Origin of the sequence: Actinomadura sp. NPDC048021 (genome assembly GCF_040653135.1) — a bacterium.
In the GTDB taxonomy this organism is placed as follows: domain Bacteria; phylum Actinomycetota; class Actinomycetes; order Streptosporangiales; family Streptosporangiaceae; genus Spirillospora; species Spirillospora verrucosospora.
In genome coordinates this window covers 115344-227899 of sequence record NZ_JBEZJQ010000004.1, presented here as the reverse complement: position 1 = coordinate 227899, position 112556 = coordinate 115344, and the positions used below count along the sequence as shown (strand labels likewise).

Annotated in this window: 106 protein-coding genes and 5 pseudogenes (2 of these 111 cut by a window edge); 52 read left to right on the top strand and 59 right to left on the bottom strand. The window is 69.0% G+C overall.

Going from position 1 to position 112556, the window contains the following annotated elements; all coding sequences use genetic code 11:
• From AB0C87_RS09195 to AB0C87_RS09180, 4 genes and pseudogenes are all read left to right on the top strand, one after another.
• Positions 1-746: the 3' portion of a LysR family transcriptional regulator gene (locus tag AB0C87_RS09195; RefSeq protein ID WP_360577023.1), read on the top strand. Its footprint begins 223 nt before the window's first position; the window shows 746 of its 969 coding nt (coding positions 224-969); its start codon lies off the left edge, out of view; it ends in the stop codon at positions 744-746.
• Positions 747-1765: 1019 nt separating this feature from the next.
• Positions 1766-1987, top strand: coding sequence for a hypothetical protein (locus tag AB0C87_RS09190; protein ID WP_360577022.1), 222 nt, complete (start codon positions 1766-1768; stop codon positions 1985-1987).
• 157 nt (positions 1988-2144) lie between these two features.
• A pseudogene (locus AB0C87_RS09185) lies at positions 2145-2301 on the top strand (transposase); the annotation flags it as partial.
• 367 nt (positions 2302-2668) lie between these two features.
• A complete protein-coding gene (locus AB0C87_RS09180) occupies positions 2669-2854 on the top strand; it encodes a hypothetical protein (RefSeq protein WP_360577021.1) in 186 nt (61 codons plus the stop codon).
• Between the two features lie 128 nt (positions 2855-2982).
• On the opposite strand, the gene AB0C87_RS09175 is transcribed toward AB0C87_RS09180, so the two are convergent.
• Positions 2983-3225: a hypothetical protein gene (locus AB0C87_RS09175; RefSeq protein WP_360577020.1), complete on the bottom strand. Its 243-nt coding sequence runs from the start codon at positions 3223-3225 to the stop codon at positions 2983-2985.
• 637 nt (positions 3226-3862) lie between these two features.
• On the opposite strand from AB0C87_RS09175, the gene AB0C87_RS09170 reads away from it, so the two are divergent.
• Positions 3863-5206, top strand: coding sequence for a hypothetical protein (locus AB0C87_RS09170; RefSeq protein WP_360577019.1), 1344 nt, complete (start codon positions 3863-3865; stop codon positions 5204-5206).
• A gap of 1356 nt (positions 5207-6562) precedes the next feature.
• On the opposite strand, the gene AB0C87_RS09165 is transcribed toward AB0C87_RS09170, so the two are convergent.
• Positions 6563-7006, bottom strand: coding sequence for a group II truncated hemoglobin (locus AB0C87_RS09165; RefSeq protein WP_360577018.1), 444 nt, complete (start codon positions 7004-7006; stop codon positions 6563-6565).
• Between the two features lie 585 nt (positions 7007-7591).
• Between AB0C87_RS09165 and AB0C87_RS09160 the strand changes: the two genes are divergently transcribed.
• From AB0C87_RS09160 to AB0C87_RS09140, 5 genes are all read left to right on the top strand, one after another.
• Complete coding sequence (locus AB0C87_RS09160) at positions 7592-8392, top strand: hypothetical protein (RefSeq protein ID WP_353834940.1); 801 nt, start codon at positions 7592-7594, stop codon at positions 8390-8392.
• 15 nt (positions 8393-8407) lie between these two features.
• On the top strand, positions 8408-9493 hold the full coding sequence (locus AB0C87_RS09155) for a histidine kinase (RefSeq protein ID WP_353834939.1): 1086 nt from the start codon (positions 8408-8410) through the stop codon (positions 9491-9493).
• Positions 9490-10125 (top strand): response regulator transcription factor, encoded by a 636-nt coding sequence (locus AB0C87_RS09150; protein WP_360577017.1) that lies wholly within the window; start codon positions 9490-9492, stop codon positions 10123-10125. The genes AB0C87_RS09155 and AB0C87_RS09150 overlap by 4 nt, the downstream gene beginning before the upstream one ends.
• Positions 10126-10230: 105 nt before the next feature.
• Positions 10231-10473, top strand: a complete 243-nt coding sequence (locus AB0C87_RS09145; RefSeq protein ID WP_353834938.1) for a transposase — start codon at positions 10231-10233, stop codon at positions 10471-10473.
• Positions 10358-10744 (top strand): MarR family transcriptional regulator, encoded by a 387-nt coding sequence (locus AB0C87_RS09140; protein ID WP_360577016.1) that lies wholly within the window; start codon positions 10358-10360, stop codon positions 10742-10744. The genes AB0C87_RS09145 and AB0C87_RS09140 overlap by 116 nt, the downstream gene beginning before the upstream one ends.
• Before the next feature lie 223 nt (positions 10745-10967).
• On the opposite strand, the gene AB0C87_RS09135 is transcribed toward AB0C87_RS09140, so the two are convergent.
• Complete coding sequence (locus AB0C87_RS09135) at positions 10968-11174, bottom strand: hypothetical protein (protein WP_353834936.1); 207 nt, start codon at positions 11172-11174, stop codon at positions 10968-10970.
• A gap of 72 nt (positions 11175-11246) precedes the next feature.
• On the opposite strand from AB0C87_RS09135, the gene AB0C87_RS09130 reads away from it, so the two are divergent.
• A complete protein-coding gene (locus AB0C87_RS09130) occupies positions 11247-11879 on the top strand; it encodes a TetR/AcrR family transcriptional regulator C-terminal ligand-binding domain-containing protein (RefSeq protein ID WP_353834935.1) in 633 nt (210 codons plus the stop codon).
• Positions 11880-11921: 42 nt separating this feature from the next.
• A complete protein-coding gene (locus tag AB0C87_RS09125) occupies positions 11922-12233 on the top strand; it encodes a histidine kinase dimerization/phospho-acceptor domain-containing protein (RefSeq protein ID WP_353834934.1) in 312 nt (103 codons plus the stop codon).
• Positions 12234-12285: 52 nt separating this feature from the next.
• Here the strand turns inward: AB0C87_RS09125 and AB0C87_RS09120 are convergent, their stop codons facing one another.
• From AB0C87_RS09120 to AB0C87_RS09110, 3 genes are all read right to left on the bottom strand, one after another.
• Positions 12286-12573: a hypothetical protein gene (locus AB0C87_RS09120; RefSeq protein WP_353834933.1), complete on the bottom strand. Its 288-nt coding sequence runs from the start codon at positions 12571-12573 to the stop codon at positions 12286-12288.
• A 347-nt stretch (positions 12574-12920) separates the two neighbouring features.
• Complete coding sequence (locus AB0C87_RS09115; protein WP_353834932.1) at positions 12921-13364, bottom strand: DinB family protein; 444 nt, start codon at positions 13362-13364, stop codon at positions 12921-12923.
• A 115-nt stretch (positions 13365-13479) separates the two neighbouring features.
• Positions 13480-13722 (bottom strand): hypothetical protein, encoded by a 243-nt coding sequence (locus AB0C87_RS09110; RefSeq protein WP_353834931.1) that lies wholly within the window; start codon positions 13720-13722, stop codon positions 13480-13482.
• A gap of 286 nt (positions 13723-14008) precedes the next feature.
• Between AB0C87_RS09110 and AB0C87_RS09105 the strand changes: the two genes are divergently transcribed.
• Positions 14009-14131, top strand: a complete 123-nt coding sequence (locus AB0C87_RS09105; RefSeq protein WP_360577015.1) for a hypothetical protein — start codon at positions 14009-14011, stop codon at positions 14129-14131.
• Between the two features lie 446 nt (positions 14132-14577).
• On the opposite strand, the gene AB0C87_RS09100 is transcribed toward AB0C87_RS09105, so the two are convergent.
• On the bottom strand, positions 14578-15450 hold the full coding sequence (locus AB0C87_RS09100; RefSeq protein WP_353834929.1) for a LysR family transcriptional regulator: 873 nt from the start codon (positions 15448-15450) through the stop codon (positions 14578-14580).
• 127 nt (positions 15451-15577) lie between these two features.
• Between AB0C87_RS09100 and AB0C87_RS09095 the strand changes: the two genes are divergently transcribed.
• From AB0C87_RS09095 to AB0C87_RS09075, 5 genes are all read left to right on the top strand, one after another.
• Positions 15578-16057 (top strand): cupin domain-containing protein, encoded by a 480-nt coding sequence (locus AB0C87_RS09095; protein ID WP_345180118.1) that lies wholly within the window; start codon positions 15578-15580, stop codon positions 16055-16057.
• On the top strand, positions 16054-17385 hold the full coding sequence (locus tag AB0C87_RS09090) for an MFS transporter (protein ID WP_360577014.1): 1332 nt from the start codon (positions 16054-16056) through the stop codon (positions 17383-17385). Before AB0C87_RS09095 ends, AB0C87_RS09090 begins: the two co-directional genes overlap by 4 nt.
• 78 nt (positions 17386-17463) lie before the next feature.
• Positions 17464-17790: a transposase gene (locus tag AB0C87_RS09085; RefSeq protein ID WP_353834927.1), complete on the top strand. Its 327-nt coding sequence runs from the start codon at positions 17464-17466 to the stop codon at positions 17788-17790.
• Between the two features lie 1415 nt (positions 17791-19205).
• Complete coding sequence (locus tag AB0C87_RS09080; protein ID WP_345180203.1) at positions 19206-19835, top strand: carbonic anhydrase; 630 nt, start codon at positions 19206-19208, stop codon at positions 19833-19835.
• Between the two features lie 40 nt (positions 19836-19875).
• On the top strand, positions 19876-21339 hold the full coding sequence (locus AB0C87_RS09075) for a SulP family inorganic anion transporter (RefSeq protein ID WP_360577013.1): 1464 nt from the start codon (positions 19876-19878) through the stop codon (positions 21337-21339).
• Between the two features lie 59 nt (positions 21340-21398).
• Here AB0C87_RS09075 and AB0C87_RS09070 read toward each other — a convergent pair whose 3' ends face one another.
• The 5 genes and pseudogenes from AB0C87_RS09070 to AB0C87_RS09050 all read right to left on the bottom strand — a co-directional run bounded on the left by AB0C87_RS09070 (position 21399) and on the right by AB0C87_RS09050 (position 25288).
• A complete protein-coding gene (locus tag AB0C87_RS09070) occupies positions 21399-21731 on the bottom strand; it encodes a hypothetical protein (RefSeq protein ID WP_360577012.1) in 333 nt (110 codons plus the stop codon).
• A 178-nt stretch (positions 21732-21909) separates the two neighbouring features.
• A pseudogene (locus AB0C87_RS09065) lies at positions 21910-22308 on the bottom strand (M24 family metallopeptidase); the annotation flags it as partial.
• 123 nt (positions 22309-22431) lie between these two features.
• Positions 22432-23526, bottom strand: coding sequence for an ATP-binding protein (locus tag AB0C87_RS09060; RefSeq protein WP_360577011.1), 1095 nt, complete (start codon positions 23524-23526; stop codon positions 22432-22434).
• A 410-nt stretch (positions 23527-23936) separates the two neighbouring features.
• Positions 23937-24914, bottom strand: coding sequence for a VOC family protein (locus AB0C87_RS09055; RefSeq protein ID WP_360577010.1), 978 nt, complete (start codon positions 24912-24914; stop codon positions 23937-23939).
• 2 nt (positions 24915-24916) lie between these two features.
• Complete coding sequence (locus AB0C87_RS09050; protein ID WP_179843825.1) at positions 24917-25288, bottom strand: DoxX family protein; 372 nt, start codon at positions 25286-25288, stop codon at positions 24917-24919.
• A gap of 265 nt (positions 25289-25553) precedes the next feature.
• On the opposite strand from AB0C87_RS09050, the gene AB0C87_RS09045 reads away from it, so the two are divergent.
• Positions 25554-26321 carry a helix-turn-helix domain-containing protein gene (locus AB0C87_RS09045; protein WP_179843826.1) on the top strand — a complete coding sequence of 256 codons (768 nt, stop codon included), beginning with the start codon at positions 25554-25556 and terminating at the stop codon, positions 26319-26321.
• A 348-nt stretch (positions 26322-26669) separates the two neighbouring features.
• On the opposite strand, the gene AB0C87_RS09040 is transcribed toward AB0C87_RS09045, so the two are convergent.
• The 3 genes from AB0C87_RS09040 to AB0C87_RS09030 all read right to left on the bottom strand — a co-directional run bounded on the left by AB0C87_RS09040 (position 26670) and on the right by AB0C87_RS09030 (position 29309).
• Positions 26670-27797 carry a hypothetical protein gene (locus AB0C87_RS09040; protein ID WP_353834920.1) on the bottom strand — a complete coding sequence of 376 codons (1128 nt, stop codon included), beginning with the start codon at positions 27795-27797 and terminating at the stop codon, positions 26670-26672.
• Positions 27798-27913: 116 nt separating this feature from the next.
• Complete coding sequence (locus tag AB0C87_RS09035) at positions 27914-28234, bottom strand: helix-turn-helix domain-containing protein (protein WP_353834919.1); 321 nt, start codon at positions 28232-28234, stop codon at positions 27914-27916.
• 1 nt (position 28235) lies between these two features.
• Entirely contained in the window at positions 28236-29309 is a 1074-nt protein-coding gene (locus AB0C87_RS09030) for a tyrosine-type recombinase/integrase (protein WP_353834918.1), read from the bottom strand.
• Positions 29310-29782: 473 nt separating this feature from the next.
• Between AB0C87_RS09030 and AB0C87_RS09025 the strand changes: the two genes are divergently transcribed.
• Positions 29783-30526 (top strand): hypothetical protein, encoded by a 744-nt coding sequence (locus AB0C87_RS09025; protein WP_360577009.1) that lies wholly within the window; start codon positions 29783-29785, stop codon positions 30524-30526.
• Positions 30527-30928: 402 nt separating this feature from the next.
• Entirely contained in the window at positions 30929-31447 is a 519-nt protein-coding gene (locus tag AB0C87_RS09020; RefSeq protein ID WP_353831486.1) for a hypothetical protein, read from the top strand.
• Between the two features lie 44 nt (positions 31448-31491).
• On the opposite strand, the gene AB0C87_RS09015 is transcribed toward AB0C87_RS09020, so the two are convergent.
• The 8 genes from AB0C87_RS09015 to AB0C87_RS08980 form a co-directional block, all read right to left on the bottom strand.
• Entirely contained in the window at positions 31492-31842 is a 351-nt protein-coding gene (locus AB0C87_RS09015) for a hypothetical protein (RefSeq protein ID WP_353831487.1), read from the bottom strand.
• A gap of 397 nt (positions 31843-32239) precedes the next feature.
• Positions 32240-32707, bottom strand: a complete 468-nt coding sequence (locus tag AB0C87_RS09010) for a hypothetical protein (protein ID WP_360577143.1) — start codon at positions 32705-32707, stop codon at positions 32240-32242.
• Between the two features lie 44 nt (positions 32708-32751).
• A complete protein-coding gene (locus AB0C87_RS09005) occupies positions 32752-32967 on the bottom strand; it encodes a hypothetical protein (RefSeq protein WP_353831488.1) in 216 nt (71 codons plus the stop codon).
• A 176-nt stretch (positions 32968-33143) separates the two neighbouring features.
• Entirely contained in the window at positions 33144-33392 is a 249-nt protein-coding gene (locus tag AB0C87_RS09000) for a NucA/NucB deoxyribonuclease domain-containing protein (protein ID WP_353831489.1), read from the bottom strand.
• A gap of 381 nt (positions 33393-33773) precedes the next feature.
• Positions 33774-34622, bottom strand: coding sequence for a cytochrome c biogenesis protein CcdA (locus tag AB0C87_RS08995; protein WP_353831490.1), 849 nt, complete (start codon positions 34620-34622; stop codon positions 33774-33776).
• Positions 34619-35353 (bottom strand): thioredoxin domain-containing protein, encoded by a 735-nt coding sequence (locus AB0C87_RS08990; protein ID WP_360577008.1) that lies wholly within the window; start codon positions 35351-35353, stop codon positions 34619-34621. Before AB0C87_RS08990 ends, AB0C87_RS08995 begins: the two co-directional genes overlap by 4 nt.
• Positions 35354-35970: 617 nt before the next feature.
• Complete coding sequence (locus AB0C87_RS08985; RefSeq protein WP_353831492.1) at positions 35971-36480, bottom strand: hypothetical protein; 510 nt, start codon at positions 36478-36480, stop codon at positions 35971-35973.
• A 76-nt stretch (positions 36481-36556) separates the two neighbouring features.
• Positions 36557-37615, bottom strand: a complete 1059-nt coding sequence (locus AB0C87_RS08980; RefSeq protein ID WP_353831493.1) for a MerR family transcriptional regulator — start codon at positions 37613-37615, stop codon at positions 36557-36559.
• Positions 37616-37716: 101 nt separating this feature from the next.
• Here AB0C87_RS08980 and AB0C87_RS08975 point away from each other — a divergent pair, with 101 nt between their 5' ends.
• The 3 genes from AB0C87_RS08975 (at position 37717) to AB0C87_RS08965 (ending at position 41246) form a co-directional block, all read left to right on the top strand.
• Positions 37717-38076: an SLC13 family permease gene (locus AB0C87_RS08975; RefSeq protein WP_360577007.1), complete on the top strand. Its 360-nt coding sequence runs from the start codon at positions 37717-37719 to the stop codon at positions 38074-38076.
• Positions 38001-38585 (top strand): hypothetical protein, encoded by a 585-nt coding sequence (locus AB0C87_RS08970; RefSeq protein ID WP_353831495.1) that lies wholly within the window; start codon positions 38001-38003, stop codon positions 38583-38585. The genes AB0C87_RS08975 and AB0C87_RS08970 overlap by 76 nt, the downstream gene beginning before the upstream one ends.
• A gap of 627 nt (positions 38586-39212) precedes the next feature.
• Complete coding sequence (locus tag AB0C87_RS08965; RefSeq protein WP_353831496.1) at positions 39213-41246, top strand: HEAT repeat domain-containing protein; 2034 nt, start codon at positions 39213-39215, stop codon at positions 41244-41246.
• Positions 41247-41274: 28 nt separating this feature from the next.
• On the opposite strand, the gene AB0C87_RS08960 is transcribed toward AB0C87_RS08965, so the two are convergent.
• The 3 genes from AB0C87_RS08960 to AB0C87_RS08950 form a co-directional block, all read right to left on the bottom strand.
• Positions 41275-41619, bottom strand: coding sequence for a hypothetical protein (locus AB0C87_RS08960; RefSeq protein WP_353831497.1), 345 nt, complete (start codon positions 41617-41619; stop codon positions 41275-41277).
• 982 nt (positions 41620-42601) lie between these two features.
• Positions 42602-43165: a dihydrofolate reductase family protein gene (locus AB0C87_RS08955; RefSeq protein WP_360577006.1), complete on the bottom strand. Its 564-nt coding sequence runs from the start codon at positions 43163-43165 to the stop codon at positions 42602-42604.
• A 264-nt stretch (positions 43166-43429) separates the two neighbouring features.
• The gene (locus tag AB0C87_RS08950; protein ID WP_353831499.1) at positions 43430-43780 is read right to left on the bottom strand and encodes a hypothetical protein; all 351 of its coding nucleotides are present in this window, start codon (positions 43778-43780) and stop codon (positions 43430-43432) included.
• Between the two features lie 428 nt (positions 43781-44208).
• Here AB0C87_RS08950 and AB0C87_RS08945 point away from each other — a divergent pair, with 428 nt between their 5' ends.
• Positions 44209-44754, top strand: a complete 546-nt coding sequence (locus tag AB0C87_RS08945; RefSeq protein ID WP_360577005.1) for a hypothetical protein — start codon at positions 44209-44211, stop codon at positions 44752-44754.
• Between the two features lie 521 nt (positions 44755-45275).
• On the opposite strand, the pseudogene AB0C87_RS08940 reads toward AB0C87_RS08945, so the two are convergent.
• Positions 45276-45616: pseudogene (locus tag AB0C87_RS08940) on the bottom strand (SRPBCC family protein).
• An 80-nt stretch (positions 45617-45696) separates the two neighbouring features.
• Positions 45697-46035, bottom strand: a complete 339-nt coding sequence (locus AB0C87_RS08935) for a metalloregulator ArsR/SmtB family transcription factor (RefSeq protein WP_360577004.1) — start codon at positions 46033-46035, stop codon at positions 45697-45699.
• An 86-nt stretch (positions 46036-46121) separates the two neighbouring features.
• Here AB0C87_RS08935 and AB0C87_RS08930 point away from each other — a divergent pair, with 86 nt between their 5' ends.
• On the top strand, positions 46122-46652 hold the full coding sequence (locus tag AB0C87_RS08930) for a DUF1579 family protein (protein WP_360577003.1): 531 nt from the start codon (positions 46122-46124) through the stop codon (positions 46650-46652).
• 686 nt (positions 46653-47338) lie between these two features.
• A complete protein-coding gene (locus AB0C87_RS08925) occupies positions 47339-47623 on the top strand; it encodes a DUF1330 domain-containing protein (protein ID WP_360577002.1) in 285 nt (94 codons plus the stop codon).
• A 115-nt stretch (positions 47624-47738) separates the two neighbouring features.
• Here the strand turns inward: AB0C87_RS08925 and AB0C87_RS08920 are convergent, their stop codons facing one another.
• Entirely contained in the window at positions 47739-48089 is a 351-nt protein-coding gene (locus tag AB0C87_RS08920) for a hypothetical protein (protein WP_360577001.1), read from the bottom strand.
• A 437-nt stretch (positions 48090-48526) separates the two neighbouring features.
• On the opposite strand from AB0C87_RS08920, the gene AB0C87_RS08915 reads away from it, so the two are divergent.
• Together AB0C87_RS08915 and AB0C87_RS08910 are read left to right on the top strand one after the other, a co-directional pair.
• Complete coding sequence (locus AB0C87_RS08915) at positions 48527-48844, top strand: hypothetical protein (protein WP_360577000.1); 318 nt, start codon at positions 48527-48529, stop codon at positions 48842-48844.
• A 142-nt stretch (positions 48845-48986) separates the two neighbouring features.
• Positions 48987-49172, top strand: coding sequence for a hypothetical protein (locus AB0C87_RS08910; protein WP_360576999.1), 186 nt, complete (start codon positions 48987-48989; stop codon positions 49170-49172).
• 427 nt (positions 49173-49599) lie between these two features.
• On the opposite strand, the pseudogene AB0C87_RS08905 reads toward AB0C87_RS08910, so the two are convergent.
• Positions 49600-50832, bottom strand: a pseudogene (locus tag AB0C87_RS08905) (IS110 family transposase).
• A gap of 480 nt (positions 50833-51312) precedes the next feature.
• Between AB0C87_RS08905 and AB0C87_RS08900 the strand changes: the two are divergent.
• Positions 51313-51843: a hypothetical protein gene (locus AB0C87_RS08900; RefSeq protein ID WP_353831508.1), complete on the top strand. Its 531-nt coding sequence runs from the start codon at positions 51313-51315 to the stop codon at positions 51841-51843.
• Between the two features lie 840 nt (positions 51844-52683).
• Here the strand turns inward: AB0C87_RS08900 and AB0C87_RS08895 are convergent.
• Positions 52684-53682 carry a hypothetical protein gene (locus tag AB0C87_RS08895; RefSeq protein WP_353831509.1) on the bottom strand — a complete coding sequence of 333 codons (999 nt, stop codon included), beginning with the start codon at positions 53680-53682 and terminating at the stop codon, positions 52684-52686.
• A 1779-nt stretch (positions 53683-55461) separates the two neighbouring features.
• Between AB0C87_RS08895 and AB0C87_RS08890 the strand changes: the two genes are divergently transcribed.
• The 3 genes from AB0C87_RS08890 (at position 55462) to AB0C87_RS08880 (ending at position 57549) form a co-directional block, all read left to right on the top strand.
• Positions 55462-56808 carry a hypothetical protein gene (locus AB0C87_RS08890; RefSeq protein WP_360576998.1) on the top strand — a complete coding sequence of 449 codons (1347 nt, stop codon included), beginning with the start codon at positions 55462-55464 and terminating at the stop codon, positions 56806-56808.
• Positions 56809-57063: 255 nt separating this feature from the next.
• Positions 57064-57174 (top strand): transposase family protein, encoded by a 111-nt coding sequence (locus AB0C87_RS08885; RefSeq protein ID WP_353831565.1) that lies wholly within the window; start codon positions 57064-57066, stop codon positions 57172-57174.
• A 135-nt stretch (positions 57175-57309) separates the two neighbouring features.
• Positions 57310-57549, top strand: a complete 240-nt coding sequence (locus AB0C87_RS08880; protein WP_353831511.1) for a transposase family protein — start codon at positions 57310-57312, stop codon at positions 57547-57549.
• A 160-nt stretch (positions 57550-57709) separates the two neighbouring features.
• Here the strand turns inward: AB0C87_RS08880 and AB0C87_RS08875 are convergent, their stop codons facing one another.
• Together AB0C87_RS08875 and AB0C87_RS08870 are read right to left on the bottom strand one after the other, a co-directional pair.
• On the bottom strand, positions 57710-58189 hold the full coding sequence (locus tag AB0C87_RS08875) for a hypothetical protein (RefSeq protein WP_353831512.1): 480 nt from the start codon (positions 58187-58189) through the stop codon (positions 57710-57712).
• Positions 58186-58401: pseudogene (locus tag AB0C87_RS08870) on the bottom strand (IS256 family transposase); the annotation flags it as partial. The pseudogene AB0C87_RS08870 and the gene AB0C87_RS08875, both read right to left, overlap by 4 nt.
• Before the next feature lie 86 nt (positions 58402-58487).
• Here AB0C87_RS08870 and AB0C87_RS08865 point away from each other — a divergent pair.
• Complete coding sequence (locus AB0C87_RS08865; protein ID WP_345180082.1) at positions 58488-58643, top strand: hypothetical protein; 156 nt, start codon at positions 58488-58490, stop codon at positions 58641-58643.
• Positions 58644-58774: 131 nt separating this feature from the next.
• On the opposite strand, the gene AB0C87_RS08860 is transcribed toward AB0C87_RS08865, so the two are convergent.
• Positions 58775-59767 carry a right-handed parallel beta-helix repeat-containing protein gene (locus AB0C87_RS08860; protein ID WP_360576997.1) on the bottom strand — a complete coding sequence of 331 codons (993 nt, stop codon included), beginning with the start codon at positions 59765-59767 and terminating at the stop codon, positions 58775-58777.
• Positions 59768-59874: 107 nt separating this feature from the next.
• On the opposite strand from AB0C87_RS08860, the gene aac(3) reads away from it, so the two are divergent.
• Both aac(3) and AB0C87_RS08850 read left to right on the top strand, forming a co-directional pair.
• Complete coding sequence (aac(3), locus tag AB0C87_RS08855) at positions 59875-60606, top strand: aminoglycoside 3-N-acetyltransferase (protein WP_353831514.1); 732 nt, start codon at positions 59875-59877, stop codon at positions 60604-60606.
• A gap of 100 nt (positions 60607-60706) precedes the next feature.
• Positions 60707-61288: a M20/M25/M40 family metallo-hydrolase gene (locus AB0C87_RS08850; RefSeq protein WP_353831515.1), complete on the top strand. Its 582-nt coding sequence runs from the start codon at positions 60707-60709 to the stop codon at positions 61286-61288.
• 129 nt (positions 61289-61417) lie between these two features.
• On the opposite strand, the gene AB0C87_RS08845 is transcribed toward AB0C87_RS08850, so the two are convergent.
• The 4 genes from AB0C87_RS08845 to AB0C87_RS08830 all read right to left on the bottom strand — a co-directional run bounded on the left by AB0C87_RS08845 (position 61418) and on the right by AB0C87_RS08830 (position 66373).
• Positions 61418-62662 carry an FAD-dependent oxidoreductase gene (locus tag AB0C87_RS08845; RefSeq protein WP_353831516.1) on the bottom strand — a complete coding sequence of 415 codons (1245 nt, stop codon included), beginning with the start codon at positions 62660-62662 and terminating at the stop codon, positions 61418-61420.
• 7 nt (positions 62663-62669) lie between these two features.
• Positions 62670-64091, bottom strand: coding sequence for an aldehyde dehydrogenase family protein (locus AB0C87_RS08840; protein ID WP_353831566.1), 1422 nt, complete (start codon positions 64089-64091; stop codon positions 62670-62672).
• Between the two features lie 156 nt (positions 64092-64247).
• Positions 64248-65891, bottom strand: a complete 1644-nt coding sequence (locus AB0C87_RS08835; RefSeq protein WP_345180075.1) for a hypothetical protein — start codon at positions 65889-65891, stop codon at positions 64248-64250.
• A 140-nt stretch (positions 65892-66031) separates the two neighbouring features.
• Entirely contained in the window at positions 66032-66373 is a 342-nt protein-coding gene (locus AB0C87_RS08830; protein WP_345180074.1) for a hypothetical protein, read from the bottom strand.
• Positions 66374-66914: 541 nt separating this feature from the next.
• Between AB0C87_RS08830 and AB0C87_RS08825 the strand changes: the two genes are divergently transcribed.
• The 8 genes from AB0C87_RS08825 (at position 66915) to AB0C87_RS08790 (ending at position 76521) form a co-directional block, all read left to right on the top strand.
• The gene (locus tag AB0C87_RS08825) at positions 66915-68951 is read left to right on the top strand and encodes a hydantoinase/oxoprolinase family protein (RefSeq protein ID WP_345180072.1); all 2037 of its coding nucleotides are present in this window, start codon (positions 66915-66917) and stop codon (positions 68949-68951) included.
• Between the two features lie 5 nt (positions 68952-68956).
• Positions 68957-70957 (top strand): hydantoinase B/oxoprolinase family protein, encoded by a 2001-nt coding sequence (locus AB0C87_RS08820; protein WP_353831518.1) that lies wholly within the window; start codon positions 68957-68959, stop codon positions 70955-70957.
• Between the two features lie 77 nt (positions 70958-71034).
• Complete coding sequence (locus AB0C87_RS08815; protein WP_353831519.1) at positions 71035-72510, top strand: YHS domain-containing protein; 1476 nt, start codon at positions 71035-71037, stop codon at positions 72508-72510.
• Positions 72511-72596: 86 nt separating this feature from the next.
• The gene (locus AB0C87_RS08810; RefSeq protein ID WP_345180068.1) at positions 72597-72875 is read left to right on the top strand and encodes a toluene-4-monooxygenase system B family protein; all 279 of its coding nucleotides are present in this window, start codon (positions 72597-72599) and stop codon (positions 72873-72875) included.
• Positions 72872-73300, top strand: coding sequence for a Rieske 2Fe-2S domain-containing protein (locus AB0C87_RS08805; protein ID WP_353831520.1), 429 nt, complete (start codon positions 72872-72874; stop codon positions 73298-73300). The genes AB0C87_RS08810 and AB0C87_RS08805 overlap by 4 nt, the downstream gene beginning before the upstream one ends.
• 46 nt (positions 73301-73346) lie before the next feature.
• Positions 73347-73655, top strand: coding sequence for an MmoB/DmpM family protein (locus tag AB0C87_RS08800; RefSeq protein WP_339153614.1), 309 nt, complete (start codon positions 73347-73349; stop codon positions 73653-73655).
• 36 nt (positions 73656-73691) lie between these two features.
• Positions 73692-74708, top strand: coding sequence for an aromatic/alkene monooxygenase hydroxylase subunit beta (locus AB0C87_RS08795; RefSeq protein ID WP_339153615.1), 1017 nt, complete (start codon positions 73692-73694; stop codon positions 74706-74708).
• A 202-nt stretch (positions 74709-74910) separates the two neighbouring features.
• The gene (locus AB0C87_RS08790) at positions 74911-76521 is read left to right on the top strand and encodes a helix-turn-helix domain-containing protein (RefSeq protein WP_345180063.1); all 1611 of its coding nucleotides are present in this window, start codon (positions 74911-74913) and stop codon (positions 76519-76521) included.
• Between the two features lie 221 nt (positions 76522-76742).
• On the opposite strand, the gene AB0C87_RS08785 is transcribed toward AB0C87_RS08790, so the two are convergent.
• The 5 genes from AB0C87_RS08785 to AB0C87_RS08765 all read right to left on the bottom strand — a co-directional run bounded on the left by AB0C87_RS08785 (position 76743) and on the right by AB0C87_RS08765 (position 86309).
• Positions 76743-77360, bottom strand: coding sequence for an RHS repeat-associated core domain-containing protein (locus AB0C87_RS08785; RefSeq protein ID WP_360577142.1), 618 nt, complete (start codon positions 77358-77360; stop codon positions 76743-76745).
• A gap of 72 nt (positions 77361-77432) precedes the next feature.
• Complete coding sequence (locus AB0C87_RS08780) at positions 77433-77579, bottom strand: hypothetical protein (protein ID WP_360576996.1); 147 nt, start codon at positions 77577-77579, stop codon at positions 77433-77435.
• Positions 77580-77793: 214 nt separating this feature from the next.
• Positions 77794-78357, bottom strand: coding sequence for a Uma2 family endonuclease (locus AB0C87_RS08775; protein WP_339153616.1), 564 nt, complete (start codon positions 78355-78357; stop codon positions 77794-77796).
• A gap of 1130 nt (positions 78358-79487) precedes the next feature.
• Entirely contained in the window at positions 79488-79934 is a 447-nt protein-coding gene (locus AB0C87_RS08770) for a hypothetical protein (RefSeq protein WP_345180059.1), read from the bottom strand.
• A 111-nt stretch (positions 79935-80045) separates the two neighbouring features.
• Entirely contained in the window at positions 80046-86309 is a 6264-nt protein-coding gene (locus tag AB0C87_RS08765) for a DNRLRE domain-containing protein (RefSeq protein ID WP_353831522.1), read from the bottom strand.
• 1367 nt (positions 86310-87676) lie between these two features.
• Here AB0C87_RS08765 and AB0C87_RS08760 point away from each other — a divergent pair.
• The gene (locus tag AB0C87_RS08760) at positions 87677-87988 is read left to right on the top strand and encodes a helix-turn-helix domain-containing protein (RefSeq protein ID WP_360577141.1); all 312 of its coding nucleotides are present in this window, start codon (positions 87677-87679) and stop codon (positions 87986-87988) included.
• Between the two features lie 1867 nt (positions 87989-89855).
• On the opposite strand, the gene AB0C87_RS08755 is transcribed toward AB0C87_RS08760, so the two are convergent.
• The 3 genes from AB0C87_RS08755 to AB0C87_RS08745 all read right to left on the bottom strand — a co-directional run bounded on the left by AB0C87_RS08755 (position 89856) and on the right by AB0C87_RS08745 (position 92496).
• The gene (locus AB0C87_RS08755) at positions 89856-90251 is read right to left on the bottom strand and encodes a hypothetical protein (protein ID WP_360576995.1); all 396 of its coding nucleotides are present in this window, start codon (positions 90249-90251) and stop codon (positions 89856-89858) included.
• Positions 90252-90369: 118 nt separating this feature from the next.
• The gene (locus tag AB0C87_RS08750; protein ID WP_360576994.1) at positions 90370-91518 is read right to left on the bottom strand and encodes an ATP-binding protein; all 1149 of its coding nucleotides are present in this window, start codon (positions 91516-91518) and stop codon (positions 90370-90372) included.
• Positions 91519-91806: 288 nt separating this feature from the next.
• Positions 91807-92496, bottom strand: a complete 690-nt coding sequence (locus AB0C87_RS08745) for a response regulator transcription factor (protein WP_360576993.1) — start codon at positions 92494-92496, stop codon at positions 91807-91809.
• 560 nt (positions 92497-93056) lie between these two features.
• Between AB0C87_RS08745 and AB0C87_RS08740 the strand changes: the two genes are divergently transcribed.
• The 3 genes from AB0C87_RS08740 (at position 93057) to AB0C87_RS08730 (ending at position 95772) form a co-directional block, all read left to right on the top strand.
• Positions 93057-94010, top strand: coding sequence for a lysylphosphatidylglycerol synthase transmembrane domain-containing protein (locus tag AB0C87_RS08740; RefSeq protein ID WP_360576992.1), 954 nt, complete (start codon positions 93057-93059; stop codon positions 94008-94010).
• 250 nt (positions 94011-94260) lie between these two features.
• The gene (locus AB0C87_RS08735) at positions 94261-94833 is read left to right on the top strand and encodes a glycosyltransferase family 39 protein (protein ID WP_360576991.1); all 573 of its coding nucleotides are present in this window, start codon (positions 94261-94263) and stop codon (positions 94831-94833) included.
• A 12-nt stretch (positions 94834-94845) separates the two neighbouring features.
• Positions 94846-95772 (top strand): hypothetical protein, encoded by a 927-nt coding sequence (locus tag AB0C87_RS08730; RefSeq protein WP_360576990.1) that lies wholly within the window; start codon positions 94846-94848, stop codon positions 95770-95772.
• A 282-nt stretch (positions 95773-96054) separates the two neighbouring features.
• On the opposite strand, the gene AB0C87_RS08725 is transcribed toward AB0C87_RS08730, so the two are convergent.
• The gene (locus AB0C87_RS08725) at positions 96055-96801 is read right to left on the bottom strand and encodes a phosphatase PAP2 family protein (RefSeq protein ID WP_360576989.1); all 747 of its coding nucleotides are present in this window, start codon (positions 96799-96801) and stop codon (positions 96055-96057) included.
• 383 nt (positions 96802-97184) lie between these two features.
• On the opposite strand from AB0C87_RS08725, the gene AB0C87_RS08720 reads away from it, so the two are divergent.
• Complete coding sequence (locus tag AB0C87_RS08720; RefSeq protein WP_360576988.1) at positions 97185-97808, top strand: DUF2817 domain-containing protein; 624 nt, start codon at positions 97185-97187, stop codon at positions 97806-97808.
• Positions 97809-98008: 200 nt separating this feature from the next.
• Here AB0C87_RS08720 and AB0C87_RS08715 read toward each other — a convergent pair whose 3' ends face one another.
• On the bottom strand, positions 98009-99130 hold the full coding sequence (locus AB0C87_RS08715; protein WP_360576987.1) for a YncE family protein: 1122 nt from the start codon (positions 99128-99130) through the stop codon (positions 98009-98011).
• Positions 99131-99737: 607 nt separating this feature from the next.
• On the opposite strand from AB0C87_RS08715, the gene AB0C87_RS08710 reads away from it, so the two are divergent.
• Complete coding sequence (locus tag AB0C87_RS08710; protein ID WP_360577140.1) at positions 99738-100436, top strand: ABC transporter permease; 699 nt, start codon at positions 99738-99740, stop codon at positions 100434-100436.
• A 26-nt stretch (positions 100437-100462) separates the two neighbouring features.
• Here the strand turns inward: AB0C87_RS08710 and AB0C87_RS08705 are convergent, their stop codons facing one another.
• The 5 genes from AB0C87_RS08705 to AB0C87_RS08685 form a co-directional block, all read right to left on the bottom strand.
• A complete protein-coding gene (locus AB0C87_RS08705; RefSeq protein ID WP_360576986.1) occupies positions 100463-100828 on the bottom strand; it encodes a hypothetical protein in 366 nt (121 codons plus the stop codon).
• Positions 100829-100975: 147 nt separating this feature from the next.
• Positions 100976-103708, bottom strand: a complete 2733-nt coding sequence (locus tag AB0C87_RS08700; RefSeq protein ID WP_360576985.1) for an FtsX-like permease family protein — start codon at positions 103706-103708, stop codon at positions 100976-100978.
• Positions 103696-104379, bottom strand: coding sequence for an ABC transporter ATP-binding protein (locus AB0C87_RS08695; RefSeq protein WP_360576984.1), 684 nt, complete (start codon positions 104377-104379; stop codon positions 103696-103698). Before AB0C87_RS08695 ends, AB0C87_RS08700 begins: the two co-directional genes overlap by 13 nt.
• Positions 104376-105044, bottom strand: coding sequence for an ABC transporter ATP-binding protein (locus AB0C87_RS08690; protein ID WP_360576983.1), 669 nt, complete (start codon positions 105042-105044; stop codon positions 104376-104378). Before AB0C87_RS08690 ends, AB0C87_RS08695 begins: the two co-directional genes overlap by 4 nt.
• Positions 105041-105688, bottom strand: coding sequence for a hypothetical protein (locus AB0C87_RS08685; protein ID WP_360576982.1), 648 nt, complete (start codon positions 105686-105688; stop codon positions 105041-105043). Before AB0C87_RS08685 ends, AB0C87_RS08690 begins: the two co-directional genes overlap by 4 nt.
• Positions 105689-105979: 291 nt before the next feature.
• Between AB0C87_RS08685 and AB0C87_RS08680 the strand changes: the two genes are divergently transcribed.
• Positions 105980-107269 carry a HAMP domain-containing sensor histidine kinase gene (locus AB0C87_RS08680; RefSeq protein WP_360576981.1) on the top strand — a complete coding sequence of 430 codons (1290 nt, stop codon included), beginning with the start codon at positions 105980-105982 and terminating at the stop codon, positions 107267-107269.
• On the opposite strand, the gene AB0C87_RS08675 is transcribed toward AB0C87_RS08680, so the two are convergent.
• Positions 107251-107937, bottom strand: coding sequence for a response regulator transcription factor (locus AB0C87_RS08675; protein ID WP_360576980.1), 687 nt, complete (start codon positions 107935-107937; stop codon positions 107251-107253). The genes AB0C87_RS08680 and AB0C87_RS08675 overlap by 19 nt on opposite strands.
• 47 nt (positions 107938-107984) lie before the next feature.
• Positions 107985-108611: a phosphatase PAP2 family protein gene (locus tag AB0C87_RS08670; protein WP_360576979.1), complete on the bottom strand. Its 627-nt coding sequence runs from the start codon at positions 108609-108611 to the stop codon at positions 107985-107987.
• An 89-nt stretch (positions 108612-108700) separates the two neighbouring features.
• Here AB0C87_RS08670 and AB0C87_RS08665 point away from each other — a divergent pair, with 89 nt between their 5' ends.
• On the top strand, positions 108701-109072 hold the full coding sequence (locus tag AB0C87_RS08665; RefSeq protein WP_360576978.1) for a BlaI/MecI/CopY family transcriptional regulator: 372 nt from the start codon (positions 108701-108703) through the stop codon (positions 109070-109072).
• Positions 109073-109135: 63 nt separating this feature from the next.
• On the opposite strand, the gene AB0C87_RS08660 is transcribed toward AB0C87_RS08665, so the two are convergent.
• The 4 genes in view from AB0C87_RS08660 to AB0C87_RS08645 are tightly spaced (at most 45 nt apart) and all read right to left on the bottom strand, a layout consistent with a single transcriptional unit that may run on beyond the window.
• Entirely contained in the window at positions 109136-110062 is a 927-nt protein-coding gene (locus tag AB0C87_RS08660; RefSeq protein WP_360576977.1) for a M56 family metallopeptidase, read from the bottom strand.
• Positions 110063-110067: 5 nt separating this feature from the next.
• Positions 110068-110430: a BlaI/MecI/CopY family transcriptional regulator gene (locus tag AB0C87_RS08655; protein WP_360576976.1), complete on the bottom strand. Its 363-nt coding sequence runs from the start codon at positions 110428-110430 to the stop codon at positions 110068-110070.
• A gap of 45 nt (positions 110431-110475) precedes the next feature.
• Complete coding sequence (locus AB0C87_RS08650) at positions 110476-111180, bottom strand: DedA family protein (RefSeq protein WP_360576975.1); 705 nt, start codon at positions 111178-111180, stop codon at positions 110476-110478.
• A 41-nt stretch (positions 111181-111221) separates the two neighbouring features.
• Positions 111222-112556, bottom strand: the 3' portion of a protein-coding gene (locus AB0C87_RS08645) for a glycosyltransferase family 2 protein (protein ID WP_360576974.1). The gene runs 459 nt beyond the window's last position; the window shows 1335 of its 1794 coding nt (coding positions 460-1794); its start codon lies beyond the right edge, outside the window; its stop codon occupies positions 111222-111224.

Here is a 112556-nt window from a genome sequence, read left to right as displayed (position 1 = left end):
TGGCGGCGGCAAGGCACGATCTGCACGAGGTGGGCCAGTTGCGCGTCGGAGCGTTCGACACCGCCGACGCGGATCTTGTCCCGCGCGCCATCGCCGCGTTCGGGCGGACGCACCCCAGAGTGCTTCTGTCACTGGTGGAGAGCACCACCGCCCCGTTGCTGGCCCGCCTCAGAACCGGTGACATCGACCTGGCGGTGGTGAGCGCCTACCCGGACAGGCCGCTGGAGTCGGATCGGTTCTCCCTGCACCACCTTCTGGACGACCCGCTGCTGGTGGCCCTGCCCGCGGGGCACCGTCTGGCGGGCAGAGCAAGTCTTCGCCTGGACGAGTTGAAGGAGGAGTCCTGGATCGAGGGCTTCCCCGAAGGCTCGGAAACCTTGATCGCTCTGCACCGGCGCACGGGCTCGCGGCCCCGCATCGCCTTCGCGGCCAGGGAGTGGACGGCAAAGCAGGGCTTCGTCGCGGCAGGGTTGGGGCTGGCGCTCGTACCGTCCATCGCGGCGGGTGCCGTCCGTCCCGACATCATGCTGGCGCCTCTGGAAGACGAGCCGGTCAGAACCGTCTACGCGGCCACCAGGAAGAGCGTGGCGCCGCTCCAGTCGGAGTTCGTCCGCTGCCTGCGAGAGACCGTCGCCGCCGGATGGTCACCCACATCCCGCCAGGTGCCTCGCCGCGGTGACACTAACCTTCTCGGAGCACCTCATGGGCCAACCGGCGCTGTCGCCCCGGGCGATCGCCCGCGCTGACGCCCCAGCATGCTGCATCGTCCCGGCAGGCGCCCAACGACACAAACACGACGCGTTTCCCGCTGCCGCTCCGGCTCCACGTCGGTGCCGAGGACGTCCTGCGGGCGCGGGCGGCTGTAGCAGACACGCCGTGCAGCCACCACACGCGCAGCGACATGCCCGACTCGGCCAGGGCACCATGTGGCCATGTGACATGGATGCACGGTGACCCCCCGCGAGCCATCATCACCCTCGGCTCCATGGCTGGGACCTCCGATGTCTGGCCAGCAGGAGCCGCGCCACCAGCCTCGCGCCCTCCTGGCCGTGCATCAGCAGGTCGAGTGTGTCGACTAGCAGGACGGGCGCCAGCCTGGTGGCGGTACAACAGCGCACCGCCTCGACGATCTCCTTAACAGTCGGTGCGGTGGGCAGGGTTGCCACGTTCTGCCGTAGGGCGTCGAGGAGCGGGTGTTGGGCTCGAGCACCGCGGCGTCCGCGACGGGCTGGTCGCTGAGCCCGCGCAGCCGCCCCAGAATGGCGATCCCGGGCGCCCGAGCCAGTCTCCGCAGGGTTTCGAGGTGCTCCTCATCCAACTGCCGGAATCGGGCCACCCGCTCGGCCGCCTACTCCCGCTCCCGCTTGACGGCCAGCGCGCGAAGTTTTCTGACAACCCTCTAAAAGGATGCAAGGTCCTTGGGGTCACTCTCGCCGCTCTTCCAGTCCCCGAACGTGGATTTGCTGGCTACAGAGGAGTATGGCGGTTCGCCAGCCAGCTCCCACAGCGACATCAACGCGGCAGCAAAGTTCTCCACACGGCGGCCTCCTCTATGACGAGGTCGGCCTCCTCCCCCGTACGCGCCTCTTCGTACCGCATCGTCGGCGCGCGTCCCTGATCCGGCGGGAAAACTCGCGCTATGTGTCTGGCCTGCGTTTCTATCTCCCCGGTGGCTGTCATCTCCACCGGCCGGCGCCGGACGTGCGCGCAATGGCCTGGGCGCGCCCGTGGCCGGCTGACGGGTCACCGGGGAGGAAACCCCGCCGTGTTCGATCCCATGATCCGTCCAGTGATGATGGATGCCTGCGTACTGCCGGTGCCGATGCAATGGCTGCTCGACGTGCTGCCATGGATCTGCGGCGTGCTGCTCGTCAGCCTCGCTGCCGGCTTTGTCATTTTGCCTCAGCCTCTGCGCCGGAGACAATTGCTGGAAGGCGATCCGCCACGGATCACGGCTGCCGTGACGTCCGCGGGCCCCCCACGATGATGATTTTCCTGTTTACCCTGCTCGATCCCTGTCACTGACCGCCGGGCTGGAGAAAGGCTGATCGGCGCGGGAGGGGGGCGGCAGTCCGACCGGTTGCCCCAGCGATTAGCAGGCGCCCGCTCATGACGCTGACTTCACCACCGTCAAATAGCGGCTGCTCAACCATGCTCGCTGGGACGTCGATCAGGTGTGGGACACACTGCGTGCGCAAGTGGCCGAGCGGCTCGGCGACGCTGGCGCGGTGCTGGTGGTCGACGAGACCGGGTTTGAGAGAAAGGGCCGCCGCAGGTGTGCAGCGCCAGTACACCGGCACTCGATGGTGTTTTAATCGACAGCGCTGAGGTGTTCAACGACAAGTTCCGCGTGTGGGACTACTACAACTACGATCGATCGCACGGTGGCCACAACCCTACGAATGCCTCAAGTAGAAGACCCAAGGCCCAGCCTTAAATGATCAGAGCCGCTGATGAGCGAGCGAGCGCGGTCGGAGATGACCACTATGGGCGAGGCGGCCGACGCGGCTTCCTTGGTTGCGAAGGAATTCAAGGGAACACCATCTGAGCCCTTGACGGCCTCTGGGAACGAGCAGCCGGAATCAGGACGCCTGCGGCAGCCGGACCTCCAACGTCACCACAATAAGGTGATGGACCGCTGTTCGGCCCGCCAATGGCAACTTCAGAGATGGGGCAAGGCCAGAATACGCCGGAGGGGATCATCGCCCAGGTCAGCGGCGCCGGGGGGCTCCGGGGTAAGGACCGCTTATCAGGGAGCCGCCATGGCGTCCGGTCCGCCGCGGGCGCGGCGCTGCTGGCGGTGTGGGTCTCGGTGCTGTCGACCGTGACCGGCTACGCACCAACCGACGACTAGCTGTGCATCTGCCGGAGGGGGAGGCGGTGCTGGTCGCCGGGGTCCAAAAGGGTGGGGCGGCTCAGGGACCAGGCGGTGACTTGGCAAACCGTCGGCAGACGTGGAGTGGCAAGTACGCGGCGGCAAGGCTAATCGCCCAACGTGTCGCGAGAGGGCCCGCTCCCGTGCCGGGCCACGAACTTCCGCCAAGCCCGGTTCACGGCCTCCGACTGCGCATAAAGCGGACCATAGAGATCGCCGAGCTGGCGGTTGACCCGATCCAGATGATCCTTACGGCGCGCCAGACGCAGATTCGTCAGGTAGGTCGCTCCGTAGCCGGTGCCCGCCACGACCACAGTGACCACTAAGGAGACCACGACATTCCACTGCACGGGTTACGACGTTACCTATGGCTGAGGTTCCGGGATAGCTAGGTTCGAGGATAAGGGCCACTACCCAGGATCCTCTCGCATCCCCGAAGCCCAACGCCCGGTGTGCTCCGAGGGCTCGTTCGGCGAAACAGTGCGGTCTTCCTCATCCTCCACGGCGAGCGCTCGGGAGAGGTCCGCCTTCTCAGCGGCGTGCAGTCGCCCTCTGCTGCTCGCTGTCGCCGAGAGCTCGGCCGGGCTCGTGATCGCGCTGATGGGTTGTCATGCCCTCGACGGTGACCGCCGCCGGCTACGCCTCCGCACGGAAAACGTTCTCAGGGCCCGCGATGACCCAAACCAGCCGTTGACGGGTTTCAGCTGGGCAGGTCGTCTACCTGCCAGATAAATCATCACCAGCAGGTCGAGAGCGGTCGGCAGCGAGCTCCCGCCCGATTCGACCTTGGCCAGTGCACTATCCAGTCCGGCAACGGCACGTTCCTGCCGAGGGCCGACAGCCCTGCGACCACCCACTCCTCCGAAGAACGGGGGTTTCAACCGGCCAGATACAGGCGCCAACAAGAACGGTCTGCTGGCCGCGGACTCCAAACGTGACCCGAACGGGCAGTGCCCAGTGGCCCTTCAACTCGTACGCTTGCCGACCATGGCGATCTTCTTCTTCGGTGACCCCACGCCCCCGCCCGAAGGATGGATCGAAGGGCTCTCCGGCAATCCCGCCGCCCCCGATGACGTTGTTCTGCGGCTGTTGTCCGTCGGCGCCATCGACTTCTACACCAGGAAGGAATGGAGCGACAGAGTCGCCGGGGCGGCGTTGAACCACGCCGACCCGAAGGTGCGGCGGAACTTCGCGGCCTACGGCGGAGACCAGCGGTTCCGCCTGGCCACAGACCCGGACGTGCAAGTTCGCCGATCGCTCGCGGGCTGCTGGGAGCGCGGAAGGCGGCTGCCGGAGGAGGTTCTGGAAATCCTCGCGGACGACCCGGACGATTATGTCCGCTGGGAGGTCGTGAGCCACTCGAACGTGCCGAAGCAGAGCCTGATCAAGCTTCTGTCAGATCCCATGCCCGACATCCGCGCCGAGGCCCGCGAGCGCATCGCGGAAACGCCCGCGGGACCGCCCGGCGGCTGGACGCCGATGACCCCGGAGGAAGCCGACGCGCTGGTGACGTCCGGGGACGCCGCGGCGCGGGAACGAGCCGCCCAGAATCCGCTGCTGTCCGTCGACGTGGTGCGGAGGCTGACGCGCGCACCGGAGTCCCGGGTGCGGCTGGCGGCATCGTCCCATCCGGCGCTCACCGAGAACGAGCGCGCAGCCATCGATGTCGAGATCGACCCGGAGATCAGGTACCACCTGCCCCAGTGGACGCTGCTGCTCCCGCTCGATGCTGTCGAGGTGCGCCGCCACGCGACGTCCGCGCACGTGCTGATCCGACGCGGGCTGGCCAGACGCAAAGACCTCCCGAAAGACGTGAAGGCGCGGTTCGCCACCGACGAGGACTTCGCGGTGCGTCTGCTCCTCGCTGAGAACAGCCACGATGTGCCCGTCGAGCTGCTCTTGGAGATCTGGCGCGAGTGGGCGGGGCTGTCGCAATGGCAGATCAAAGAACGCATCCCGCATGAAGGACTGCGCCGGTTCACCGACGATCCGCACCCCCGGATGCGGGCGCTGGCCCTGGACGACCCGCAGACACCGCCTGAGCTCGTCGACGGGCTGAGCCGCGACGAAGACCCATGGGTGCGCTGGTGCGCCCTGCGTGACCCCCGGCTCTCACCTCAACGGGTCACCGAACTGCTAGAAGACGACAACCCGAACCTGCACCGAGGCGCGGCAGCCGACCCCAGGCTCCCGCTGCCACGACTGCTGGAGTCCTTGGAGGAAACGCGGCTGGCAGTTGCAGTCGCGCGTAATCCGGCGCTTCCCCCGCACGTCATGCACGAATTGCTGGACCGAGCAGGCGTACCCGGACAGCTGAGCCTCAGCTCCTAGGAAGGGTCGCTCGATAGCGCTTCCGAAAACCCGTGATGCTCCGAAGCAGGGTTGGTGGCTTCTGAGGTTCCGACTAGTGAGCAGCCTGGCGGCTGAGTGGTCGGGCTGGCCGGGGCATGCGCGCTCATAGTGGCTGAACGGGTCGGCAAGGCCACACGCAGCCCACAAGGACACGTTGCTCTCCCACCCCGGAAGCCCGATGGGATGCGGAACGGCGTTCGCGGTCCATCAAGCGCTGGACCAGACAGGCGCATTCGCGGGACTGCGGCTGGCCGCGGCAGCCGTCGCCTGGCACGCGCACGGACTCGGCTTCGCAATCCTGGCAGTCCCCGGCATCGCAGTCCTAGCCGATCTCCTCTGGCTGGCCCACCGCGTCCCAACCCACGGGTCTACGACGACGGCACCGAGCCGATACCGGTCCTGGGCTTCTACGACGGGCCCCCGGCGCTGTGCGGGCATGGCTGGGCCGGGTCTTCTGGCGCTACGCGGCGTTCTCCGCCATGACGGTGGCGGGAATCGCCACTTTCGGGCTGGCCGCGCTGCCCATGACCATCATCACGCTCCTCGGTCAAGCGCTGGCAGCTGAAGAAGTTGCGCACCCGAGAACCCTCGCTCTCCAGACGGCCAACGAGGTTTCAAGAAGGTCAGTGGAGCTACCGTGGCCGAACTCGGCCGACCAGGACGACGCGGTCACAATGATCGACCGTATGGGTGAGCGCTTCGGGAATCTGCGAAGCGTATGGTGGCTCCCGAAACTGGCTCCCGAGACTACGAAGCGCTCATTGGAACACACGAGATCGCTCCGTTGGCGACGCTCTGACCTGCGGAAACTTGGGGTGGGCGATACTGGGTTCGAACCAGTTGCCTCTTCGGTGTGAACACAATCGATCAAGCCCGAGGGAAGCCGCCTCTCGGGAAATCCGTAGGTCAGACAGCATTTTTCGCTCCACCACAGCGCACTTCAGTGAAGATCAAGGACGTTGCGATCTCCCACAATTAACACCCCCGCCACCACGATCTCACTAACCCACGGTAACCGAAGGTGCCCCGGCCGTCCGGACTCTCTGAGAAGCCTCTCCGGCCTTGCTCATCGGCATGCCACTCCCCTGGTGCATCCCAGCCTGCCGCCTCCAGCGGCAGCGGCACCACCGCCACCGGCACCAGCAAAGTCCGGCCCAGCGGCGTGCCGACGCTCTACCTCGGCGTCGTAACTCCTGCTGCTGGTCTTCGTCCGGATCGAGGTGCGGACGAAGGCGGCGGGGCGCGGGGCCGCGGAGAAACACGGTGTCTCTAGCGTCAACCTGGCATGCGGTCACGATAACCGGGCGTGTTTCGGATGCCCGTGGCCGCCGGGTGTCAGGGGGTGGGCCAGTCCCAGCGGGGGACCTCGCGCAGCGGGTGCAGTTCGTCGTCGGTACGGGCGTGGGAGTTGCGCATGGCGACCTCGGTGCCGAACTCCACGTGCTCGCGCAGCGCCTGCCGGAAGGGGGCGTCGGCGGGGAGCCCGGCGGCGTCGGCGGCCGCCATGTACAGCTCGACGAACCGGAGCCGCTGCTCCTCGGTGATCTTCAGGTGGCGGTGGACGTCGATGAGGTGGGAGAAGCCGCCCATCTCGCGCGTGAAGGTGTCGGGGCCGCCGAAAGTCTCGGCGGTGAAGGCGGTCAGGCGATCGACGTGGGTCGGCTGGCCCTGACCGAAGAGGGGCTGGAGCAGGGGGTCGGCCAGGAGGCTGGAATAGAACAGGTCGATGAACCTGCGGAGGCCTTCGTGCCCGCCGGCGTGCTCGAAAAGGGTTTCCATGATTACACCATTACTCGCTTGACGACGGTCGGGTTCGTTTATCGCAGGCGGCCGCCGGTCTGTCGAGGCCCGGTGCCGGTTGTGGTCAGGGGCCAGGTCGGTGATGCCGCGTTCGGCGCGGTCGTCGCTGTCTTCCCATGGGCTGGCTCGGCGTCGCCACCGCCGGATCGGTCTCCAGCTCTAGCCGATCGTCGTGATCGTCCTCGCACTGACCGGCAACGGCGCCTAGTGGCTGCCGCGATGGCTGAACCGCCTCCTTCCCCACCTCGGCATCGAGGGCGCCACCCTGCGACGATCCCGCCGCGCCGGGCGAGCACGCCAGTGATCGAACGCAACGAACTGTGAAAGCCAACCGCGGGCGACAGGCCACCGCGTCGAGGAGACCGGCCGCCTGAGCGCCGGGAACCCTTAACACGCTCGGGCGAGGAAATCTCTCCGGAGCCGGTGCGGCAGTTGACGCTCGGAGTTGTGCTTGGCAGGCCCGGCAGCCGGTTGACGCCCCCGCAGTCAATACCCCGAAGGTCACCGCTTCGGAGGACCGTGGGAAGACGCGCCGGACCGCCGCGCGACGGCAGCGTTGCGGCCATGAGCGTTCTCACTGACACCCGCGCCGTGATCGTGGCGGGGGCCGTCGCCGCCGTTACGGTGCTGGCCCCGCACCGTCCCACCTACGACCAGGGCTTCGCCCCCACCTGGGTGACGCTGGCCGGCGTCGCGCTCGCCCTGCTGTTCGCGTCGACGGAGCGCGCCTGGGCCGGACGGACCGCCGCCGTGCTCCTGCTGTGGGCGGGCGGCGGAGTCGTCCTGGACGGCTTCCGTGCCTTCTTCTGGGCGACCGGCATCCCGGCAGGCGACTTCGCCCAGGTCAACTGGGTCGGCGCGGCCACCCGCGGCACTAGCCTGCTGACCTCGGCCCTGCTGGTGCTCGCGCTCGCCCGCCGGGCCCGGGGCCCGTGGCGTGAACGACCGTGGCTCGGCTACACCGCGTTCACGCTGGCGTTCCCCTACCCGCTGCTGAAGTTGTACTGGTCGTTCGGCGGCAGCGCCGCCCGTCCGGAGCCGTACACCGAGGGCTTCCCGTACATGGAGTCGGTCATGCTGCTGGGCGGAGGAGTGCTGGCGCTGGCGCTGGTCCAGCCCTGGGGACGGCGCCTGCCGCGCCGCCCGCTGCTGGTGCCCGCGTGGGCGGCGACCGGTGCGCTGGTCAGCATGGGCGCGCTCGCCGGTTTCGGCACCGTCGCACAAGCCGTCGGGCTGAGCGACGGTCCAGTCGACTTCGGCGATCCGCTGACCGTCGCGATGGTCGGCGCGGTCTACGGGTCGTGGCTGCTGTTCGGCCTGACGCTGGGCGGCGCCACCCTGATCTACCAGCGGCTCACCCGCTGACCTACCCTTCACCCCATGCGTGCAGCACGTGCGGACGCGACGTTGGCATTCGTCAGCGGTATCCCCCTGGCGAGCCTGTCGGCGCTCGTCGCTGCGCTCTCGGTCCCGGGAGCGCGCGCGACGGTCCTCCTGATCGCGGCGATCGTCGCGCACCTGGCCCTCATCGGACGCCGCACCCGTCCGCTCGTCTCACACGCCGTGGTCTGCGCCGCGTTCGTCACGCAGGCCACGGTCACCGGCCTGTTCCTGGTGCTGCCGTCCGTCCTGGTCCTCCCGATGTCCCTGTACGCGGTGACGGCCTACGGCCGACGCGCCGTCGCCCTGGCCACCGGCGTTCTCGGCTCCTGCCTGGTCGCCGCCTGCTTCGCCGCCGACGGCAGCGTCCGCTCGGCGAGCCTGGGGCCGAACCCGTGGCTCCTGCTCGCGCTGCTGCTGGCGATCGTCGCGGCCGCGTGGAGCATGGGCTTGGTTCGTCGCACCCAACTCGCCTTCGCCCAGAACTCGGCGGAACAGGCACGGCAAGAGGAGCGCACCCGCATCGCCCGCGAGATGCACGACGTCATCGCCCATTCCCTGGCCGTCATCGTCTCGCAGGCCAAGGCTGGCCGCTACGCCCCGGACCACGCGGCCGACGCACTGTCCGCCATCGAGGACGCCGGACGAGCGGCGCTCACCGACATGCGCGGCCTTCTGAGCGTGCTGCGCCCTGACCAGAGCCCCCAACCGACTCTGCGCGACCTACCGGCACTGCTGGACCAGGTCCGCTCCACCGGCCTCGAAGTCAGCCGCACCGACCAGGGCACACCCCGTCCACTCAGCCCCGCCGCAGAGCTGGCCGCCTACCGCCTGGTCCAGGAAGGGCTGACCAACGCCGTGAAACACGCGGGGACCACCGTCCGAGCGGTCGTCGCGCTCGACTGGGGCGCCGACGCGCTGACCATCGCCATCCGGGACAACGGCACGGCGGTTCCGTCCACACCTGGCATGGGCCTGAGCGGCATGCGTGAAAGGCTGCACGCGCTGGGCGGTTCCCTCAATGCCGGCCCGACCCGGGACGGCTATATCCTGCGGGGTCACCTTCCGTACCCGGAGACGTCATGACCATCAACGTCGTGGTCGCCGACGACCAAGACCTGGTCCGCACCGGAACCGTCTTGGTCGTCGATTCCCAGCCCGACCTGCGTGTCGTCGGCCAGGCCGCCGACGGAGCCGAAGCCGTCCGCTTGGCCCCCGCCGCCGACATTGTGCTCATGGACATCCGCATGCCCGTCATGGACGGCGTCGAGGCCACCCGGAGAATCTGCCGGGCGACCAGGCCTCGGGTCCTCGCCCTGACGACCTTCGACCTGGACGAATACGCGTTCGCCACCCTCAGAGCGGGAGCCTCCGGCTTCCTCCTCAAGGACGCCCCCGCCGAGGAGATGCTGACCGCGATCCGAACCGTCCATCGGGGCGACGCCGTCATCGCCCCCTCCACGACCCGCCGCCTCTTGGATCACGTGGCCCCCGGCCTTCCGAGCCCCACCGGCCCTGACCCCCTCACCGACCGCGAACGCGAAGTCCTCCTCCACATCGCCCAGGGCCTGTCCAACGCCGAGATCGCCGCCCGCCTCCACCTGGCCGAGGGCACCGTCAAGACCCACGTCGGCCGGATCCTCACCAAGCTCGACGTCCGCGACCGGGTCCAGGCCGTCATCTGGGCCTACGACCACCGTCTCGTCCGTCCCGCCTAGGCCGTGTTTCGAAGTGGGGTGAGTGTCGGCGTGTTGTGAGCCGGACGCAGTGAGGTCTCCGGTAGATGGTTCATCGACCAAGAAGAACCTGAAACCGGAGACCTCGTGGCCACCCTAGGGGCGACGAGGCGGTTCGACCTGACCGATGCGCAATGGGCGATCCTGGGGCCGCTGCTGCCCGTTCCCAGGCGATCGGGTCGACCGTCGAAATGGACCAAGCGGCAGCTCATCGATGGGATCCGCTTGCGGGTGCGGACCGGCGTTCCGTGGCGGGACGTGCCCGATTGCTACGGCTGCCGAGCTGTCGCTCAGCTCGGCGCAGGCATGTGTGCTCGGGCGACTCGATGAGCGACGCGCCATGGGCGCCTTGGCCGAGGAGCTCGGCTGCGATGCCTCCAACATCACCCAGATCGTCGCGCGTCTCGAAGCGCTCGGCCTCGTGACCCGCGAACCGAATCCCCGGGACCGCCGCGCACGGCTCGTCGCGCGAACTTCCCGAGGAGACGAGATCAACCACCGGTTCGCCACAGCCTTCACCTTCGCCCGCACGGCGGTCGGACGCCTCTCACCCGACGAACAGGATCAGTTGACGGCGCTGCTGCGCAAAGCACTGGGCTGACACGCGCCCGCAGCCCCACCCGACCAAGGTGGATCCAACCGCTTCATGGGTGCGGGCGGCTGCAGCACAACGCCGCCAGCCGCGGCCGCTCATGAGTCAACGGTGGAGGGCGCCCGCGTCCGGGCCGCCCTCCGCCTGCCTCCCCCGACCGCGCCGCCGGCCGCTCGGCCTGGCACCTGAACCCTGCGGCGAGTGCCGCCAGCAGGCCCCGCGGGGGCGGGGTCTATTCCAGGAACTCGCTGGCCAGGGCGGTGGTCCGGTCGCCGACCTCGCGGGTCGCCTCGTCGATCGCCGCCATCTGCGCTGCCGTGCCGGCGGCGCCTAGTAGGCGGGCCGGTTGACTGCGCGGCGGGTCGGCGTCTTGCGCTGAGGCGATTCGGCCCGGCACTCGGCCGAGCAGGGCCACCAGGCGGGCGGACCTCCAGCTCATCTGACATCCGACTGTTAATGCGAACGATTTCGCGTTATCCTGTGACACAACCCATAGGAAGGGGCGTCTCGGATGGACGCGAAGCCGCCCGCGACGGGGGCCGTGCGCCCCGGCGGCCGGACGGCGCGCACCCGTGCGGCGGTGCTGGCCGCGACCCGGGAGGAACTGGAGGCCGGCGGATACGCCGGGCTCACCCTGGAGAAGGTGGCCGCGCGTTCGGGCGTGCATCTGGCCACGCTGTACCGGCGATGGCGGACGGTCGAGGGGCTCGTCGTCGACCTGCTGGGCGAAATGGGCAAGACCGAGATCCCGATACCCGACACCGGCTCGCTGAAGGACGACCTCCGGGCGCTCGCGCTGGAGATCGCCGCGCTGTACCGGCAGCCCAGGGCCCGGGCGCTCGTCGAGGGCGTCGTGGCCGCCGCCGTCCGGTCCCCCGAGGCGTCCACCGCCTGGGCGACGGTGATCGCCGAGCGCAACCGCCTCGCGTCCCGGATCGTCGAGCGGGCCGTGGGACGCGGCGAACTGCCGCCGGGGACCGACGGCATCGCGGTCACCAGCGCCGTCGGCGCCCCCCTCTACTACCGCCTGCTCGTCGCCCGCGGGCCGGTGGACGACGAGATCGCCGAGAGCGCCGCAGCGGCCGCGTACGCCGCCGCCCTCAGCGGCGTCTTCACACCCGGTGACTCCCCCGGCCCTCCATAGGCCGCGGCGTACACCCGCCGCACCAGCGAAAGGACCCGCACAATGCGCCAGGACATCGAGTTCATCTCGGCCAGGACGACCGAGGTATGCAAGAGCTTCGACGCCGACCGGCGCGCCCGGTTCAACGGCGAGGCGCCGGCCGAAAGGCAGCGCCGATTCGCCGTCCAGGCCTCGCACGAGATGCGCACACCGCTTGCCGCGCTACGACTGGAGTTGGAAGAAGCCCTGACCAACAGGGATGTCGCCGACCCCTTCGCGGCGTTGAAGGAAGCGTTGCAGAGCGTCGAACGCTTGGAGAACACAGTCATCGCCCTGCTCTGGTCGCTCCAAAGGGACGCTTCGGAGCACCCCTAGGCTGCAGCGGCCGGCGAGTGCTACCGCCGCCGGCACCGGCATGGCGGGTCGGTCAGGGGATGGCCCGGTCAACGGACCGAGATAGGAGGCCGTTCTGCTGGGCAACGGCCTGAGCCCACCGGCCCAGCGTCTTCGTGGCAGCGCCGGAGTCGATGGCCGCCGCCGCCCCCCGAAGGCCGGCGACCCTGCGGGCGCGCACTTCGCCGTCCAGCCCGCGGTAGGCGGCGATCGCGGCGGCCACGTTGATCAGTACGACATCCCTGACCGGACGAGTCTCGCCTTCACCGACGCCGGCGGCCGCGAACTGCGCGGCATGGCCGCCCGCATGGGCCTGCCCCACTGACCCGCACCGGATCAGACCAGCTGCTCACCGCGGGGTTACACCTATGAAGACGGTCCGGATCACGCCAGTGAGCGATCCCAGCCGCCCGCACCTGGTGACCACGCGGGCTCGCCGCATTCGGGCCGATTTGACCCGCAGCAGGGTAGAGGGCGCCGTGCGGCCCGGTGAGGCGTCCAGACTTCACCGCCCCTCAGTGATGCACGCAACCGGATCAGCACCCGGCCCGGCTCCCGTCCTCGCCGTATCGAGTGGTCGGCAAGGTGGACGGTGCGCCGGTCAATGCCGTGCGCGTCGCAGGATAAGGAGCTGGCCGATCTCGGAGACGTTCTTCATGAGTTCGATGTTCACCCATGCGCACATGTCGGCGACGGTGTGGCCCGCCTCTGCGGGCCAGGGGAACGCCGATCGTCGTCGAGGCGGTCGGTGGCCGCCAGCGCCGTCCGCCATGCCTCGTGGATGTCGCCCAGCCATTCGGTGATCGAGGTGCAGGTGCCCGGCCACTCGATTTCTTCGCGTGCCGGGATGTCGGTCTGCTTCAGATGAGCGAGCGCCGTGGTCCACCACCAGCCGATGTGCCAGGTCAGCCAGGCGATCGTGGGGGCCGGGACGGGAGTGGGCTCGACGTCGGAGAAGTCGGGGGCCCCACCGCCCTCGACCTGGTGCATGGTCCAGTACGACGGTGCCGGTTCCCAGAACAGGTCGTCCTCGCGCCACTGCTGCGCGTGGTAGTCGAAGAGCGCCCAAGCGGTCGACAGTTGCTGCTGGAGCACCTGCCTGACCTCGGTCATCCGGTCCACCTTCGTTCCATGCCGCGTACCCGCCGCCCCGGTCTTCGTCGAGGCCGACGCCCTACAGAAGCGCCGTGGGGGAGGCCGCCGACAGCGTCCTCCCCCATCGTGGCGATCAGCAGGCGTGCCCAGGGGCGGTCACGACGGGCGTGTGGACGAGCTCGCGATGACGGGGCACCCGAGCGGCCCGCTCCACGGCCATCTTGGTCGTGTTCAGCACCCAGCGGGTGGTGCGGCGGGAGCGCATCGAAGATCGCAGCCGGGTCCTCTCCAGGCCCGCGATGCGGCCGGGGCCCTGGCCGCCCCCGGGGACCGCCTGGTCGATCTGCTGATCGCCGGCGAGGCGCTGTTCATCCACTCGGCCCGCCAGCTCCGAACCATCAACAAGCCTCGAACGCCGACACTGCCCGCCCTCACCTGGCCGAGCTGACCGTGGCCTCCGAGGGGTCCATGGACCGCTACAGCCGGGCGAAGTTCCCGCACTGGATCACCATCTCCGGAACGTGCAACACCCACGAGCCCGTCCTGGAACGCGACGGCGAAAACATCCAGACCAACGACCAGCACCAGGCCGTCTCGGGGACCCGGACCAGCCCCTATGACGGGCGACCTGGACCCAGCGCGACGATCTGGACATCGACCACATGGTCCCCCTCGCCCAAGCCTGGCGCTCGGGCGCCAACGCCTGGACCACCGCCCGGCGCCGCCAGTTCGCCCACGACCTGACCTCCTCGCAGCTGTGGACGGTCACCGACAACGTCAACTAGGCCAAGGGCGACAAGGACCCGGGTGGCCGGATCCGGCGCGGTCACCACAGGCGGACGGGTGAACGCCAGAAGCGGCCGAGGCGTTGAAACGGCGTGGACGAGGCGAGGAGGGGGCGCGGAATCGAGCTCGCGGCGGAGGAAGCCCGCGGCTCAGGCCGCGCTGCTGGTGGCCGGTGTCAGATCTGGCACCAGGAAATCACTTCCCGCTACGTAGCGAAGCCTTCGCGGAGGGGGCTTGGTGACGCAGACTCGGAGAGCAGCCGCTGATATGCCGTGACCAGAACCGACGCCATGGCCACCCCTTTCGCAGAGATGCTCCTCGATCTCCTGAGCACGTCGCCCGCGACATCAGCGCCACCTGGAAACACCTCTTCGCGTCCTACCGTTTCGCGCGGCCCGTACGGCTCCTTCCTCTGCCAAGTCGAACCAGCTGCCCACGGTCTTTGTCAGGTGACCCGGATCAAGCTTTCCAGCAGGTGGCGAACGGCCGGGACGGGCGGGCCCGGCGGGACGGCGAGGTAGGTCGTCATCGTGGGAGAGGTGAGGCGGCGGACGGTGACGCGGGGGATTTCGGGGAGGCCCGCCACCTCGTAGAAGACGGTCCAGGACGGGTCGCCCACGCCGATGTCGGTGAGGGTCTCCTGGAACGTGGTGAAGGGCGGGCCGAGCGGCGGCGCGATCCCGGCCGTCCGGCAGGCGCTGGTGATGAGGTCGTGGAAGGGCGGGTTGTCCTCGCGCGGGGCGAGGCGGAGGGGGAGGTCCGCCAGATCCGCGAGGTCGAGTGCGGGGCGCTGCGCCGGGGCGTGCCCGGCGGGCAGGGCGACGTACAACGGGTCCGTCCAGACCGGGAGCAGTTCGAGGCCGGGCGCGTCGCTGAGCGCGCGGATCAGAGCGGCGTCGAGCTCGCCGGAGCGGACGGCGGACAGCCGGTCGGGCAGGGCCAGGCGGCGGGGGCGGACCTGGACGCGCGGCGCCACGGCGGCCAGCTCGCTGAGGACGCGGTAGATCCGGTCGCCGGGGCCGTGCACGGTGCCCAGGCGCAGGACGCCGTCGACACCGGCGCGGACGTCGGCCGCGACCTGCCGTGTGCGGTGCAGGGCGGCGAGGACGGCACGCGCCTCGGGCAGCAGCCGCTCGCCCGCGCCGGACAGCTGGACGCGCCGGGTGGTGCGGTCGAAGAGCCGCACGCCCAGCTCGCGTTCGAGCCGGCGGACCTGCTGGCTCACCGCCGACTGGACGATGCCGATGCGCTCGGCGGCGACCCCGAACCCGCCCTCCTCGGCGACAGCTACGAAGTACTCCAGCTGGCGCAGTTCCACCCGGCCCCCCTCGATTCATCTCGATCCGTGATGACTCAGGGTCCAAAGCGCCTGTGGTTCGCGGGTTGTTCCCCGGCTCGAATGGAGCTCGGACGAAAACCCGATATTCGACAGGAGCGTGAGGTCGTTGCATCCCCTCGTTGTCATCCCGGAGGCCGCGGAGGCCGTCGGACTTCCGGAAGGTGGGGCGTTCACCCTGCTCGCCGACGCGAGCCAGACCGCGGGCGCGCTCGGCGCCAACCGGCTCACGGTGGGGCCGGGCCGCGACGGCGCCGCCCCGCACTACCACGCGCTGTCCACCGAGCTGTTCTATGTCGTGGACGGGACGATGGAGTTCCTCCTCGGCGATCGGGTTGAGACCGTCGCGGCGGGCGGGTTGGTCGTCGTCCCGCCGCGGCTACCGCACGCCTTCGGCGCGGCGGCCGGCACGGGCGCCGACCTGCTGGCCGTCCTCGCGCCCGGGGTCGAGCGCTTCGGCTACTTTCGGCGGCTGGCCCGCGTCCAGCACGGGCTGGAGCCGTTCGAGGGACTGCGGGCCGAGCAGGACCGCTACGACGTGCACTTCGTGGACGACGAGCGCTGGTCGTCGCTGCGGGGCGACCGGTGACCGCGACCGCGGAGGCCGGGGTCGCGGCGCCGCGCATGGGCCCGGCGCCGACCGCGCTGCGGCTCGGCGCACTGTTCGGGCCGTCGGTGTTCGGCGTGACGGCGGCGGCCGTGGCCCTCCCGGAGATCGCCAGGGAGTTGCACGCCGGGCCCGCGGAGGTCGCATGGGTGCTGACGGCGCACGCGCTGGCGCTCGGCGTCGGCACCGCCGTCTTCGGCCGTCTGGCAGATGGGTGGGGCACGCGGGCCACGCTGCTGATCGCGGCGGCGGTGCTGGCCGCCGGGGCGGTCGTGTGCGCCGCGGCGCCGAGCCTCGGCGTCCTGGTGGCCGGACGGCTCGTCCTGGCGGCGGGGTCCGGGGGGACGGCGGCGGTGGGGGCCGCGCTGCTCGCCGGTGTGGAGCCCGCCGATCGTCCGAGGGTGCTCGCCGGATACGGCGCGGTCATGGCGGTGTTCGCCTCCGCGGCGACGCTGGCCGGGGGCGCGGTGACGACCTGGCTGAGCTGGCGTGTCACCGTCGTGCTTCCTGTGCTGTCGGTGGCGGCCGTCCCGTTCTGCCTCGGGCTGGCGCGGCGGCCGGGGTCGCGCCGTTTCGTCGATGTCGCGGGGGCCGCCGCGCTGACCGCGGCCGTGAGCGCGATGCTCGTGCTCATCCAGGCCAGGACGCTCGACCTTGGCGGCACGGTCGTCGCCGCGCTCGCGGCGGCGCTCGTCCTCTCCGGCGGGGCGCTGGCATGGCGGGTGGCGCGGCGGCCGGACGGGTTCGTCCCGCACCCGGTGCTCGGCGAGGCGGGCTACCGGATCTCGGCGGTGATCGGGGCCGGGGTGTTCGGCGGGCTCTTCGCCGCGATGTACGTGGTCCCGCAGGTCCTCGCTGGGGAGCACGGCTGGAACGTCCTCAAGATCGGCGCCGCGCTGCTGCCGGGCGCCGTGGTCGGCGCGGCACTGGCCCGGCGCGCCGGCTCTCTCGGCGCGCGGGGCGGCCGCCTGCTGCTGGCCGGCACCGCGCTCGCCGCGGCCGCCGCACTGGCCGCGGCTTCCACAGGTGAGGGCGGCCCCTGGCCGCCGGTCGTCGCGGCGTCGCTCTGCCTCGCAGCGTTCGCCGTCACCCAGGTCGTGATCACCGGTGAGGTGTCGGCACGACTCCCGATGCCGCTGCGCGGCGCGGGCATGGGCCTGCTCAACCTGACGTTCTTCGTCGGCGGCGGGGTCGGCTCGGCTCTCGCCGGGGCGCTCGCGGAGTCACGGAGCCCCTCCCCCATCCTGGCGGTCACGGCCCTCTTCCCCCTGACTGCCGCCGCCCTGGCCACCGCCCGCCGCTCCACTTGAAGGCTGCTGCGGCGCCCCTCCGCCGGGCGGAGGGGCGCCGCAGGTGTTGGCGGATCATGAGAAACCGTCACCCTGTTGATGCCGCTGCTGGACAAGGTGCCGCCCGTCCGAGGCCGGGTCGGAGGGCCTCGCCGAAGACCCGAGCGGATGCTGGCCGACCGCGGCTACGACCACGACAAGCACCGCCGCCTGGTCTGGAGCAAGGGCGTCAAACCGGTCATCGTCCGCCGCGGCAGCCCGCACGGCTCGGGACTGTGCGTCCACCGCTACGCCGTCGAGCGCACGATCGCCCTCCTGCACTGGTTCCGCCGCTTACGCATCCGCTGGGAGACCCGCGACGACTTCCACGAGGCGTTCATGACCCTGGCCGCAGCCATCCTCTGCTGGCGACGCCTCGTCCGCTGATTCTGTACGACCTCTAGCCACCCTGAACTCCCGGCCTGTTGGGCATGCCGCGAAACAGATTTCAGCCCGACCCGGCTCGGGGCACCTGAGCGGACAAGCGGCGACCACTCAACCCACTGTCGACCACGCAGATTGAGCGGTAGCGCGATCTTCTTGTGGCCTCGTTCACGATCTCCCACAATTGACACCCCCGCCACCACGACCTCGCTAACCCACGGTAGCCAGAGGCATCAGGCCCGCCCGGACTCCTGAAAGCCGCTCCATTGACCAGCTTGCTCGTTGGCCTCTCGCTCACGGGCATCCGCGCCCGCCCGGCCAGCGCCGGAGTGATGACCACCACCGTCAGCGTCCCGACCCGGCGCCCGGTGCACCGTCTCGGAGCCGTCGATGAAGAGCGGCAGCGTCATGCTCCTGGAGATCAGGCGGGCGCATCCTCTGGCGCGGGGCGCCAACAGGGGATCGTCGCCGCCCGGGACTCCAACCATCATCTTCTATCAATGTAGAAGATGGGACCGGCGGCCGACCGCACGGGACTGGCCGACACCCCGGCACCGCGCAAGCCGGCACGGCCGACCGGAAAGCTCCCGCCATCCCTGGAACCGATTCCGGCTTCGTGATCAGAGACTAACGATGCGTGATAGGGTCGTGATCTGGCTGCCACCCGCTTTCTGCCGGGCGCTCGAATGCACTGTCAAGCAGCTTGGCGAGCCATCAGCGCTTCACGTACAGGTCAGTTGGTAGCGGACGATGCGGCTGGATGAGCCCGGCCCGATCGGAGGACGTCGCCGGTGGTAGGGCACAGCACGATGAGACGTGCCGCCGCCTTGCTCATCATCGTCCTTTGCGGCTGCCTGCACCTGGTCCTGAACACGGCTCTCCAAAGCGCAGGACCCGGCGAGTTCACGGCGCCGACTTCGGCGGGCAGCATTCAGCTGAGCGACTCGGGCGCACTTCGCTCCAGTTCGGAGGAGCGGAAGTCCGCACAGGAGTCGCCCAAACATCTGACTGTCCGGGCGAGCAGTCGCGTGGCCAACCCCAAAGAGGTCAAAGCCCCGGACACCCCGACACGCTCGGCATTCACCGCCGGCGTGAGCACGATCGCGTTTCCGCGCCGCGTCGGCGGGCTCGTGCACGCGATCAGCAGACGTACCACCGGGAACATACCCGCCATCCTCCAGGTATTCCGTTGCTGACAGCGCCCTCCGGCGCGTGTTCTTCCTGCCGAAACACCATTTTGAGGGCGTAAGCCGTCGTGCCTGGTCGTTACGACCATGCCACATGAAATGAACGACGCTCTTATCGCACATCGGTATCGGAACGGGTCAACGCGGCCGGACGACCACACCGTCAGATCGTCCTTTGTCCAACTCCTACGATGCCCTCGCATTCGCGGGGACACCCTGGAGGTATTTCGCATGCGCACTTTCATCGACCATGCCCGAACGTTCGGCTCCCGGGCCGCGGAGAACGGCGGAGAACTGCATCGGCTCGCCGACGGCCAGTCGCCCCTGGCGCTGTTCATCACCTGCTCCGACTCGCGCGTGATCCCTTCCCTGTTCACCGGAGCCCGTCCAGGCGAGCTGTTCGAGCTGCGCACGGCGGGCAACATCGTTCCGCCGTACCGGCTGGACCGTCCTACCAGCGAAGCGGCGACCATCGAGTTCGCGATCGAGATCCTCGGCGTCGCCGACATCGTGGTGTGCGGCCACTCCCACTGCGGGGCCGTCGGCGCCCTGGTCCGCGGCGACGACCTCAGCGCTGCCCCCGCCGTCCGCACATGGCTGGCCGAGGCCGCCGGCACCTCGCCGCGTCTGCCCGGTAACGCCCCATCCGAGCGGGCGGCATCCCCTTCCGCCGGCTGCGGCGACCTGGCGGCAGCGGTCCAGAGACATGTGCTCGATCAACTGGAGCGGTTGCGCACCTATCCCGGCGTGGACGAGCGGGCCGCCGACGGCCGGATCGGCCTGCACGCCTGGTACTACGAAGTGCACACCGGATCGGTGCTGGCGCACCGGCCGGACGCCGACACCTTCTCTCCCCTGTAGGTGAGGACCGATGCTCCCAACGACCCTGCGGTCCTCCCGAGTGCTCCGGAACGAGATCACCGCGTCCCTTGTCGTCTTCCTCGTCGCCATGCCGCTGTGCGTGGGAGTCGCGGTCGCCTCCGGCGTCCCGGCCGAGCTGGGCCTGATCACCGGCATAGTCGGCGGCCTGGTGACCGGTCTGCTTCCCGGCAGCAGCCTCCAGGTCAGCGGGCCCGCCGCAGGCCTGACCGTCCTGGTGTACGAGGCCGTCCAGACATACGGCCTGAGCACGCTCGGCGCGATAGTCCTCGCGGCGGGCCTCCTGCAGTTGCTGCTCGGCGCGCTGCGGATGGGGCGGTGGTTCCGCGCGATCTCCGTGGCCGTGGTGGAGGGCATGCTCGCCGGAATCGGCCTGACCATCATCGCCGGGCAGTTGTACGCCATGGCCGATGCCACCGCGCCCGGCTCGGGCATGGCCAAACTCGCCGGGCTGCCGGGCCTGCTCCTCGACAGCACCGGATCAGCCGCGGCGCTGGCCGCGCTCGGCGTCGGCGCGGGCACCGTCGCACTGCTGGCGGGATGGGCGCACTTGCCGGAGCGAGTCCGAAAAGTTCCGGCACCGCTCGCGGCCGTGGCTCTGGCGACGGGTGCGTCCTTCCTGCTGGATCTGCCCGTGGCTCGGCTGGACGTACAGGGCCTTCTCGGAGCCGTCCAGCCACCCGGCATCGGCGACGTGGCCCGACTGGCCGAGATCGGCGTCCTCGGAACCGTGCTGGCATTCGCGCTCATCTCTTCCGCGGAAAGCCTGTTCAGCGCCGCCGCGGTCGATCGCATGCACGACGGCCCCCGTACCGACTACGACAAGGAGCTCATGGCCCAGGGCACCGGCAACACCGTGTGCGGGCTCCTGGGAGCCCTGCCGATGACGGCGGTGATCGTACGCAGCGCCACCAACGTGCAGGCAGGAGCGCAGACCAAGGCTTCGCGCGTCCTGCACGGGCTCTGGATTCTCTTGTTCGCCGCGGCCTTCCCCGCGGCGCTGGGAATCATCCCGCTCGCCGCCCTCGCGGGCGTGCTCGTGCACGCCGGCTGGAAACTCATGCCTGTCAAGCAGTTGCGCCCCTTGTGGCGCCGTCATCGCGGAGAGGCACTGATCCTCGTCCTCACGGCCACGGCAGTGGTCGTCCTCAACCTGTTCGAGGGAGTGCTGCTCGGCCTGGTGCTGGCTGTGATCAAGACAGCCTGGGAGACTTCGCACATCCAGATCGAGGTGGACGAAAGGGAAGAGGTGACCGGCGCGCATGGGCGTCCGGTGCGTGTCGCCCTGGCCGGCCACGCCACGTTCTTGCGTCTACCGCAGATGTTGGACACCTTGGAGAAGCTCCCCCGAGATCGGCCGGTCCAACTGGACCTCACCGGTCTGCGGCACCTGGACCACGCCTGCCACACGGCGCTGATGAACTGGGTGGAGCGCCACAACCGGGCGAGCCTCGACATGGTCTCGGTCGGAGACGCCCGATCCTGAGGTCCGCACGGAACCCGTGACGGGGGCAGATGCGGGCGTCCTGCCCGCATCTGCCCCCGTCACTCCGTCTCACACGGGCATGTGCGGACCAGATGCCCGTCGAGCAGGATCTGCAGGCTGCGCAGGTCAGCCCAGACGGTCAACGTTCGTCCGGCCAGACCCTGGGGAACCGAGAACCGCTGCCGTCCCGGCACCAGAGTCACCTGGCCGCTGGGTGGGACGCGGACCTCGAACCGCACCGCCGACTCCTGTGGCCGGTCGGCCGGTGGCTCGATCACCTCGACCCGCAACGGTGCCGCGGCCTCATCCTGGCTCTCGGGCTCGGGCTCGGGCTCGGGCTCGTCGGGGCGGGGGGGAGCCTGCGGGCGGAACACGCTGGCCGGGGTTGCCATGTTCAGCGCTTGGTGGGGCCGCTGGCGACCGGCCCTACCTCGCGCCGGCGCTCTACTCGCTGACGGTCGTACCGAGCGACCACGTGCCCGACTCGGCCAAGGCGCTTTGTGGCCAATTGACGTGGATGCACGATGGCCCCCGCGAGCCTCCACCGCGCCGGGACCGGGCGGCGGCTCCCTACGGGCGGGCCTGCTTCGGCAGGGTGAGGACCGCGGCGCCGTCGCCGGTGATCGCGATGGTGTGCTCGCTGTGGGCCGTCCGGCAGCCCGGTGCGCTTCGGAGCGTCCACCCGTCGGCGTCGGTGACGAGCTCGGCGGTGTCCGCCATGATCCACGGCTCCAGCGCGAGCAGCAGCCCGGGGCGCAGCCGGTACCCGCGGCCGGGGCGCCCGGTGTTCGAGATGTGCGGGTCCTGGTGCATCGTCGAGCCGATGCCGTGGCCGCCGAACTCGGTGTTGATCGAGTGCCCCGCCTCCCGGAGCACCGAGCCGATGGCGTGCGAGATGTCCCCGGTGCGGGCCCCAGGCCCGGCGGCGGCGATCCCCGCGCTCAGGGCGCGCTCGGTCGCGCCGATCACCCGCGCCTCGGGCCGCAGCATCTCCATCACCCACCGAACGATCAAGAACGATCGCCTCGCCGCCGCAGGGTTCGTCTAGGCCTTCACCGCTTCCACCAACTACGAACCCGCACGGGCCCACTATCAGCGACGCCGAGAGAACGGGGACAAACACCCCGGCGCCCTGCGGCACCTGTTCAACCGGATGCTCAGGTTCTTGGAGTTGGTCTCCCAGTCCGGATCGATGCACCGAACTCCTGGACCCTGCACGGTCACGGTGACCTCGACCCCGGCGAAGGGCTGCTCGCCGGTGTTGACCAGCGTGAGCGCCAGGTGCGCCGGCCGGTGGTCCTTCAGATCTCCGGTGACGGCATCGCGCACGTCCTGGCGCACCTGTTCCAGATACGCCTCGATCTCGGTCGCGTACTCGTCCCGGCTGCGCGGATCGGGGGGCACCATGGCGCGGGCGGCAGCAGCGGCGAAAAAGCCTCGCGGCTGCGGGCCATCGGTTGCGGCTGATGGCGGCTCATACCGGGCCGCCATCAGCCGCTCCCGCTCGCTCTCGACGAAGCCGGCCAGCAGTTCGTCCAGCGCCGGCGCGGCCTCGATGCGGGGCGGGTCGGCGACCAGCACGGTGTGCAGCCGGGTCCCGGCGGCGCGCAGGCGGCGCTGGAGCATCTCCCGCTCGTGCTGGTCGGCGCGTTCGGTGTCGCCCGGCCGGCGGATCAGGATGGTGCCGTGGTGGTAGCCGTGCCGCTTGTCCTTCGGACCGTCCGCGGTCTGCGTCTTCTTGGTGATGAACAGGTCCTTGAGCAGGAAGCGGATCGGGTCGCCCGGCTTGGGCGGGCCGATCTCCACCACCAGCACCTCCCGGCCCTCAACGGTGACGTACTCCGGCGTCCAGGTGATCTCGCTGCCGAGGTAGGGCTGCAGGGTCTGCACCAGCCGCTGGGGGTCGACTCCGGCCACTCCCTGCAACTGGCCGGGGCTGACACCGACCAGCAGGTAGGCGTTGCCTTCGCACCACTGCGCGGCCACCTCCGGATCCCGGTTGGCGAAACCCAGGATCTGCCGGACCAGATGCAGCAGCCCGGGCTGCGAGGTCAGGTCCAGCGTGCTCTTCCACTCCACCCACAGCGACTCGTCCTTGTCGTCGGCGGCGCGCACGGCCTCGACCAGACGCCGCAGCTCACTCGGGCGGCGGAACGGACGGGACAGGTCCTCGATCGGAAACGGCACAGCCCGCAACGCTACGCCGCCCACCCGGAGGCGACCAGCGTTTTTGCGTCGAACCGCCCTCTATGGCCAACTGCGGCAGCTGACCGTCCGGTGCGGTCGCCCGGGGCCGGGCGCGTTCAAGGCTGCCGGGCAGGTCCCGGTGCCGGCGGCGGACAGCAGGTGCGCAGATAGGCCTGCAGCTGCTGGATCGACGCTCGTACTTTGTGAATCCGAGCTTGGCGTACAGCTTGAGGGCAGGCGTGTTTGTGTCCTTGATGTCCCGTAGGACGTACTCCTCGTAGCCGGGCAGAGCCCGCAGGTGCTGCAATGGTGCCTGGCCGACCTCGGTCTCACCTTGTCGAGGAGGTCCACACCGACGACATCTACGCGCGTCTTGCCGAGCTCGACCACCCGGCCAGCTGACCGCCGGTTCAGCTCGTCATCGCCGCACCGACATCGAACTCCGTGCCGAACGGGTCCGTGATGTGAGCGCCCCGCCCGTAGATCATGTCGTAGGGCTCGGCCGAGGTCCCACCCGCGTCGACCGCTCGCCGCGCCGCCGCATCGGCGTCGTCCACCTGGAACAAGGTCCCCCAACGGGACTTCGTGGCCTTTGGGTCACCGGCGATGCCGCCGATCTCGTGGCCATCCGGCCTGCGCAGGAACGTGAAGTCGAGCTCGGGCATGTCCGGGTTGGCATCCAACGTGTAGCCGAAGACCGCGACGTAGAAGTCGCGCGCGGGCCCGGATTCCGCGGTGACCAGGTCGTTGCGGAGCAGGGCGTTCGGCTCGTTGACGATCTCGCAGCCGATGTGGGCACCGGCCTGCCACAGTCCACACTGCGCACCGGTGGTGTCCTTGATGATCGCCGTCCGGCCCTGGTCCAGCACGTCCATCGGGCCGGTGATGATCGAGCCGCCCGCGTCCCGCGCTCGGGCGGCCGCGGCGTCACAGTCATCCGTCGCGAAGTAGACGTTCCACCAGAAGTCCGTGGCGTCGGGATCGGGGTTCGGCCTGATGGCCGCGACGGGTCTGCCCCGTAGCAAGCACTGGGTGTAGTGGCCGAACTCCGCCGGTCCCACATCGAACTCCCAACCGAACAACGCGCCGTAGAAGGTCATCGCGCGGTCGAGATCCGGGATGCCCAGGTCGATCCAGGTCGGTGTGCCAGCCGGCTGCGTGGTGGTCAGCTCGCTCATCGTCTCTCCTTGTCGTGTCCCCATCTTGTCCCGCATGACCCCGGAACCTAAAGCACCGGTGTAAACCCAGCTCACACCGACGTGGGCTGCCCCCTCCCTCACTTGCACTTCGGGCCGCGCATAGGCCGTGACGTCGTGGCCGCGCTCCAGGAGTTCGACGACGGTCAGGGAGCCGATCGCTCCCGTCGCGCCGAAGACGGTGACGGTCATGCTCAGAACGACCAGGGACCGAACCGGGCCACGGCCACGAAGGCCGCGACGACGAACAGCACGCCGGGGAACGCGATGGCGCCGGGCTCGTGGCGGCGGCGGTGGGCGTTCATCGCCAGGAGCATGGTGATTGCCAGGCCGGTTGCTGCGAGCGGCGTGAGGATCGGGGCGATGTCCAGAGCGGCCGGAAGGATCAGGCCGATCGCGCCGAGGAACTCCGCGGTGCCGATGAAGCGCACGGTGCCGGTCGAGTAGTCCTCCACCCACGGCAGCTTCTCGAGAAGCTTCTCCTTCGACTGGGTCGTCTTCATGACGCCGGCCATCAGGAACATCGCGGCCAGGATCCCCTGGAGCACCCACAGGAACACGTTCATCAGTCAAGGTCCTTCTCGTTCGAGACTTAGTGGCGCGGACGCTCCGGGTCGGTGTTGCGAACGGATTAGTTGAGCACGGTGCGCGGCCAGCGCCTCGGCGAGTGGGGCGTTCTCCGTTCCGTCGTCGAGACCGCCCCCGACCAGGATCACCGGGGCCCGTCGCCGTGCCGTGTGTAGCCGATGGTGGTGCCGTCGACGGAGGTCACAGTGTTCATGCTCCTAATTTAGGAGCATTCACACCTGGTGCGCAAGTACACTCGGGTGCATGAGCAAGAAGCGGCTGTTCGACGACCCCTGCGGCATCGCGCGAGCGCTGAACGCGGTCGGCGAGCGGTGGGCGTTGCTCGTCGTGCGGGAGCTGGTCTTCGGCCCGAAGCGCTACTCCGACCTGCACCGCGGGCTGCCGCAGATGAGCCAGAACGTCCTCGCGCAGCGGTTGCGCGAGCTCGAAGCCGACGGCCTGGTGCGGCGAAGGCGCCTGGGACCGCCTGCGCCCGCCGCCGTGTATGAACTCACCGAGCGCGGGCAGGAACTGGAGCCCGTGCTCCGCGCGCTCGCCCACTGGGGCAGCCGCGCACCGCTGCCCGAGGACGGCGCGGCGGAACTGAGCGTCGACGCGCTACTGTTCGCCCTGCGCGCCACCTTCGATCCGGCACTGGCGGGTGAGCTGTCGCTGCGCTGCCAGCTGGACGTCGCGGGCGATCGGTTCCGCATCACCGTTGCGGGCGGGCGCCTCGAGCTGGACCGCGGTGAGCACGCCGAACCCGAGGCGTGGCTGAACGTGCCGGAGGCGGCGACATTGCGCGATCTGGTGTTCGCCGGTGCGGCGCTGCACGACGCCGTCGAGCGGGCAGACACCGAGGTGACGGGCGATACCGCGCGGCTCGCCGCACTGCTGCGCTGCTTTCCCGCAGCCGTGCGGTATCCGGCACCACAGGACCCCGGGCCGCCGGATCCCGTGTCGCCGGGCCTCGGGTCACCGAACGCCGAACTCCCGGATCCCGCCGTCAGCGCAGGAAGTCGGCGGGGGTGAGCGGCAGTCCGCGGACCCTGGACACCGGTGGCGAGGTTACGCCGGCCGACAGTTCAGACTCCGCGGGCTCGTGGAACTCATCGCCGAGACGAAGACGCACCACTTGGATAGCGACCAGCAGCTCAACGCCTGGCGCTGGTCCACGACCGAGCATGATCGACTTGTTGCAGTAGCCCATCCCCTAACGGACACGCACATCGGAACGGAATGTCACGCCAGCGTCAGCCGGAACGACCGCCTAACGAGACTTTTCGTTCCGATGCTGGTCGACCCTCCTCCCATGAACCCCAGGCTAGTCGAACATGTTTTCGGTTCCGGCTGCAGGGTGGGAACCGGGCGGGTTTTAGCTCAGGGCGCCAGGATGCGCCGGGCGACCGCGGCGTAGCGGGCGGCCGTGGTGTGGGAGACGTTGAAGACCATTGCCAGGTGCAGCGGGTCCGGCGCCGCGGTCAGCGCCTCGTGCAGCAGCCGGTCGCGGCGGATGCGTTCCAGATCCACCCCGCGCCGGGACACGTGCGCCCTCAGGAAGGCCGACGAGACCGGCCCCTGGCCGAGCGCGGATTTGGCTGACAGCACCAGGTGCGGGTTCGGGGTGAAGGGCCAGGTCACATGGCGGTGGTCAAGCCAGGTCACCAGCGTGCGGTAGGGCAACTCGCCCAGGCGCTGCCGGTGCCCGGCCAGAGTGATGCGCCGGTTGGGCAGGTCGACGTCCGGCAGGGCAAGGAGCCGGATCGCCTTCGGCCGTGCGGCGTGGACGGCGGCCAGGGCGACCACCATCCGTTGCAACGGGGTGGTGGTGAGCTGCTCAACGGCCCGGATCTCCTCCTCCGTCATCGGAAGGAAGCTGGGATCGACGGTGGGCAGGGTCAGCCGGGTCGTGGGATCGGTGAAGATCAGGCCGCGTCGCTTAGCGAAGCGGAACAGCGATCGCAGGGCGTTGATCGCAAGGCAGCGCTGGGCGACGGTCAGCGGATCGAGTCCGGCGGTGATGTCGGTCGCGGTGATCTCCCGCAGATGGCGGCGGCGCACCGCCCAATCCATCAGCAACGGCCGGACCGCGCCGAAGTAGGCGTAGATGCTGGAGTGGGCCCGCGGCCGGGACCGATCCTCCCCGTCCAGCAAGACCAGCAGCCACGCGCGCACGTCGTCGGCGAACCCGGCGGGCAGTTGCCCGGTGCGCCGGTCGATCCAGGCGCGGATCGGCGCGACGGTGTCGTCAACGACGATCAACCCGATATCGCTGAGTACCTCGCATATCCGGGGAGTAGACCCGGGCCCCCGCAGGGCGTGGATATCGCTGAGCGTGATCTGCCGGTCCGAGACGGGTCGGGCGAGCACCGCGGTCAGACCGTCGAGGGTCTTGAGCAAGGTCGTAGGCGACCAGCCGTGCAACTCGGTCAGTTCCTGCGCTCGGGCGGCGGCGGCCGCCAGGACGGGATCGTCGGCGGTGAGCGCGGGATGCCGCCAGCGCCCCATGGGCGCCAGTCCGCGGGCCTGCCGGGCGCGGCCACAAGCGTCACGGCAGCGCCGGTCGCAGAAGAGCCGATCGCGGCGTGAACCTCCCGGCAGCGGACTGCCGCAGTGCCGGCAGTTCACCGGGGCGGCAGTGAGCGACCGCTCCGGGGTCGAGGAGTCACCGAGGGCGGCTGCCCGGCGGCTTTGCGTTGCTGGTCATCGGCTTCTGGAGCGGGGACGCTATCGGGTTCAGGCAGCAGCAGCTCCTGCACGCCGCAGCCGAGCACGGCGCAGATGACGTCCAGCTCGTCCAGGCGGACGCTGTTGGGCTGGCCCGACCACAGTCCCGACATCTTCCCCGCGCTGATGACCATGCCGCGCTCGGCAAGCATCCGTTGCAGCTCGCTGGCCTTCCATATGCCGCGGTTGGCCGCGGCCAACCGCAGGTTCCACTTCATATCAGGCCAGTCCCTTCCATCGGTCGGTCGCGCGCTGCTGCCCCTGCACCCAGGCGTCCTCGACATGAGTGTGGTTGACGTGGACGTATCGGACCGTGGTGCCGGTCCAGGCGTGGCCGAGGAGTTCTTGGATGGCCAGCAGGCTCATCCCTCCCCTGTACAGCTGGGACGCGCAGTAGTGCCGCAGCACGTGCGGAGTGAGCCGGCCCGTCCACTCCGGGAGGTGCTTTGTGGTCGCTTTGGCCAGCGACCTGCGGAAAACGTCCGCCGTTACCCGGCAGCTCGAACCGTCCTGGTTCTTGCGCTCGGAGGGGAACAGCGGGGCGCCGGGCCGGGCGTGGTCCAGGTCGAAGTAGCCCCATACGTCCTCGATGAACCAGCGAAGGCTGCGGTCGGCGCCGTTGATGAGCGGCACGAGCCGCTGCTTGGGGCCGCGCCGCCGGGCGCCCTTGCCGTGCCGGACGTTCAGCTTCCCGAATCGGCCCAGGTCCCAGCGGACATCGTGCAGATCCAGCATCCGCGCCTCGTTGATGCGCAATCCCACATCGGCCGCCAGGCGCGCAGCCGCGTAGTTGCGTGCCGTGGGCGCGAACTTGCGGCAGACCGCCAGGTCCTGCCGCCACCCGGCGATCAGCGCCTCGATCTCGGCCTCCGAGGGAGGCACCCGCAACTGCAGCTCGATCGACAACTGCGGTCGGTTGATCTCATCCAGCGGGCACTCGACCCGTCGCCCGACGATGTTGTACAGCTCCACGGCATGCCGCAGCTCCAGAAACTGGAAGTACACCGTCAGTGCGCTGGCACGCCCCTTGCGCGTTGCGGGGCTGGCGTCCCGCAGCACCTTGCCGAAGTAGACATCGGCATCAGCCGGCTCCATCTCCCACAGCGGGCGATCGAACCAGCGCCGCATCATCTCCAGCTGAAGCACGTCCGAGCGGATCGTGCCGTCAGCAAGTCCGGCCGAAGACCGCGCCAGCACGAACCCGGCCAGCACATCGGTCTCGAAGTCGAGGAGCTCTTCCTGGCTCGCCGGAACCCGCTGGTCACGTAGATCACGGACAAGCGCCAGAGTCACCCGAACCTCCTTGACTTCACCTACACCATGGGATCGTCAGGGAGCATGGAGATGTTTCACTCAGGCTGAAGTTTGCTCAGACAGCCCACGGGTCGCTGGGCAGGCGCTTCACCCCAGGTCCAGCGGCGATGGGAACCTGAGCCTCGATTCGAACCCACCGGTTGTTGCTCAGTCCCTCCCCTAGGTTCAGCGACATCAAAGACTGATTTCCTGTGGCATTCACAGCGCAACGGCACAAAGCCGTGGCGTACGCGGAGCAGACCCACACGGTCGCCGGCGGACTGAAGCGGTCCACAACCGGTTCTCGGTTCCTACGCGCGGCCGCTGCATACCTGTACTCCCGGAAGACGGGGCACCCACCTTCCTCTCGTTGCAGGAGGACGAGGACCTCCCCCGACCGCTGTCTGAATGACCATGTAAGTTCCCTCCAGTTGTGACCAGATGGGCTGGTGGACAACGGAAGGTGATCAATCATGGGCGCCAAAACAGCCGTCCTCATCTACACCGACGGCCACCCCGCCGACCTACTGCGCAGCACGCCCGAGCCCGACCCGGCGGCCACCGCGGCGCTGATCAGTCAGACCAACCCCGCCTGGGACGGATCCACCACCTCCCCGGGGAACCTGGACGACTACATCTATCCCGATCAAGGGGTCGCCTACGCAGGCAGCTTCCCCGGCATCGACGTGCTCTGCGACCAGCAGGTGATGGTGGACCGCCCGTCCCAACTCCCCTCCCATCTCCTACGCGCCGGCACCCACAGCGGCCAGGTGATCCTGCACGCCATGCACAGCGGCACCGACTGGTTCGCCTACGCGATCTGGGAAAACGGCACCCTGCTGCGATCACTCAGCCTGTCACCCGCCACCGGAGTCACCGAGAACATCGGGACGCCCTTGGAATTCGAACACCCCTACTGGGCAGGCGAACACCCCGTCCGCCGCACCACCGGCCGACCTGACAAGACGCCCTATGCGCTGCCCTTCCACCCTGTAGAGCTGGGCGGCGAGGCAGCACTGCGCGCCCTGCTGGGCTTCATCATCGAAGGCCGCCGTCGAGACACCGACATCGACGCTCAAGCCATCCGCCTGCTGGGATTCCCGACCCCTGTCACCAACCCGATCACTCAAGCCGACATCCAGGAGTTCATGCGCACCCACACCCGCACGCGCTACACCTACGGCCCCGACGGCAACCTCGTCCCGATCGAGGAATGAGTCTCGCGACTCGGTGAACACCAAGCCGCCGACCTGCACGCCAAGCCGATCCACTGGCGCACCGACGCCTAACAAACACTGAGCGTGCTCGTCGTGATGGTGCTGAGGGGGCGCTTTCCAACGTCCAGCCCGCCGCGCGGACCGACTCGCCCAGAACGGTATGCAGGCGGCCAGCGTTGATCGCCGCGCCGGGTGCTGCGGCTGGGAGGTGACCGGTGGCCAGGGCGGACGGTCTCAGCGCGGCCTGCCCATCCAGTATGCGAATGCGTCCCCATGTGGGGCGCATCAAGGGCGAGTTGGTGATGGCGGAGGGTGCTGGCCTCGGCCAGCCGTCGTCCTGCCAGACGCTGGCAGGAATGTGGCCGATCATGCTCGCCTTGCGAGTCGGTACAACTGTGGTTCATGACCACCGCAACAGAGATCAGGCGGTTGCTGGCCCCTCTCGCCTCACCTTCTGCCTTCCATCCGCGCGTCTCGGTCGGCCACGACCCCCATGCCTCCCCTGCCCATCTGCTGCACGCTGCGGTGTCGGCTCCGGACATGCCGCGCGGCGACTACCCGGCGCGATCTTGGCCGCCCACGGTTGAGGAGTTGGACGAGAGTCTGCAGTTGCTCACGTTCTCCGACGACCAGATCATGGCGCTGCTGGTAACTGCCTGCACCGAAGATCTGGCCTATAGGGGCCAGGCCGGGCCGTGGACGCCCGACATCGTTCGCCCGATCCTGCAGCAGGTCGCGTACCTGCTCGGGCCGCAGACCCGCTGGTGGTCCAACTGCGTCTTTCCCGCCTGGTGCTTCGACACCGGCAACTTCCATGACGGCGTTAGTTGGTCGCCCGTGACCGACCACACCTTCGATCGCGCACTGATCGGAATCGGCGACCAGGCCACCGTCACTTTCCTGGCCTTCGCCGATGACTGACCCCGCGGAGGGCGAAGCATCCCGCCCTGGTGGCGGCCGCTCAGCTAATCGAAGTGAGGGCAGGGCCGGATCTCGGGCGTCCAGGGGCTCATGCTGCCTTGCCGGTAATTGGCGTAGAAGCCTATGGCCTGCGAGTACTGCCCGGAGGTGAACCACGTCGCGTCGGGGTGGCGGGATTCGAGCTGGTTCAGCGCGAGGCGACCGAACCCGCAGAACTGCCAGTCCGGCGCAAACGAGATCTTGTAGAGGACGCCGAACCCGCACTCTTCGCAGATCCCGTAGGTCACCCTGCCCATCGAGGTGCCGCCGACGGCGGCGATGGTGAAGGTGAAGGTCGATGTCGGCCAGGCGGCGATGCGGACGAGGCGGCTGGGTGTCGCCTCGGCGTCGGCCATCTCCCGCCAGCGCGCACGGTCGGCCAGCGCGTACAGCTCCCATGCCAGGCCGGTGTCGACGCCGATGATCGCCCCCGGGCAGGTCGAGGTCGTCGCGGCTCAGCAGATCGGCCAGGTGCTCCCGCCACGCGGCGGCGAACGCGGCAGGCCGGCGCCACTCGGTGTCCTGCTCGGCCAGCACCATCCGGTAGGCCTCGCGGACAACGGCCTGTGCCTTGCCCCGGCGGACACGCCGCTCAACGCGCTCCACCGCCGACATTCCCCAGCCGTCCAGCGCGGTCCTGAACCCGGCGGCCGCGCGGCCCCACCCGATGCGGCCGGGAACCGCAGGAGGCAGCCGGTCGGGCAGTGGTTCGAACAACTACCCGAACGTGGACAACTCGGCCATGCCGAAACACTAACCCCCGCAAGGGCGACGCGGCCCCCGCACAGGAGCGAGAGCGCTCGCGGGTGCCCTGAGCCTGCTGACCGGTGAGGACGCCGCCGGTGGGAACGGCCAGTGGCGACTTATCCGCGGTGTGGGTCGGCGTCGTGCTCCCGAGCTGTCGGCGGGCGGAGTTGGCAGCTGAGGACGGGTTCGGTGGTCAGGTCGTCTTGGGCGATGCTGGCGCCGAGGGTTTCGATTAGCCGGTAGAAGAGGCGGCGTAGGCTCAGGGGAGGTGTTGTGGTCGGGGTCGGCGCCGAGGTCGCGTAGCCGGGAGTCGAATCGGTGGGGGTCGCTGCCGAAGCGGTCGTCGGGGCGCAGGCTCAGCAGGGTGTTGATGCCGGTGACCAGGTGGCCGTCTTCGGCGTAGCGGAATTCGACCATGGGTTTCTCGTTGGCCTGCAGAGTCGCGGCGGCCGTTTGTGTCGAGACCCTGGGCAGCAGGCCGTCGTCTTCGACGCACAGGCAGCTGGCGTATTCCAGGCTCAGGACCCGTACCGTCCAGCGGAGACGACGTAGGCGTCTTCGTCATCGCGGGCATCGCCGTAGTCGTCGTAGAAGTCGTCCTGGTCGCGGACGGCGAGGGTGACCGGGTCGGCGCCGCCCATCCGTTCCAGCAGCTGCCGCGGGGTGAGGTCGCGAGCAAAGGTCAGGCTCAGCAACGGCAGGTCCCGGCCGTCCATCCACGCCAACCCGGTCATCACCATCTCCGTCGTTGAAGTGCTCTGCTTGCGGGGCGAGCCGGTTCGGTCCGGTCGGCTCCATTGTGGCCAAGCGTCGCACCGCGGGAACGCTCGCCCCGCGAGGGTTAGACGGTGACGCGGAAGGCGTCGCCTCGGGTCTTGACCGAGCGTGCGTTCATGATGCGATTCTGCCGTTAGAAGATCGACAGCCGGTTGCCCTGGCGACGGTTCTCGCTCAGCGGCACCCAGGCGTAGCGGTTGCCGGGCTTGCGGCCGCCCTCGTTCGTGAAGGCGAAGGCGTACTCGTCGCAGCTGGACGCATGCCGGGGGTCGCCCCGGTGCACCGGCCAGCCCGCAGGCTCCTTCCAGCCCGCGGGGAGCCTGGCCGGCCCGCAGATCTGCGCGCGGTGCAGGTCGGTCAGGTGGCTGGTGCGATGGAGCACCCGGGGCGCCATCTTCGAGCTACCCAGTGACCGCGCCATTACTGAATCTCATCGGCAACACCTTCCCCGCCTCACCCCCAAACCAGCAAACAAAAGTTGCTGCTTTTCACAGTCGCTATCAGGCACCCTGAGCACGCTGGACAAAGATGTGTCGGCTGGCCGGTCGGCCAAAGGACACGGCGTTGCGATGGCCCGCGTCACCGAAGCGGCCCCGCGGCGGCCAGGTGCTGGTCAAAGCGACACCGTCCTCGCGGCCCCGAACCGTTCGCCTGGAGATGCGGCCGCAGTTGCGACCACTCTCCCTGCACTCGGCGCCGAGGGCGTCGTCGAAACAAGACCGCAGCTCAGGAGAGTCCTGCCCCGTCCTGAAGAGATCAGCGCTTAACGCTCGCGGCCCTGCGGGCGGGTACCGCCTTGGCTACGTCGCAGCCGCCAGGCCGTGACGACCGCGACCACGACGATGGCCGCGGCGATCAGGAGAAGGTCGGGCAGTCGGGTGTCCACAGCGGATGCGGCGGTCTGCAGGGCCGTCTCCCACCGGAGCGGTGCCGCGAGGGAGGTCAGGCCCTGGGTGCCGCCGAAGGTCAGAAACAGGACGCCCAGGAGGAGGAAAACCAGGCCGGAGGCCAGCGCCGTGGTGTGCAGGCGAAGCCGGCCCAGGCGGACACCGCGACCGCGCAGCCAACGGCGGCGGCCGAGGTCGTACCGGTCCCAGAGCGCGGCCAGCAGGAACAACGGCGCGGTCATCCCGGCGGCGTAGACTGCCAGCAGCGCGCCGCCGCGCAGGGCGGTGCCGGAGGTGGCGGCGATGGTCAGCACCGCGCCGAGGATCGGCCCCGCACAGAAGCCGGTGAGGCCGGACACCGCCCCCAGCACCAGGACGGCCGCAGGGGAGTCTCCGCCGAGCTGGGCGGTCAGCCGGCTCAGGCCGGGGAGGATGAAGCCGCCACCGAGGATCTGTACGGCGCCGAGGCCGATCAGAAGGGCGCCGGCGATGGTGGTGAGTGCCATCTGATGGCCGTACACCAGGCGGCTGGTCCATCCCGTGCCGAGACCCAGCGGGACCAGGACGGCAGCCAGCCCCGCGTAGAAGACGAGGGTGCGCCCAATGAGGGCTGTGCGGGACGGGAAGGCGTAGGCGAAGAACGCCGGCAGGAGCAGGGCGCTGCACGGGCTGATCAGCGCGAACAGGCCGCCCAGGAACGCGCCGGCATACCCGATCTCGATCATGACGCGGCGCGGGCCTTGTCGATGGCCTTCTCGAACGCCGGCAGCGGCTGGGCACCGAAAAAGGGTTGGCCGTTGATGAGGAACGCCGGGGTGCCGGGCACGCCGAGCGCCTGCCCGAACCCGAAGTCGTCCTGGACCGCCTTCCGTATGGCCTTGTCGCGCCGGTCGGCGTCGAACCGCGCGACGTCCAGACCGAGCTTGCGGGCGATGCCGCGCAGGTAGTCGTCGGTGATCCGGCCGCTGCGCAGGGGCGGCTGATGGGCGTACATCTCGTCGTGGAAGTCCCAGAATCTACCCTGCCGTGAGGCGGCGCGTGCGGCGACGGCGGCACGCATCGACTCCTTGCCGAAGGCCGGGAAGTCCCGCCAGTAGATCCGGACCACGCCGGTGTCGACGTACTTGCGGACCAGCGCGGGCTTGATGTCGCGGGCGAAGTGCCCGCAGTTGGGGCACTGGAAGTCGCCGAACTCCACGACCGTAACCGGTGCCGCTTCCATGCCGAGCCGCAACGCCGCATCGCTGGGCGGCGGCTTCGGTCCCGCCACCGTCGGTGTGACCGCCGGCGAGGTGGTCGGGCCGGAGGTCGAGGGTGCCTCGATCGTCTCGATCCCGCCCGCGTCGTCGGCCGTTGGAGGACGGTCGTCGCGTCCTGTCAGGGTCGCCACCGTCAGCCCGACAAGCACCAGAACGGCGACGACCGCACCGGCCAGTATTCGCGCTCTGCCCGACATGCATCCCCTAGCTCTCATCGATTCCTGCACCGCCGATGGCGTGGTTCGAAGGTATATCCGCCACCGAACGAGCGCGGCAGCGGCGACCGTCTGGGGCGCATCCCGCGTACGGCGGCCATCGCCCGCGCGAACGAAGCGCGCCGCGCGGCGTGCTCGATCAGTGTCTTGGTCGGGACGCATCCAGCGAACGTACGATCCCCGACGATCGGACCGTCGGCGACCAGCAGCGTTGGGGGATTCGAGACCGGCGCCGGTGCGCGCTGCGGCGAGGCTGGTCGCGCCGCCCCGATGACGATGATGTCGCGCCGCGGATGCGCGGTCATCAAGCAGCAGCGCCCGACACGTACGTCACACCAGAACGCCACATGACTGTTGATTTTGCGGGCTAGTGGGAACAGAGGTTCGACGCGGACGACGCACCGCCGGGTGCTTCTCGTGCTGTCAGCCGCCTTGGCGGATGCCGGCGCGGCGAGACTCATGCTGTGCGCACGGGTGCCGGCATCAACCCCGGCAGCCGCGGTCAACCGGTTCAGCCGCGACGTGGGCGATGGCTCTGGTGCGGCATCTCTCGATGAGCCGACGGCGCCCTTCGACGGTCAGCGGCGCATTCTTGTGCGTCACTGGGCCGCGCCGGGCGCGGATGCTCGGCGTGTGCTGTCGCGGTTGTCGATGGCCTGGTGAACCTCGTTGATGGCCGTGCGAATGGTGGCGCCGTAGGCATCGTCGTGCAGCGCGGAGGTGTGCTGCTGGGCGCTATTGATGTGCTCGGCGGCTGCTCCGAAGGAGCCCAGGCGGCGGAGGTTGTCGGCGAGGTTGAGGTAGAGGCTCGGGTAAAAGCCGGCGACGTGGAGGGTTGCGTGGTGTTGCTGGGCGCGTTCCTCAGTGAGGGCGTCGGCGGCATCGAGGGCGCGGACGTCCCAGATGAGTGCCTCTGCGGCGTCTTCGTAGAGGTCGGCCAGGTAGTGAGCGAGCGTGCAGCGGTGGAACGGGTCGCCTGCGACGCCGATCTGTTGCCAGATGGCGAGCAGGTCGCGCCGGGCCGATTCGATGTCGCCCTCGCGTCCGAGGACCACGGCGTTGCCGATGGCTTCCATCGTCGGGTCGGGCGCGGCGGCAGTTGCGGTCATGAGAGCGGTTCAGTCCTTGTCATCTTCGGTGGCGGTCGCGGCTTTTGGGCCGTTGTTCAGGTGTTGGGGCCGCCGGTCACGGCGCAGGGTCTCGGCACGGCATGACGAGCGTTGTGAGGTCGCCGTCGTTGGCTGATCGGATCGTGGCCGGCTGGTCAGGCCCGCGGAGGTCGACCATCAAGTCGCTGCCGAGGGCGTGGCTCAACGCGGGGTACAACGTGGTCAGCTCGAACCAGAGCGTCAGATCTGGACCAGTCGCCGTGCCGTCGAGGTCCACGGTGCCGCCGGGCAGCAGGACGGTTGGTCGGCCGCCTGCGACTCGCAGACCTACCTTCTCTGGTGCCTGTTGCTCTAGCGCCTTGAGGATCTGCTGCTTGTCGACCGTGACGCGATGCGTCGCCGCGGGGAGTGACCCGATCAGAAGCCGGTGGTCAGGGAAGCCCTCAGTCAGCAGGCGGCAGTGCATCACGGCGCCGTCGACCATGCGGAAGCCCAGAGTCCGTTCGCCCGCTTCCAGCGTCACCATGGGGGTTCGTCGGAGCCGCGAGGTTGTGGCCTGGAGATCGTCTCCGGCGAGCGTCCCTGCCCAAGAAGCGGCAGACAGTCGTCTCGGCACCAGCGTCCGCGTGGCAAGGCGGTAGCGATCGGTCGTGGTCAGCGAAATGGCGTCGGGGTCTGCTTCCAGCCGCACACCACCCAGGACCGGGACCTCGGCGTCGCGAACGGTGGTGGCCAGGACCTGATCGACCGCCGTAGCGAGGACCGGACCCGGCAGCACGCAAAGGTTGAGGCAAGCGCCCTCGCCAAGGGACGCCTTGAGCGCCGCGGCTGTTCGTTGAACCCCGATGGCCTCCGCGGCGACCTTGGCTACCTGATCGTCGATCAGCCGCGCCGCGTCCTGGGCACTGACGGTGAAGAACCTGGCGATGTCGGGCAGCGGCATCCCGATCTCACGCAGCCGGCGCAGCTGCGAAGCCCGCACGAGTTGCGACTCGCTGTAGAACCGGTACCCCGTCAGCGGGTCGACCTGCTCGGGACGGAGTACGTCGGCATCGTCGTAGAACCGCAACGCGCTCGCTGTCAGTCCGGCGAGTTTGGCGAACGCGCCGATCGACATCAACTCCGGGTCAGTCACCCGAACATCGTCGGGCCTCAAGCAACTCGAAGGTCAACCGAGCCGCCAGCCGTTAACAACGTCTCGCCCCCGCAACAGCCAGCCGGCGTGACCTGAGCGCCGTGCTCCTGATCGCTTCGGTCACGTTCCTGGTCTGCGAACGACTCGCCCTGAAGGTCGTCCCGTACCCGATCGCCGAGGTGATGGCCTCCAACATCGGCGGCGCCGCCACGCTGGTCGGCGACCCGCCCAACATCATCACCGCCAGCCGCGCTGACCTGTCGTTCAACGACTTCTTGGTCAACCTGCCCCCGTTGATTGTCGATCTGATAGTGGCCTTCTGCCTGCTGTGCCGCTGGCTGTTCCGCAGCGCGTTCGTCTACGACGAGACCGCGCCGCCGCCGTCATGGCCCTGCAGGAAAAGGAGGCCATCACCGACCGGCGGCTCCTCTGGCAGAGCCTCACCGTGCTCGGGCTGGTGATCGTCGCGTTAGTGCTGCACCCGGTACTTCACCACGAGCCGTCCGTGGTGGCGCTACTGGGCGCCGGACTGCTGGTGGCCGCCACCAAGGTCACCACCGAGCAGGCGCTGGAAGAAGTCGAGTGGGACGCTCGTCTTCTTCGCCGGCCTGTTCGTCATGGTCGGCGGCCTGGTCGAGAGCGGCGTCATCGGCGACATCTCCCGCGCCGCCGCGGACATCACCGACGGCCGCCTAGGGTTCGCGACCATGCTCCTGCTGGGGCCTCGGCCGTCCTATCGGCCATCGTGGACCACATCCCCTACGTCGCCACCATGAGGCCGATCGTCTCCGACCTCGTCCAACAGCAACCCGCAGGGACGGCACCGTCCTGTCGTGAGCGCTCGCCCTCGGCGCCGGCCTCGACGGCAACGCCACCGCCATCGGCGCCAGCGCCAACGCCGTCGTCCTCTGCATCGCCGCCCGCAACAGCACACCGATCAATTTCTGGCAATTCACTAAATACGGCCTGATCGTCACCGTGGCGCTGTCGGTGCCGTACCTCTGGCTCCGCTACCTGTGAAGATCGGCGACCCACCACCTGACGGGCCGCCTCCGCGGGAGGAAATCCTGGGCTGCGCGGGTGAGCGCGGTCCCCAGCCGCATTCGCGGCCGGGCTGTCAGGCGTCGGCGGGCTGTTCATGGGCCTGCAGCGGAACCATCGACTTCTCGCCCAATCCGGAACCGTTCGCGATTGGTGCCGATCTCCAAGAATTCTTTGAACAAGCCAGCGCCCGGCAGTCGTTCAACCAGCACGTCCAATGGTTCTTCCGCCTTGTGGGGCAGGTGGCGCTTTGATGCTGCGACGGGCTGGGTGATGGTCCGGCGGACTGTCCGCACGTCGTCGCCGCCCAGTTCGATGGCCAGCGTGGCTTCGGCGACGTGGATGGTGACGACCTGACCGGTGTGCAGGCGTCCCAGGGCGACCTTCTAGCTGACAGCCTGCCGCCTCCGCGACGAAGTACTCAAGATCGTCGGTAAGTCTTCACCTCCTGCTCGATCATGCCTACGCTTTCGGGCCGTCCGTATCCGGTATTCGTGCGACGGGCGGTTGGGAACGTGGCAGTATCCGGGTGACCATGGCGAGGAGGGTGCGGAGCATGGCCTTGTCGGAGCCAAACGAGATCGACTGGGCACGGCTGCGGTTCGCCTCCGGGGGGCCGGGGCCCCTGTTCGACCTGGTGCGGGAACTGGCCGAGCAGACGGACATGGATGAAGATCCACGGAATGGGGGCGGCGGGCTCTTCCTGCCCGGTTCGCTGTACGCGGAGTCGATACCGGTGCTACCCGCCTTGGCCGAGCTGGCCGCGTCGGGCGAGGTGGGGGTCCGCGCCGACGCGCTGAACCTGTTAGCGCGAATGAGCCGCGAGGCGAACGACCATCATGATCCGGAGTGGGAATCGGCGCTGCGGGGTGTCCTGCCGGGGCTCCTGGCGCTGCTCGACGACCCGGACGCCGGGGTGCGGCTGGCGGCGACGCGCGTGCTCGCGGCCGCGGTCGGTGACCCGGAACCGGCGGTGCGCGCCCTGTGCGGAGCGTGGGCCGAGGACGACGACGAGGCGGTGCGGCTCTGCGCCGTGCTGGCCGTGACGAACCTCGCCCGGCAATGCTCGGCCGCCATCCTGCCCGAGGCGCTGATCTGGCTCCGCGACAGGGCCGCCAAGGGGAGTCCGCACGTCCGGATGGCGGCGTCGGTTTCCCTGGCTCGCCTCGTGGGGGCGGAGCGCGCCGACCCCGACGCGGTGACTGAAGCGATGGCCGCACCCAGTGTCCAGGTGTGGCGGTACGTGCCCGAACTGGAGCCGCCGGATCTCCTCGGCCTGCACAGCGGAACGGCACGGCAACTCGTCCACTGGGTCGACGACCGGCTCGGGGACGACCTCGCGGCCCGCATCCGCCTCAGCGCCGTGCTCGGGCGCCACGGTGACGCGGACCGGCGCGGCGAGGGGGTCAAGATCGCGGCGGTCTTGGCCGCGGCGTGGCGGTCCGCGGCCGCGGAGCTGCTCCCCGTCCTGGCGGAACGCGCGGGGGACGACGCGGTGGAGAACGCCCTGCACGCCCTGCACGTGATCGCGGCAATGGGCCCGGACGCCGCCACCCACACGGACCTGCTCGCCGCCAGGCTGGACGACGACCGGCGCCTGGGCTCCGGGACCGACCTGATCGCGGACGTCGCCGCTTGGGGCCTGGCGTGGCGCGGCGACCCGCGGTGCCTGCCGCACCTAGCCGCTCGGCTCGGCGACGAGGGCCTCGTCTACGGCCCCGGCGACCTGGGCGGCGGCAATCTGAATTGGTACTCGACGGCTCTGCCGGGTATCGCGGACGTCCTGGCACCGCTCGGTGACCACGCCGCGGTGCTGCTGCCGGTGATCCGCGACCGTCTCGGCGACGTCCCCGAGACCCCGCCGTACGCCCATGTGCGGGCGCGGCCCTCCCGCGCTGAGGAAGGGCTGGTCCGGCTGGTCGGGGCGTGGGGCGCTGCGGGCACTCCGGCCGTCCCAGAACTGATCGGCCTGCTCGGCAGCCGGCTGGAGGCGGCGGCCGCGGAGGCGCTCGCGGCGTTGGGCCCGGCGGCCGGCGACGCCGGCCCGGCCGTCGAGGAGGAGCTGCGGCAGCGCGGGCACATCGGCCACCGGCCCGATGGCCTCCGGTGGCTTGCCCTCGCGCGGGCGCACTGGAGGATCACGGGCGACCCCGCGCGCCTGATCGACGCGGTTCACGCTCAAGCCGGACCTCGAAGCCTGCCGGAGGACCTCCTGCCGTACATCGCGGACCTGGGGCCCCACGCCGCCGCCCATGAACCATGGGTGCGGTACTTCATCGACTCCAGACACGAGCGCGTCCGGTTCGCGGCCTCGTACGCGCTGGGCAGGATTGGCCGGCCCGCGGTTGGGTCCGCTGTGCTGGCCTCCGAACTCGACCGCCTCGCCGACGGCGACCACCGCCCCGCGAGCTTGCCGGCCGTCCGCCACCTCGCCGCACTGGGCACCGCCCCGAACGGCCGCCGCGACGAGCTCCGCGCGATCATGGACGCCGACCACCGGCACCGCGCCTCCGGCGGCTGGCGCAGCTTCACCGAGGACCGCGAGATGCGACAGCTTGCCGCGACCCTGCTCGCCCTCACCGAACACTGATCCACCGCCCAGCCCGCAGGACTGCCAGTCATGGGGGAAGGCGATCTTGTATAGAAGGCCGATGCGGCAGGCCAACTCCCGTGTCGAATCGGCCGAACGAGGCCGCCGGCCGCCCGTCCGGGCGCTGCCACAGCTCTAGGCCCTCGAAATAGCGCAGCAGCGTCCGCGAGGACGACCACCCGGTGGTCGCCTGCAGGATCCTCACGATCTGTGCGCCGGTCCGCTCGGGCGTCTCCCGCTTCAGGGCGGCCGCCAGCTCCAAGACCTCGGTCGGGGTCCGCGGGGTGAGCTTGCGGGACGGCGGGACCATGTCGTCGAACCCGCGCTCGCTCCAGGTCCGGATCCATCGGTCCAGCGTGGAGCGGGCGACCACGACCGGTTCCCCGAACGGACCTCGTGGGTGGTCTGGGCGATCTGCCGGGCCAGCCAGCCCCGCTGCTGGGTCGACAGCTCCGGATCGGCCGCCTCGCGGATCAGCTGATAGCGCAGCTGCTACAGGACCGCGACGAGGACCACGCGGCCGCCCGGCACGGCCCCCGCCAGGTCGCCGCCCACACCCGCGCCGCGGTGGCCACTGCGTTCCTGCGCGCCACCGCGGCCAGGTCTGGCTGGGAGCCGGACCGGTGAGCGGCCGGCCACGACCGGGCCCGGCCGCGCACTCTGTGATGCGACAGGTCGCCAGCGAACGCGCGTTGAAACGGGCCGCCCGCCAGTGCATGGGCGGCACCGGAGCCCCCGGCGCCGACGGCATGACCTGACGCGCCTTCCGTCAGGACCTGCCCGCCCGTCTCGCCGCGCTCTCGGCTCGCCTGACCGACGGATCGTGGCAGCCCTCCCCCGCGCGGATCGCCGAGTTCCACGCCTGGGGTAAGGACTACTGGATCACCATCCCACTCTCGCCGACCGTCTCGTGCGGCGCTCTCTGCGCAACGCCGTGGAATCCGTCCTCGAGCGAGACGCCTACCCGCCCTGGGTGTTCGGTTGGCACCGGCGGGCCGGCGCCCCATTGCCATCGCCGCAGCCGTCCGCCACCTGAACTCCGGCCTGCCGTGGGTCGCTGGCATCGACGTAGCCGCCGCCTCCCGCGGCGTGACCCTGGACGAGGCCGTCACCTCCGTGGCCCGCTTCGTCCACGACGGCACCCTGCTAGCCCTTCTGCGCCGCATCGTGGCCGCCCTGCCCGACCCGCTCGCCGCCGGCAGCGGCCTGAACCCGATGCTCACCAAGCGACAACTGCACCCTCTTGTGCCCCATCCGCGCCACCTCACTTCCCGCTCCCGGCCGCCAGGCCCTGAGTTCTTCGACGGGCCACGGGATGCGGCCTCTCCGGGTCGTCCCCAGGCCCGTCGAAGGACTCAGGCCCTGGTCTCGTACCTGGTCAGGAGTGCGCCGCCCGGGAACGTCCGGGTCTCCACTAGGGTCAGGTTCACCCAGTTGTCCAGCGCGGTGAAGAACGGCAAGCCGCCGCCCACCAGGACCGGGTGGGTGACCAGCACGTACTCGTCGATCAACCCGGCCCGCATCGCCGCCGCGGCGAGCGTGGCGCCGCCGATCTCCATCGGGCCGCCATCCTCGGCCTTGAGCCGGGTGATCTCGGTGACCGCGTCGCCGGTGACCAGGCGGGCGTTCCAGTCGACCTTCCTGGTCGTGGAGGAGAACACCACCTTCGGCACGTCCCGCCAGCGGCCGGCGAACTCGATGTGCGCCGGTGTGGCGCCGGGCTGCTGGTCGGCGGTCGGCCAGGCGGAGCTCATCGTCTCCCACAACCTGCGCCCGTACAGCGCCAGGCCCGTCGCCCCCACCCGGTCGGACCACCACTGGAACAGCTCGTCACTCGGCGCGTCCCAGCCGAGCTCGTCGCCGGGCGCGGCGACGTAGCCGTCCAGGCTCACGTTCATGCCGTATGTCAGTTTCCGCATAGTGCCAGCCTCCTGTGAGTCGATCTCACACGTACAGACGGGCGCGGCGCGGAAACCTAATCGGTCAGGCCACACCGGCCCCACACCGAGGGGTTCACCACGCCAAACGTTCATCCGCCGCACCGCATGCACGTTGCCGGCTTGGGCTCGGGCGAGCGATCCGAGGCGGCGAGAGCTGGGGGACGCTGTTGGAGGCGATCGGCGAGTGGAAACACAAAACGGCGGGAGGGGAAACTTTCCCCTCCCGCCGCCGGGTGTTGTCCTTCACTTGCCGCTGATGGCTCCGATGACCAGGCCACTGTAGACGGCCAGCTGGAAGCCCATGAGGGCGAGCGAGAAGGCGGCGTAGGCCCCGCCGAGGGCGTAGTTGGCGCCTTGGATGATCAGGAAGGCCCCGGTGAAGCAGTAGACAGCCAGCCTGGCGCCGCCGGAGCGACGCCAGGCGAGCCCGAGCAGGGCACCGAGCAGGCCACCGCCCAGACCGAGCGGTATCACCGCAACGAAGTCGGGACGGTCGTACATGCGGATGCCCAGGTCAGCAGCGAGGTAGCCGAAGACGCCGCCGAGGACGCTGGCGGCACTGACGGCGCTGGCGCGTCGAACACACGTCGACATGATGATTCCCCCTGTTTGTAAGGCGTCCGGACTGGATGCCGGCTCGCGCGACTCAGGAACGATAGGCCACACCCGCGGCGTATACGCAAGCGGAACTCGGCCCGAGATGGAGAAACCGCAACGCCAGCGGAGGACGACGGCACTCGGACGACGAGCATGGTGCGCAGATGTGCTATCGAATCGTGCGGCGTTACGTCGCCGCGCGGAGGCCGCAGATCCAGGTGGAGGCCAGGTGGGCGCCCATCTCGCGTTGGTCAGCGAGGGCCGGACGGCGCGGGCCGCCGCGCGGCGCGGGTTGTTGGACGAGGATCAACTTGATCGCGAACTCGGCTGGACTTTCGGCTCCGACTCTGCCACGGTCTTGCACGGCTCCCCCTCAGTGGGATTGCTCTGCTTCGTGCAGTCCGTAACGAAAGGGTTGATTCAACATGTGCCACACGACCTGCGGCAGGACCACCGTCCAGTTCACCATGCCGGGCACCTTGGGAAACACGCACGGCGAGCACTATGTCCACTCCTTCGAACGCGTCTTCGGCATCGATGCGCAGGCGATCGAGGAGAGTGCGCTTACCCGGGCGCGTGCCCTCTTCGGCCCCGACATGGAACTGCGGGTGGTGCGCGACTACACGGTCTCCATCAACCTCGAAGGTGTCTTCTACAGCCCCGAGGTGAAGGTCGAGACCGTCGGCCCACGAGTCGAGGCCAACGTCACCGTGACCGGCAACAACGGCGTCACCATCACTGTGCTCGTCTTGGGTGGCTCGAAGAACGTGGATGGCGGAGTTGACAGCCGCTCTTACCACACTGGGTACGACTTCGGCCGCAGCAAGAAGGCGATCCGAAAGAGCGTGCTCGCCGAGGCGCGTCGCGCCTTCGGTCCGAAGGTGAAGCTGCGGATCGCGCGCGGCTGCACTTACAAGACCGCCGGCAGCGGCTACTACTCCGCTGACATGAAGGTCATAATCGTCGGCTGAACAAAAGGACGCTGCTTTACGTGGAGTTCTTCACCACCAGTCCCTTCCCAACCGCCTACGGAAGCGGAACCGGAGGGATATGAAACGACACCACGGCCGTGGCAGCCGGGACCGGTCCTCAGACCCCCGGCGGCCACGGTCACTCTTAATAGCCGACAGTTGTGAACTCGCAGAGTTCGTCGCGCTTCACGACCTCTGTAGCGAGGAGGCTCGCCACGGTCGAGATGCCGGTGGCCGGATGTGCACCTGTGCCCAGGCCGGGTGTGTGCCTGGCGGGGGGCCGAGGTAGGTGCTGCCGCGATGAGCATGTGCACCCCGGACTCGGACGGGCTGCACGGGCGCCTGCGACTGGAGTGGCCCGTGGGATCGGCCACCGGGACACACCCGCCACGGGCCGACACCGGTCATGACGCGATCGGGCACTGACCGGGTAGAGCGCACCCGACACCGGCCCGGGGCAGTTGATCGCCCAGTTCTCACCAGAGCCGCCCGCTGGACGTCGCTCCGCCGAACGACCACGCTCAGCGGAGTTCCTGGCTTTCTGCTGTTTCGCCCAGACGATGGAGTAGGTGTGCCCAGCCGTCGCTGGTCTCCTCATCGAGTACGGCGGGCAGACCGCTGTGGCGCAGGGTGAGCTCGGTGCCGTCGCCGTCCGGGGTCAGGGTGACTTCGACTCGGGAGGACTCTGGCGCGATGTCGGGCGCTCCTGGTGTGGGTTCCCAGCCGAAGGTGAAGACGAGACGTTCGTACGGTACGAGCTCCACGATCGTCCGCGCATCACCGGGCGCGGGCCCTCGTGCATCGCGACCTGCAGAATGCCGCCGGGGCGGGCGTCCAGCTCGGCAGTTCCCCACCATCTCACCAGGCGTGCGGGGTCGGTGAAGTACCGCCAGACCGTCTCAGGACGCGCACGGATGTGCAGCGTCTGCTCAATCGTCCTGCTCACAACGATCCCTTCACGTCCTGGTCGCTGGTGTGCGCGCGTTCTTCCTGCTCAGTTTCGTGCTGGAGGCGGCCGAGCGAGGTGGACCACATCGTTTCCAGGAACGTCACCGCCTCGGCCAACCCGTCGGGACGCAGCCGGTAGAAGCGGCGGTTGCCGACGCGGCGGACGTCGACGAGACGGGCCGCCGTCAGCGTTCGCAGATGCTGGGATACCGCGGGGCGACTGATCTCGGGAAAGCGCTCGGCGATCTCGCCTGCCGATACCTCGCGGTCCCGCACCAGGACGAGGATGGCGCGGCGGGTCGGGTCCGCCACGGCGCGCAGCGCATCCTCCATGGGTCACCGCCTTCGTTTGCGCACTGCAGGAGGGCTATGTAAGTGTTTAAGCAACATCTTACATACTATCGGAGACGAGGATCGCCATGCCAGGAGACGGCAACGCCCGTACCCCGCGATCGGAGAACCGCCACCTGAACGCGCTGGTCGGCCGCTGGCGATCACAGGGGCGCATACCGGCCACCGGGATCGACCCGGAGATCCGCATCACCGGGTCGGACACCTACGAGTGGCTGGCGGGCGAGCACTTCCTCATCCATCGCGTGGACGTGCGCATGAACGAGGAGCACGTCGAGGTCATCGAGATGATCGGGCCCTACGATCCAGAGAGCCGGAGCTATCCCATGCGCTCCTTCGACAACCACGGCAACTTCGTCACCATGCGGGCAAGCGTCGACGACAGGGGTGTCTGGACGTTCGCCGGCGAGACGGAACGGGCGACGCTGGTGATCGCCGAAGACGGCGAGTCCATGACGGCCGAATGGCAGCGCACTGACGACGGCTCCAACTGGCAGCACTGGATGGACATGAGCTTCGGGAGGGCTTCCAGCCCGAGCGCCGTCCGTACAGGTGAGAGGCTCTCGGCCGAGTCAGATCGACCTGGTTCGACCGCCTGAACTGCTTAGCCCCTCTTACGGCGTTGCCATTCGTTGATCGAACCTGGCGTCCCCGGAGAGGACCGCCTCGCCAGGCCTGGCGCCGATGAAGGGGTTGCCGGTCATGGACTCTCGGCGTGGTCGGCGCGTTCAGCAGTACTGGCGCGAAAGTACCTAAGTGCGTCAGATTCCCCGTCTTCTCCGGCTCCCTAGTGTCGTAGTCACAAGAGAGCACGAGCACTGAGGAGAGACACATGAGCGACGTGAACGAGCTGGTCCAAGCGCTACCTGGCGGCGTGGAACGAGACCGACAGCACCGCAAGGCAGGCGGTCCTGGCGAAGGTCTTCGCCGAGGACGCGGTGTACGCCGACCCGCTGGTCTCCGTCCGCGGCTGGGAGGGTCTCGACGCCACGATCGCGGCGGGTTCAGGCGCAGTTCGGCGGGCTCGTCTTCAGCCTCGGCGGCGCGGTCGACGCGCACCACAGCGTCGCCCGGTTCACCTGGCACCTGGGCCCCGAGGGCGCCGAACCGGTCGTCATCGGCATCGACATCGCGGTGATCGGAGAGGACGGGCGCATCACCCAGGTCCTAGGCTTCCTCGACAAGGTGCCTGCCACGGCCTGAACCCGCTCGGGACGAACGATCCGCCCCGGCCCGCCATGCAGCCGGGGCCGCTCCCGGTCTTTCGCACGAATCGAGAAGAGCCATGAACGCCTATGTCATAGCGCACCTGCGGGATGCCGCGCCGCACCCGGAGATCGCCGAGTACATCGAACGGCTTCCCGGCACCTTCGGGCCGTACGGCGGCCGGTACCTCGTGCACTTCAAGCAGCATGAGGTGAAGGAGGGCGCCTGGTTGCGGGCGACCACATCGACCGACGCCACCGGCGCCGCATCCTCGGCCGCCGCCAGCAATTCACCCAGGCCCAGCCGATCCACAGCCCCCCAACCCTCCTCAACCCCCGACGTCGGTCGCTCTCCCCCAGTGTGATCCACACCTACTGATGGGTCCGCCACACACGGGTCTGAGCATCTGCCGTAAACGATCATTCGGCGCGGACGGTTGTGCTGGAGGGGGTCAGATGGCGGCGGGCGGGGTTGTGTCCTCACTGGGCGGTGGTCTGGCAGGACACGATCAAAAGTGAGTCCAGTCGGTTACCGGGAGGGTGGGGGGCACGCTGCTCGGTGCGGGCCAGCGCGGCCAGGATTGCGGCGCAGGGGCGCGCGTAGAGGTCGGCGGCGGTCGCGATGAACACCTGCCGGGGGTCGTTGGGCTGTCCGAGGGCCGGTATCTGACCGGTCTTTTCAATGCGCAGCAGCGACCAGCGGGAGAACCAGAAGTGGGCGGCCGCGTCTTGGGCGGTGAGCCCGGCCCAGTGCCGCAGGTCGGCCAGGGTGGCCTGGTGCGGTGCGACCTCTGCCAGATGCTCGGGCGGCACCTGTAACCGGACTGCCAAGGCGACCAGGCTGTGCGGATCGGGGCGCCGGCGCCCGGCCTCATAGTCGATGAACTGCCAGCGGGTGGCCCCTTCGCCGAGCGCTGCGGCGAGTCCATCCAGGCTGAGACCACAGGCGCGAGCCGCCGCAAAGCCACGCCGTCCAAGCGCGGCGTCCCATGCAGCATAGGATCACTCCTTGTTACCGCTCCATCGCATCCTATAACCGTCTTTGGGAACGCGACATCGACCCGGCCAGCATGGCGGCCCCGGTTGCTCTCGGCGACCTCCCCTGGCCTGACCGATGAGGTTTCCGCGCCGCGCCCGTCTGTACGTATGGCCCGTGCCTCAGCACGGGCGCCTCGTGCGAGCCGGCATCCAGTCCGGACGCCTTAACAAACAGGGGGTAACCATCATGTCGACGTTCGTTCGACGCGCCGGCGCCGTCAGTGCCGCCAGTGGCATCGGCGGTGTCATCGGCTGGTACATCGCCGAACTGGCCATCCACCTCTACGACCGGCCGCGACTTCATCGCGGTGATACCTGTCGGCGTGGGCGGTGGCCTGCTCGGTGTCCTGCTGGGGCTCGGCTTCCGTAGCTCGGAGGGCCCCAGGATCGCCGCCCGCTGGATCGTGGTTGCCCTTCTGGTCATCCAGCTCGGCAACTACTTCCTCGGCGGCCCCTTCGTCTTCTCGATCGCCGTCGTGGGCTTCCTGCTGATCTTCGTCATCGGCCAGATCATTGGCCAGATCACCGGAGCCTTCAGCGGCGAATGAAGGCCGGCACCCGGCGGCGAGAGGGGAAAACCTCCCCTCCCGCCGTCACCTCGACGCCTGGTGCATCAGCCCAGGCGCGCACCAGCTCGTCCCGACACCAGGTCCCGACGAGGCGACCAGACCAAAACAAAGGATGAACACCATGAGCGACGTGGTCTTCGGGATCGCAAACGTCCGGAGCTTCGACGACCCGGACAACCCGACCGTCTACGGAATCATGATCGACCGCGACGGTAACCGTCGCGTCTGCAACGGCGACAACGGCAACAGCGCCGGCGACAACCCCGCCGCCAGCGACAACCCTGCCGCCAGCGACAACCAGCGATAGCCAGCGCGGAAGCGCTGACGATCGCCCAGGACTCAGGGGCCCGGCTTATGCCGGGCCCCACTTTCATGCCCCCGGGAACGTATGTTTTCCGCCGCGCGCCTCGTCGGCGGTCCGGCTTTTGAAACCGGCCGCCATCGAATAGGAGCCATCGCAGGTCAGGACCCGTCCGAGGGCGAGGCCTTGCGCCGCGGCCGCCCTGCCAGCGACTCCGCCCACCAGCGGCAACGCCTATTGACACCCGGTGGCAGAGACGTACGACAGTCGTACTCCGGAGTCGGGCGGAGCCAGACCGCGTCGCCGACGACGAGCACCAGGACCACGAGACGACGAGGGCCAGTCGGACGAGCCCGTGCGCGAACGCCCAGCTCAGCGGCACCAAAGCCCGTCGATGGGCATCCCGGATGAGACCTCCGATGGCGCTAAGCCGTCAAGCCGCTGCGGTGGCGGGCGGGGCGAAAGCCTTGGTCTGGTCGTAGAGCTGCCTGGTCTGGAGGCAGTGGTGGAGTTGTCCAAGCATCCGGTTGAACAGGTTGCGCAATGCGGCGGCGTGCCGGTCTCCGTGGTCGCGTCGCTGCTGGTAGTGGCTGCGCGGTGGCCCGGCTTTGGCTGCCGCGCAGAACGCTCATCTGAATCCGGTGGTCGCCAGGCGATTGTTCTTGATCGAGCGTCGGGTGATGGACACGCTGCGCCCCGAAGCGCGGGTGACCGGCGCTGACCCGGCGTAGGCCTTCAGCGCCTGGGCGTCGGAGAACCAGGCCCGGTCGTCGCCGATCTCGGCCAGCAGCCGGGCGCCGAGCTCATCGCCCAAGCCGGGAAAGCTGGTGATGATCTCGTAATCGGGATGCTGGGCGAAGGCCTCGGCGACCGCCTGGCCGAGCCGGTCGACCTTGACGCACTCGGCGTCCAGGACGTCCAGCAGCGCACGGGCCTGCACGCCCATCGAATCCTCGATCAGCGGCGGCTGATGCAGATGCGGCGGCCGCAGGGCCTGCTGGATCCGGCGGGCCGGCTCGTCGATGCCGCGTTGCCGACCGGCCCGGCGCAACGCCGCGGCGATGCGGGTGCGCGACAGCCTTGTGGCCGCCGACGGCGTGAGCGCGAGCGCCAGTAGGGCGCGGGCGTCGCACCCGGCCAGGTTGGTGGATCGGTCGCCGGCGAAGGCGGCCAGGAAGGCCGGGAAGTACTCGCGCAGCAGCGACCGCAGCGTGTTGAACGCGCGAGTCCGCCGCCAGATGGCGTCCTGGTGAGCCCGAGCCAGCACCGCGATGGCGCGGGCGAGATCGGTGTCGTCGGGCAGCGGCCGGTGAGCGTGAGCATCGGTGTGCAGGATGCCCGCCAGCGTCATGGCGTCGGATGTGGTCGGGCTTCTTGCGGGCGACCGAGCGCCGCTCGCGATAGCAGGCCACCGCCATCGGGTTGATGGCGAACACCTTCCGGGCCGTGCTCCGCAGCGCCGCCACCAGCAGCCCACGCGGCGTCTCGATCGCCACCGGGATCGGATCGCCGGGATCGTCCCCGACGTCGGCCAGCAGCTTCAGCAGTCCTCGAACCCCTCGGCGCTGTCGTCGATTCGGCGCTTGGCCAGAAGCCGGCCGGCCTCGTCGACCACAGCGACGTCGTGGTGGTCCTCGGCCCAGTCGATCCCGCAGAATGCTTTCACCCCGGTCCTCTCCCTCGATCACCCGTGACCTGTCAGTGCAGGTGGCGGTCTGGCCGGGAACGCGCGGCGCCCTAATCACAAGGCTCTGAGGCCTTCCCTCCGATGGAGCCGTTCGCGATACCAGCGACCCGCGCGGGCCCCAGTCTCATCCGAGAGCTCCAAGGCTCAGAACTTTCGCAGGGGTCACCGCGCAGGCAGCTCGAACCACGACCGGCAACCTGCCACCAACGCCACCGCGGCGAGGCCCACCTGCCAGCCTCGGTCTGGACACCCGACGACCCTGATTAGAACTTTCTTACGTCTTTCAACATCGACCCCGCTGGCACGGCGGCCCCCGTTGCTCGCGGCGACCTCCCCTGGCCTGACCGATGAGGTTTCCGCGCCGCGCCCGTCTGTACGTATGGCCCGTGCCTCAGCACGGGCGCCTCGTGCGAGCCGGCATCCAGTCCGGACGCCTTACAAACAAAAGGGGTAACCATCATGTCGACGTTCGTTCGACGCACCAGCGCCGTCAGTACCGCCGCGGCAATCTGGACCAAGCTGAAGCGCCTCCTCGCTGCTTCCGGCTCGGCGGGAGGTCCCGGAGCTGGCGAGTGGTTCGTGATCATCACGCTCGAAACTGTGCGCCCGTTCGGTTCGGAGAAGAGCACCTACACGTTCACCCTCCCCCGGCGGGCTGGTACCGCTCTCACGGAGCTCTACCGGTCGGCGCTGCAGCACGAGCGGTGCCCGGAAGAGCTGAAGACGCTGGTGCGAGGTGGAGGCTCAATGATCGTGTTCTACTCCATCGAGCCCAACCAGCTGAGCAAGGGCGAGTACGCCGTCTTCATCGCGACCGAGGTGCTGAACGGCTGCACTGCGACCAAGGGCCACAGCTTCGACACGCTTACGATCCGCACCGCCACCCGCGAGGCCGTCTACCAGGCCGATTTGGGCCGCCGCGGGTTGCCGCCGACCGCGGCGATCCTGAGTTACTCCATCCGGCCCAACCGAGTCGACACCGCAGCTTGAGCCAAGGAGATTTGGCTCAGGCCTCAAAAGCGCCGTGAGGCGTATCACGGCCAAGCAGAGGGCGGGAGGGGTGACCCCTCCCGCCTTCCTCGTGTCCGTTGCCGAATAGGGCTGTTGGGGATGAAGGGCGGCGGCCGGACGGGCCGCCGCCAGGGCGCGGCCCGTCCGGGCCGGGCATGCGGCCTGGGGGGCCGGTCCCGGCCCGGCCGTCCGCGCGCCGCTAGACGCTAGGACGCCACTCAGCCGCCCATAAGCCGCTAGCGGGACCGCTAGGCCTAGCGAGGACGTCCGGCTAGACGTCCACGGCCCGCTAGAGGACGTCCCAGCGCGTCCCGGGGACGGCTGCAGGACGTCCCGACCGGCGTTGCCGAGACAACGAGCGCGAGCACCAGAACCACGAGCCCATGACCCTGAGCCCGCCGATTTCGGTTCCGGGTGTGCTCAGGTATCCGCACTTTTTGCGCCCAATGCGGCGGCTCGCCGCAGGTCGGCCTTTGCCGAGACCGGCACCCTGCCGTATTCGTCTGTGTCGTATTGGCCGGACCGGCGCGTCAGACGGGGCGGCTGCCGGGGTAGCGGTTCCAGGTCCCGCCGGCGGCGGTGAGGCGCTTGGCGGGCGGTCCCGTGGTGGTATCCGAGGGCCTGAGCGACGACGGGTGCAGGGGCTTGGAGCACGAGTTGCCGGAACGCCGCGGCGCGGGTCTGGGTGACCCGGGAGGCCGTGCGCGCGACGTCGTCGTCGCTTCCGCGAAGTGGGACGAATGCGTTACGAAAGTGGCCGGGGGAGGAGCGGTGCTCCTCCCCCGGTCATGTTCGGCGGTGTCTGTCGACGCCGCCGTGTCAGTTCTGCGTGCTGTACTCCTCAATACTGGGGGGCTCAGGGCTCACCAGCGTGTTGAAGAGCGCGGCGATTACGACGAGACCGATGCCGACCCAGCCCCAGGGGCCGAGCCATTGCGTCTCGTCCAGCAGGCCCAAGAGCACACCCACCATTCCGACCAGCGCCGCCAGCGGCGTGTCGAGGCAGTAGAGCACTCCGGTCACCCGGTCGGAGACCTTCCCAGCCGCCGCGGCCTGCAAGAGCGCCGGGACGAACAGGATCAGCAGGCCGGCCACCGCGCCCCAGCCGATAGTAGGGACGAAGTCCGAGAACAGTTCGCCCCAGCCGCCAAAGGGCAGCACCACCAGCGCCATCGAAGGCACCGACAGCAGGTTGGCGACGGCCAGGCCCTGCTTGACCAGCGCCGAGTCCTCGCCGTTGGTCTCGTTCTGGGCCGCTTCCAGCGCCGCCAGGCCGCCGAAGACCACCTTGATGTAGTTCCAGAAGCACCAGGCGGCCGCCACGGCCCAGGCGAGGCCGACCAGGTCGATCTCACCGAGCCACGGCTCGGTCAACACCAGCACCCCGAGCAGCGCGAGTCCGCGCAGCCCCAACTGCCGCCAGCCCCAAGCCTTGACCGGGCTCGGCTGGTCGGCGCTGATGCTGTGCCAGACGTCGGTGAGACCGACGCTGAGCACGCCCAGGGCTCCGATCGCGGCCACCGGCCCCAGCCCCAGCTTCTGCACCGCGAAGATGTACGCGATGCCGATCAGGGTGTTGCTGAAGGCCAGCCTGGCCACCAGCTTCCACATCGGGGCGTCGAATTCGCGGATCCCCAGGCCGTGCCGCTTGCCCACGTAACTGGCGAGCGCGAAGGAACCCACGAGCGTCACCACCAGCGCCGCCGCCAGAGCGGGCAGCGTGGAGGTGAACGCGAAGCCGGTCTGCTGAACGGCCAGCTCGGCCACGATGATCCCCCCGCCGACCAATCGGATCCGGCGGGAACGGTTGTCGGACATGGTTACCTCTCGTTTGTGTAGCGCCCCGGCTCTCGGCCGGGACGCGAATGGAGTTCCAAGGAACGCCCATGCGCCCCGACCTTGTCGGCCAGGACGCACTCTCGGTTGCAGGGAACCGGGCACGCCCCGACCACGGACCGGCCGGGACAAACGTCATGGCTCCAAGAGCCAGACCTTTGTAAGGCGTCCGGACTGGATGCCGGCTCGCCCGAGGCGCCCGTGCTGAGGCACGGGCCATACGTACAGACGGGCGCGGCGCGGAAACCTCATCGGTCAGGCCAGGGAGGTCGCCGAGAGCAACGGCGGCCGCCATGCCGGCGGGGTCGATGTTGATCTCGCGGGGCGATGGGAGCGTGATCGGCTGGTCCTGGTGGGTGCGGAGGACGTCCAGGCGGTAGCCCTCGGTCAGGCTGGCGGCCAGGCAACGACTGCGCACCGCAGACCCCACCGTCTAGCTCGACTCGTTCGGGCGACCTTGCCCGTTGTGGCGAATCGGCGCTGATCGGTTCCCGAGTGTCCTTGGATGATCGGTTGTGAGTGGATCTGTGGGGCGTGGACTGGAGCGAGTGCAGCGGCGCTGGACTATGGCGCGGAAGCGGCGCGGGGGCTCGGCCGTTGCGGGTGCGGCCGTTGCGGGTGCGGCCGTTGGCGGCGGGGTTTTGGATGCTGGCGGCCGCAGGGGCGGCAGCGTTGGCGATCTGGCTGACCACCGCTTGGCTGCTGGACGTGGCCGATGACGCCCCGCCCGGAACCGAGCGGGCCAAGATCCGGGTGGACGCCGTGCGCACCGGCCTGGCCGCCGGCGGCGGTGGGGGCGCGGCAGTCGGGTTGATGCTGGCGTTCCGGCGGCAGCGGCACGCCGAGCTGGCGACCGCGCTGGGGCAGTTGGGCGCGGCCGAGCGGCGGTCACCGAGCTGTACAACGCCGCTGCCGAGCAACTCGGCTCCGACAAGGCCCCGGTCCGACTCACCGCGCTTTACACCCTGGAACGGCTGGCCAACGACAACGAGCGGCACCGGCAGACCATCGTCAACATCATCTGCGCCTACCTGCGCATGCCCTGTGCGACACCCCCGACCGGCGACTCCGACCCCCAGGAAGAACACCGGGAGAGGGCCCGCCGCACCGCCGCCCGCTACCGTGCCGCCCGCGACAACCGGCCCGCTCCCCTCGAACCCGCAGCCCCTGGTCCAGGCCCCCGTGAGAAACACCAGGTCCGCCTCACCCCCCAACGCCTCCTCACCACCCACGTCCAGCCCACCGCCGAACACCACTGGGCGGGCATCTCCCTGGACCTGACCGGCGCCACCCTCACCGACTTCACCCTGACCAGAAGTGCCACTTCGCGATGGACATGGCCGCGGGGAGGCTCGCCAACACCGTCGCGGCGGATGCGGCGACCTTGAGGCAGGTCGATACCTAGGGCGGCGGAACGGTCACGGTTAGAGCGAAGGGCGGCAGCGTCTTCGGAGTTGTCTCCAGCGTTGGCGAACGGGAACGCCTGAAAGGCGATCTTGTCGCGGGTAGGCAGGGCAAGGGCGGCCGTTGAATGCCGGCCGCCACCGCTGGCCCGGATGGGACCGCGAGACGGGCGAAGTCTTGGCCCACTTCGGTAGCGGTGGCGTGTTCAGATTCCGGTGGTGGGCTCGCGTGGGAGGGGTCCTGGGGGCGTGAGCGGAGCGGTTGGCGTGGTGGCGTCGGTGCATGTCGTAGGCCTCACCGCCGGTCTGCTCGCCTACCTGGCCAGCCCGACCGGCCACGTCACCACCATCGATGTGGATGACGACATCATCGAGCGCCCGCACCTCACTGGCCGCCGCCGGCATCGAAGTGATTCATGCAGTCCGGGAAATGCCAGAACTTGAGAAAAGTCGGGACAAGCGTTTTGCGCAGGCGGTGGAACTATTACTCTCACTGACCGAAGTCCGCTGGCGAGGTCAATACCAGGCTGCTGATAGGCCAGACATCGACGCCCTAGCTGCCGAGGCAGAAGCGGCAGCATGGCGCTGCCAGAGTTCCGAGCTCGTGATCCGCACTAAGCTGCTGTGTGGCAAGACCCTACTCGTAACCCAAGGCTTAGTGCCTTCCCTGGGCAAGCTCCGCACGGCCGTGGATCTAGCCAAGCAGCATGCTGATCATGTCTCGCTCTTCGTTGCCCGTGTCGAGTATGGACGCCAAGTCTCCAAACGACGGTTGACTGACGGGCTTACTCAGTTGCAAGAGGCAGAGCACATGTACATCTCCGACCCACGTCTTCGCGACAGCGATGACCCGGTTCTCCGACGCACCCGCAACTTGGGAGAGATGCAACTTGGCATCACTCTCTTTGACAGTGGAGACCTCAGCGAGGCCTTGACTCGACTGCGCCGTTGCACCGAGCGGTTACGCGAGGATCCATTGAATGTAGAGCTGCCCATAGCACTCAACTACCTAGCCCAAGTGTACGAAGGCCTCGGCCTTCATGATCACGCCGAGGCGATCTTGTGGGAAGCTCTCAGCTTCGAGAGCGCCCGCGGAGGTGACAGTGGTTGGCACGCCTACAACACGGCCCTGCTCGCACGCCTTTTCGCAGAGCAATCAGCTGGCTACCCTCGAGCCCTTGAACTGATTACCGATGCGTGGGCGGAGACAGAGAGGACGCTGCTGGCCAACCTTATTCCCCTCGTCCGTAAGCTGTATGCCGAGATTCTGCTACTCGCTCCCAACAGATCCGAGCAGCTCCTTAAACAAGCAGAACAGTTGACCGTCGCCACCTGTGTCGAAACCCAGCGCAATGGCATGATCCGTAGCAAGATCGCAGCGCATTCCCTGCGTGGTCGTATTGCGCTGCGACAGAACGATGTGACTACTGCTCAGGAGCAGACCCGCGAAGCCGTACGCATTCTAGAAGAGGTCGGAGATATGCCGGCCTTACGAACGGAAGACGTCTTGTACCACGCTGCGGTCGCTATGGCTGCTGGAGACGAACAGGAGGAAGCTCTAGCCCTTCTTGGTAAGGCGCGGCGTGAGATAGCGCGTAAAGCAGAGCTAATTGCGGACAGCGCACTGCGAAGTAGCTTTCTTGCTCAGGTCCCCCTCAACCGCTCAATCCTCGCAGGTGAGGGGATCGGCCGATGGTGTTCTTAGGTGCATCAGCTATAACCCCATTCATCGGTTGCAAAGAATGAGTTTCTTTGACCTTGACCGTGCTGGTCACAGAGTCGTTGCGGTGGGCGGAGTCGGCCGGTAACGCGGCGAGGCCCCTGGTAGATCCGAAGTCGACCAAAACAACCGCACTGCCAGAATCTTTGGTGTTGTTCTATCGCGCTGCGCTGGATCCTGCCGCCCGCTACCCGCACCTTCGTGGCCGAGATGATCGAGTGCTGATCGCGCTGGCGAGCGCTGTCTTCCGGCGGCCAGGCGCTACTGGTGCTGGTGCACCTTCGCTGCAGCGAGACCTTCGCCCGCCTGGCCGCCACGTTCGGCGTCGGCGTCGCAAACGCGCACCGCTAGCGTCAGCGAGGTCATCCCCTGTTGGCTGACCTGACCCCGGACCTGCGGGAGGCGATGCGGATCGCACAGCGCAAGGCGTATGGAACCCGGACGGCACCCTGACGCCGATCGACCGGGCATCGGGCGAACGGCCGGTTGTACTACAGCGGCAAGCACCACCGGCACGACGTGAACATCCAGTTCCTGACCGGCCCGCACGGCCGGCTGATCTGGGCCTCGCCCGCGTTGCCGGGCTCGGCGCACGACCTGACCGCGGCCCGCGCACGGCATCATCGACGCGCTCACCAACCGCACGATCGCCTGCAACGCCGACAAGAGATACGTCGGAGCGTGCGGCGCAATCGGAATCCCCTTCAAACGCAGGAAGCGCCGTAAGCTCGGCAAACAAAGCCTCCTCGCCGTTCTCGACGACCTCCTCCAAGTGGGCCTGGTTGGGGTTGCCGGGGTATGTGGTGCGCTTGGGTGCGGCGGCGGTATTGCGCATCGCCGGGTGGGGACGTTGCTGGTCGAGGAAGAGTAATTACTTTAGATCAAGTCAGCCGTGTTGGTGACCTTGCTGACGGAGCCGTTGGCTGGCTGCCGCCCGAACCCGTCGTGTCCTTCCTTGGCTGGCAAGGAGGGCGAGGGCATCGGGTGATGTCAGGACTTCGACGGCCTTTCGCTGGAACCAGTCGGATGCCGCGGTGACTTCGGCGGCCACCCATGGTTCGTCCTGAGCGATAGCAGCCAGCAGCGTCCATTCGGTCAAGCGGCGGGTGAGAAAGTCCCGCTCTCCGATGACGCCGGTCATGGTGTGGACCCAGTCAGGAAACCGTTCGTCGGTCAGCAGGAGGCGTGCCCGGTCGTCGATGTGGCGGGCCACTGCGGACTGTGCCATCTCCTGGTCTGGGTCCTGCAGGATCTCGTTCACCAACGTGGGCTCATCGTCGGCGCCCACGGCGGCCAGGGCCCGCAGGTGGCAGGCGTAGCGGCGGTGCTCGTCCGGCTCGGCGGGGCCGTCAGTGGGGCTGCTCACGCGGCCGCTCCTTTGGGACGCTCGACAAGCCGGCTGCGGTCGTAGCGAGCCCCGGCGCGGACGAGGGCGACCCGGCGGGGGGCGTTCACTACGCGCCGGCGGGCCTGGGCCGGCTCGATCAGTTTGCACGCCATGGCCGACGCGGCGGCCCGCGAGCCGGGTCCTTTGGTGACCTTGGTGCGGTGCCGCATCGTGGCGAAGGTGCTCTCGATCGCGTTGATGCCGTGCGCGGGGGATGAGGTCCTGCACTGTCCTGACGGGCATCAAGTAGGTGTCCCCGGCCGGGACCCAGTAGGCGGTGATCTTCAACGCCACGATGGCGTGCGCGCCCTGCTGCGCCGCCTGGTACGCCAGGCGGTCGAGGCCGTGCCCGATCTCGGCCTCGTCCGTCCAGACCGGCCAGGCGCGCTCCACCGGCCCCGCGTTCGTGATCGGGACGCCATCGGTCGTGTAGATCGGAATCACCGGATCGTCTTCCCTGTCTCGGCACGTCGGACAGCGACCATGATGTCCGGGCGCCCGCGGCCTACGGCAGGGATCCCCGCCCGGACGTGAGCGTGAGGTCCCCAGGGGCGCGCGGGCGAGTTACCAGGGTTTGGTGGTCCTGTACTTGTTGCCGCCGCCGTTCTTGATCGACGGGGTGGAGCACTTGCCCCAGACCGGCGGGCTGCCCTTCCCGCCCCAAAGGATCATGGGCTTCTTCTTGTTGCCGTAGCTGTTGCCGTAAATGTTCTTGCTGAAGACGTTGCCCTTGCCGCACCCCTCGCCCTTCGTCGTGTCCCGCCACTCGCTGAACGTGGCATAGGAGCCCGAGCGATAGAACTTGTTGCCACTGACGAGGTTGTTGCTGCTGACGCGGACGCGGACGGGGTCGCCCGTCACGTACTCGAACCTGTTGCCGGAGATCGTGCTCCTCGAAGTCCGGACGAGATAGATGCCGTGCATCTTGCCCGAGTTCTTCAATTTGGAGAACAGATTGTTCTTGATCTTCAGCCCGGAGGAGCTCTCCGTGTGAATTCCGCCGTACCCTTTGGAACCGCTCAGATTCTTGAAGACGTTCCCGGTGATGGTGATATTCGTGTTGCCCTTCAGCCTGATCCCGTTCGGGGCGTTCTGAAACGTCTTGCCGGAGATGGTGAAGCTCCCGTACCCGGCCTTGATGCACAGGAGGTAGGTCGCGCAGGTCGTCTGGCCGGGGTAGCGGGCGGCCCGCGCGGTGTTCATCCGCGACCCGTCGAAGACGACGCGGCCCGTGCCCGGGGCGGTGTCGAAGACGATGCTCGACCCCTTCGGGGAGTAGTCCCAGACGATGGGCTCGGTGAGGTGGTGGACGCCTCCGACGATGAGCAGCCGCACGTGCTTGACGCCCCGGCGCTTCGCGACGTCCTGGACCTGCCGGAAGGACGTGAAGGCCGTGGACTTGGCATTTCCATCCCGTTTCGCGAGGCCGGACACGCCGGATTGGCCGGGGTCGACGAAGAAGACCACCTCGCCTGGCGCGGCGTTCGCCGGGGCGGCGAGCGCGGCGCCGGCCAGCACCACCGCGGCCGACATCGAAAGAAGCACAGTTCTGCGCATGTCCTCGCCCTTTCCCACCGTGAACGTTTTCTTGGCAGGATTAAACCCGGCTCCCCCGGATCCCGTCCAGCCGGAAAGGAATTCGCTCCGGCCGGAAGACCCCGCCCATGATCATGATCACGGATGAGAGGAGCCTGCTCGCCGGTTCCGGCGGGCCGGTGACCCGGAGCCGGATCAGCCGCGACCTGGAAGTGCTCGGCCTCGGCCGCGGCGATGCGGTCATGTTCCACACCCGCATGTCCGCCATCGTCTGCGTGGCCGGCGGGCCGCAGACCGTCATCGGCGTGCTCGGTGACGTGGTGGGACCGTGGGGCACGCTCATGACGTACTGCGGCTGGAACGACGCACCGCCCTATGACTTCGTCACCTGGCCTCAGCCCTGGCAGGACGCTCTGCGCGCGGAGCACCCCGCCTACGACCCCGGTCTCAGCGAGGCCGACCACGGCAACGGACGTCTCCCCGAGGCCCTGCGCCGGTGGCCGGGGGCGGTGCGCAGCCGGCACCCGGACGTCAGCTTCGCGGCCCTGGGGGCGGCGGCCGACTTGACCGCCGACCATCCGTGGGACGACCCTCATGGCGCGAACAGCCCGCTCGCGCGGCCGGTGGCCCATAACGGCCGGGTCCTGCTGCTGGGCGCTCCCCTCGACACCATGACACTGCTGCATCACGCGGAGGCGCCCGGCAAAAGGTTCGTGGACTACGAACAGCCCATCCTCGTGAACGGCCGGCGGGTCTGGCGCCCTTCGGCACGCCACAGCGAAGTTCAGGGAAGATCAAGTCTATTGCGCTCTCCCGCAATTGACGTCCCGCCGGGAGCGGCAGCGTGCAACCCACCGTAAACAAGGAGGCTCGTCTGTTCCCCAGCGAGCCGAGCTAATCAGGGTTATCGGGGGATGGCGGTTCAGTGAGTGGACGGGCTGGTGGCGTGAGCGTGTGCCGGTGGCATGGCCAGATACCCCCAAGGTGGCGGGCAAGGCGGTCATCGTCAGCGCGCACTACGACAGCGTCCCCGGCTCGCCCGGCGCCAACGACGACGGCAGCGGAACCGTCTTGTGCCTGGAACTGGCCCGCGTCCTGAAGCGGCTCCCCACCCAGCAGGCCGTCTGCGTCTGCCTGTGGAGGGCGGAGGAGAACGGCCTGGTCGGCGCCCGGCACTACGTGAGGCAACTCGACGACGCGGGCGCCGAGCAGATCACCGGCTGCTTCCAGAACGACATGGTCGCCACCAGCCACCCGCAGGCGGGCACGTACTGGCTACTGCCGGTGGACGGCGCGGACGACACCACCACGGCCGCCGTGAACGCCGCCGCGCAGCGGCTCGGCTACGCCGACCAGAGCAAGGGCCCCACCGCCCGGGGCTCCAGCGACCACGAGGCCTTCTACGAGCGCGGCATCCCGGCGGGCAACTTCAGCTGGCGCGGCGGTGAGTCGCCCAGCCGGCTGGAGCCCCTCTCCACACCCCCGAGGACACGATCGCCCAGAACGTCAGCCCGGAACGCCTCTGCGTCTCCCTCGAACTGATCGGCTGCGCCCTCTACGACGTGGCCCGCCGCAAGAGACGCGGAACCCGGCCGGACACGCTCGGCGTGTCCGGCCGGTTCGCGCCCGAGCGCGGGCACCAGCACACGGAGGACATGAGCCGGAGACCTGTCAGGGCCCTGTGCGGGTTCTCCGGGGCCGCTCGGTCGCGGCCGTGATGTTCTCCCGCATCGTGGCGAGGGACACCGGAGCACGCAGCGCCTTCCGGCAGGCGATCACCACTCGGGGCCAGTTGACCGCGACCGCACCGGCGAACTCCCCGGCGGGGTCGGCGTACAGGACCGCGAAGCCGTGGTCCGGATCGGCGCCGGGGAGGATGACGTGGTCAAGGCCTCCGCCCGTGCGGCCGACCATCTGGATCCGCCAGTCGTACTGGTCGGTCCATGCGTACTCGACTGGGTCGTGTGCCTGGAGATCGTCCGGGTGCGTGATGTTGTGGGCGACGCGCTCGGCCTGCTCGACGGCGTTGGTCCAGTGTTCGGCCCGGACGAGCCGGCGGCGCCGGGGATGGAACCAGCGGGCGACGTCGCCCACGGCGTGGACGTTCGATGCACCGCGCGCCCGGCTGTACCGGTCGCACACGACGCCGTCCGCGACGGTCAGTCCCGAGCCGCGGACCCACTCGTCGTTCGGCACCGCGCCGATGCCCACGACCACCGTGGCCGCGGGAAGGCGGGATCCGTCGTCCAGCCCCACCACGAGCCCGCCGTCGACGGCCTCGACGCCCGTGACCGCTGCCCCGAACCGGGTCCGCACCCCGCGGTCGGCATGGAGGCGGGCGAAGCGCCGGGCGACGGCGGGACTCAGCACGCGGCCGAGCGGAGCGCGCGCCGGGTCGACGAGCGTCACGTCGGCGAGACCCATCGCAGTGGCGGTCGCCGCGACCTCGGCGCCGATGAAGCCGGCGCCGACGACGACCAGCGGCCCGCCGCACCTCAGGTCCTCGCGCAGCGCGACCGCGTCGTCCAGGGTCCGCAGCACGTGCAGGCCGGGCGGGGCGCCCCACGGGGAGGGACGTGGCCGGGCACCGGTGGCCACGACGAGCTCGTCGAACGCCAGGCGCCGGCCGTCGGCAAGTTCGACCGCACGTCCGGCCACGTCCACGGCGGTCGCGGGAGTCCCCAGCTCCAGCCGTATCCCGGCGGCGTCCGCCGTGTCCTCGCCGAGCAGGGTCAACTCCCCGCGGGTCGCCGTTCCGGCGAGGAAGGCCTTGGACAGCGGCGGCCTGTCGTAAGGCAAGTGCTCCTCGGCGCCCACGAGAACGATCTCGCCCGCGTGCCCGGACGAACGCAACGCTCTGGCGGTGCGCACGCCCCCGACCGAGGCGCCGACGATGACGACGGTCGACACGCTCACCCCGGGCTCACGCGGATGCGCCGATCGAGGCGTACCTGGTCTCCAGGTACTCCTGGACACCGAGCTCGCCGCCCTCGCGGCCCAGGCCGGACTGCTTCACGCCGCCGAACGGCGCCGAGGCGTCGGAGACGTGTCCCCGGTTCACCCCGACCATCCCGCACTCCAGCGCTTCGACGGCCCGGACGGCGCGATCGAGGTCCCGGGTGTAGACGTAGCCGACCAGACCGGACTCGGTGTCGTTGGCCAGAGCGAGGCCCTCCTGCTCGGTCGAGAACCGGTACACCGCGGCGGCGGGGCCGAAGATCTCCTTCCGTGCGATCTCGGCGGAGGGCGGGACCCGATCCAGCAGGACGGGCCTGAGGAACGCGTCACCGGGGCCGGCCGCGCCGTAGTGGACGACGGGCTCCGCGCCGTGCGCCACGGCGTCGTCGACCAGCCCGACCGCGCGATCCCGCTGCGCTTCGTTGATCAGCGGCCCGAGGGTCGATCGCGGATCGTCCCCCGGGCCGACGACCTGGGCGCGCAGCCGCTCGGCCAGTCCGCCGACGAACCGCGACGCGACCGAGTCGGCGACGATGAAGCGGTTCGCCGCGACGCAGGACTGCCCGCCGTTGCGCAGCTTCGCCGCGACCGCGCCCTCGACGGCCGCGTCGACGTCGGCGTCGTCGAAGACGACGAAGGGCGCGTTGCCCCCCAGCTCCATGGAGGTTCGGAGCACGCCGGGCGCGGCCAGCGCCAGCAGCCTGCGGCCCACCTCGGTGGATCCCGTGAAGGAGAGCTTGCGGATCCGCCGATCGCCCAGGACCGCCTCGACGAGCGGGCCGGGCCGGCTCGTGCCCAGCACGTTGACCACCCCCGCGGGCAGCCCCGCCTCGGCCATCACGCGGGCGAGGAGCAGAGCCGACAGCGGTGTCTCCTCCGCGGGTTTGAGGACGACCGTGCAGCCCGCCGCGAGCGCCGGCGCGACCTTCCGGGTGATCATCGCGAGGGGGAAGTTCCACGGTGTCACCAGCAGGCACGGCCCCACCGGCCGGTTCAGGGTGAGATGGCGCGCGGTGCCGTCCGGTGCCGTGCGGAAGGTACCGGTGAGGCGGACGGCCTCCTCCGAGTACCACCGCAGGAAGTCGGCGGCGTAGGCGACCTCGGCACGCGACTCCGCCAGCGGCTTGCCCATCTCCAGGGTGATGAGCGCGGCGAAGTCCTCGGCCCGGTCGTGGACGGCCGTGAAGACCTCGTGCAGCAGCGCGGCCCGTCGCCGAGGCGATGTCGCCGACCACCGCGGGAACGCCGCCGCCGCCGCGTCCAGGGCGTCCGCCGCGTCCTCGACGCCGGCGTCCGCGACGGTCGCGATGACTTCCCCGGTCGCGGGGTCGAGGACGGGGAACCTCGTACCCCCGCGGGACTCCCGCCACTCCCCGCCGACGAGCATCCCGGTCGGCGGGGACGCCGACCCGGGGGTCCGCTGGCCGACGGTGTCAGTTCCTTGCTGCATCGGACGTCCTTCAGTAGCCCTGTGTGGTGTCCGCCGGCCGCCGGTGCGGCCGGGGGTTGGTGCACGCGGTCCCGCGCGCCCGAGACCGCGCGGTCAGTCGGACGCGACCAGGTTCACGTCGCTGTGGCCGGCCGAGCCGGACCGGGCCTCGGCATAGGAGGCGCGCAGGTAGGCGATGTCGTTGCTGCCGCACTCGGCGCAGATGGGGGCGCGGTCGGGCGTCGCCGGGTTGCGGTCCATCTCCTGAGCGATGTAGTGCCGTTCGCACGAGGCGCACAGGACCCTGGCCTCCCAGGGGTTCTCGACCTCCGAGCGCGGGTCGAACGGGCGGCGCAGCACGACCTGCCGCTCGCCGGTGGCGAAGCGGCCGGCCGCGTACATGACCGCCGCGAGCACGAACGTGATCGGCGCGGACCACGTCGCACCGAACGAGCCCGCCGCCTGGACCAGGGTGATACCCGCCGCCGACGCGGCGAGCCAGGAGAGCAGGCCCACGGCGTTGAAGGCGGGGATCCGGCCGGGCCTGAACTCGAACTCCTCGGCCGGGCGCCGGTCGCGCCGGGCGAACGCCAGGTACACCAGCGCGATCGCGACCCACGCCACGACGAAGACGCCCTGCCACTGCAGTGACTTCAGCAGGTAGGAGATCGGGTTGGTGAGCATGAGGCCGAACGCGGCGATGCCGACCAGGACGACCCAGGCGCGCCGCGACAGGTGGATCTTCAGCGCGCGGGCGAAGAAGCTCTCGGCGTTGATGCTCGCGAGGTAGTAATTGGCCGTGTTGATCCTGGTCTGGCTGATCCACACCAGCGCCACCCCGAAGATCCCCGCGAGTTTCACGATGCCCTCGACCGCGGAGAGCTCGCTGAGCGGAGCGTTGGTCACCAGGGTGTGGGCCAGGTAGATGCCGACGACCGCGTTGACCACCAGGGTCAGGATGTAGAAGAGGGGGCCGAAGGTGAGCCGCCGGTGGTACGCGGCGTCGCCCGTCTTGGCCAGCCGCGCGTAGTCCCAGGTGAAGGGGATCATGATCCAGACGCCCATGTAGGTCGTGAACGCGAAGAACCATCCGGGCGCGTGCAAGTTCGTGTCGGCCACCGGGCCGGCCGTGAGCCAGTCGTTGGAGTAGCCGTGGCGCGCCACCGCCCAGATCACGACCACGATGAGCCCGATGTAGTAGAAGGGCAGGAGGATGCCGTTGATCTTGTCCAGCCACTGGCGCACCCCGCCGATGACGATGGGGATGCTGTAGGCGGCCACGACGAAGTACCAGAGCTGGATGGAGCCCCAATCGGTGTACTGGTGCAGCACTGACGCGATGACGGAGCCCTCGAACACGCCGTAGTAGAGCGCGGTGGCCCCGATGATCAGTGGTGCGACCACCGACCCCAGGTAGCCGAACAGACAGCGCGAGAACAGCGCGCTGGAGATCCCGGTGCGTGCGGCGTAGCGGCTGATCAGCCCGCCGATCACGCTGTAGGCGATGACGGAGAGTCCGAGCCCGATCAGGGTGTCCACGGTGCCCGCGACGAGGGCGACGGTGGCGCCGACGATGAGCCAGAACATCGCGCTCGCGAAGGCGTACCAGGCCATGAGCAGCGACACGCGGCCGGAGCGCCACGTGAAGGGGGCGACGTGCAGCGCGTAGTCCTCCGTCGCGGCGTTGCGCACGACCTCCGGGTCGTCGTGGTCGATGATGTGGAGCGGTCTGTTTCCCGGTGCCAGGCGTTCGCTCATGGCCGTCTCCTTGGAGAGATCTCGTCGGGTGGGTGACGATTCGGTTCGTGGGGTTCGTCGGTTGCGGGGTCGTCGAGACGGCGGAAGCCGGTGAGGACGAGGAATTCCTCGCGGCTGCCGCCTGGGGAAAGCGCGTCGCCTTAGTCGCCGATGGCCGATCGCCCGGCGAACGTGCGCCGGAAAGGCCCGGGGTCGTCGACCGCGATGCTCACGTGGCCGTCCTGGAGAGTGAGCCGGATCTCCCGGGCCGCGCCCGCCCCGCTCCCGCCGGCGCCCGCGACCAGCTCGGAGGCGACCCGCAGGGCCTCGTCGATCAGGTCGGAGGCCAGGCCCCAGCGGAGCAGGGTGTCGCGCGTGTGCCGGTGGGCGGCGGCCGCCGGCCGGGTCGTCCCGGTGAGGTCGAGCCGGCTGGTCCGCGACCCGGTGACGCAGCTCGTGTACGTCCGGCCGGCGGGCCGAGCGGCGGCGTTGGATTTGCTCATGATCTGTTCCTTGAATTGCCGGCTGGACACGTTCCCCGGCAGAGATAACCGCCGGCACGCCTTTCACTGACGTTCTCGATGGGACGCTCGGTCGAAATCGAACGAACGCGGTGAGGGGGTCCACGATCAGATGTGAAGTGCTTGATCAGGGTGTAATCCCTGGTCGTCGCCCTAGATACTCGCCCCGGCCTTTGGGGCGGGCAATAGTGAAGAGTGAGAGAACCGGGTGATCGGATTGTGCAGGTCTCCGACCGCTGCGTCCCGTCGCCGGGCTCGCGCGTGGCCGGCCGTCCCGCCCAGGACCGGTGAGCCGCCGGCCGGCTGACGGTGCGGCCCCTTCCAGATCCCGGACGTGGGCTCGAATCCACAGCCGGTGTGTGGGAGACCTGAACAATCCGATCGTGTCGTTCTCTCACTCTTCACTATTGCTTGCTCTAGGGGCCCGGACGAGTATCTAGGGCAACGACCAGGCATGACGTCTGAATCGGGCACTCCCGGGGCGCCCGCCCCGGCCCGAACACCTAGGTGCAGGAGGTGCGGGATGGCATCGCGCGTCGCGGTGGACGTCGGCGGTACCTTCACCGACGTCTGCGTCCTTGGGGAGCACGGGGAAGCGCCCCGCGTGGCCAAGGTGCCGACGACGGCCGGCTCCCCGATCGACGGTGTGATGCGCGGCATCGCACAGGCCGGCGCGGATCTGGCCGACACCTGGTTCTTCTGCCACGGCACCACCGTCGCCACCAACGCGCTGCTCAATCGCACGTTCCCCCGTGCCGCCCTCGTCACGACGCGTGGATTCCGCGACGTGATCGAGATCAGGAGGGGGACGAAGGAAGACCTGTGGGACGCCTACAAGGACGTCGCCCCTCCCTACATCGCGCGCCGCGACCGGCTCGTCGTCACCGAACGGGTCGATGCGACCGGCCGGGTGATCGAGCCACTGGACATGCGCGAGGCCCGCGAACTGGTCGAGACGCTCCGGCGCAGGCAGGTCCGGACGGTCGCCGTCTGCTTCGTCAACTCCTACGTCAACCCGGTGCACGAGATCGCGATGATGGAGTTCCTGCGCGCGGAGCTGCCCGACGTCGCCGTCTCGGTCTCCAGCGCGGTGCTGGACGAGATCCTCGAACACGAACGCTTCTCGACGACCGTGGCCAACGCCCTGCTGTCACCGTTGATCGGCCACTACGCGGCGAGCCTTGAGCAGAGGCTGGCGGAGTCCGGATACGCCGGCAGGCTCCATCTGATGCACGGCGGCGGAGGCGTGATGACGACGCAGGCCGCGCAGCGGCACGCCGCGCGCCTCGCGTCCTCGGGCCTCGCGGCGGGCGCGGTGGCGAGCAGGCACATCGCGCTGGCCTGCGGCTATGAGAACTCACTCGGCCTCGACATAGGCGGTACCAGCGCCGACATCTCCATGGTGTCCGGCGGCGAACTGAAGATCACACGGAACTGGTCGGTGGACTTCGGGCACCCGATCTGCTTTCCGAACCTCGAGGTGCTGACCATCGGAGCCGGCGGCGGCTCGATGGCGTGGGTCGACGACGGCGGCGCGCTGCGCGTCGGCCCGCAGTCGGCCGGCGCGGATCCCGGCCCCGCCTGCTACGGGCTCGGCGGCACGGCGGCGACCACGACCGACGCCCAGCTCGTCCTGGGGCAGATCGACACCTCGCTGGCCGCGGGGTCGCAGATCCTCGACGTCGAGCTCGCCAGGCGGGCGGTGCGCCGGATCGCCAAGGAACTGAGCTGTTCGCTCGAGGACGCCGCGGTCGGCATCCTGCGCGTCGCGTCGGCGAATCTGGCCGACGCCTTGAAGATCGTGTCGATCCGCCGCGGGCAGGACCCGCGCGACTTCGCGCTCGTCGCCTTCGGCGGCGCCGGCCCCATGCACGCGGTCCACCTGGCCCGCGAGCTCTCCCTCCCGGCGGTCGTGATCCCACCGCATCCGGGTGTCACCTCGGCGTTCGGGTGCCTGCTCGTCGACATCAGGCACGACTCCAGCGCCATGTTCATCCGCGAGGCGCACGCGGCCGACCCGTACGAGATCGAATCGACGTTCCTGAGGTTGGAGTCGCACGCCCGTAAGAGCCTCCTCGATGACGGCGTCGAGACCGAGCGGATCAGCATGCAGCGGTTCATCGAGATGCGGTACCGGGGGCAGTCGCGCTCGATGCCGATCGCCGTGGACCAGCCGGTCCGGGCGATCGACGGCCTGGTCGAGAAGTTCCACGTCCAGCACCGCGGCGAGTTCGGATTCAGCCGCGACCACTCCGATGTCGATCTCTTCCAGCTGTCGGTCTCGGCCCTGGGCGTCATCGACAGGCCGCGGTTCGGGGTGGCGGGCCGCGGAAACGGCAGGCCGGTCGAACCGGTGGGGCGGCGGATGGTCAGGTTCGTCGAGCCGCGATGCCGGCTGGAGACACCGGTGTACGACCGGTCCGACCTCTACCCCGGCGTCGAGGTCACCGGCCCCGCGGTCATCGCCCAACCCGACGCGACGACGCTGGTCCCCCCGGACTGGACGGCGCTGGTCGACCCGATGGAGAACCTGCGCATCTCCATGAACGCGGACAGGTAGGCATCATGGCGAATCAGCGGGCACTGCTGCAGATGATCGAAGACGACCGGGCGGACGACCTCGACCCGGTGACGGCCGAAGTCCTGCGGAACGCGTTCATGACCGCCGTAGACCTGATGGCCGAACAGCTGCTGCGCACCTGCCACTCCTTTGTGATCCACGCACGCGACTTCTCCGGCGGGCTGTGCGACGCCGCCGGAGACACCGTCGCGCAGGGCAGCCAGGATGTCGCCGTGCAGGTGGGAACGCTGCACTTCGCCGCGAAAGCGGTGCTCGACGCGTTCCGCGGCGACATCTATGAGGGCGACGTGTTCATCCTCAACGATCCGTACTGCGGCGGCACGCACTTCAACGACGTCAGGGTCCTGCGGCCGGTCTTCAGCGAGGGCGCGCTGATCGCCGTCGCCCAGTGCAACGGCCACTGGGCCGACGTCGGCGGCTCCGCGACCGGCTCCTTCGACCCCAGCGCGACCGAGCACTTCGGAGAGGGGCTCCGGATCACCCCGGTCCGGATCTGGTCGCGCGGACGCTACCTGGCGGACGTCGGACGGCTCATCGCCTCGAACACGCGGTCCCCGGAGGACGCCGAAGGGGACCTGCGCGCCCAGGCCGAGGCGACCCGGGTCTGCGAGCGCGAGGTCCACCGGCTCATCGAGCGCTACGGCCGGCGGACGGTCATCGCGGCGTTCGGGGCGTCCCAGGCCTATGTCGAACGCGTCGTGCGCCGGCGGCTGTCGAAGCTGCCCGACGGGTCGTGGGAGGCGGAGGACTTCATCGACGGCGACCCGGGCGCGGGCGAGGGCCTGGTCCCGATCAAGGTGCGGATGCGGATCTCCGGGGACAGTGTCCACTACGACCTCGGCGGATCGCATCCCGCCATCGGAAGCTTCCTCAACTCGGCCTTCGGCGGCAGCTTCTCTGCCGTGATCGCCGGAACCAAGCCCTTCTTCCCCGACGTGGCGCTCAATTCCGGTTTCTACCGGGCCGTAACGGTGGACTTCGGCCCCCGCGGGACGGTCGTCAACGCGTCCTGGCCCACCGCGGTCACCGGGTTCTACGCGGGGCCGTACGAGAAGATCGTGAACGCCATCTTCCGGATCTGGTCCCAGATCATGCCGGGGCGCGCGATCGCCACCTCGTTCAATCTCGAATACCTGCTCCTCGGCGGAAGGGACGTGCGCCACCACGGCCAGGAGCAGTTCATGTACTACGACTGGATGGCCGGCGGCTGGGGCGGGCGCAACGGGAAGGACGGGTCCAGCGCCACGGCGTCGATCTTCGGAGTCGGCCACGCCCTGCAGTCGACCGAGATGCAGGAGCTCACCTCCCCCATCGTGACCCGCACCTGCGAGCTGAAGACCGACTCGGGCGGGCCGGGCGAGTTCCGCGGCGGGCTCGGAATGGTGAAGGAGGTGATCCTCACCGACTGCGAGGGGGCGGTGATGTCCTACTGCTCCGACCGCGCCAGATCGGTGATCATCGGCAGCCTCGGCGGGTCGCCCAGCTGCCCGCACGGCCTGTGGGTCAACCCGGGTTCCAGCGGCGAGAGGTACCTGGGCGCCCTGGCGTCGCGGGTCCCGGTCGTTCCCGGGGACTCGCTGGAGCGGCCTTCGGCAGGCGGCGGCGGGTACGGCGATCCCCTCCGCCGGGCCCCGGGGGCCGTCCGCGAGGACGTCATCGACGGCTACGTCTCGATCGACCGGGCCCGTAAGGACTACGGCGTGGTGGTGGTGCGCGACGCGGACGACCCGGACCTGCACCGGGTCGACGAGGTCGCGACCGCCGCCGAGCGCCGGAGACTGCGGGCGACCCGGGCGGGTCTCCTGGAGACCGACCCGGTGCGCGTCGCCCAGCGGTACCGGGACGGCGAGCTGACCGCCTACGACCTCGTCCGGCAGTACGGCGTGATCGTCGACTGGGGCTCGGGCGAGCTTCTTCCGGAAACCACCCAGAAATATCGCGCGATCCTGCGCGAGCGCTGCTGCTCGCATTGGCTCGCCGAGTAGCGGCACGAATTCCTGACAAAACATGGTCGCCATTCCCGGGCGTGAGCGCGCGGGAAAATCGAGAGGAGCGGTTCCTTATGGCGCTGCTGGAACGATCAAGTTGGTACGACATCGCCCGCGACACGAACTGGACGCCGCGGTACGTCGAGATCGACGAGCTGTTCCCGCCGGACCAGAGCGATCCCTACGGGATCCCGGTCGAGGAGTGGGAGTCCTTCGACGAGCCCTACAAGGTCTCGTACCGCGAGTACGTGAGCGTGCAGCGCGAGAAGGACGCGGGCGCCTACTCGGTGAAGGCGGCGCTCGCCCGTTCCCGCTACTACGAGGACGCCGACCCCGCCTACCTCAGCATGCTCAAGCTGCACTACGGGGCGATCGCCCTGTCGGAGTACGCGGCGTGCCAGTCCGACGCCCGGATGACCCGCTTCTCGAAGGCCCCGGGAATGCGGAACATGGCGACGTTCGGCATGCTCGACGAGATGCGGCACGGGCAGATCCAGCTGTACTTCCCGCACCAGCTGGTGACCCTCGACCGCCAGTTCGACTGGGCCCACCAGGCGCACCACAGCAAGAACTGGGCCGCGATCGCCGGCCGGCACGCGCTCGACGACGTGATGATGACCCGGGACGCGGTGACGACCTCGGTCATGCTCAACTTCGCGTTCGAGACCGGCCTGACCAACATCCAGATGATCGGCCTGTCGGCGGACGCGGCCAACATGGGGGACTACACATTCTCCAACCTGATCACCAGCATCCAGTCCGACGAGGCGCGGCACGCGCAGATCGGCACTCCGGTCCTGGAGATCCTGATCAGGAACGGGCGGAAGGCGGAGGCGCAGGAGGCCGTCGACATCGCCTTCTGGCGGATCCACAGGCTCTTCGCGATCCTCACCGGCATCCCGATGGACTACTGGATCCCGCTCGACAAGCGCGACCGCTCCTTCAAGGAGTACATGACCGAGTTCGTCGGCGAGCAGTTCGAGCGCCAGCTGCTCGACCTCGGGCTGGAGCGCCCGTGGTACTGGGACATCTTCCTCGAGGACGTCGAGACCCACCACCACTGCCAGGCGGCCGCAACGTGGGCATGGCGCAACACGCTGTGGTGGAACCCGACGGGCAACGTCGGCCCCCGCGAGCGGGCCTGGCTGGAGAGCAAGTACCCCGGCTGGAACGACACGTTCGGACGGTACTGGGACGTGATCATCGAGAACATCCGCGCGGGGCACCCGGAGAAGTCCGAGGCGATCGGCATGCCGGCCATATGCAACATGTGCCAGATCCCGATCTCGAACAAGGGCGGAACGGTCTGGCAGGCCCGCGCGCACCAGCTGGACCACGAGGGCCGGCTGTACAGCTTCTGCAGCACCGTCTGCAAGTGGATCTTCGAGCTCGAGCCCGACCGGTACAAGACCTTCGACACCATCGCCGACCGGATGTACAACGGCGAGATCTCCCCCAACACGCCGGAGAACATCCTCAGATACATGGGCGCCGGCGTCATCAGCCCCGGCGGGACCGACGCGCACGACCTGGCCTGGGCGCACGCCTGACGGCACGCCCCGCCCCCCGCACCGGCCGGGGGCGCGGGCCGCGGCCCGCGCCCCCGGCCGTCCTTCAGGAACGAGAGGAGACCGAGATGTCTACGCCCCTTGCCGTGATCGGACGGCTCCAGTACGACGCGCACACCCGGATCATCGACGTCGAGACCGGTTACACGATGGACGAGGTCGTGGAGGCCTGCCTGGCTCCCGCGGTGGGATACCAGGCCCGCCACCCCAAGCCGGGCGCGACCCTGCTGGTCCGGCTGACCACCGACACCGACGACGCGGCGCCCTTCCCGCGGACGATGACGGTCGAGGAGGCCGGACTCCGGCACTTCCAGCAGATCGACGTGTTCGTGGCGGAGGGCGAGTGAACGGCGCCGGGTCCGCCGACCTTCCCGCGGGGGTCGGGTCGGCGGACCGGCGCAGGGAGGGCGGGGATCGGACGGCCTCCGCGCCGGAGGCCGAGTTCCACGAGGTCTGCGCGGAGGACGACCTGTGGGCAGGGGAGATGCGGCTCTGCTCGGTCGCCGGTGTCAAGGTGCTTCTGCTGCGCACCGATGACGGTGACATCCGCGCCCTGCAGAGCATCTGCCCGCACCAGGAGCATCCGCTCGAGAACGGCGACTTCGACGGCACGACTTTGATCTGCGCGGCCCATCTCTGGGAGTTCGACGCGTGCTCGGGTCAGGGCGTGAATCCGGACGACGCGGAACTCGCCCGGTACCCGGTCGAGGTCCGCGAAGGCAACGTCCTCGTGTCGGTCAAGGGAATCAAGCGAAAGTACTCGCACGCCTGAGACGGTGACCGCCGATCACCTCGTCGAGGCGAGAACAGGACAGAACATGACCACCACACCGGTGCACGGCGGGTCGAATCTCGCCGGCCCGCTGTTTCGCGGCGGCGACATCTCCGTCGTGGCCGTAGAGGCGATCGAGCAGGACAACCCGGACAAGGAGATCCACGTCGCCGACCACCGGACTTACGTCCGGGTCGAGGCGGAAGGGGGACTGGTGATCCGGCGCCGGACGATGGAGCAGCTGCTCGGCCGGACGTTCTCGATGCAGGAACTGGAGGTCAGCCTGACCGGCTACTCCGGTCAGATCGAGACGCACGACGAATACATGCGCTGGTACTTCCTGAAGCAGTCCTGACGTCCACCCCTGAAGGAAAAGACCGAGGAGAAACCCATGAGCGATGCCAACGACGTCTCCAGGCCATTGAAGACGTGGAGTCACCTGGCGAAGAACCGGCGCCGGCCGACCGAGTACGAGATCGTCTCGACCAAGCTGCTCTGGAGCACCGACGACGAGGCCCCCTGGGCCATGGGGCCGGATGTGCCGCTGAGCAAGTGGTACGTCAAATACCGCAATGAATCGCCCCTCAGGCACGCCGACTGGGACGGTTTCCGGGATCCCGACCAGATCGTCTACCGGACGTACAACATGATCCAGGACGGGCAGGAGTCGCATGTCGACGGCCTGCTCGACGACCACAGCAAGAACGAGCACGACAGCGGCATGTCCGACGAGTGGGTCGCCCAGCTGGCGCGCCTCTACACGCCGAGCCGGTACCTGCTGCACACCGTGCAGATGTCGGCCGCCTACCTCGCGGCGCTCGCACCGTCGAGCACGATCGAGAACTGCTTCATCTTCGAGTCGGGCGACCACCTGCGGTGGGTCTCGCGCGTGGCCTACCGGACGGCGGAACTCGCCACCGCCCATCCCTCGGCCGGGTTCGGCCGTCAGGAGCGCGCCCGCTGGGAGGACGACGAGGCGTGGCAGGGATTCCGGGAGCTGATGGAGCGCGCGCTCGTCGCGTGGGACTGGGCCGAGCAGTTCGTCGCGGTCAACCTCGTGGCCCGGCCGGCGATCGACGCGGCCATGCTCCGGGCGCTTTCGGCCGTCGCCCAGGAGAACGGGGACACGCTGCTGGCCCTGCTGTGCCGTGCCCAGCTCGTCGACAGCGACCGGACCCAGAAGTGGTCGCGGGCGCTCGTCGACTACGCCCTGGAATCCGCTGACCACGGGAAGGCGAACCGCGACCTGGTCCGCGGCTGGCTCGACAAGTGGGGCGCGCTCGCCGACCAGGCCATCGACGCGTACTGCGACGTGCTGGTGCCCGGCAGCGATCTCGGCGCGGAGGTGAAGAGGACGGCGGCGAGCGCCAGGGCCTCGTTCGTCCAGGAGCCGGTCGCCGCCCGATAGCCCGGTCGCACCGGACCGGTCTCCGAGAGGCGGTCCCGCGGCGGCGCGACCCTGCGGGGCGCCGCGGGCCATGCCGCCGGGCCGGTCCGGTTCCCGCCCGAGTTCAGCCCCCTGACCAGCGAATTCAGGATGGATCCAACCCGCCGCACGCCGTAGAGTGTCGAGAACGCTCCCGTCAACGTGTCGTTTAGGGACGAGTGCGATGTTCACTATCGGAGACCTGCAACGCAACGTCGATCTCGGGCTCCAGCTGACCGTCGGGGGCAACCGGGCCAAGACCGCGGAGATCGCCCGTGCCGAGGTGCTGCAACTGGGACGGCTCCCGGCGGCCGAGCACCGGGCGGTGCTGCTGCTCACCAGCGGGCTGCCCGAGGGGGCGGGTCCCGGCAGCGCGGAGGCGCTCGTCGCGGCCGCGAAGGCCGCGGGCGCGGTCGGAATCGTCCACACGCTGGCGGCGGGCGCCGACCAACCGCCCGAGGCGATGGTGGCGGCCGCCGGAGCCGCGGACCTCCCGCTGCTCTCGGCTCCGGCCGACTCCTCCCTGCGCGCCATCAAGGACGCCGTCAACGAACGTGTGGCCCGCAGCGAGCTGGTCCTCTACCAGCAGTTGCTCGCGCTGCAGTCCAGCCTCATCGCCGCCGTGTCGACGCCCGATCCGACGGACTCGCTGCTGCGCCGCCTGGGCGCCCTGGTCAACAGCACGGTGATCCTCTACTACCCGGACGGGCGGCTCCTCGCCGCCACGGGGGACGGCCCCGCGAGCGTCATCTGGCAGCGGATCGACAAGTCTTCCCAGGAGCGGCAGCAGTTCACCGTCGGGCAGTGGCACGTCGTGGCCTCTTTGATCAACGGGCCGGAGGAGGCGCACCGCTGGATCGTGCTGGCGAGGCGCGGCCATCCCACCTCGCAGGAGATCGTGTCCCAGCTGATCACGACTGTCGAGCAGTTGCTCGACGTCATCGCCCTCAGCCGGCGCGCCGCGGCGAACGAGGAGGCGCTGCAGCGGGCCGACGTCCTCCAACGGCTGGTCTCGAACAACGGCTACGAGAAGTTCGGCTGGGACCATGTCCGCCGGTTCGGGTTCGAGCCGCACGGTCCGTGCTTCGTCGCCGCCATCGCCCTGCCGAACTGGAGCCAGCGGCGACTCGACCCGGACCTGCATTCGCAGCAGCTGAGGGACGTCACGCAGATCCTGCGGGGGTTGGTCTCCAACTCCTCCTCGCCGCACCTGGTGGGTTCCCACGAGGGCGTCGCGGTCGTGATCCTGCAGTGCTCCGACAGCCGCCTACTCGACGAGTCCGTACGCGTCCTGCGGGCCCGCGACCTCCAGGCGTCGGCGGGCATCGGTCGCAGGGTGGCCTCGCTCGACCTGATCGGCAACAGCTACCGGGACGCGCGGCTGGCGCTGACCCGCAGCCTGCACCGCCCGGCCGACGGCCCCGCGGTGCAGCGGTTCGAGGACTTCGCCGTCGCCGACATCGCCGTCAGCACCGCCGACGAGGACCAGCTGATACGGCGGTCGCACGACCTGCTCGCCAAGATCGAGGGCAGCGAACACCTCCTCGAGACGTTGATCGTCTACTTGGAGAACGACCTCAGCATCAACGACACCGCGAACGTGCTGAACATCCACCCCAACTCGGTGCGGTACCGGATCGGCCGAGCCGAGGAGCTGATCGGCGGATCGCTGCGCTCGCTGCCGACCATCGTCGACGTCTTCCTCGCCGTCCAGGTCATCGCGCGCAACAGGGCGGGCTCGGTCTTCACCCTCCACGACGACCGGACCGGCCACGCCAAGGCGGCACTGGGCTAGTAGACCGCTCAACGCGAGGCCAGCATCTATAGCAGCGCCGGTGAGGCCGGCCTTGAAGCCGCCTAGGAGGGTTTGTTGGTCGGATGGGGTGTTCTGGTGCTGGGAGACCACGCCGTAGACCCATCCGCCGATGGCGGCGCAGCCGACGACTGCGGTGCCGCCGGTGGCGGCGGCGCAGAGGCCGCCTGCTGCGATTCCGGCGATAGTGGCCTGGTGTTTCTTCAGAAAGCCGCCGACCTTGCCGACCTTGCAGCTCCAGCCGCACGATTTCTTGACCGGTACCGGGTTTCCGCCCCCGCTGCCTTTGCAGCCGACCCAGCAGCCGCCGCCCCTCCTCTTCTGAAGGAGTTGTGGTGCTGGTTGGCGTCGTCCCAGCTCGCGTGCTCCGTAGTTGGCGTAGCTGCTGGGCCCTGGCCGGAAGCCGTCGTCGCGGTACTGGCCGGTGGGGTCGGCGTGGTCGACGGGTTGTTGCCGGCGTAGAAGTAGCCGTTGGCGGTTAGAGGGTCACCGCCGCCGGTGACGGGGTCGGCGCTGAGGAACCGGCCGGTGACCGGGTCGTACTCCCGCGCGCCCAAGTGGGTCAAGCCAGTGGTGGTGTCCTTGGTGCCGCCGACGTAGCCCCTGTCCATGAGCGTGGGCCAAACACCGATCGGGCTGCTGCGCTCGTTGCCGAAAGGCGCGAACCGGCGGACGCTCCAGTTGTCCTGGTAGACGGCGTTGACGGTGGTGTCGGCGCTGCCCTGGTATTCGGGGACGAGGAACTGGACGGTGGAGCTGGAGACACCCGTCCGGTAGGCGACGTTCTGACCGGCGTGCCTGTAGTGGCGGACCGCGGTGATGGGCCCCGCCCGCAGACACCTTCACTTCCTGCCTGGGCAGCTAGAGGGTCATGCCGTTGGTGTCCCTGCGGATCAGGCGGTTGCCTGCGGCGTCATAGACCAGTTTCTGGCCGGGCGGGTGGTGGTGTTGCCGACCTTGTCGTAGGTGTACAGGTCGGTGGTCTCGGTGGTCCCGTCGTTTCCGCTGAGCGACTTCAACGCGTGCCGAGTTGGCGACACCGCTGTCGCCCAGAGGCGCGGGATAGGTGTAGGTCCGCCCCTCGGCGGCAGACGACTCCGGCTCCGACTCGCCCGCCGGCGGCCTCGGTGAGCGAGCCGCTGATGGGCTCGCCCGTCCCGACGTCCACGAAGAAGAAGCCGCCTATCGGTCGACGGAGTCGCGCGACGGTACGACTCCCGCAGCGCGGGGTTCCATGCGCCGGGGCGGGAGCGGTCAGAAATCGCGGGTGGGGAGCACGCCTTCGAGCGGGGCGGGGATGGGGAGGTCCTCCCCCAAGGCGACCGAGACGATGTGGGCGTAGTCATCCCCGCGCGGCTCGGAGAAGATCGTGGCCTTTCCGTCCAACCGGTCGATCAGCAGGTACAGCGGGATATCGGCGGCAGCGTAGCCGCGCCGCTTGGGCCCGCGGTCCCGTTCGGCGCCCTTGCGATCCCGCCGACTCCCCGACGTCACTTCCAACACCATCGCCACCCCGTCGGGCTTGCTGTGCCACTCGCGTCCCGCAAACGCACCCTTGGGAGCGGCGATCCCGTCGGGTACGTACTCCCCCTCCGGGCTGATCAGCGTCAGGTTTCGGTGCAACCGCAGGCCGTGGACGTCACGAACCCAGTCGTCGACCGCCACGATGATGGTCTCGTGCTGCCCATCGGGAGTCGGGGACACGATGATCTCTCCATCCACCAGCTCGGCCCGGAAACCCGGCATCACCTCGAGCGCGGCGAGCGCCTCTCTCAGGTCATCACGGACGAACGGCGGCTCTTCAGGCATCGCCGTCATCAGAGCTCTCCTCGCGGTCTCAACGGTCCTGGCAGCTCATCCACAAACTAGCACCGAGGCCCGCCCTCGGACTGGACGTCGACCCGGACCTGGAGGAAGGTCCGCAACACCTGCGCTCGACGGCAACGCGAGTCGCCAACGGCCCCTTCGGTGTAAAGATGACCGTTTGGACGTCCCACGCAAGAGGCCTGGACCGGACAGCAGCACACAGCACTTACCAGGACCGGCCCACCCGGCCCACCCGGCCCACGCCCAGCCTGGCTGCACGGGCACAGCCGGTCACGGCATCTCGACCATGGCGCGCATCACCGCCGCGGAAGGCGTCGTCAAGCACGACGAACTCTGCGGGCCTGCAACTGTCGGCCAGGGCAGCGGCCGCCGAGAGCGGGTCCGACGCTGTCAGCGGCCGCCTTGCCGAAGACCTTCATCGCGCTCCTCGGTCAAGCGCCAGCAGCTGAAGCGGTTGCGCCCGAGACGTTGACTGCAAGCGAGCCAACGAGGTTCTCAAGAAGGCCAGTACGGCTTCCGTTGCCGAACTCGGCCGACCAGAACGACGCAGTCACCATGATCGACCGCCTGGGTGAGCGCTTCGGGAATCTGCGAAGCGTACGGTGGCTCCCGAAACTGGCTCCCGAGACTACGAAGCGACCATCGCGACACACGAGATCGCGCCATGGACAACGCTCTGACCTGTGGAAACTTGGGGTGGGCGATACTGGGTTCGAACCAGTGGCCTCTTCGGTGAACACGATCGATCAAGCCCGAGAAAAGCCGCCTCTCGACATCGTCGCAGGTCAGACAACATCTTTCAGCACAGCACAGCGCACATCAGGGCAGATCAAGTCCACTGCGCTCTCCCACAGATAGCGCGCTGTTTCTGTCACCGGCGCGTGGCCGACCGCAGCCGACCGCGAAGGTGGCTTACCGTGACAGTCCACGAGCAGGCGCTCTCCGATGGGGCCCCAGGCAGCGTCAGGTAAACCAGGGGTGCCCGCTTGGCGCAGCAGAGGACCAATGCGAGCCAAAGGTCATTAAAGCGCGGCCTCGCTTTGACGCGGAAGCCGGTCAATTATCCATCCACCCGCACTTCCGGGGCGATCACCACTCATAAAGACACCTTCCCTAAAGGCTCAGTCAAAGAATTCCGCGGTCAACTCCACAGCGCTTTGGTTTAGCGGAGATTCTTCGACCATGACCACGACACGACGTGACGCCACTGGGCGTTCGTAGACGTTGGAGTCCATTCTCGCACCATATCGTTCGACTAGCGCAGCCGTCGCCGGCCTCCAAGGCGAAACGGCAAGACCCTTCACGATGCCAGCCCGACTGACGCCTTCTCGAAAACTGACGGTCAGTGTCGGGTTGTCACCGGAATCACATCCTTCGAGTCGCTCGATTGAGCCGATATCACCTCGTGGGATGAACGGAATCACGGCATCTTCAAGTTGCTGAAGAACCCTTTTCGCATCCTTGCCGCACCGAAGATCGACCGGCTGTGTCGGGCCACACCCCGACAGGGTTTGAACCAGCAGAACCGAAGCTACCAACCCCCAAGGAAGGGCGCGTTTGGCAGACATCGAAGAACCGTCCTTGCTTTTCGGTGAGACAGTCGCATCCCATCGTTCCGCACGCCCTTGCGCTAGGAGCGCGGTACGGGTCGGCCAAGCTTTGGCCGCGCCGATGCGTCGCTACATTAGATAGCCGTAACGATAGTACCAGTATCCATAATATCTAAGGAGGTAGAAGACGCCGTTAGCTCCCCAGTAGTAGTTGAACACCCGCAATGTGCCTCGATAGGCACGCGCGAACCACCGGGCTATGAAGTTATTGTATCGATCCTTCGCCGTATCATTGCCAGACTCGTAGATCTCATGAGCGTCTCCGATCAGCTTCGCCGCCCTGTAGCCCAGATAGAACGTGAGGCTACCCTGCCAGATGAAATGACGAACAGCGTTGGTGATTCCACTGCCCCCCAGGCCTTTTGACCATTTAGCAGCATTTACCGATATGCTGACCGCCTTGATACACGAACCGAATCCCAGGCGCATGCAGACACCGCTTTCGATGAAGTGCCGAAAGAGCTTTCGCCAAGAGATTCTGCCGTCGAGGTCGGTGCAGTTGACCGGGTCCGCGGTGCAGTATTCGTAGGCGTTTTCGTTTCCGCCGTGCACGGGATCGGTCTGCAGGAAGCGGCCAGTGTTGGGGTCGTAGAGGCGAACGCCCATGAGCGACACCCCGGTGAGGGTTTCGCTAGAGCGTTGGTACCCGCCGAGCCAGCCATAGCGGATGGATGGCGAGCCCTGGCGTTGGTTGCCGTATTCGTCGGTGTCGATGACAGTCGGCGCTTGACCGGCGTCTAGTGGCAAGATGACCGCGACGTGGCCGCGCAGGGTGTTCAGATAGAGTGCGGTACCTCCAGTCTTGGCGGTGGTGGCGGCCAGTTCGCCGGTGAGCCCGACGATGTTCCTGCTGATGGCGCCAGTGGCGGTGTTCTCAACGATCCAGCGGGGTCTGTCGGAGTCGTCTCCGTAGTGGTTGAGCTTTGCCTCGAGCTGGTTCCAGGTGCCAGACGTGTTCGTCTCGGTGGTCCATGACCGATAGCGCATGGCTGCATCCAGTTGCCAGGTCCTGCGCTGGCTCCCGGCGGTCTGCTGACGGACCAGATCGTTGGCGTAGTAGGAGTAGCCAGCACCGCCGGGCACAGAGATGGTGCGACCGAAGGCATCGTAGGCGTAGCCGCTGTTGACCAGCCGGTCGGCGGAGTCGTAGTTGGAGGTCAGGCTTGTTCCTCCACTGGCAGGGCAGTCGATCCCCGGCTCGCTGACCAGAGTTCTCAGAAGGTTCCGGTTGGTGTTGTCGTCGAAGCCGTACGAGCGACGGGTGCAGATGTTGTCCGTGGTGTCCTCAGCCTGGACGAGGCGGCCCAGCTTGTCGTATCGGTAGGTCTGCTGTGTGACACCGCCGGGTGTGCCGACCCGCGTGGTGGCCTGCCCGAAGATCGAGACTGTCTGGGTGTCGCTGGCCACGATCATGCCGTCGCTGTTGCGAGTGTAGGAGCGTGCGACGGGGTTCCCGGCCGTGTCGGTGGTGGTGGTCGTGGTGTATCCGCCGGGAAGCGTCTGCTCGTACACTCGCCCGTCCGCGTCGTACCGGCCACTGAAGGTACCGGCGACTGAGTCAGTGATCGCGGTTGGCACACCGCGGGGGTCTACCGCGGTGTCGTAGGTGTAGGTGGTGGTGGACGGTGCCGAGTCGGTCACCTTGACCGGGCGGCCCAGCCGATCGTACTCGGCCTTGGTCATGCCGCCGTCGGCGTCGGTGTAGGACGTCTGCCGGCCTAGCTTGTCGTAGCCGCGGGTGATCGTTCCACCGGTCGGGGAAGCGCTGGTCGTGGTCAGCCCTGTGACGCTGTCATAAGTGGTCGTAGTTTCGGGAACCGCCGCGCCCGAACCGCCCGAGACGGTGGTCTTGACAGGCCGCCCGGCATCGTCGTGAGTCGTCGTCGTAGTCCGGGTCGCACCGTTGGCGGTCTCGGTGACGGTCGTGGGCTGCCCGTACAGTCCGTATTCGGTACGGGTGGTCGCCAGTTCCGATGGATTGGAGCCACCGCCAGTGATCACTCCGGCCGGTCCGGTCGTGCAAACCAGATCAGCCCATTCGGGGCGTCCACCGCAGGGCCCGGTGCCGTCGGCGCTGTAGTAGGTGGTCACTCTCGCTCCGGCGTCCGTGCCGGAGCTCTTGGGCTGCGTGCTCTTGGTCTCTCTGCCTCTGGAGTCGTACTCGACCTGCCGGGTGATCGACAGGCTTCCGGGGTCTTCGGTGGTGGCGGAGGGAACGCCCTTGGCCCAGTCATAGCTGGTGGTCTGCACTCGGCCGTCCGCCAGTACGGTGGGATAGGCGGGCAACTGGGCTCCCTCGCTGACTTTGGTGACCTGATCCTGGACGACGGCGGAACCGTCGGTGGGGCGTCCCGCGTCATACTCGTTCTGTTTCCAGGGACGCGCCATGACCAGCAAGCCAGATGCCGCGACCTTCTCATTGGAGACGATCAGATCCTGATCGAGGGTCACCTGATGCAACGGTCCTAGCTTTTGTAGTTCCTGCACCCCATCGTCGCTGTAGGTGGTCCGTTCGGAGAGCATTTCGGCGCGCTCAGCACTCGGCAGGTTCGCGATCCCCAGCTCAGTGAGGGCTTGCTGGTCGGCGGCGGTTCCGCCGAGCGCGATGTTCCGGTTGGCGGCGCTCAGGGCACGCACCTTGTTGCCGTATCGGTCATATTCGGTCGTCGTGACGAAGCTGGCGGTGTTCGCGGTGTTCACTTCCCGGCCGGAGGCGTTGAGGTAGGTGATGGCAGCGCGTCTGTAGTCTCCGGCCGACAGGTCATCACCTGTGTGGGAAGCGGGTGTCGCGTCGGAGGGAAAAATCGCGGTCCCGTCGGTCGGACTCTCGGTCTGCCCCCACCGGGACCGTCCGACGATGCCGAGTTCCACAGGAGCCTTGGCCCCGGTGACGGGCACATCGTAGACGAGCGCCGTGACGGCGTCCCCCTCAACCGTGTCGGTACTGCCCTGCTTGAGCGCGGGGCGCGACGCTTTCAGCAGCATGCCCGCACCGGCCGTCTCGGTTTTCCCCGCGCTTCCGTAGGTGAAGGTCCAGGGGAGCTGCCCCGGCGGCGTCAGCTCGATTACTCGTCCGGCGTCGTCATAGCCGTACTGGGTCTGCAGGAGCGGAGTGATCCGTGGATCCCATCGCCGCCGCAAGTGTCCTCTGTCGTCGTAGGCATATCGGACGACCGGGATCGCCTCAGCGGCACTGGCTCCAGGCTTGGTGGCCCACAGCCTTACTTCGCTGACCTGGCCGACATAGTCGCCGAACGCGCTAGCCGTGGCGGTGGTGGCGGTGGCGTAGGTGAATTCGAGCACGCGGCATCCGCGGGTCGAGGGAGAGTTCTCACAGGTGCTCGATGCTACGCCGCTGGAGGCACCGATGATTCGCTTCGGACGAGCGAGCTTCTTGCCATCGACCGTTACGGCCTCGGACACGACGTTGGCCGTAGTGTCGTCCAAGCCAGCCCGCAAGGAAGTCGTCACCTGCCAGGTGACCGCGTTCGGTTCGGTCTTGGCGAAGCGGGTGACGGCTCCAGATGTGCTCTCGGTCAACGTGAACGTGCCGGTGAAGGAGCCTGTGAGTTTGAGGTCTTCGTTCCCAGGCTCGGGAACCCACCCCGTCTGGTCAGCATTGGCCGTGAAGTGCAGCGCTGATCCGTCCTCCTCAACCACGTCCAACGAGGTCTCCGAGGTTTTACGCAGGTGAGAGTAGTCGGTGTCCGTCGGGTCGGCGGAGACACCCGCTACCCATTGACCTCCGAAAATGGGGGCTTGCCCTTCCTGCTCGGCCCCGGCGCCGGGCAACCGGGACGAGGCCGTGCGGGACACCGACATTCCGAAAAGCGAGACGTCGGTCTCCTGCAGAGAGTAGTTACCGGTCAGAAGGTTCACTGCGCCTGGACCGACCGTCTTGGTCGCGGCACCGTCTGCGTTGCGGTCGACCACAAGGGCCAACGGCTGCGACTGGCCGACGGCGCCGTTGGGGCCGGCGAACTCAGCTCGCACTTGGACGTTGCCGTCCGGGTTGACCGTTGTGACCGCGTTCCAGGCGAGTGATGCGTTCTTGCCGTTGGTCAGGGGGACCGGCCAAGAGGAAAGCGCAGTGTCGCCGGAGGCAATGTGAGCGGGCGGGATCGGCGTCCATGGGTCGGCGTCACTTCGCCGCCAGGCGAACGTCACCTTGTCATACTTGGTCGGGTTGCCTTCGGCCACCAAGGGCACGCGACGGGCCGTGCGCTGGCCCTCCGTCGGGCTGTCGAACCCGCCGGGACCGACGTGGAAGGTGTAGGAGGCCGGCTCGGACACATTGCCGGCCTTGTCCATCGTGCGGATCTGTAGAACCTGGGTGCCGTCACTGGGCGGCGTCACCGAGAAGGTCTTGGCACCCGCTGCGCCGCTCGTTACCACCTTGTTCCAGTTCGTCCCATCCAGCGACCACTCCAACCATTGGTGGTCCGCAGAGGGTGGTGTGGCGGTGAACTTTCCCGCTTGCCCGGCACCTTTCACCCATGCGTTGGACGGGTAGTCCGTTGATCCCACGGCGCTTGGCGCGGACGGGCTGGTGGTGTCCACCGTGAAGGCGCAGTAATCCGACCAGATAGTGCCGTAGTGGGTGCCGTCATAGCCGCCTACGCGGAACTTGTAGGTCTTGCCGTTGCTCAACACACCGTCCGGGACTGTGACCGAGGCTTGTTGACCTGGGAGGACGGACGCTGACGACAGCACATCTCCGACCTGTGTGTTGGTCGCGGCATCGAAGATCTGGAAGTTGCCTTTGACTTTGTCGCCGTTGGCATCGCCGATCGTCGCACGCAGAGTCGGTCGGAGGGTGTTGACTGCGTAGACGCCGCCGTGCGCCAGGTAAGGCGGACCCGCCTGTGGGTTCGTGGGAGTCTTCGGACGGTAGTTGTAGGTGACCGTCAACTTGGGGACATTGCTCGCCGCGTTGCCCGAGTTCACTTGCTTCCAGTACTTGGTGCTGACCTCGTCGGGTGCCCGCAGTCCCATGCCGGAAGTCGTGTTCTTCGCCGATGCCCAGGTCTGGGCTAGGTTGGTGACGTCTGCATTGATCCAGCCGTCGCCTCCACAGCCGTCTCGCCCCTTGGTCTCAGTCGAGGTCGCTTTGGTGGTCCTCCAAGCCGGCTGAGCCGTCCAGCGCGAGGCCGTTGAAGCAAGTGCGGTGTCCACAGCTTCCCACGTGTACGCCGCACAATCGGAGTTTCCCGAGTGGAAGTTGTACAAGGACAGCGTGGCCTTGGACACAAGCGCGTCGGCAATCGGTGCGGTCTTCCAGTTGATGAACGCCCGTGCCTCCCGGCTGGTGCCGTCAGCGTTCTTGGTTCCTGGATTGCCCCAGTACAACTCGGAGTCCGCAGACCAGTCGACCGTCTCGCCCCGCTGTACCCGAGTGTCGAAGACGTTCGCCAACGCGCTCGTGGACGGGTCGACTGTCACCGGCCAAACCGTCTTCGGGTCGGCAAGGAATCCCGGGTCCGGCGTGAATACCAGATCGACGCCGTAACGCCGCGTCTTCACCTTCACCCCGACCTTGGCCTTATGCGGATGGTCGCTCACCCCGTCTGCCGACGTGGAGTCCCACATCACCGGCGCAGGCAGGTACGCCCTGCGTTTTCCTGTCTCAGCTTCGGCGAAGAGCACCGACCCGTCGCTTTGGGCGTCCGCCTTCAAGCCCTTGACCTTCAACGGCATCGTGTAGGAGAGGCCACCTGAGCCCGTCGGTGGCTTCTTGAGCTTCACGTATTGCTCGAAACCCATTCGCGTAGCTTCGACCACCACGTCCGCCGACCTGTCGATGGCATCGGGGTAGGTAGCCCGGTTTCCCTCCAGAAGCGGCCTCGGCAGCCCACCCCTCCACTGCAGGACAACCTGCTCGTCGCCTGACCCGAGCGTTACCAGATCACGGGCATCACGCTCGGCAGCCTTCGCTTCGCCGAAGGATCGTAGTCGTCTCCCGCCCTGGCCTCCGAGCCTCAGGCCCCGGGGATGCGCGCGCGGGACCACCGCACCATCCGCACCGACTGCCTGCAAGGTGACGTCAACGTCAATCCACTTTCCCGCCTGCACGAAGCGGACCGGTCCTGCGTACAGCTCAGTTGTACGCGAGCCATCCGGGTTTACCCAGGTCGAAGAAGTCTCCGTCCGCTCGGACAACGCTTCCACAGGTCGTCGGGACAATCGCGCGAGCATCCGAGCCGAGGCCGCAGTCTCTGCGCTCGTGGCCCATTGCCCCGGCTTGCCGGCCTGCGACGCGGGATCCGCGAGCGCCGCGTTCATCAGCGAAAAGGGGCTGATTTGGAGGAACGATCCTGCCAACGACACCGACATAACAGCTGCTACACGCCGAAACCAGCTCACACAAGCTCCAGAGGCAGACCCATAGGCAAGATCGCCAACGTCGGCCTAAACGTAACCAGCGCGTCCTCGCAGAGGAACGGTCAGGTTCTCGCACATGGCTATGACATAGATCACTCAAGGTGCAGACAACGGACTCCCCTGGCAACGCGTCGCTCAGGAATCACAAATAACGACTCTGACATGAAATCCGTACCGGGAGACGGCTCACGAGATAATCCGACTCCAAGAAACTATCGCAAGACAAGACGATCCGCGACGGAGCGGATAGTAGACCAGGTCACCGCGAGCACTCGTCAAGCATCCCCTCGCAAAGGAGGCGACTTTCACAGAGAAGCAGGCTGCCCAGCAAAGCTCTCCCAATCGCGACAGACAACCCCGCACACCGTCTAAAGGTCACAGCCCATATTTGCAATCATTATGCAAATTCCCAGGTCAAGAGCGTACAGCAACGCCGAGTCAAGGTTTGTGGCATCGCCAAATAGGAACGCAAAAGATTGTCGATGCGAATTCGCGTTGGCTGCCAGCAAAGATATATGGACTGCCTATACGAAAGTCGCGAGCGAAATATCTCATTCTGTCAATCTGGATAGACTTCGACTCAAACCAGATGCCATTATCCGACTTTGAAATCGATGAAACTTGAGTCACTCAAGCCGTTCTTCCGCAGAAACATCAAGAATAACCTGAGAGAAATATGAGCTGTCGAGCTAGGAAGTCGTCGATGATTGCCCGCTTTACGGTCAGCATCAAATCATCAGTTGGGGTGACCCAAAAGCACCTTACTTCGAACCATTTTCTGGCCGACAGTGGACCTGAAAGACGTCGCGCTCCGCGACTCAACCGAAACGAGCCGTTGCTGGTCGTCTACGACGCCACATCTCGTGCGACAGCCCACCGGCTGCGGAACTTGCACCTCGTCAGCTGGGCAAGTCCATGGCAGCGCTGACATAACAACGAGAATCCGGAACGGCAAAATGTGGGCCTTCGGTGACGCAGGACCGGCCCTTTTACTTAAGCACGTATACCTAGAGTGGGGAATGACCGACGGACAGCAACCAGACGATAGGGGACGCAAGGCTTCAGGCGGGTGAGTAGAGCTCGGACTTGGCGAACCTGACTGGCGTCAGCGTCAGTCAACCGCCAAGCTGCCGTCCGCGGATGCATGCGACCTGTCGGGCTCTCGTTGATGTCCTCCGTGATCAGCTCGCAGATGAACACGGCCAGCGTGATGAACCCCCGGAATGCCGGGACCAGCCGCCAGGCCGCACACCCGGCCCGGGCGGGCTGGGTGCCCGCGGCCGTCAGACCGACGCTCTTGACAGGACGAACGAAGGTTCATCTCCCCTTGGAGGGTTTATGCGCGCACTGTCGAGTGGATTGCGGCGCTGCGAGCGGCGGCACGCAAGGTCATCCAGGCGGCTGCCATACGGGTGTTCGCCCGCCGGGGGTTTGCGGTGTCGACCATCCGCGACACCGCGCTCGGAGCAGATTCGAGTATCGGGTCGATCTATCGTCACTACGCCACGAAGGAAGAGCTGTGTTTCGATCTGCCCGGCCGGGCCGTCGCATGCCTCGTCACGCTCGCGGCGGACAGCCTTGAACCAGGGCGGCAGACCCCCTGGTTCACACGTTCACCACTCGTCTCCTAGCGGCGTCACAGCTGACGATGGCGCTGCCGAGTTCGACATCGTCAACCATGGGGTTACCTCCGACATACCCCGGCGAAGTCGATCGGTTTCGTTGAGGTACGCCGCTCCATGTGGCACACCTTCAAGGATCTCGTGGGGCGCGGTCAGGCCGCCGGCGGCGTTCCTCTGGTCCACGGAGAGCTGGGGTGGTGACCCTCAAGGCTGGGGCCGTTGCCCCCACCCGGCGAGATTATCTGCGAGCGACGACGAGCGGTCGGGCGGGCTGGATGTCCGGGCCTCCGCCGAGCTGATCGAGCGGGCCCAGGCAGGGGTGTCGCCGGCGGGCCCAGACGGGCTTGCCCGGTGCCACCAAGACGGTGCTGCAGACCGCGCCGGAAGCGCAGATTTCCGAGCATCTGCGCTACGAACGGGCGAATACCCGGCCCGCCGGGCGGTAGCCACCGCAACCGCCAACTCGTCCGCACTCGTGTCCACAGGACAAAATCGCGGTACCGCAGGACCGGACGAAGCCTTTACGTTGTAGATCACTACATTGTTCACATCTGCTCTGTACTGCTCTCCGCGAGAAGGAGCGGGAGCGTAAGCAAAAGGCCACTGGTATCCAGCGCTGCTTCTCGTCGGTCATGCCGGAGCGGGGGCGGTGAGGACAGCGTTGGCCCGATGGCCGGCCGGTTCTGCCAGCGGAGATCGCCTCCATCGCAAGAGATGACGGTGCCGGCGGGATGCACGGTAGTGGTGACGGCCTCGCGGGTCTTGACGAGGCAGCGGACGGCTCGTTCGAGCACGGCGACCGGCGGGTCTGCGCCCAGCAGGACGTCACGGCATGCGCGGATGACCGCGAAGCCGGAGCCGGTGAAGGCCGCGCCATACCAGCGGGCCTTCCCCGGGACGGGTCAGACGGTTCTACGTTGCAGCAGCGACGCCTCCAGACGATCCAGGTGACCTGCTATCTGCACCCGGCCCAAAGCAGGACGCAGGCCCCCTTCACACCGGCCCGTCGGGCATGCCACAAGGCAGACTCCAGCCCACCCCGGCTCGTGGTTCCTGAGCGGACATGCGGCGAGCACTCAACCCGACTTCGACCGCGTAGAGTGACTGGTAGCACGGTCTTCTTGTGGCCTCGTTCGCGGCGGGAGAAGGATGATCTCCCGAATTCCTCCCACCGGGCCCCCGTGGCCGCCCCCGGAGCCCCAAGAAGCCGCCCTGCGGGCGCGAGGCCGCGCACTGCTGGACCGAAACCCGTGACCTCTTCGGAGCTGCGACAACGCCAAAGAGGCCTGCTCTTCATTCAAGCAAGCCTCTGACCTGGCAAAACGTGGGCGATACTGGGTTCGAACCAGTGGCCTCTTCGGTGTGAACACGATCAATCAAGCCCGGGACGAGCCGCTTCTCGCCATCGTCGCAGGTCAGCCAGCTTCTTCCACCGCGCCACAGCGCATCTCAGGGAAGGTCGAGTCCGTTACGCTCTCCCGCAACTGACGCCTCGCTGCCACATACAGTGCGTGACCTTAATGTAGCCAGAGGGTAGTCCGATCCCTAGCGCGACGACGAGAGTCGACGGCACCGAGAGGCTGGTCGCGCAGCCACCACGCGTGGCTGGAGGCAAAGGCGCCTTGGCTCTGATCAGGAAGTGAATGACCGAGTAACTCTCGACTCGAGATTCGGATGGCACTGAAGCACTTCAAGGTCTGCAATCCCCAACCAGCGCTTCTGACATCCTCACCTTGTCGTGCCGACAACCTTCCTTCCGGTTCTCCCAACCCGCTGGGGACCTATCCGGAAGATCTGCGGCACTCACCGGGAATCGGATGGGGCACCCGCGGCTGGTGAACCTTGCCACGGGTGCCCCCTTCCTCATTACTGGGCGTTACCCGGCTTCGGTACCGGTGTCGCTCGGGCCGTCTTCGTGGGCGCTGTCGGTGTCGTGCGCGCTCTCGGTCTGGCCGTTCTTGTTCGACTCGTTGCCGGCCTCGTCGCCGGCCTCCTTCTCGGTGCCGTTTTCGTTCGACTCGTTGTCGGCGCCCTTCTGGTCTCCCTGCTGGACGCTGTCGTGGTCGGGGCCGGTCTTCGGGTCCGCGCCCTGCTCATCGGTGCCCTGCTCGTCGTTCTGGTTGGGGGCGGGGGGCGTGACCTGCCGGGAGACGGCCGGGGGCTTGACGTGGGAGGGGGAGGCGGCAGAGGCCGCTCCAGCGAGGGACGCGCCTGCCGCCCCGAGGGCGAGGACGCCGAACGCCGTGGCCGCGATCTTCCGGTTGAGGTTCATGTATCCGCCTTTCACGGTTGACTGTTCGAGCGACCCAGTATGCGAAGCCACAGGTGAGACGACCGTGTACGCGGCATGTGAACGTTGACATCTTGAGTTGCGGGTGGCGGCTCGCGCCTCAGCCACCGTGGGGGCTCCGGTCGTGGGCGGGGAGCATCGGGAGTTCCACGCGTATTCGGGCTCCTCCTTCTGGAGGGTTGTCCGCCACGGCTCGTCCGCCGTGCGCGTGGGCGATGGAGCGGACGATCGCCAGGCCCAGCCCCGTACCGCCGTCGGCGCGGCTGCGTGCGGTGTCGGCGCGTCTGAACCGCTCGAAAGCCACGGGCAGGAACTCCGGCGGGAAACCGGGCCCCTGGTCGCGTACCTCGATCACCGCGACAGCCCGTCCATGCCGACCACGGCGCCTGAGCCCGACATCGATGACGCCGCCCGGCGGTGAGTACCGCAGGGCGTTGTCGAGCAGGTTGTCGACCGCCTGCCGCAACCGATCCGGGTCGGCCGTCAGGTGCATGTGCTCTTCGCCGCTCAGGCGCAGCGTGATGTCCTGGGCGGCGGCCCGAGCGGACGCCGCCCGCACCGCTGCGGCCAGGACGTCGTGCGGCGCCATGGGCCGGGGCCGCAGAAAGGCATGTCCTTCGTCGGCGCGGGCCAGGAGCAGCAGGTCCTCGGCCAGCCGGATGAGCCGGTCGGTGTCGGCGGCCGCCGCATCAACGGCCGACGCCAGCGCCTGGTGAGAGCGTCCCGGCTGCTGCGCCAGCTCCAGTTCGGCCTTGAGCGTCGTCAGGGGTGTGCGCAGCTCGTGGCCGGCGTCGGCGACGAATCCGCGCTCGCGCGCGAGCGCGCGGGCCAGCCGGTCCAGCACCGCGTTCATGGTCGTGGCCAGGGTCGCGATCTCGTCGCGCGTTCCGGGCACGTGGAGGCGGGCGTCGATGTCGTGCTCGGAGATGTCGGCGAGGCGCCGCCGCAGCCGTTCCACCGGCCGCAGTGCCGCCCCTGCCAGAACATAGGCGCCTAGTCCCGCAAGTGCCGCGGCGGGCGGGCCGGCGATCAGGAAGATCTTGCCGGTGCGGGCGGCCGTCTCTTCGACGATCTGCGTGCTGGCGCCGACCACGACCACGACCGGCTGGTCGGCGTTGCGGGCGGGGACGCCCAGCATCCGGTACTGCTGCCCTTCGATGACCGCGGTGAACTGCTCGGGCTCCCGCGCGGCGTTCTGCAACCGGCCGCCGCTCGCCAACGGCCCGTGGGCGTCCCCGCTGTTCTCCAACACTCTTCCTTGAGGGGAGAGCACTTGGGTCACATCCTCAGACCCGGTGTCTCGGTGCTCTCCCTGTCCAGGACCCTCTTGCTCTCCCGACGCCGGAGGAGACGGAGAGGGGCTGGCGGTGGCCAGACGCGCCACCTGAGCATTGGCGCGGGCTCGCAGGGCGTCATCGACAGTGGAGTTCATCCCGGCCGTCAATTGCTGCCGGAACAGGAGGCCGACCCCGCCGATCAGGATCGCGGCACCCAGCGTGAACAGAAGGGCCAGCCGCCACCGCAGCGGCACGACCGGTCATCTCCCTTCCGCGAAAGCGGGAGACCGCAGCCGGTAGCCCGCTCCGCGCACCGTTTCCAGGACCGACTCGGTCCCCGGATCGTCGATCTTGCGGCGCAGGTAGGCGACGTACTGGTCGACGACGTTGGAGGATCCATCGTAGGCATAGTCCCAGACGTGCTCCAGGATCGTGGTGCGAGTCAGCACGTCGCCGGGATGCCGCATGAACAACTCCAGCAGCGCGAACTCCTTGGGCGACAACTGCCTCTCAGCCTCCCCCCGCCATACCCTGCGGCTGGAGGGATCCAGCCGCAGGTCTCCGACGGCCAGCAGGGTGGGCCTCTCCTTGGCGCCTCGGCGGACAAGTGCCCGCAGCCGGGCCAGAAGTTCGGCAAAGCTGAACGGCTTGGTCAGATAGTCGTCGGCGCCCGCGTCCAGCCCGTGAACCCGGTCGCTGACCGCGTCCCGAGCGGTCAGCATCAGCACCGGCGCCCAGCAGTCCCCCACACGCAGTCGTCGGCACACCTCGAACCCGTCCAGACCGGGAAGCATGACGTCCAGCACGATCGCGTCATAAGGGTTCTCGACCGCCTGCCACACCGCGTCGGGACCGTTGGCGGCGACATCGACGGCGTAGCCCTCCTCGCACAGCCCGCGCTGCAACAGCGCGGCTGTACGGATCTCATCCTCGACGACCAGCACTCGCACACCTCCAACCTAGAACCCCCGAATGTGAGAATGATGTGAACCGGTCCCATCAAGCCGCGGCACAGGCCGAGCGCGCAGTACGGAGCAGCGTCGAACCCCCAAGGGCCCTCACCACCCTGCTGCCCTGTTCTCTCTTGCCGGAGGGATCATCTCGCCTGAGTCGTCAACAACGTCACCTACGGCATCATCGCCCTCTTGAAGCCTTACCCAGGCCGTCTCTACCTGGACGTCCCGCCGCGTCCGAGTCCCTGGTCTGTCCGGGCGCGTGCCGATTTGCCGACCTGCACTCGGTTTCCAGCGTTGGGTGGGCAAAGGTCTGTGCGTCAAGGCCAGGCGCCCGGAGGACGCGGCGGCGGCGCTGCAAGTAAAACTTGTAGAAGTTCTATCGCCGCCAGCCGTGATGGATTCCGAGGCTCGGTGCCCGCCCACCACCAGCGGCACAACAAGGGAGTCACACTCGTTATAGGGAGACAGGGGGAGGTACCGGTATGGGAGAGGGCCCGGCTCGCCTCGGCGCAGGCTTGCGGCGCCCTGTCCCGACCGGTTCCACCATGGCGCGTGTGCTGTTCGGGCTGGCGACCGCTGTGGCGGTTCTGGTCATCGGGTTCGCGCACCGGGCCGCCGTCGACGCCGGCGGCGACAGTCTCGCCACTGCAGACGGTGAATGGCTGATCCTCGCCGCCTCGGCGACCCTCCTCATGTGGATCGTCGGCGCGATCGCGCAGGTGGGTTCCATGCCACTGCTGCCGCCCTTGGGGCGGTTGTTCGTGGTGCAACTGGGGGCGAGCTTCGCCAACCACGTCCTCCCGGCGGGGGTGGGTGGGATGGCGGTCAACATGCGGTTCATGCGCCGCCTGGGCATGACGCGCGGCGCGGCCGCAGGTGCGGTCGGGCTCAATTCCCTCGCGGGTCTGGTGACCCACCTGCTCTTGCTGGCGGGCGTCGTGGCGGCGGCACCGTCGGCGGTGGCGTCGCTGGCTCCACGGGTGCACTGGCCGGCCTTCAGTTCCTCGGCGACCGCTACGACAGCGATCGCCGCGACAGGCGCGCTCGCCATCGTAGGGGCACTCACCTGGGCCACTGTGCGGCTCACGCGACGCGGCGCGCACGCCCGGCTCTCCAAGGCGACTTCACATCTGGTCAATGACCTGCGGGAACTGCGTGGGGTGCTGCGTCATCCCGGGCGTGCGGCGGCACTGTGGGGCGGTTCTGTGGCGGCGCCGCTGCTGCACGCAATGATCCTTTACGCCGTGCTCCAGAGCCTCGGCGACCCGGTCCCTATGGGAGAGGTACTGCTCGTCTATTTGGTGGTGTCCGCGGTTTGCGCTTTGCTGCCGGCGCCGGGCGCCATCGGAAGCCTCGACGTGGCGCTGATCGCGGCGCTGATCGCGGGGGGCGTCCCGTCCACCACCGCTCTGGCGTCCGTGCTCGGCTACCGGTTGATCACGGTTTGGCTGCCCCTCCTGCCGACCGCCTGCGTTCTGGGCGTACTGCTGCGGCGCCGCATCATCTGACGAAACCATCGACAACCGGCTGGACGAGGTGTTCGGTCTTTCCAGTGATGAGCGTCCTACTGCGGCGGCGCTGGTGCGACCACCCCAACGGTCAGGCGCACATCCCGGCCGACCGCTGCCCTCGGCCCCCGCGAGCGGGCGGGCTCTGAACGGCGCCCCTGTGGCACTTGGCGCCGACCTTCGGTTAGGGCTCCTGACAAATGGTGAAGACCTTCCTGACGTCCTCGACTCGGTCGACGGGGGGTGAGACATGGCGCCGACCGGCACTCGGAGCACGACCACCGCGCTGTCCGGCACTGCGGGACACCGTGCCGCGACGTGGCCGTACCTGGTGATTCCAGGGGTGGTCACGCTCGGCATGTGCATGTGGCGGATCAGCGTGCCCTCGTACTGGCGGGACGAGTCGGTCAGCGTGGTCGTGGGGCGCGGCGGGCTCGGCGCGCTGACGAGCTTCATCTCCCGCATTGATGCGGTCCACGGCCTGTACTACCTGCTGATGCACCTGGTGACCAGGCTGGGAACGAGCGAGGTGATCACCCGGACGCCCTCGGCGGTGGCCTCCGGCGTGACGGCCATGGGGATCGCCGCCATCGGCGGGCGGCTGTACTCGGCCAAGGCGGGCCTCTACGGCGGTCTGCTGTACGGCCTGCTGCCGATCACCAGCCGGTACGGGCAGGAGGCTCGCCAGTACGCGATGGTCAGCGCGGGCGCCGTCCTGGCCACCTACTTCCTGGTCCGGGCGTTGCAGGATTCGCGTCCCCAGTTCAGATGGTACGCCGCGTACGCGGCGGCGATGGGCCTGGTGGGGTGGCTTCACCTTTAAGCGCTGTTCCTCATGCCCGCCCACGCCGTGACCGCCGGCCTGTGGAGGCATCCCCAGTGGCGGCGCCGCCACTGGGCGAGCTGGGGGTTGGTCACCCTGGCTGCGGTACTGCTGGTGTCACCGCTCGCAGTGGTCGCGCGCGGCCAAGAGGCCGCCCAGGTGTCCTGGTTGGAGCGCCCCGGAACCAGGGCGCTTTACAGCCTCGGCCTGTGGGTCACCGGCGGCGGACGCGTCCTCCTGCTCGTGCTGGTGGCGGCCGTCGTGGTGGGGACGGCGCGACTGCTCGTTCGCGATCATCGCAACGCCGCCGCGCTGACCGTCCCGTGGATGTGCTTACCGTTCGTCCTGGCGTGGAGCGTGTCCCAGGTCCACCCCGTCTACCATCCCCGATACATCCTCTACTCCGTCTGCGCTCTCGCGCTGCTGGGTGGGGTGGCGCTGGACACCGTGGTCGGGCGGCTGCCTGTTGGCCGACCCTGGTTCGCCGTGGCGGCCGCGGTCACCGTGCTGGCGGTCCTGGCGTTGGTGACGCTCCCCGCCCAACTCGCTGAGCGCAGACCGCGGAGCCGTCCGGACGACCTGCGCTCTCTGGCCGCCGCCCTGCGGCGGCACTCGCACCCGGGGGACGCGGTCCTGTACCTGCCCGCGGATCGGCAGGCTTTCGCGACCGCCTACGCCGACGCCTTCGCCCGGTTGAACACGACGGCCCTGCAAGACCACGAGACGAACCTGCAGCCCGGCTCTTTCCGGTCGGCTCTGGCAGCCGAGTCCCGGATCTGGCTCGTCCAGATACTCCCCCACGATCACCGGTACCGCAGCGCAGCGTCTCCGCGCGATCTCGCGATCCTCAAGAACGACAAAGGTCTCCGGGCGACCAGCTCAAGGCGGTTCGGGAGCATCCGGCTCACCCTGTACATCCGCCGCACGGCCGGAAGCTGACGTCCGCCCCCGGTGAGCTGAGCTCGTTGCGCAGCCGTGGCCCACGCCCCCGCCCCGGTGAGCGGACCACCGAGACCACTTGCCCAGCACGACCAAGAATCCTGCGCTCCGCCGTATCGGGGGACGGTGCCGGTGCGAGAAACCTCGGTATTCATGCTGGCCGAGCCCCTGCGTCCATCCAGGATGTCGTCGCTGGCACGCTCCCGGTCACCACAGTCCCCTGTTCTGCCTTGTGCGGACGATCTGCCGAGCCGGCGCGCGACGCCCCAGCAGCACCGCTCGTCAGGAGTCGTCGATGTCTTCCCATACCTCCTCGTCCTGCCAGAGGTCGTCGCCCTCGACCAGGACGATGGTGCGCGGCGCCGGGGGCCCGAGCCGTCCACGCCATCCTCGAACGGTGAGCAGGAGCAACAGCCACACGGCGCCGAGCAGGAAACCGCCGATGACGTCGCTGAGCCAATGGACTCCCAGGTAGAGCCGCGACAATCCGACCAGTACGATGATCGCCGCGCTGATCCAAGCGAAGACCACGCGGGTCCGTCGCCGCAGCGTGCCGGCGGTCGCGGCGAGGACGGCCAGCAACGTCCAACAGGTCATCGCCTGGACACTGTGTCCGGACGGGAACGAGAACCCACCCACGCGAACGATCATGTCCGGCACGGGCGGACGCAGCCTTGCCAACAGCACTTTGCCGACCTCGCCGAGGACCACACTTCCGGCGAGTGCCACCCAGACGAACAGGGTGATGCCCCATTCACGCCTGCTCCAGACCAGGTACACCCCGACGACGACGAACAGCGGTATCAGCACCGCCGTCGACCCCAGCCAGGTCACAGCCTCCATCAACACGGTCACCGGCCCGAGACGATGCCCGAGGAACCAGGCATGCACCGGCGCGTCCCACTGGCCCGCCTCACCGGCGGTGACATCGACGGTGAGGGCCGTCAACCCAATAGCGCATCCAAAAGCGAGCAAGGCGAGCACGGTGGGAGTGCGGTGGACGGCCGTCGTGCGCGTGTGCCATCCCATCACCGATCACCTCTCAATGCCATCGTGAGCGCCGGCGGGCGCCGTGGCGCGTCGACTCTTGCGCAGTTACAGCGCGATCGAACAAACGAGCCTCCCCTCACCCATCCTGCCCACGGGCACGAGCCGCTGTTGACAGAGCAGCGTGTCACCCAATACTACTCCATGTATTGAATGTGTCACTATTCGTGACTTGGGTATCTGGGTGTCAATTCCCCCAGATCAGCCGAGGCACGTGTCTAGGGGGACACATCATGGCGGGTCGACGGCCGACGATCTTGCGCGGCGTTGGAGTTGTCCTTCTTGGCTCTCTGATCCTCTCGGCGGCGTGCAGCAAGCCTGGAAAGGCCGGTCGGTCGGCGGCGACATATGGGGTCCGCAGGACGGTGCCACTGGGCAACTCCGTCCAGGGACGCCCGATCGTCGCGATCGAGCTGGGGAACCCGCGCGCGGCTCGACGAGTGCTGGTCGTCGGTTGCGTGCACGGCGACGAGCAGGCCGGCGTGCCGGTGGCACATGCACTGGCCGCCGGAACCAGGCCGGCGAACATGAACTTGTGGGTGGTCCCCTCGTTCAACCCGGACGGGATGGCGGCCCGGACGCGGGGAAACGCGCACGGCGTCGACCTCAACCGCAACTTCCCAGCCGGGTGGCGACCGATCGACTCGCGCGGCTCAGTTCACTACTCCGGCCCCCGGCCGCTCTCGGAGCCGGAGTCGCGGTACGCCGCCGACCTCATCCGGCGGATCCGCCCGACCATCGGCATCTGGTTCCACCAGCACTTGGCCGTCGTCGATGACTCTGAAGGACCCAAGGACATCAAGCGGCGCTTCGCCCGCGACGTCGGGCTCCCGCTGCGCACGCTCACCAACTTCCCAGGAAGCATCACCGGCTGGGAGAACACCGTCGTCCGCGACAGCGCGTTCGTGGTCGAGCTCCCCGCCGGGCGGCTCCCGGCGCAGGCGGTCCGCCGATACGCCGACGCCCTCCGCCGGATCGCCAGCCCCTGACCGCCAGCACCCCGGAAACGCGGCTACGGTCACGCTTCTGCGCAGGTGATGGCCGCGTCGGCCGCAGAGCCGAGGATGAGCCCGGCCAGGACGCCCCAGCGGTGACCGTCCTCACGGCCGCGGCCCGGTCGACGGCGAGCAGTTCGATCAGCGCGCACATGATCGATCCGGCCGACAAGGGAAGAGCGGACCTCCGTGTTTCAGCGGAAAACGCCGGTGTGGCCAAGGGAGTAGCGGCCAGGCTGCGGAAACACGCACAGACCGTGCGGGCCGTCACCGACACGGATGCGGCGAATCAACCGGCCTGTGACCGTAGAGATCGCGTACACCTCGCTGTGGTAGCGACCCGACAGCCACAGCACCTGCCCGTCGGCCGACACCCCACCCATGTCGGGCGAGCCGCCACCGGGCAGCCGCCATCGCCGCGCTACCCGCGCCGTCTTGAACGAGATCAGGGAGATGGAGCCTTCAGCCCGGTTGGTGACGTAGAGGGTGGTCGAGTCACGGCTCACGTACAGCCCGTGTGCGCCCTTGCCGGTATGGATGAAGCCGGTCACGCGGAACGTCGACGCGTCGATCGTCCAGACGCCGTTGGAGGCCATGTCAGCGATGTAGAACGTCTGGCCGTCGGGAGAGGTCTTCACGTCCTGTGGCATCGCGCCCTTAGCCAGCTTGAGCACGCCGGTGACCCTCTGACCACGGGTGTCGACGCGCAGCACTTCGCCGGAGAACTCACACGCGGTGAGGAAGAAGTCTCCCGAGGCCGAGAAGTCGGCATGGTTGGGGCCGCGGCACGGCACGTCCACGTGCTTGCGCAGCCGCATCGAGTGGGCGTCCCGGAAGTCGATGCGCTGCAGCCGCTCCGCCATGATGATCGCGAACCGGCCGTCCGGCGTGAAGTACATGTTGTAGGGGTCGTCGACAGGGACGGGCTTGCCGGGTTCACCAGTCCGCGGGTCGATGGGGATCAGGTCGTTGGAGTCGTTGTCGTTGACCCACAGCGTCCGCATGTCCCAGGACGGGACGACATGCTGCGGCTTGCGGCCGACCCGAAACCGCGCGACCTGCTTGAACGTCTTCTGATCTAGCACGATCACGTCGTCGCTCTGCGAATTGGGCACGTACACGCGTGCCGGCAGGTCTCGCACCTGCGGGCTGAGCATGCCGGGCCGGTCGTGCTCGTAGAGGTCCGTCGGCGACGTCAGCGGGCCGGCAACAGCGTGACTCGTGAGCTGCCGGGGATCAGCGCCATGCGGATGCCCAGATGACGAGCACCCCGCGAGCAGCCCGGCGGTCACGGCCAGTGCCCACCGGCGCTTCATGTTCGGACCAGGTCAGAGACGGTCACCGCCCGAAGCCCACGCCGACGCAGGCCGTCCAGAACCGCCGCCAACACCTCGACCGTTCCAGTCTGGCCGAGATGCATGCCGTGGAACCTCAGGGCCAATGCACGGGCGACCAGCGAGCCACGAAAGATCTTCCCCGCCCAGGGCCGTCCAGATGGTGTCGTCGTGGTGGGCTGGGAGCCAGAACCCCGCCCCTGCGCCATGCCACGGTCAAACGGCCCACCACACGTTGCGCAAACCCCCGCGCCGACGAGGCCAGCGACGCCCGCGAGTACAGTGAGTCTCCGAGTCGCCACAATCTGTATCCTACCTTGGCCGCATCCCGGCAGGGTCGACCGCCGCAGCGGAAGCCGCAAGAAGCGGGAGGACTCTGAGCCTGCCTCTCCGCATTTCGGACGAGGCGGAGCTCCACCTGACCCTCACTGCGGTGAACAGACTGTCCGCTGATCGGTTGGGCCGTAGGGTGCCGCCGGCAGGCCCCACGCGCACCGTGTGGTCGTACGCTGCGCGAATGACCCAGCATGTGCGGGCGGTTTCGACTGGGACAAGCCTGCTTCCCGTCAATCTCATCCTTGGCGTGGCCATGGCGGTCCTGCTGGCGGCGGCCGTGGCGGTCTGCCATTTCGGCCGCCTCGGGCACGCCCGTGCCGTCCTGCTGGCCGGGCTGCGCGCCGCCGTCCAACTCGCGGCCGTCTCGCTGGTCATCGGCGCGGTCGTCCGGCACATTCCGCTCGTCGCCCTGTTCGTGATCCTCATGTACGCGGTCGCGGTGCGCACCAGCGGCCGCCGGCTCACCAAGGGGCCGAGCTGGTGGTGGGCGTCCCTGCCCATCGGCGCGGGCGTCGCTCCCGTCCTAGCCCTGCTGCTGGCCGCGGGCCTGCTGCCGCCCAAGGGCATCAGCGTGATCCCCATCGCCGGCATCCTCATCGGCGGCGCCCTCACCGCCACCTACCTGGCCGGCCGCCGCGCACTGGACGAACTCGCCCAGCGTTCCGGCGAGGTCGAGGCCGCGCTGTCGCTAGGCCTTCTCGATCGTGACGCGCGTCTGCTCATCGCCCGCGACAAGGCCGCGACGGCTCTCGTCCCCGCCATCGACCAGACGCGCACCGTCGGGCTGGTCACCCTGCCCGGCGCGTTCGTCGGCATGATGCTGGGCGGCGCGTCCCCGGTCGCCGCGGGAGCGGTGCAGTTGTTCGTCCTGATCGCACTGCTGGCCATCGAGGCGACCGCGGCCTTCCTCACACTTGAGCTGGTCGCACGCGGCCTCATCATCGACCGGTGAGGGGCCGCGCCCAACGGCCGACGGTGTCATGCGGCGGGGTCGCGCCGCCAGAGCCACAGGACGGCGATGCCAGCGGGCAAGGCGATCGTGGCGATCTGGAGCGCGATTCCGGTGCCGAGGCGGGCGGTTCCGGCTGGGGTGAACAGGTCGGCCCAGTCCTGCCAGTAGTGCACGGGCAGGATCATCGCGAAAGCGCGCAGGCTGGACTGGCCGTTGAGCCTGGCGGGGCGGGGGCAGGAGCGGCATGGCGCCGAGTTGCGCGAAGGCCCCGCCACCCACATCAGCGCGATTCCGGCGGCGGCCATGACCAGCCACTCGAAGTCGGCGGCGGCGAGGCTCTCCCCACCGGCGTCGACCACGGACCGGTGCGCAAAGCCGATCACGACGACCACGGCCGCCGCCGCCAGGCCCAGCAGGATCGCAGGGTCGAGGCGAGGGTGAGCACTGGGCGCCGCGCCCCGAGCGGCCCGGGTGTGCCGCGTCCGCCATGCGGGTGCCTCCCTCCTGTGGCCTCGTCCCCGGATTGATGGTCGGCGCCGTCACAGGTCGCGCAGGACGGTGAGCGGTGGACGGCGAGCGGCGCGCAGTGTGACCAGAGCCGCAACGGCCATGACGGCGAGGGCGGTCGCGGCGACCACGGCCAGATACGTCCAGGGGACGGTGAGATGGTCGGGTGGCGGGTCGAAGACGCCGGTCAGGACCTTGACGAGCATGCGGGTCAGCGTCCAGCCGATGAGTGCGCCGAACGCCGCCGCACCGGCCAGGATCAACGCGACCTCGGCCCAGACGAAGGCACCGAGCTGACGGGGCCGGGCGCCCAGGGCGCGGACGAGGGCGAAGGTGCGGCGGCGTTCGGTGAAGCCGAGCGCCAGCAGCATGCCGGTGGCGAAGGTGACCAGGGCCAGGGCGTAGCCGAGCTCGATGCGGGTGAGGCCGCCCAGGTCGACGGCGGTCAGGCTAAAGCCGATGACCTTGCGGGTGGTGTGCAGATCGGTGATCTGCGCCTGCGGACCGAGCCGGGAGCGGAGCGCGGCCGCCACGGCCGGGGGTGATGCCCCGCCGCGGGTTCCGACGAGGAAGGCGCCCACGGTGTCGGTTCCGGTCTGCCGCGCGATGTAGTCGGCGTTGGCGACCAGGAAGCTGTCACGCGGCGCGGTCGGGAACTCCTTGGCGACTCCCGCGTAGTGGAACGCTACCGTGCGGTACTGCTTGGTCCGGCCATCCTGGAGCCGCAGCCGCAGCAGGTCGCCCGGATGCAGTTGGAAGTCGTGCGCAGTCTCCTGGCTGACCAGCACGGCGTCGGGGCGCTGGGCCAGTCGGCCGATCATGTCGCGGGCGGTCCCGCCGGTGAAATAGGCGTCCTGCAGGTGGGTGGTGCGCGCGATGGTCGAGGTCCGCACGCCGTACAGGTCCTGCAGATCCGAGCCGACATAGGCGAAGCGGTGCTGCAGCGGCTCGACCGTGGAGACTCCCGGCGCCGCGGCGATCGCCTTCTCCTGCCCGGGCGGCACGTAGGCGCCGGGCGATTCGGTAACGGTCACCTCGGCGCCGTTGGTGAGCTCGGCGTCGACGGCGGCCTGCTGCCGGTAGGTGGCGTCGAACACGGCCGTCGACGCGGCGAAGACCACGGCCAGCGCGGCCAGTGCGACGGTGCGGGCGAGCAGGGTGCGCTGCCCGCCCAGGGTGGCGGTGACGGTGCCCGACAGCGGCCCGGCGACCGGGCGTACCAGGCGGGTGACCAGACGCCGCCGCAGCGGCTCCTGCTCTCCCCCGCCTCCCCCCGCATCCTCGCCGGAGTGGTCCTCGTCGAGGCCGAATACGGCCTGCCTGCTCGGGGCGAGCAGCATGTGGACGGCTCGCCACGCCAGCAGGCCCCCGCCGAGCCAGAGCAGCGCCGGGCCGGCGAACGCCCAGTAGCTGACGGAGATCGTGGGCAGACCCTCCGGCACCAGCACGATGGAATAGTTGTTGCGGCCGGTGAGCCAGAAGACGAGTCCGGACGCCGCCAGCAGCCACAGGTCGAGCCCGTACCGCAGCCAGGCCGGATCGCGCCGGGCCAGGCCGACGGCCCGGCGGGCGGTGACGACCCCGACCGTTCGGGCGTCGCGCGCGGCGGGCAGCACGACGGTCAGCGCGGCGATGAGCAACCCGACCGCGGCCGCGGTCGCGCCCCAGAGCACGGTCGTGCCGGTCGAAGTGCCGAACCCGGTGGCGCCGAAGGCGAGGCGTCCGGTGAGCGCGGCCAACGCCAGGCCCAAGACGGCACCGGTCACGCCCACGACGCCCGCCTCGGCGAGCGCGAGGGCGAACAGGGCGCGGCGGGACGCTCCCCTCGTCCTCAGCAGCGCCTGTTCGGCCCGCCGCCGCGGGGCACCGGAGGCGGCGACCAGTGCGGTGAGCATCGCCGCCAGCACCGCGCCGGGCACGCCGAGGAACAGGAAGAGCATCTGCGCGTAGGCCGCGTCCTCGCGGGCGGCGCCGAGCGCGGCGCCCAGGTTGTCGCCGACCAGTCCGGTACCGGCCAGCCGCTGCTCGAGATTGCGGGCAGCGCCGGTGTCCTGGACGTAGGCGGCCGCCGGGTCGGCGGGGAGGTCGTGCCGCAACCGCACGTGAACCTGGGTGTGGGGCTGGGCGCGGGCGGCGTTGTCGAACAGCCGGTGCCAGGTGGCGGCAGGCAGCAGGACCACGTTGTCAGGAGGGGCCTGTGGCTGGGCGCCCACGGGTGCGCCCACCTTCTGGAAGAGGGAGTCGGCCTCGGGAAGCTCGGCGACTCCGTCGACCTTGACCCTGGCGTCGGGGAGCCCGGCTCGGTGGATCGTGATGGTCGAACCGGGGACCGCATGCAAGTTGGCGGCGGTCTGCTGGGCGAGCAGCACTCCGTCCGGGCGTCCCGCCAGCGTCCGCAGCTCTCCTGGAAAGGCCGCGGAGTATCCGGTCGGCAGCCCCAGGATCTGGCCGGGGCCGGTGTTGAGGACCTGGCCGGCCTGGGCTCGTGTCTGCAGTCCCGTTGTCGCGGCGAACCCGACGGGCAGAGCAGTGGTGACGCGCGGGTCCATGGTCTTCAGATCGGGCACCGCCGCACCCTGCAACTCGACCTGCCAGTCCACCGCGATCCGGTCGGCCGAACGCCGCGTCATGCTGGACTTCGCGGACGCCAGGAAGGCGCCGAGCGAGGCCAGCAGCGCCACAGCGACGGCGATCCCCGTGGCGATCATGACCATGCGTGCGCCGCGACGGGCGAGCAGCCCGCGCAGCCACATCAGGACGAGCATGGCTCTCCTTCCATGAGTGTGCCGTCGGCCATCCGCCAGCGGAGCGGAAGCCGTTCGGCCATGTGCGGATCGTGGGTCGCCACGACGAGCCCGGCGTCCAGGTCGTCCGCCGCCTTCATCAGCAGGTCGATCACCTGGGCGGCGTGCGCGGAGCCGAGCTGCGCGGTCGGCTCGTCGGCGACGATCAGCGCCGGGCGGGTGGCGAGGACGCGTGCGACGGCGACCCGCTGGGCCTGCCCGCCGGACAGTTCCTCGGGCAGCCGCATCGACAGGTCGGGCAGGCCGACAGCGGCCAGTGCCCGCCCCGCACGGTTACGCGCCTCCCCCTCCGCAACGCCCGCCAGAACCAGTGGCAGCGCGACGTTGCCCAGCACGTGCAGCGGGGCGACCAGGCTCGGGCCCTGGAAGACCATGCCGACGACGCCCGGCCGGCCGAAGGGCCGACCGCCCAGACCGGGCCATTCGATCCGGCCGGTGGTGGGTTCGTCCAGGCTACTGATCAGGTGCAGCAGGGTGGACTTGCCCGAACCAGAGGCGCCGGTGATCGCGATACGGTCCGCCCGGCCGAGCGTGCAGGTCACCCCGTGCACGGCCACGACGGCGCCGGGACCGCGCCCGTAGGTGCGGGCCACGTCGTGGAGGCGGACGAGGTGCTCGTGGGAGCCGGTCATGATGGGCGCCCCTCGTCGAGGGTGAGCGTCCGGTCCGCGGCCGCGGCGACGGCCGGGCTGTGGGAGGCCACGACCACGGCGGTGCCCTGTGCGGCGCGGTCGCGCAGCAGGTCGAGGACCCGCCGCTCGGTCCGCCGGTCCAGTTCGCCGGTGGGCTCGTCGGCCAGCAGTACCGCGGGCCGGTTGGCCAGTGCCACCGCCAGGCCCGCGCGGGCCGACTCCCCGCCGGACAGCTGAGCCGGACGCGCCCGGTCCCTGTCCGCCAGCCCCAGCTCGTCCAGCAGCGTGTTCCGCCACGCGGGGTCGGGACGTCCGGCCAACCGCTGGACTAGGTCGACATTGGCACGGACGGTCAGATGCTCCAGCATGTTCCCCGACTGGAACAACATTCCGATCAGATGTGCGCGCAGCGCCGTCCGCTCGACCTGGGGGCGGTGACTGATGCGGACACCTCCGACGCGCACGGTGCCGCCGTCGGGCTCGTCCAGCCCTCCCAGGCAGGCCAGCAGGGTGGACTTGCCTGAACCGGAAGGCCCCGTCACGGCGACGAACTCACCCGCCGCTACAGCCAGACTGATGCCTCGCAGCGCCCTGGTCTCCTCGTCCCCTGCCCGGTAGAACCGGTAGATCTCGTCGGCTTCCAGCGGCGGCGCGGACGCGGTCATGGCAGCCACCGGAACGAATTCGACACCGTGCGCCACGGGTCGACGTTGTCGGCGCCCACCGGCCCGGACAGGGTGAGCACGGCCTCCCGGCCGCCTTGGTGACCGGCCTTGAAGAATTCGTACCGCTCGGCCTCGTCGCGAACGACCTTTCCCGTCACCGGGTCCGGTGCGCTGTCGAAGCGGTAGACCAGCCGGACGGCGGTGCCGCCGTTGCGCTGGAGGCTCTCGGCCTTCACGACGGTCATCTTGGCCGCCCCGATCTTCGGGGCCTCGCCGGCGCGCGCGCTCTGCGCGGTGGGGGCGGTGGACGCGGGCACGACCTCGACCCGAACCGAGTTGAGTTTGTCGGTGAAGACCGCGCCGGTGGGCAGGCCGGTCCGCGCCCAGCCTTCGGGCACCTTGACCTCGTACCCGCCGCCGGCCGGCCGGAAGGGCACGTACGCGGTGTTGTCCGGGATGTCGCCGGGTGGGTTGGACTCGGTCTCCACCGGGGCGGGTGCCGCGGACCCGCCGGTCGCGGGCGCGTGCCCGGACGTGGCTGGCGGCGCCGTCCTCGATGACGACGCGCCGCTCCCGCAGCCGCCGGCCGCGGCGGCCGCGGCGGCCATCAGGGCACCGGCCGCCAGCATGCTCTTCACTCGCATCCATCGCTCCTCACCTCAGCGCCGATCCGGCTCTGACCGGGACATGTGCCAACACGCTAGGAACGGGCGGGTGAGCGGCCGACTAACCAGGGTTAACGCGGAACAAGCGCGGCCTCACAGAACCGCTTGCCTTGCATCGACGCGGGTCGGCCGGGACGACCGGTTTAGGGTTCTGCTTACCTTGCTGGTGGCAGGCTGGCGCTCGTGGACGATTCGGGTGACGGTGCACAGGGCCGGCCATTGCGCCGGCAGGTCCTGATTGCGATCGTCGGAGTGACGGCCCTGGCGATCGTGCTATTCGCACTCCCGCTGGCCGTGGCCGTCCAGCGGCTCTACCGGGACGAGACGGTCACCGGGCTGGAGCGTGACGCCACCCGGATCGCGGCCGCGGTCCCCGACGACATCACCCGCGATCCCCGGGCGTTGCACCGGCCCGCAGGGCTTTCGCCGCATCTCACGGTGGGCCTCTACAAGCTCGACGGCTCCCGGTTGAACGGGGCCGGGCCTGCCCGTTCCCTGCTCGCCGTGCAGGGGGGCGACGGGCGCGTCCACGACCGGATCGAGTCCGGCCAGATGGCGGTCTCGGCCCCGGTCCCCTCCGACGAGGGCGTCTCGGCGATCGTCCGGGTCAGCGCTCCCTACGTGCTGACCACCGACCGGGTCGAGCGGACCCTGCTGGCGATGGCCGGGCTCGCCATACTCGTCATCGGCTGCGCCGCGCTGCTGGCCCGTTACCTCGCACGGCGGCTGGCCATGCCGCTGGAACGCCTGACCGACGCGGCCCGCCGGCTCGGCGGCGGCGACTTCAGCGTCCAGACCACGCCTTCGGGCCTACGGGAGGCCGACGCCGCCGGCCGGGCTCTCACGACGACCGCCCAGCGGCTCGGCGCGGTCCTGGAACGCGAACGCGCCTTCAGCGCGGACGTGTCCCATCAGTTGCGGACACCGCTCACCGGTCTGCTCCTCGGGCTGGAGTCCGCGCTGGAACGGCCCGGCGCGGACCTGTCCGCCGCCGTCGCCACGGCGGTCGAGCGGGGCCGCCATCTCCAGGGCATCATCGACGAACTGCTCGACCTGGCCCGTGACAGCGGGCCCGAACGCCGTCCGCTGGACGTGCCGGCGCTGCTGGAGGAGCTCCGTCTTCGCTGGCACGGTCCGCTGGCGTCGCGGGGACGCCCGCTGGACATCGAGCGTCAGGATCCGCTGCCCGCCGTCCGTGCGGCGCCCGCGGCGGTGGCGCAGATCATGGACGTCCTGATCGGCAACGCTCTGGAGCACGGCCGCGGCAAGGTCACCGTCCTGGTCGCCGACGCCGGCGGCGGACTGGCCGTCGAGGTGACCGACGAGGGGCCGGGGATCGCCGACGACGCTCCCGATGTCTTCGCCCGCCGTCGCACCCACCCGGGCGGCACCGAGGCCCCCCGTGCCGGGCACGGGATCGGGCTCGCCCTGGCCCGCTCCCTCGCCGAGGCCGAGGGAGGCCGGCTGGTGCTGCGCAGCGCACGCCCACCGGTGTTCACTCTGCTGCTGCCCGACACCGCCGAGCCCGCCGGCCCGCCGGCTCAGGCGTCGGGCTCGTAGCGGTAGCCGCGTCCGCGAATGGTGGTGATGGGGCCGGGATTCTCGCCGAGGACGCCGAGCTTGCGCCGAAGCGCTGAGACATGCACGTCCAGCGTCTTGGTGGAGCCGAACCAGTTGACGTCCCAGACCTCGTCCATCAGCTGCTCGCGGCTCACCACCGTGCCGGCCCGGGACGCCAGGACGGCCAGCAGATCGAACTCCTTGGGGCGCAGGTCCAGTTCAACCCCGTCGAGGAAGGCGCGCCGGGCCGCCAGGTCCAGCCGCAGTCGGCCCACGTGGATGGCCGTGTCGTCCGGAAGGACCCGCTGGCGGCGCAGGTGAGCACGCAGCCGGGCCAGCAGCTCGGTGAGCCGGAACGGCTTGGTGAGGTAGTCGTCGGCGCCCGCGTCGAGAGCGACGATCACGTCGAGTTCCGAGGTGCGGGCCGTCAGGACCACAATGATGACTCCTGGCACAGAGCCGCGGAGCCGCCTGCACAGGGCCGGGCCGTCCATGTCCGGCAATCCGAGGTCGAGCAGGATCAGGTCCGGCGCGCGCGTTCCCGCGGCATCGAGGCCCTCCTGGGCGTTGGACGCCAGGACGACGCCGTAGCCGTGGCCCGTGAGCGCCTCGGCCAGTTCGGTCCCGATGACCGGGTCGTCCTCGACGATCAGCAGCTGGGCGGCCACGTTCCCCATGGTAGACGCGTGCCCGCCGAGGGCCCGTCCGGTGTTGCTCATCCGGTGGCGGGACGCGCCGACAACAAGGAGCGCAACCGTCCCGCGCGGGCGCGCTCCACGAGCGGAGAGGTCCTTGCGGCGGCGGCCGTGAGCGGCGCGGCGAGCACGAGGCCCACGACCGCGCCGGCGGCGACGTCGTGCGGATAGTGAACTCCCACCCACACCCGCGAAGCCGCCATCACGACGGCCGCCGCCATCCCCGCCGCACCGAGCCACCGATTGACCGCCCACAGCGCGGTGGCCGCCGCGAAGGCGATGACGGCGTGATTGCTGGGAAACGACCAGTCACTCGCCGGCGGGCAGTTCTCCAGCGCGAAGCTGCCCGGGATGGCGCGGCAGGGCCGGGTCTCGTGAACGAGCCCTTTGACCATGGTGTTCACTCCGTAGGCCGCGACCACCACCAGAGGGGCCGCCAGCGCCCGCGCCATGGTGCCGCAGTCGGCGCGGCGGGCCAGCCACCAGGCCGCGGCCATGGCGACAGCGAACAGCGCCAGCCCGACCGCCGAGTAGACAGCGACCATGTCGTCCAGGATGTCCGGGCTGTTCCGGGCCAGCCCGGTGATCTCGGTGTACAGGCCCGCATCGGGAGAGTCGGGTCCGAGCAGGGACATGACAGGGCTCATCGAGGTGTCCGATCCTGTTCACGAAGTCTTCGTCTACAGCAATGTAGTCGTCTACAGAACTGTAGACGACCGTGTGGCAGACTCGGTTCGTGACCTCCCAAGTGCGCCGCCCCGCGGGCGGACTCGAAGCCGCGGTCCTCGACGTCCTCTGGGCCGCCGCCGAGCCGATGACCGCGCGCGACGTCCGGGCCGCAGTGGGCGGAGGACTGGCCCGGACGACCATCACCACCATCCTGTCCCGGCTGCACGCCAAGGGCGTCCTGCGTCGTTCGCGTTCCGGGCGCACCTACGCCTACAGCCCCGCCATGGAAGATCCGGCCGCGCTGACGGCCCGGCGGATGCTCAAGGAGCTGGACGAGAGCGGCACCGACCGGCCAGGCGTCCTGGCGCGTTTCGTCTCCGACCTCGACGCCGACGACGAACGGCTCCTGCGTTCCCTCCTCCGACCGCCTGGCCGCTGAGGCGACTCCACGGCCGGGGCGGCAGACGTCGGACCGTGCTCCGCCCCGACGTGCGGGTCCGCCCTAACCCGCCTGCGCGTGTTCGATGAGCTGGTGCAGGTCGATCGCCCCGTCGTTCGCCGCCAGGACCGACCAGGCGACCAGGGCCACCATGACGGCGACGAGCAGGCCCCGGCGAGGCACCGGAGGCGCGAGCAGCGCGGCGACCCTACGGGGCAGAGGCCCCGGGCGCCGCCCCCGGTCGAGGACGGAGCCGATGCCGAGCGCTGACCCACCGCCCACCCCGGGGCGGCGGCTGCGGGCCAGGGCCGCCTTCCCGATCGCCCGCGCGGTCCGCTCCCGATCGGTGCCCGCGGCCGCGGCTTCGTCCGCCCACCGCTCGGTCGCGTAGACCACGGAGCCCCGCAGCGGCCACAGCAGCGGGTTGGCCGCGGCGGTGACGTGCGCGGCCAACCTGAACAGATGGTGCCGCCCGGCCAGGTGAGCGTGCTCGTGAGCGAACAGGACCTTCCGCTCGGCGGGCTCCAGGGCCGCCAGCATGCCGGTGGAGACCACGATACGGCCCGGACGCCCGGCCAGAGCGAACGCGTCGGCGGCCTCGTCCTCGACGATGGCCAGCACGCCCTCACCAGGGAGCCCCCGCGCGGCCCGTGAGGCGTCCAGCAGCGCACGGGCCTGCGTCACGGCGGCGTGCAGAGCCATGCCCAGCGACGTGACAAGCACGGCGGCGGCGAGAGCCGCCGCGGAGGCACTCGTCTGGGCACCGTGCCGCAGGACGTGCTCTGACATGTGACCCAACCTGGCGATAGGCGGTAGCCGCAGCGCCCCGCCGAGCGCGATGACGGCCAGCGTGGCCGTGCTGGCCAGGGCCAGGACCGCACCGGTCACGGTCAGCAGCCAGGTGGCCGTGCGGGGCGGCAGCCACCCCGAAAGCGGCCGCGCGGCACCCCCCAGGACGGCCGGGACGACCAAGGGCAGCAAACCGTCCACGTCCATCACGTTTCACGGCCCTCAAGCAGTTCGCGCACGCGCCGCTCGTCCTCGCCGGACAGGGCCTCGACGAATCGGACCAGCACCGCCTCCCGGTCGGGGCGCCCGTTCATGACCTGGTGCATGCGGTGCGCCGCGAGCCCCGGCTCATCGCTCACCGGCGCGTATCGGAACGCGCGGCCGGCCTTGGTGCGGACGAGCAGGCCCTTGTCGTGCATGCGAGACAGGATCGTCACCACGGTCGAATAGGCGAGTCGCTCGTCCAGCCGCCGCCGCACCTCGGCGGCGGTCAGTGCGTCACCGGCGCCCTGCAGCACGTTCATGATCGCTGACTCCAGCGCGCCTGCCTCGCGTCTTCCGCCGGCCATGGCGCCTCCTCGCCGAGTCCCGCACCGTCCCCGCCGACCAGTGTGTCACGGCATCGGGTCCTCGCCCCGCCGGCCACCGCTCGCACGGGCGACCCGGCGGGCCCGCGCAGCCCGCCGCCGGGCCCTCAGCACCTCGATGCCGACCGGAAGCAGCGAGAGCACCACGATGACCCCGACCGCGGGCAGGAGATAGGTGTCGATGCTGGGGATCGAGGAACCGAGCAGGTAGCCCGCCAGCACCAACCCGACGCTCCACACCAGTCCGCCGGTGACCTGCCACAGGGTGAACACCCGTGCGGGCACGTCCAGGGCGCCGGCGAGGGGGTTGAGGACGGTCCGCACGACGGGAACGAACCGTGCCAGCACGATGGCCTTGGCATGCCCGTAACGCCCCAGCAGTTCCTCGGCTCGCGCGATGCCAGCCAGCAGATGCCGATTCCGTGACCGGGCGAGCAGCACGCGCCCTCCACGGCGTCCGAGAACGAATCCGCACTGCGCCCCGAGGATCGCCCCGGCCGCGGCGGCGCACAGCACCCAGGGCAGCGACAGCCGGGAGTCGCCATGGGTCCCGGCCGTGCACAACAACCCCGCGGTGAACAGAAGCGAGTCGCCTGGCAGGAAGAACCCGACGAGCAGACCCGTCTCGGCGAACAGCACCACGGCGATCCCGACCGTCCCGAAGGCCGCCAGCAGCGATCCGGCGTCCAGCGGATTCACGGCCGCCGGCAGGGCCCCCACGGCTTCGATCATCACTCCTCCGTCTCCCGGTCCGACTCGGCCCGGTCCAAAATCTACATCTTTGTAGATGTTCTGTGGGCCGTCCGCGGTTCCCTCGGACCGCCGACCGCCCCGTCCGAGGGGCGAGCTGGGCCGCTCGACGACGTCCGCCCGTCATTCCCGGCCCGGGAGCGTCGACGCCTCGCCCGCCGGTCGCGGATCGCGCGCACCGGGCCCGTCCGCGCCGCGAGGCGGAGCCCGGACAACACCGTGCGTGCCGGCCATCGCCGGGCCACAATGCGCAGCGCGAGCTCGCCGTTCCCCGCGATGAAGGGCTCCAGGTGGTCGCCGAGGGCCCGGGTCAGCCGCGGTCGGATGGGGACGGCGAGGCCGCAGTGAGCGGTCCCCTGCGAGGCGAGGCGCACCGTGTGGGCCGTATCGCCGGCCCGCAAGCGCAGGCCCATTGCCCAGGTCTGATCGACCAGTCCGACGGGGCGGATCGACCGGGACGGCGCGAGCACCGCCTCCCAGGTGATCCGGCCGTCGCGTTCTCGGCGCCAGACGGCCACCTCGACACCGAACACCCGGCTCGGGCGGCGACGGTCGCGGAACTCCAGGGTCGCGCTCAGTTCCGCGTCGGGTCCGATTCGCCCAAGCGGGTTCACCACGGTGCCCGTGACGCGCAGGTAGTCGCCCTCCTGCCGCATCGTGGTCACACTGCCGCCCAGATGAAGCGCTTCGGGCGGCAGTGTCCGCAGACCCAGGTCGGTGACGTCCAGCACGGCATGGCCCAGTTCGGTGCCGATATGGGCGTCTGACCAATAGACGCGCCCGTCTCGTTCGGCCGGCTCGATGGACAGCACCGGAACGCCGCTCCTGGGCTCCAGGTCGACGGCGGCCATGGCGGCCTCGACGTCGCCCTCCCGGATCATCAGCGCCGCGATCGCGGGGATCCGGCCGGCGGCCAGGAACCCCTCGTCGTCCATCTCGGCGAGGTAGGGCCGGGCCAGGTCGGTGAACAACTCCCGGTGGGCGGGGGTGCGGCTGCGCAGTTCGCGCAGGTAGAGCAGCAGGTCATGATCGATGAACTTGGCGTCCTTGCGGCACGCCAGTTCGGCGGCGCCATGAGCGCGCAACGCCGCGTCGATCCGCCGGTGGACTTCCAGCCGGTCGGCGAAGTTCCGCGGCTCGGCGCGCCTGTTGCTGATCGACGGCCGTCCGGTGCGCGGCTCCACCAGCCAGTTGTAGACCCGGTCCGGGACGACCGCGATGCGATCCGCGGCGAGATAGGCCTGCGCGCTGAACAGCAGGTCCTCGTAGTGCAGGCGCTCAGCGAACCGCAGCTTCGCGCGATCGAGGAAGTCGCGCCGATAGCACTTGTTCGTCGCCAGCGTGTCGTGCAGCAGGTC

Bases quoted from the DNA above. Each gene is read 5' to 3' on its own strand.
- AB0C87_RS09180 (WP_360577021.1), top strand. From the start codon at position 2,669: ATGGGGCAAGGCCAGAATACGCCGGAGGGGATCATCGCCCAGGTCAGC.
- AB0C87_RS09170 (WP_360577019.1), top strand. From the start codon at position 3,863: ATGGCGATCTTCTTCTTCGGTGACCCCACGCCCCCGCCCGAAGGATGG.
- AB0C87_RS09165 (WP_360577018.1), bottom strand. From the start codon at position 7,006: ATGGAAACCCTTTTCGAGCACGCCGGCGGGCACGAAGGCCTCCGCAGG.
- AB0C87_RS09160 (WP_353834940.1), top strand. From the start codon at position 7,592: ATGAGCGTTCTCACTGACACCCGCGCCGTGATCGTGGCGGGGGCCGTC.
- AB0C87_RS09155 (WP_353834939.1), top strand. From the start codon at position 8,408: ATGCGTGCAGCACGTGCGGACGCGACGTTGGCATTCGTCAGCGGTATC.
- AB0C87_RS09150 (WP_360577017.1), top strand. From the start codon at position 9,490: ATGACCATCAACGTCGTGGTCGCCGACGACCAAGACCTGGTCCGCACC.
- AB0C87_RS09140 (WP_360577016.1), top strand. From the start codon at position 10,358: ATGGGATCCGCTTGCGGGTGCGGACCGGCGTTCCGTGGCGGGACGTGC.
- AB0C87_RS09135 (WP_353834936.1), bottom strand. From the start codon at position 11,174: ATGAGCTGGAGGTCCGCCCGCCTGGTGGCCCTGCTCGGCCGAGTGCCG.
- AB0C87_RS09130 (WP_353834935.1), top strand. From the start codon at position 11,247: ATGGACGCGAAGCCGCCCGCGACGGGGGCCGTGCGCCCCGGCGGCCGG.
- AB0C87_RS09125 (WP_353834934.1), top strand. From the start codon at position 11,922: ATGCGCCAGGACATCGAGTTCATCTCGGCCAGGACGACCGAGGTATGC.
- AB0C87_RS09115 (WP_353834932.1), bottom strand. From the start codon at position 13,364: ATGACCGAGGTCAGGCAGGTGCTCCAGCAGCAACTGTCGACCGCTTGG.
- AB0C87_RS09105 (WP_360577015.1), top strand. From the start codon at position 14,009: ATGGTCCCCCTCGCCCAAGCCTGGCGCTCGGGCGCCAACGCCTGGACC.
- AB0C87_RS09085 (WP_353834927.1), top strand. From the start codon at position 17,464: ATGCCGCTGCTGGACAAGGTGCCGCCCGTCCGAGGCCGGGTCGGAGGG.
- AB0C87_RS09080 (WP_345180203.1), top strand. From the start codon at position 19,206: ATGCGCACTTTCATCGACCATGCCCGAACGTTCGGCTCCCGGGCCGCG.
- AB0C87_RS09070 (WP_360577012.1), bottom strand. From the start codon at position 21,731: ATGGCAACCCCGGCCAGCGTGTTCCGCCCGCAGGCTCCCCCCCGCCCC.
- AB0C87_RS09055 (WP_360577010.1), bottom strand. From the start codon at position 24,914: ATGACCGTCACCGTCTTCGGCGCGACGGGAGCGATCGGCTCCCTGACC.
- AB0C87_RS09050 (WP_179843825.1), bottom strand. From the start codon at position 25,288: ATGAACGTGTTCCTGTGGGTGCTCCAGGGGATCCTGGCCGCGATGTTC.
- AB0C87_RS09045 (WP_179843826.1), top strand. From the start codon at position 25,554: ATGAGCAAGAAGCGGCTGTTCGACGACCCCTGCGGCATCGCGCGAGCG.
- AB0C87_RS09040 (WP_353834920.1), bottom strand. From the start codon at position 27,797: ATGGGGCGCTGGCGGCATCCCGCGCTCACCGCCGACGATCCCGTCCTG.
- AB0C87_RS09035 (WP_353834919.1), bottom strand. From the start codon at position 28,234: ATGAAGTGGAACCTGCGGTTGGCCGCGGCCAACCGCGGCATATGGAAG.
- AB0C87_RS09025 (WP_360577009.1), top strand. From the start codon at position 29,783: ATGGGCGCCAAAACAGCCGTCCTCATCTACACCGACGGCCACCCCGCC.
- AB0C87_RS09020 (WP_353831486.1), top strand. From the start codon at position 30,929: ATGACCACCGCAACAGAGATCAGGCGGTTGCTGGCCCCTCTCGCCTCA.
- AB0C87_RS09015 (WP_353831487.1), bottom strand. From the start codon at position 31,842: ATGGCCGACGCCGAGGCGACACCCAGCCGCCTCGTCCGCATCGCCGCC.
- AB0C87_RS09005 (WP_353831488.1), bottom strand. From the start codon at position 32,967: ATGACCGGGTTGGCGTGGATGGACGGCCGGGACCTGCCGTTGCTGAGC.
- AB0C87_RS08995 (WP_353831490.1), bottom strand. From the start codon at position 34,622: ATGATCGAGATCGGGTATGCCGGCGCGTTCCTGGGCGGCCTGTTCGCG.
- AB0C87_RS08990 (WP_360577008.1), bottom strand. From the start codon at position 35,353: ATGTCGGGCAGAGCGCGAATACTGGCCGGTGCGGTCGTCGCCGTTCTG.
- AB0C87_RS08985 (WP_353831492.1), bottom strand. From the start codon at position 36,480: ATGACCGCAACTGCCGCCGCGCCCGACCCGACGATGGAAGCCATCGGC.
- AB0C87_RS08970 (WP_353831495.1), top strand. From the start codon at position 38,001: ATGGCCCTGCAGGAAAAGGAGGCCATCACCGACCGGCGGCTCCTCTGG.
- AB0C87_RS08965 (WP_353831496.1), top strand. From the start codon at position 39,213: ATGGCCTTGTCGGAGCCAAACGAGATCGACTGGGCACGGCTGCGGTTC.
- AB0C87_RS08955 (WP_360577006.1), bottom strand. From the start codon at position 43,165: ATGCGGAAACTGACATACGGCATGAACGTGAGCCTGGACGGCTACGTC.
- AB0C87_RS08950 (WP_353831499.1), bottom strand. From the start codon at position 43,780: ATGTCGACGTGTGTTCGACGCGCCAGCGCCGTCAGTGCCGCCAGCGTC.
- AB0C87_RS08945 (WP_360577005.1), top strand. From the start codon at position 44,209: ATGTGCCACACGACCTGCGGCAGGACCACCGTCCAGTTCACCATGCCG.
- AB0C87_RS08935 (WP_360577004.1), bottom strand. From the start codon at position 46,035: ATGGAGGATGCGCTGCGCGCCGTGGCGGACCCGACCCGCCGCGCCATC.
- AB0C87_RS08930 (WP_360577003.1), top strand. From the start codon at position 46,122: ATGCCAGGAGACGGCAACGCCCGTACCCCGCGATCGGAGAACCGCCAC.
- AB0C87_RS08925 (WP_360577002.1), top strand. From the start codon at position 47,339: ATGAACGCCTATGTCATAGCGCACCTGCGGGATGCCGCGCCGCACCCG.
- AB0C87_RS08910 (WP_360576999.1), top strand. From the start codon at position 48,987: ATGAGCGACGTGGTCTTCGGGATCGCAAACGTCCGGAGCTTCGACGAC.
- AB0C87_RS08900 (WP_353831508.1), top strand. From the start codon at position 51,313: ATGTCGACGTTCGTTCGACGCACCAGCGCCGTCAGTACCGCCGCGGCA.
- AB0C87_RS08895 (WP_353831509.1), bottom strand. From the start codon at position 53,682: ATGTCCGACAACCGTTCCCGCCGGATCCGATTGGTCGGCGGGGGGATC.
- AB0C87_RS08890 (WP_360576998.1), top strand. From the start codon at position 55,462: ATGACGACATCATCGAGCGCCCGCACCTCACTGGCCGCCGCCGGCATC.
- AB0C87_RS08860 (WP_360576997.1), bottom strand. From the start codon at position 59,767: ATGCGCAGAACTGTGCTTCTTTCGATGTCGGCCGCGGTGGTGCTGGCC.
- AB0C87_RS08840 (WP_353831566.1), bottom strand. From the start codon at position 64,091: ATGCTCGTCGGCGGGGAGTGGCGGGAGTCCCGCGGGGGTACGAGGTTC.
- AB0C87_RS08835 (WP_345180075.1), bottom strand. From the start codon at position 65,891: ATGAGCGAACGCCTGGCACCGGGAAACAGACCGCTCCACATCATCGAC.
- AB0C87_RS08830 (WP_345180074.1), bottom strand. From the start codon at position 66,373: ATGAGCAAATCCAACGCCGCCGCTCGGCCCGCCGGCCGGACGTACACG.
- AB0C87_RS08825 (WP_345180072.1), top strand. From the start codon at position 66,915: ATGGCATCGCGCGTCGCGGTGGACGTCGGCGGTACCTTCACCGACGTC.
- AB0C87_RS08820 (WP_353831518.1), top strand. From the start codon at position 68,957: ATGGCGAATCAGCGGGCACTGCTGCAGATGATCGAAGACGACCGGGCG.
- AB0C87_RS08815 (WP_353831519.1), top strand. From the start codon at position 71,035: ATGGCGCTGCTGGAACGATCAAGTTGGTACGACATCGCCCGCGACACG.
- AB0C87_RS08810 (WP_345180068.1), top strand. From the start codon at position 72,597: ATGTCTACGCCCCTTGCCGTGATCGGACGGCTCCAGTACGACGCGCAC.
- AB0C87_RS08800 (WP_339153614.1), top strand. From the start codon at position 73,347: ATGACCACCACACCGGTGCACGGCGGGTCGAATCTCGCCGGCCCGCTG.
- AB0C87_RS08795 (WP_339153615.1), top strand. From the start codon at position 73,692: ATGAGCGATGCCAACGACGTCTCCAGGCCATTGAAGACGTGGAGTCAC.
- AB0C87_RS08790 (WP_345180063.1), top strand. From the start codon at position 74,911: ATGTTCACTATCGGAGACCTGCAACGCAACGTCGATCTCGGGCTCCAG.
- AB0C87_RS08775 (WP_339153616.1), bottom strand. From the start codon at position 78,357: ATGACGGCGATGCCTGAAGAGCCGCCGTTCGTCCGTGATGACCTGAGA.
- AB0C87_RS08770 (WP_345180059.1), bottom strand. From the start codon at position 79,934: ATGTCTGCCAAACGCGCCCTTCCTTGGGGGTTGGTAGCTTCGGTTCTG.
- AB0C87_RS08765 (WP_353831522.1), bottom strand. From the start codon at position 86,309: ATGTCGGTGTCGTTGGCAGGATCGTTCCTCCAAATCAGCCCCTTTTCG.
- AB0C87_RS08755 (WP_360576995.1), bottom strand. From the start codon at position 90,251: ATGAACCTCAACCGGAAGATCGCGGCCACGGCGTTCGGCGTCCTCGCC.
- AB0C87_RS08735 (WP_360576991.1), top strand. From the start codon at position 94,261: ATGGCGCCGACCGGCACTCGGAGCACGACCACCGCGCTGTCCGGCACT.
- AB0C87_RS08730 (WP_360576990.1), top strand. From the start codon at position 94,846: ATGCCCGCCCACGCCGTGACCGCCGGCCTGTGGAGGCATCCCCAGTGG.
- AB0C87_RS08725 (WP_360576989.1), bottom strand. From the start codon at position 96,801: ATGGGATGGCACACGCGCACGACGGCCGTCCACCGCACTCCCACCGTG.
- AB0C87_RS08715 (WP_360576987.1), bottom strand. From the start codon at position 99,130: ATGAAGCGCCGGTGGGCACTGGCCGTGACCGCCGGGCTGCTCGCGGGG.
- AB0C87_RS08710 (WP_360577140.1), top strand. From the start codon at position 99,738: ATGGCGGTCCTGCTGGCGGCGGCCGTGGCGGTCTGCCATTTCGGCCGC.
- AB0C87_RS08700 (WP_360576985.1), bottom strand. From the start codon at position 103,708: ATGCTCGTCCTGATGTGGCTGCGCGGGCTGCTCGCCCGTCGCGGCGCA.
- AB0C87_RS08695 (WP_360576984.1), bottom strand. From the start codon at position 104,379: ATGACCGGCTCCCACGAGCACCTCGTCCGCCTCCACGACGTGGCCCGC.
- AB0C87_RS08690 (WP_360576983.1), bottom strand. From the start codon at position 105,044: ATGACCGCGTCCGCGCCGCCGCTGGAAGCCGACGAGATCTACCGGTTC.
- AB0C87_RS08685 (WP_360576982.1), bottom strand. From the start codon at position 105,688: ATGCGAGTGAAGAGCATGCTGGCGGCCGGTGCCCTGATGGCCGCCGCG.
- AB0C87_RS08670 (WP_360576979.1), bottom strand. From the start codon at position 108,611: ATGAGCCCTGTCATGTCCCTGCTCGGACCCGACTCTCCCGATGCGGGC.
- AB0C87_RS08655 (WP_360576976.1), bottom strand. From the start codon at position 110,430: ATGGCCGGCGGAAGACGCGAGGCAGGCGCGCTGGAGTCAGCGATCATG.
- AB0C87_RS08650 (WP_360576975.1), bottom strand. From the start codon at position 111,180: ATGATCGAAGCCGTGGGGGCCCTGCCGGCGGCCGTGAATCCGCTGGAC.